Origin of the sequence: Stutzerimonas stutzeri, assembly GCF_019090095.1 — a bacterium.
Taxonomy (GTDB): Bacteria; Pseudomonadota; Gammaproteobacteria; order Pseudomonadales; family Pseudomonadaceae; genus Stutzerimonas; species Stutzerimonas stutzeri_AN.
In genome coordinates, this window is record NZ_JAGQFP010000002.1 from 1,640,914 (window position 1) to 1,754,909 (window position 113,996).

Below are 113,996 nucleotides of genomic sequence, written 5' to 3' on the forward strand. Positions count from 1 at the left end.
TCATCACCGCGGCAATTCTCCTGCCGATTGCGCTGATCGGCTTCTTTCTCCTCGAGGGGCTCGCGTTCGCCCTGTTCATCGGCGTCGTCGTGGTCCTCGGGGCCTGGGAATGGGCGCGTCTGGCCGGTTTTGTCAGTCAGTTCGCGCGAGTCGCCTATGCGTTGCTGGTCGCGGCGTCGCTGCTGATGCTGTACCGCTTGCCTGGGCTGACCGCCTGGCTGCTCCCGCTTAGTGTGATCTGGTGGTTGGTGGCGACCGCCTTGGTACTCGGCTATCCAGACAGTCAGCGTCATTGGGGCGGATCCATAGGCAGCCTGGTGATCGGTGCGTTGATTCTGTTGCCGGCATGGCAGGCGTTGGTGGTGCTCAAGCAGTGGCCGCAGGGCAACTGGTTGATCGTGGCGGTCATGGTGCTGGTCTGGGCCGCCGACATTGGCGCCTACTTTTCCGGGAAAACTTTCGGGCGCCGCAAGCTGGCGCCGCAGGTCAGCCCGGGCAAGAGCTGGGAGGGCCTGATTGGCGGCCTCATCACCGGTCTGCTGATCACGCTGTGTGTCGCGCTGTACCAGGATTGGTCGCCTCGGGAGATGGTGTTGGCGCTGCTGGGCGCCGCACTGGTCGTGGTGATCTCGGTCGTCGGTGATCTGACCGAAAGCATGTTCAAGCGCAGTTCGGGCATCAAGGACAGCAGCCAGCTGCTGCCCGGCCATGGCGGCGTGATGGATCGTATCGACAGTCTGACCGCGGCGGTGCCGGTATTTACCGTTCTGTTGTGGCTGGCTGGGTGGGGTGCCTGGTGAGTGGTCCGTTGCAAGTAACGGTTCTCGGTGCGACGGGATCGATCGGGCTGAGTACGCTGGATGTCATCGCGCGTCATCCTGACCGCTACCAGGCATTTGCGCTGACCGCCTTCAGCCGGGTCGCCGAGCTGCATCAGCTGTGCTGCCGACATCGTCCCCGCTATGCCGTGGTAGGCGACACCGACAAGGCGCGCGAGCTGCAACACCAGCTCGACCGAGACGGCGTCAAGACGCGCGTGTTGGTGGGTGAGGGTGGGCTGAGCGAGGTTGCAGCGCATCCCGAGGTGGATGTGGTCATGGCGGCGATTGTTGGCGCGGCGGGTTTGCGACCAACGCTGGCGGCCGTTCAGGCCAGCAAGCGCGTGCTACTGGCCAATAAAGAGGCGCTGGTCATGTCTGGCGCGCTGTTCATGCAGGCGCTGCGCGACAGCGAGGCGGTGCTGCTGCCGATCGACAGTGAACACAACGCCATCTTCCAATGCCTGCCCGCCAACTATTCGCAAGGCCTCCGGGAGATCGGGGTCAGGCGAATTCTGCTGACCGCCTCCGGTGGCCCGTTTCGTCAGCTGCCGTTGGAACAGCTGGCAGCCGTTACGGCTGACCAGGCGTGCGCACACCCGAACTGGTCCATGGGGCGCAAGATATCGGTGGATTCGGCCAGCATGATGAACAAGGGGCTCGAGTTGATCGAGGCTTGCTGGTTGTTCGATGCGCGCCCGGATCAGGTCGAAGTGGTCATTCATCCGCAAAGCGTCATCCATTCGATGGTCGACTATGTCGACGGCTCGGTCCTGGCCCAATTAGGCAATCCGGACATGCGCACGCCGATCGCTCACGCATTGGCCTGGCCGGAGCGAATCGACTCCGGTGTGTCGGCGCTCGATCTCCTGCAGACCGGGCGTCTGGACTTCGAGGCGCCTGACCAGCAGAGATTTCCGTGCCTGCGCATTGCTCGGCAGGCCGCTCAGGAAGGTGGGACGGCGCCGGCGATGCTCAATGCCGCAAACGAGGTGGCGGTGGACGCGTTCCTCAACGGCCGCATTCGCTTCACCGAAATCGCGAGTATCATCGAGGATGTCCTTGCACAGCAGGCGTCGGTCCCGGCTCGCTGTTTGGCTGATGTGCTGGTCGCCGATGCGCAGGCCCGGACATTGGCTCAGCGCTGGCTGCAAGACCGCGATCGCTGATGCAGCGGGCGTTCAGCGAGTCCTGCGTGGCGAAACGTTTGCTGGGTTCGGTGGCTGCTAAATAAGCCTTTCGAGGCAGAGGAAACTATGGGCGCGCTGTACATGATCATCGGCACCCTCGTGGCGCTGGGGGTGTTGGTTACCTTTCACGAGTATGGGCATTTCTGGGTGGCGCGCCGTTGCGGCGTGAAGGTCCTGCGGTTCTCGGTAGGGTTTGGGCGTCCACTGTTTCGCTGGCACGACCGTCAGGGCACCGAATTCGTCGTGGCGGCTATCCCCCTGGGCGGCTACGTGAAGATGCTCGATGAGCGTGAGGGCGAGGTTCCTACCGCACTGCTGGAGCAGGCATTCAACCGCAAGACCGTAAAGCAGCGTTTCGCCATTGTTTCGGCAGGCCCGATCGCCAACTTCCTGCTGGCGCTGTTGTTCTTCTGGGTGCTGGCGATGCTTGGCGCCGAGCAGGTGCGGCCGGTGGTGGGTGCGGTAGAGCCCGGCAGTCTTGCCGAGCGAGCAGGGCTGATGGCCGGTCAGGAAATCGTCGAAATCAACGGTAAGCCGACCGCTGGCTGGGCGGACGTCAACCTTCAACTGATCAGGCGTCTCGGCGAGAGCGGCTCGCTGGAGCTGCTCGTGCGCCAGGCGGAGGGCGATCAGTCGCAGCGGATCAGCGTCGAGTTGAACCAATGGCTGAAAGGTATCGAGGAGCCGGACCCGATTGGCTCGCTGGGTATCAGGCCCTGGCGCCCGCAGATCGATCCGGTCGTTGCGCAGCTGGACCCCGAAGGCCCTGCTCAGGCAGCCGGCGTGCGCCTGGGCGATCGCCTGGTCAGCCTCGATGGCGAGCCGCTGACCGAATGGCAGGACGTCATCGATCGCGTCAGGCCGCTTGGTGGCCAGGCCGTTCGCTTGCAGGTCGAGCGCGACGGCCAGCTCCTCGACTTGCCAATGACGCTGGCTGAACGGGGCGAAGGCGAGACGCGTCGCGGTTATCTGGGCGCCGGCGTTGCAGGGGGCGATTGGCCGAAGGAGATGCTGCGCAACGTCAGCTTCGGGCCGGTCGAAGCGGTTGGCGAAGCGGTTCGCAGAACCTGGACGATGAGCGTGCTGACGCTCGATTCGTTGAGAAAAATGCTCTTCGGTGAGCTCTCGGTAAAAAACTTGAGCGGCCCGATAACCATTGCTAAAGTGGCGGGCGCTTCTGCACAGTCCGGCGCGGGCGACTTTCTCAACTTCCTCGCCTACCTGAGCATTAGCCTTGGAGTACTCAATCTACTGCCTATTCCGGTCCTGGATGGTGGGCATCTACTCTTCTATCTGGTCGAGTGGGTCCGTGGGCGTCCGTTGTCGGACAGGGTCCAGGGCTGGGGAGTACAGATCGGTATCAGCCTGGTTGTTGGGGTGATGCTGCTTGCGCTGGTCAACGACCTTGGCCGCCTTTAACTGCCATATACCTTGATGTCGCCGCGCCAAGCGCAGGTTCAATGATCAGGTTTGAAAAGAAAGGACTTCATGAAACGTCTGCTGCTACCTGCGGTTATCTCCGCACTGATGATTGCCGAAGTTCACGCCGAGTCCTTCACCATCTCCGATATACGCGTCAATGGCCTTCAGCGCGTTTCTGCAGGTAGCGTCTTTGGCGCGTTGCCACTGAACGTTGGTCAGGCAGCCGATGACAGCCGCCTGGTCGATGCGACCCGTGCGCTGTTCCGTACCGGCTTCTTCGAGGACATCCAGCTCGGCCGCGAAGGTGACGTGTTGGTGATCAACGTGGTGGAACGCCCGTCGATTTCCGGTATCGAGATCGAAGGCAACAAGGCCATCAAGACCGAGGACCTATTGTCCGGTCTGCAGCAGTCCGGTCTGGCCGAGGGCGAAATCTTCCAGCGTGCCACCCTCGAAGGGGTACGCAACGAGCTGCAACGTCAGTACGTCGCGCAAGGTCGTTATTCAGCGACGATTGAAACCGAAGTCGTTCCACAGCCGCGTAACCGCGTAGCGCTGAAAATCAATATTAACGAAGGCTCGGTAGCCTCGATCAAGCACATCAACGTGGTCGGTAATTCGGTCTTTCCCGAAGAAGATCTGACCGACCTGTTCGAGCTCAAGACCAGCAACTGGTTGTCATTCTTCCGCAATGACGACAAGTACGCTCGCGAAAAGCTCTCCGGCGACCTCGAGCGTCTGCGTTCCTATTATCTGGACCGCGGCTACATCAACATGGATATCACCTCGACCCAGGTATCCATCACGCCGGACAAGAAGGACGTCTACATCACCGTCAACATCGCCGAAGGCGATCGCTACACCGTCAGCGACGTCAAGCTGAGCGGCGATCTCAAGGTGCCGCAGGACGAACTGCAAACCTTGTTGCTGGCGAAAAAAGGACAGGTGTTCTCACGCAAGGTGATGACCACCACGTCCGAGCTGATCACTCGCCGCCTGGGCAACGAGGGCTACACCTTCGCCAACGTCAACGGTGTGCCGGAAACCAATGACCAGGACCACACCGTCGCGATCACCTTCGTGGTCGATCCCGGTAAGCGCGCCTATGTCAATCGCATCAACTTCCGCGGTAACACCAAGACCGAAGACGAAGTGCTGCGTCGCGAGATGCGCCAGATGGAAGGCGGCTGGGCATCGACTTATCTGATCGACCAGTCAAAGACGCGTCTCGAACGTCTGGGTTTCTTCAAGGAAGTGAATGTCGAAACGCCTCAAGTACCTGGCACCGATGATCAGATCGATGTGAATTACAGCGTCGAAGAGCAGCCGTCCGGCTCGATCATGGCGAGCATCGGCTTTGCACAGAACGCCGGCCTTATCCTTGGCGGCTCGATCAGCCAGAACAACTTCCTGGGTACAGGTAACCGCGTCAGCGTTGGCTTGACCCGCAGCGAATACCAGTCGCGCTACAACTTCGGTTTCGTCGATCCCTACTGGACCGAAGATGGCGTCAGCCTCGGCTACAACGCCTTCTATCGGACCACCGACTACGACGAGCTCGATTACGATGTTTCCAGTTACTCGGTCGACAGTCTGGGGGCGGGCGTCAATATCGGCTACCCGATCAGCGAGACATCGCGCCTGTCGTTCGGTCTGTCCGCTCAGCAGGACACCATCGACAGCGGTCGTTACACGGTCGACGAGATCTTTGACTTCATGAAGGAAGAGGGCGACAGCTACCTCAACTTCAAGGCGTCGGTGGGTTGGTCCGAGTCGACGCTCAACCGCGGGGTGCTGGCCACGCGGGGCCATTCGCAAAGCCTCTCGCTGGAAACCACCATTCCGGGTAGCGATCTGTCGTTCTACAAGCTCGACTACAACGCCCAGCTGTTCGTGCCGGTCAGCAAGACCTACACCATGCGTCTGCATACCCAGCTGGGCTATGGTGATGCATACGGTTCGACGTCGCGCCTGCCGTTCTACGAGCACTACTATGCTGGCGGCTTCAACTCGGTTCGCGGCTTCAAGGACAGCAGCCTGGGCCCGCGCAGCACGCCGAGTCGCGGGGAGGACGTGACCGGGAACGAAGGGACTATCAGAGACCCGGACCAGGACGCATTGCCCTACGGTGGTAACGTGTTGATCCAGGGTGGGATGGAACTGCTGTTCCCGATGCCTTTCGTCAAGGACCAGCGTTCGCTGCGCACCTCGGTGTTCTGGGATGTCGGTAACGTCTACGATACGAATTGCCCGTCGGAATCCACCAAGTGCAGCGACATCGACTTCGGCGACATGGCCAGTTCGGTGGGTGTCGGTCTGACCTGGATCACTGCGATGGGGCCCTTGAGTTTCAGTCTGGCGATGCCGGTCGTGAAGCCGGACGACGCCGATACCCAAGTCTTCCAGTTCTCGCTGGGCCAAACCTTTTAACCCTCTGGAGCGACGCTCCAGCGCATTCCTGAAGAGTGGTGCATACCGTGCGTAAGTTGACCCAATTGCTTGTCGTTGCCGCAGCGCTAGTGGCAACCCCCGCGTTCGCCGAAATGAAAATTGCGGTGATGAACTATCAGATGGCATTGCTGGAATCCGACGCAGCCAAGCGTTACTCGGTGGACGCCGAGAAGAAATTCGGACCCCAGCTGGAGAAACTCAAAGGTCTGGAAAGCGATGCCAAGCGTATCCAGGATCGCCTGAACAAGGATGGCGACAAGATGCAGCAGGCCGAGCGTGAGCGTCTGGAGCTGGAATTCAAGCAGAAGGCACGGGATTTCCAGTTTCTTTCCAAGGAGCTCAACGAGTCCAAGGCCGCAGCCGATCGCGATATGCTCAAGCAGCTGAAACCCAAGCTGGACAAATCCGTGGAAGAGGTCATCAAGAAGGGTGATTACGACCTGGTGCTCGAGCGCGGCGCGGTGGTCGATGTCAAGCCGCAATACGACATCACCCGCCAAGTCATCGAGCGCATGAATCAGCTGCGTTGATGAGCGGAGTCATATATACGCTCGGCGCTCTGGCCGAGCGGCTCGGCGCCGGGTTGCGTGGCGATGCCTCACAGCAGGTGTCGGGGCTGGCGACGTTACAGGATGCCGGCCCCGAGCAGCTAAGCTTCCTTGCCAACGCTCAATATCGCAAGTATCTCGCGACGACCAAGGCCGGAGCTGTCTTGCTCACGGCGAAGGACGCCGAGGGCTATGCGGGCGCTGCGCTCGTGGTGCCCAATCCGTATCTGGCTTACGCGCGTCTTTCGCATTTGTTCGAAACGCGACCCGTCACGGCCGTAGGCATCCATCCCAGCGCCATCATCGATCCCCGGGCGGCAATCGATCCTTCCGCGCGCATCGGTGCCCAGGTGGTGATCGAAGCGGATGCCTGGATCGGCCCCGGGGTCGAGATCGGTGCACAGTCGGTAGTGGGAGCACGATGCCGTATTGGTGCAGGTGGCCGGCTGGCCGCTCGGGTGACGCTGTGTCATGACGTGATCATCGGCGAACGGGTTGTCATTCAGCCGGGTGCGGTGATTGGCGGTGAAGGATTTGGTTTTGCCAATGAGCAGGGCAGTTGGGAAAAGATCGCTCAGCTCGGTGGCGTGCGCATCGGTGACGATGTCGAGATCGGCGCCAACACCACGATCGACCGTGGCGCGATTTCGGACACGGTGATCGGCAACGGCGTGAAGCTGGATAATCAGATCATGATCGCCCACAACGTCCAGATCGGCGATAACACGGCGATGGCGGGTTGTACCGGCATCTCCGGCAGCACCAAGATCGGCCGCAACTGCATGATCGCTGGGGGCGTTGGGCTCGTTGGACATATCGAGATCTGTGACAACGTGTTCATTACCGGTATGACCATGGTCACCCGGTCGATCACCGAGCCGGGGAGCTACTCCTCCGGAACGGCTATGCAGCCAGCCGCGGAGTGGCGCAAGAGTGCCGCTCGGATTCGTCATCTCGATGACATGGCTCGCCGCCTGCAGCAAGTGGAAAAACGTCTGGCTAGCGTGACCCCGGACGGGGATACGTCTTCTGATGCCTGACCCTATCGTCTGATCGCCCCTGCCAGCGGCTTTCGCTTGGCGGGTTGTTCGACTGCTTGCCGTGCTGGCTCCCACAATCCTAACGGGCTCTTTCTCCAATGATGGATATCAACGAAATTCGCGAATACCTCCCCCACCGCTATCCCTTCCTGCTGGTCGATCGGGTGGTGGAGCTGGACACGGAAGCCAAGCGTGTTCGCGCCTACAAGAACGTCACGATCAACGAGCCGTTCTTCAACGGGCATTTCCCTCAGCATCCGATCATGCCTGGCGTGCTGATCATCGAGGCCATGGCCCAAGCCGCCGGTCTGCTTGGTTTCAAGATGATGGGAGTCAAGCCGGCCGACGGCACGCTGTACTACTTCGTCGGCTCGGACAAGCTGCGTTTCCGCCAGCCTGTCGTGCCGGGCGACCAACTGGTTCTAGAAGCGTCCTTCATCAGTGCCAAGCGTGGCATCTGGAAGTTCGACTGCCGTGCCACTGTCGACGGCAAGCCGGTATGCTCCGCTGAAATCATTTGTGCGGAACAGAAGATATGAGTTTGATCGACCCTCGTGCGATCGTCGATCCGGCGGCCCGGCTGGCGGATGACGTCCAGGTCGGCCCTTGGTCGATCATCGGCCCGGATGTCGAGATAGGCGAGGGTACGGTGATCGCGTCTCATGTGATCATCAAGGGACCGACCCGCATCGGTCGGTACAATCGGATCTTCCAGTTTTCCTCGGTGGGGGAGGACACGCCCGATCTGAAATACAAGGGCGAGCCAACCCGCCTGGTGATTGGCGATCACAATGTGATCCGCGAGGGTGTGACCATCCATCGTGGCACCGTGCAGGATCGCAGTGAAACCACCATTGGTGACCATAATCTGATCATGGCCTATGCCCACATCGGCCACGACAGCGTGATCGGCAACCACTGCATTCTGGTGAACAACACCGCTCTGGCCGGGCACGTGCACGTTGGCGACTGGGCGATTCTGTCCGGGTACACGCTGGTGCATCAGTACTGCCACATCGGTGCGTACAGCTTTTCCGGGATGGGTACCGCTATCGGCAAGGATGTCCCGGCATTCGTCACCGTGTTTGGTAACCCGGCCGAAGCACGCAGCATGAATTTTGAAGGCATGCGCCGTCGTGGCTTCAGTGACGAAGCCATTCTCGCCCTGCGCAACGCCTACAAGATCGTGTACCGCAAGGGACTGACCGTGGAAGCCGCGTTGGCGGCACTGGCGGCCGATGCCCAAGCGTTTCCCGAGGTCGCGTTGTTCCGAGACTCGGTGCAGGCGTCCAGCCGCGGGATCACCCGCTGACTATGTCCAGGCCACTGACAGTCGCGCTGGTGGCTGGCGAGGCGTCCGGCGATATCCTTGGAGCGGGCTTGATGCAGGCGCTCAGGGAGCGGCACCCTGACGTCCGGTTCGTCGGCATCGGTGGGCCTCGCATGGAGGCGCAAGGGCTTCGATCCTATTTTCCCCTCGAACGGCTGGCTGTCATGGGGCTGGTCGAGGTGCTCGGTCGGCTGCCGGAACTGCTGGCGCGTCGCAATCGGCTGCTCAAGACCTTTCTCGAGGTGCGCCCGGATGTGTTCATCGGTATCGATGCGCCGGACTTCAATCTTGACCTGGCGCTCAAGCTGCGACGCAACGGCATCAAAACCGTGCATTACGTCAGCCCATCGGTATGGGCCTGGCGGCAGAACCGCGTGTTGAAGATACGCGATGCCTGCGACCTGATGCTCACGCTGTTTCCCTTCGAAGCGAAGTTCTACGATGCGCACCAAGTGGCGGTGTGCTTCGTGGGTCATCCGCTGGCCGACGCCATTCCGCTGGTGGCCGATCGTGGCGCAGCGCGTGCCGAACTGGAACTGCCCCAGGACGGGCTGGTCGTCGCGCTGATGCCGGGTAGCCGTGGTGGCGAAGTGGGTCGCCTTGGCCCGCTGTTCCTTGCGGCAGCCGATCGCCTGCGCGCCATGCGCCCCGGTATTCGCTTCGTCGTGCCCTGCGCCAGCCCTGAGCGTCGTGTGCAGCTGGAACAGATGCTGGCCGGCCGTGATCTTCCGTTGATCTTGCTGGACGGCCAGTCTCACACGGCGTTGGCCGCTTGCGACGCCGTATTGATCGCCTCTGGAACCGCAACGCTTGAGGCCTTGCTGTACAAGCGTCCGATGGTGGTGGCCTATAGCGTCGCGCCACTGACCTTCCGTATTCTCAAGCGGATGGTGAAAAGCCCTTACGTGGCGCTGCCCAATCTGCTCGCTCAACGCCTGTTGGTACCGGAGCTTCTGCAGGAAGCGGCGACGCCGGACGCCATGGCCCAGTTGCTGTCTCCTTTGCTCGACAACGGTGACGTGCAGACCGAAGGGTTCGATACCATCCATCGGACCCTGCGCTGCGATGCATCGAGTCGCGCGGCGAGCGCAGTGCTGGAACTGGTCGGAGCGAACTGATGCAGATGGGGCTTGATTTCAACCTGGTCGAAGAGCTGGTCGCAGGCGTCGATGAGGTCGGTCGTGGCCCGCTGTGTGGTCCCGTTGTAACCGCTGCGGTGATTCTCGACCCGCTGCGTCCCATCGAGGGGCTCAATGACTCGAAGAAGCTCACCGAGGCACGGCGTGAAGCCTTGTTCGACGAGATCTGCGGGAAGGCGCTGGCCTGGTGTATCGCCCGCGCCGAGGTGCATGAAATCGATCAGCTGAACATTCTGCACGCCACTATGCTGGCCATGCAGCGTGCAGTCGAGGGCTTGAGCGTAACGCCGCGGCTGGCATTGATAGACGGCAACCGCTGTCCTCAGCTCGCGGTACCCAGCGCGCCGGTCATTCAGGGGGATGGGCAGGTGCCGGCAATCGCAGCTGCCTCGATCCTGGCCAAGGTCAGCCGTGATCGGGAAATGTGCGCGCTGGATCTGTGCTACCCCGGTTACGGGCTCGCGACCCACAAGGGTTATCCGACCCCTTACCACCTGGAGGCGCTGCAGCGCCTGGGCCCGACCATCATTCATCGGCGTTCGTTCGCCCCGGTACGCAACCTGCTGGAGCAAGGCATGCTCGCCAGTTCTGACCGTGCCACGGCGGCCTTGCCGGTCTGAGCTGACGAGGCCGGTCCATTGGTGAGGTAACCCGTCACCAGCTGCCTAAATTACCTGGGCTTTCCGGTACAATTCCCGGCTTGTCGTTTCGCCAGTTCAAGGTCCGCTCATGCCCGTTTCATTCGTCCATCTCCGCCTGCATACCGAGTACTCCCTGGTCGACGGATTGGTGCGCGTCAAACCGCTGGTCAAGTCGGTCGCAGGTGCCGGCATGCCGGCTGTGGCCGTAACGGATCAGAGCAACATGTGCTCGCTGGTCAAGTTCTACAAGGCGGCCCAAGGCGCCGGAATCAAGCCGATCTGCGGCGCCGATATCTGGCTCGCCAGTCGCGACGAAGATGGCCCGCTCAGCCGGCTGACACTGTTGGCCATGAACAGCAAGGGCTACCGGAATCTGACCGAGCTGGTCTCGCGCGGCTGGACCGAGGGGCAGCGCAACGATCAGATCATCATCGAACGTGACTGGGTCAAGGATGCTGCCGAAGGGCTGATCGCGCTGTCCGGGGCCAAGGAAGGCGAGATCGGCCATGCGCTGCTCGAGGGCGAGGACGCGCTGGCCGACGCGCTACTGGCGGAGTGGCAGGCGGTCTTCCCGCAACGTTTCTATCTCGAGGTGCAGCGTACCAGCCGCGTCAACGACGAAGAGCATCTGCATGCCGCCGTCGCGCTGGCGCAGCGTTGCAACGCCCCGCTGGTCGCCACCAACGACGTGCGTTTCCTCAAACAGGAAGATTTCGAAGCCCACGAAACGCGGGTCTGCATCGGCGAAAGCCGAACCCTCGACGACTCGAGGCGGCCGCGCAACTACTCCGATCAGCAATACCTCAAATCGCCGGAAGAAATGTGGGAGCTGTTCAGCGATCTGCCCGAGGCGCTGGAGAATACCGTCGAGATCGCTCGGCGCTGCAACATCGAAGTACAGCTGGGCACCTACTTCCTGCCAGACTTCCCGGTGCCGGCCGGCATGACCATGGACGAGTACTTTCGCAAGGTCTCGTTCGACGGTCTCGAGGAGCGCCTCGAGGTGCTACTGCCCAAGGACACGCCCGATTACGAGGCGAAGAGGCAGGTCTATATCGACCGGCTGAACTTCGAGCTGGACATCATCATCCAGATGGGCTTCCCGGGTTACTTCCTGATCGTTATGGACTTCATCCAGTGGGCGAAGAACAACGGTGTGCCGGTCGGACCGGGCCGGGGTTCGGGTGCCGGGTCGCTGGTGGCCTACGTGCAGAAAATCACCGACCTCGATCCGCTGGCCTATGACCTGCTGTTCGAGCGCTTCCTCAACCCCGAGCGGGTCTCCATGCCCGACTTCGACGTCGACTTCTGCATGGACGGTCGCGATCGCGTGATCGATTACGTGGCCGAGAAATACGGCCGCAACGCGGTCAGTCAGATCATCACCTTCGGCACCATGGCGGCCAAGGCGGTGGTGCGGGACGTGGCCCGGGTGCAAGGCAAGTCCTACGGCCTGGCAGACCGGCTTTCGAAGATGATTCCCTTCGAAGTCGGCATGACGCTGGAAAAAGCCTACGAGATGGAGGAGCCGCTGCGCGATTTCCTCGCCGTCGACGAAGACGCGCGGGAAATCTGGGAAATGGCCCTCAAGCTCGAAGGCATCACGCGTGGCACCGGCAAGCACGCCGGCGGCGTCGTGATCGCACCGACCAAGCTCACCGACTTTGCGCCGATCGCCTGCGATGACGAAGGTGGCAGTCTGGTCACACAGTTCGACAAGGACGATGTCGAGCAGGCGGGTCTGGTCAAGTTCGACTTCCTCGGCCTGCGCACCTTGACCATCATCAAGTGGGCACTGGAAACCATCAATCGCGAGCAGGCGCGCAAGGGCCTCGAACCGGTCAACATCGATTTCATTCCGCTGGACGACAAGCCCACCTACTCGTTGTTGCAGAAAGCCGAGACGACGGCGGTATTCCAGCTTGAATCGCGCGGCATGAAGGAGCTGATCAAAAAGCTCAAGCCGGACTGCCTGGAAGACCTCATCGCACTCGTCGCTCTGTTCCGTCCCGGCCCGCTGCAGTCGGGCATGGTGGATGACTTCATCAACCGTAAGCACGGTCGCGCGGAAATTTCCTATCCGCACTCGGATTACCAGTACGAAGGCCTCAAACCGGTGCTGGCGCCTACCTACGGCATCATCCTGTATCAGGAGCAGGTGATGCAGATCGCTCAGGTCATGGGTGGCTATACGCTTGGTCAGGCGGACATGCTGCGCCGGGCCATGGGTAAGAAGAAGCCCGAGGAAATGGCCAAGCAGCGCGGTGGTTTCATCGAAGGTTGCGCCAAGAACGGTATCGACGCCGATCTGGCCGGTAACATCTTTGACCTGGTGGAGAAGTTCGCCGGCTACGGTTTCAACAAGTCGCACTCGGCCGCCTATGGTCTGGTTTCTTACCAGACCGCCTGGCTCAAGGCGCACCATCCGTCGCCGTTCATGGCCGCGGTGCTGTCGGCGGATATGCACAACACCGACAAGGTGGTCACGCTGATCGAGGAATGCCGCAGCATGAAGCTGCGCATCGACGCGCCGGACGTGAATAATTCCGAGTTCAAGTTCACCGTCAGCGAGGACGGCCGGATCATATACGGCCTGGGCGCGATCAAGGGGGTCGGCGAGGGGCCGGTCGAGGCGATCTGCGAGTGCCGCAACGAAGGCGGTCCGTTCAAGGATCTGTTCGATTTCTGCAGTCGCGTCGATCTCAAGCGAATCAACAAGCGCACCCTGGAAGCGCTGATCCGCGGTGGTGCGCTCGATCGTCTCGGCCCTTATTTCTCCGACGAACCCAAGGCCTATCAGGCGAACATCGACCGTAACCGTGCGGTGCTGCTGTCCGCGATGGAAGAAGCCATTCAGGCGGCCGAACAGACTGCGCGCAGTCTCGACAGCGGTCACATGGACCTGTTCGGCGGTCTGTTCGCCGAGCCGGAGGCCGACGTCTATGCCAATCATCGCAAGGCGCGGGAGTTGACGCTCAAGGAGCGGCTAAAGGGCGAGAAGGACACGCTCGGCCTTTACCTGACGGGGCATCCGATCGACGAATACGAGGGTGAAGTACGCCGCTTCGCCCGCCAGCGCATCATCGATCTGCGGCCGGCGCGGGGTGAGCAGACCGTTGCCGGGTTGATCGTCAACCTGCGCGTGATGAAGAACAAGAAGGGTGACAAGATGGGCTTCATCACCCTGGATGACCGCTCCGGGCGAATCGAGGCGTCACTCTTCGCTGAAGCCTTCAACAGCGCTCAGGCATTGCTGCAGACCGACGCGCTGGTGGTGGTGGAGGGCGAAGTCAGCAACGACGACTTTTCCGGTGGCCTGCGCTTGCGCGCCAAGCGCGTGATGAGTCTCGAGGAAGCACGCACCGGGCTGGCCGAGAGCCTGCGGGTGAAGGTCGCGGGGGACGCGCTCAAGGGCGACCGGGTACGCTGGTTGGCTGATGTGTGCGGACGCCACCGCGGCGCCTGTCCGATCACGCTGGAATACACCAGCCGCGATGCGCGGGCGCTGCTGCAGTTTGGCGAAACCTGGCGGATCGATCCGGCCGACAACTTGATTCAGGCATTGCGTGACCAGTTCGGGCGCGACAACGTCTTTCTGCAATACCGATAGCGGGACGTAACGGATCTGCGCGCCAATCCTGGCTTGCGGAGCGGGTTACGCCCGACCGACCCGATCGTTGATCGGGTCATGATTGCGAACATTTTGTTCGACCTGAATGCGTCCGTCCCGTAAGGTAGGGCGCAAAAAACGGAACAGCCTCCCGGCCGCCTGGCCGTCGACGCATGACGGATGCCTATGAACCCGAATTTTCTCGATTTCGAACAGCCGATCGCCGACCTTCAAGCCAAGATCGAAGAATTGCGCCTGGTTGGTAATGACAACTCGCTGAACATCGGCGACGAGATTGCCCGCCTGCAAGACAAGAGCGAGTCGCTCACCGAGAGTATCTTCGGCAATCTCACCAGCTGGCAGATCGCCCGCCTGGCCCGCCACCCGCAACGCCCCTACACGCTCGATTACATCAGCCACCTGTTCACCGAATTCGAAGAGCTGCATGGCGACCGCCATTTCTCCGATGACGCGGCGATCGTTGGCGGTACCGCTCGCCTGAACGGTGAGCCGGTCATGGTGATCGGTCATCAGAAGGGGCGTGAGGTTCGCGAAAAGGTGCGCCGCAACTTCGGTATGCCGCGTCCTGAGGGCTACCGCAAGGCATGCCGCCTGATGGAAATGGCCGAGCGTTTCAAGATGCCGATCCTGACCTTTATCGACACGCCCGGCGCCTATCCGGGTATCGACGCGGAAGAGCGCAACCAGAGCGAGGCGATCGCGTGGAACCTGCGGGTGATGGCGCGCCTGAAGACGCCGATCATCGCGACCGTGATCGGTGAAGGCGGTTCCGGTGGTGCGCTGGCCATCGGCGTCTGTGATCAACTGAACATGCTGCAATATTCCACCTATGCGGTGATCTCGCCCGAAGGCTGCGCCTCGATTCTCTGGCGTACCGCGGACAAGGCGCCGGAAGCGGCCGAGGCCATGGGCGTCACCGCCGAACGTCTGAAGGATCTCGGTATCGTCGACAAGGTGATCGCCGAGCCGTTGGGCGGCGCGCACCGCAACCCGGCGTCGACAGCGGCATCCTTGCGCGAAGAGCTGACCGCTCAGCTGGATATGCTCAAGAGCTTCGACAGCGAAGCCTTGCTTGCGCGTCGCTACGAGCGCCTGATGAGCTACGGTATCGCCTGATCCAGCGTCGGGCTGCGAAGAACGGCGGGCTCTCCCGCCGTTTTTTGTGCCCGTTACAAAACTCCTACTGCAAACCCCCGTGCCGCAACCGTGTCGTACGGCTCGCTTGCAATCGGTGGGTAGAGGCGCGGTTTTCGGGTTTATGCTGCGCTGTATTCCCATCTGTCTTCGCGGAACTGCAACCCATGTCCCTCGAGTCGCGCTTGCTTGATGCCCTGCAACCCTGGCGCACCGCGCCGCATTGGCGCGTGGCGTTCTCCGGAGGGCTCGACTCGACGGTGCTGCTGCATCTGTTGGCGCGCTTGTCGGCTCGTGAGCGACTGCCAGCGATCAGTGCGATCCATGTGCATCACGGACTGCAGTCGGCGGCCGATGACTGGCCGGCGCATTGTCGGTCGGTCTGCGACGCGCTGGGCATGGAACTGAAAGTCGTGCACGTTCGGGTCGAGCGCGGTGCGAGCCTCGAGCGCGCTGCTCGGGAGGCGCGCTACGCCGCCTTCGGCGAGCATCTGGGCGCCGGTGAGGTGCTGCTCGCTGCGCAGCATCGAGACGATCAGGCCGAAACCCTGCTTTTTCGTTTGCTGCGCGGTGCGGGAGTGCGCGGGCTTGCCGGCATGCCCGCGGTGCGGAAGCTGGGCGGCGGCTGGTTGGTTCGCCCATTGCTGAGCGCCGATCGGGCCGAGCTTTACCACTATGCGCAAGCGCAGGGGCTGGCCTGGATCGAGGACCCGAGCAACCAGTGCACCGATCACGCGCGCAATTACCTGCGTCATCGCGTCATGCCGCTTGTGCAGCTGCGCTGGCCGGGTGCTTCGGTAAACATGGCGCGCGCTGCCGGGCATCTGGCCGAGGCACAGCATCTGTTGGATGAGCTGGCCGAGATGGATCTGCAAGCGGCGCGGCTAGGCAGTCGCCATTCATGGCTGACGGTGCCGAGCCTGTCCCTGGCGGCGCTGGCGCGGCTCAGCGCTGCTCGCCAGCGCAATGCGCTTCGGCATTGGCTGGTGGGGCGGACGGCGCTGCCCGACAGCGATCATTGGGCTGGTTGGGATGCGTTGCGCGATGCTTCGGTAGATGCCGCGCCGGTCTGGCGGCTGGCGGCAGGCGAGTTGCATCGAGGCGATGGGCGGATCTGGTGGCTTTCCGGGCCCTGGCTCGGCGCACCGACCGAGCCGGTCGACTGGCCGCGGCTCGATCTCGCTTTGCAGTTGCCAGGCAACGGCAGCCTGAGCCTGGCAGGTCAGCATGGTCTCGACGGCAGACTGCAGGTGCGTTACCGCCAAGGCGGTGAGACGCTGAACGTACCGGGGCGCGGACGCCGGGACCTCAAGCGGCTGCTCAACGAGGCCGGCCTGCCGGGTTTCGTGCGCTCGCGCCTGCCGTTGCTTTACCGCGCAGACCAGCTCGTTGCCGTGGCGAATCTGCCGCAACTGGACGTCGAACCACTGTCACTGGTCTGGGCGCCGCCGGCCGACGCCAGGTTTGAGCTGATGGGGTCTTTCGAGTAGACTACGCTCCCGTCCCAATACAGCTTCTGCGGCTTTCTTCGAAAACCGTGGCAGTTTCGCTATTGCCGCCTCTGGCGCAGTGGCACCTTCGCTTTTCCCCGGCGGCGCTGACCGCTTAACGCAGACTTCTAGGGTTTTTCATGACGCGCTACATCTTCGTCACGGGTGGTGTTGTTTCTTCATTGGGGAAAGGCATCGCCTCGGCATCCTTGGCGGCCATCCTGGAGGCGCGGGGCCTGAAGGTCACGATGCTCAAGCTGGACCCTTACATCAACGTCGACCCGGGCACCATGAGCCCGTTCCAGCACGGGGAAGTGTTCGTCACACACGACGGCGCCGAGACCGACCTGGACCTGGGGCATTACGAGCGGTTCATTCGCACGACGATGACCAAGGCCAACAACTTCACCACTGGCCGTGTCTACGAAGACGTCCTGCGCCGCGAGCGTCGCGGCGACTACCTGGGCGCGACCATCCAGGTCATTCCGCACATTACCGACGAGATCAAGCGCCGCATCATCAAAGGTGCCGGTGATGCCGATGTCGCTTTGGTGGAGGTCGGCGGAACCGTGGGCGACATCGAATCGCAGCCGTTCCTCGAGGCGATTCGCCAACTGCGCGTCGAAGTCGGCGCCAAGCGCGCCATGCTGATGCACCTGACGCTGGTGCCCTACATCGCCACCGCCGGCGAGACCAAGACAAAGCCGACCCAGCACTCGGTCAAGGAGCTACGCTCCATCGGCCTGCAGCCGGACGTGTTGGTGTGCCGTTCCGACCATCCGATCGATGTGTCTTCGCGCCGCAAGATCGCGCTGTTCACCAACGTCGAAGAGCGCGCGGTGATCAGCCTGGAAGACGTGGATACCATCTACAAGATTCCGGGTGTGTTGCACGCGCAGGGTCTGGATGACTTCGTCGTCGAGCGCTTCGGGCTGGAGTGCGGTGGCGCCGACCTTTCCGAATGGGACCGCGTGGTCGATGCCAAGCTGAACCCGGAAAAGGAAGTCACCATCGCCATGGTCGGCAAGTACATGGAACTTCTCGATGCCTATAAATCTCTGATCGAGGCGATGAGCCACGCTGGCATCCAGAGCCGTACCAAGGTGAACCTGCGTTACATCGATTCCGAAGACATCGAAAACCAGGGCACCGGCCTGCTGGACGGCATGGATGCGATTCTGGTTCCGGGTGGTTTCGGTTTGCGCGGCGTGGAAGGCAAGATTGCCACGGTCAAATACGCACGCGAGAACAAGATTCCTTACCTGGGCATTTGCCTGGGTATGCAGGTGGCGGTCATCGAGTTCGCGCGAGACGTGCTGGGCTGGACCGATGCCAACTCCACCGAGTTCGACAAGGACAGCACCCATCCAGTCGTCGGTCTCATCACCGAGTGGGCGGACGCGACGGGCACGGTGGAAACCCGCACCGATGCTTCCGATCTGGGCGGCACCATGCGCCTGGGTGCGCAGGAATGCGGTCTTGAGGCAGGCTCCAACGTGTATGCCTGCTATGGCAAGGAGCGCATCGTCGAGCGCCACCGTCATCGCTACGAGGTCAACAACAACCTCCTGCCACAGCTGCAGGCCGCCGGTTTGAAGATTACCGGTCGCTCCGGTGACGGCGCGCTAGTCGAAGTGGTCGAGGCGCCTGATCATCCGTGGTTCGTGGCGTGCCAGTTCCACCCCGAATTCACCTCCACGCCTCGCGACGGTCATCCGCTGTTCAGCGGCTTCGTCAAGGCGGCGCTGGACTACAAGGCGAGCAAGGCATGAGCCAGAAGACCATTCGCGTTGGCGGTATCGAGATCGCCAACGACAAGCCGTTCGTGTTGTTCGGCGGCATGAACGTGCTCGAGTCGCGCGACCTGGCGCTGCAGATCTGCGAAACCTACGTCAAGGTCACCGAGAAGCTCGGCATTCCTTACATCTTCAAGGCCAGTTTCGACAAGGCCAATCGCTCCTCGATCCACTCGTTCCGCGGCCCGGGACTGGAAGAGGGGATGCGCATTTTCGAGGAAGTGAAGAAGACTTTCGGCGTGCCGGTCATCACCGACGTGCACGAGCCCCATCAGGCACAGCCGGTGGCCGAGGTCTGCGACATCATCCAGTTGCCGGCGTTTCTGTCGCGCCAGACCGATCTGGTGGTGGCGATGGCCAAGACCGGAGCGGTCATCAACATCAAGAAAGCCCAGTTCCTTGCGCCGCAGGAAATGAAGCACATCCTCACCAAGTGCGAGGAAGCGGGCAACGACCAACTGATCCTCTGCGAACGTGGCTCGTCGTTCGGCTACAACAATCTGGTCGTCGACATGCTCGGCTTCGACATCATGAAGCGGATGGAATATCCGGTGATTTTCGATGTCACACACGCGCTGCAGATGCCGGGCGGCCGTGCCGACTCGGCAGGTGGTCGTCGTGCTCAGGTCACGGATCTTGCGAAGGCCGGTCTCAGCCAAGGGCTTGCCGGGCTGTTCCTGGAAGCGCACCCGGATCCGGAAAACGCCAAGTGCGACGGACCTTGTGCCTTGCGTCTGGACAAGCTCGAACCCTTCCTCAGTCAGCTCAAGCAGCTGGATGAGCTGATCAAGAATTTTTCGCCAATCGAAACTGCTTGAAGCCTTGAAGCTATCTACGGAGTGTTAATAAAAAATGGCAAAGATCGTCGACATCAAAGGGCGTGAGGTTCTCGACTCCCGTGGCAACCCCACCGTGGAAGCGGACGTTATCCTGGATAACGGTATCGTCGGCAGCGCTTGCGCGCCGTCCGGTGCGTCCACAGGTTCTCGTGAGGCGCTGGAACTGCGCGATGGCGACAAGAGCCGTTACATGGGCAAAGGTGTGCTGAAGGCGGTCAGCAACATCAATGGCCCCATCCGTGATCTGCTGCTGGGCAAGGATCCGCTGGACCAGAAGGCGCTGGACCGCGCCATGATCGAGCTCGACGGTACCGAGAACAAAGCCTCGCTGGGCGCCAACGCGATTCTCGCGGTATCGCTGGCCAACGCCAAGGCCGCCGCGCAGGACCAGGATCTGCCGCTCTATGCGCACATCGCCAACCTCAATGGCACGCCTGGCCAGTACTCCATGCCGGTCCCGATGATGAACATCATCAATGGCGGCGAGCACGCCGACAACAACGTCGACATCCAGGAATTCATGGTGCAGCCGGTCGGTGCCAAGACCTTCGCCGATGCACTGCGCATGGGTGCGGAGATCTTCCACCACCTCAAGGCCGTACTGAAGGCTCGTGGTCTGAGCACCTCCGTCGGTGACGAAGGTGGCTTCGCGCCGAACCTGGCCTCCAACGAAGACGCGCTGGCGGCCATTGCCGAAGCCGTTGCCAACGCCGGTTACAAGCTGGGCGACGATGTCACCCTGGCGCTCGACTGCGCATCCAGCGAATTCTTCGAGAACGGCAAGTACGACCTGGCTGGCGAAGGCAAGGTGTTCGATGCAGCCGGATTTGCCGACTATCTGGCAGGACTGTCCGAGCGCTATCCGATCATCTCGATCGAAGACGGTATGGATGAGTCCGACTGGGCTGGCTGGAAAGTGTTAACCGACAAGATCGGCAGCAAGGTTCAGCTGGTCGGCGACGACCTGTTCGTGACCAACACCAAGATTCTCAAGGAAGGCATCGAGAAGGGCATCGCTAACTCGATCCTGATCAAGTTCAACCAGATCGGCTCGCTGACCGAGACGCTGGAAGCCATCCAGATGGCCAAAGCGGCGGGCTACACTGCCGTGATTTCTCACCGCTCCGGCGAGACCGAGGATCACACCATTGCTGACCTGGCGGTCGGTACGGCTGCAGGCCAGATCAAGACCGGCTCGCTGTGCCGTTCGGATCGCGTCTCCAAGTACAACCAGCTGCTGCGTATCGAAGAGCAGCTCGGCGGAAAAGCGCCTTACAAGGGCCGTGCCGAGTTCCGTGGTTGATACCGAGCATGCTAGAAAGGGGCGGCGATAGTCGCCCTTTTTTGTGGTCGGCGGTCAGCGCTGCTAAGGTCCGTCGTACGAAGGCGTATTAGCCAAGGAAGGCCGAGCATGTTGCTGTCCGCTGCCGATACACCGTTTGCTGAAACCAATCGAATTCGTTCCATGTCCTCCATGCGCAGTCCCTACTGGTTGTTGGTCGTCTTGCTCCTGCTGTTGGGTGGCTTGCAGTATCGCCTTTGGGTGGGCGAAGGCAGCCTGGCCCAGGTCAGCGGCTTGAACAAGCAGATCGCTGAACAGCAGGGCGAAAACCAGCGCCTGCTCGAGCGAAACCGCATCCTCGAGGCGGAGGTCAAGGAGCTCAAGCGGGGTATGGAGACGGTAGAGGAACGCGCCCGTCACGAACTCGGCATGGTCAAAGAGGGCGAGACCCTCTACCAACTTGCCGAGTAAGGTAACCATGCTTCCGTCTTTCTGGGTCGTCATCCCCGCGGCCGGGGTCGGTAGTCGCATGCGCGCCGATCGGCCCAAGCAGTACCTGTCGCTGGCCGGCATGACCATCATCGAACATACCCTCGGTCGTTTTCTCGATCATCCGCGCCTTCAGGGCCTGGTGGTCTGCCTGGCTGCCGAGGATCCGTACTGGCCGAAGCTTGCAATTGCCAGCGACCCACGCGTTCAGCGGGCCGATGGGGGAGGCGAGCGTGCCGACTCGGTGCTAGCCGGGTTGCGCCGTCTGTTCGAGTTGGGGGCGCGTGCTGAGGATTGGGTGCTGGTGCATGATGCGGCTCGACCCAATCTGGCGCGTGAGGACCTGGACCGCTTGCTGGGCGAGCTCGCGAGTGATCCGGTGGGCGGGCTGCTTGCTGTGCCTGCCCGCGATACGCTGAAGCGGGCTGGCCCTGGCGGGCGTGTTCAGGAAACAGTTGATCGCAGCGTGATCTGGCAAGCGTTCACGCCGCAGATGTTCCGGCTCGGGCTGCTATGCGAGACGCTGGCCGGAGCCCTTGCCGCCGGTGTTGCGATTACCGATGAGGCCTCCGCCCTGGAGTGGGCAGGGCACGCGCCGAGACTTATCGAGGGACGCGCAGACAACCTCAAGGTAACGCGTCCGGAAGATCTGCAGTGGCTGGAACAGCGCTGGCAACGCTGATACCAAGCACCGCTCCGCTCTGGTGGTGAGCCAGGAGAGATAGCCCCTCCTGGCCTGTGCTGGCTTGGCTAGTAGCGATAGATGGCGGCCGCGCCGCTTTGAGTCGGCATGCGCTCGGTGGGCACCGAAATCACTTCACCGCCGTGCTCCAACGTCCAGATGGTCAACTCATCGAGCAGGTCCGGTGTGGTGGCTGAGCCGTCATCGACGGCCAGTGCCTTGCCCTGTTCCTTGTCTGCTACGCCTGGAATCTGCCGCTCGGCCTCGACCAGCAATGTCGCGACGCGACCCTCGATCGTAGCCTGGCCGATCTGCTCCAGTTGATCGGTGGCCAGGCCTTGCCCATGGGATTCCCCGTACTGGTCGAGGAAGCCTTCGAGGCGCTGGATATACCGCGGCTGCATCACCATCCAGCTCTTTGCGCGCAAGTCGTCGTGACTCAACAGCGATGCATCGCTCTCGATACCCTCCGGGAGCAGGAACTCGTTGTGGCTGTGTTTGCGGAAGTGGGACTGGTGTTCCGGAAGGGCGGCAAGGATGAGCGGCAAGCGGGATTTGCGGCTGTGATGTTCCAGAATCGCCCGGTCCACCTCACGGAAGAAGCGCTCGCGGTCCCTGTCGATCTCGTCCTGCCGGCCGGCGCCGCCGCTCTCCATCTGCATGGGGTCGCCGCGCTCACTGGCGCGGCCGAACCCCTGGGGGAAACCGGTCTGGCCCTTCTCGGTCAGCTCGCGGCCTAGCGCTTCTTCGATGGTTTTCGGTACGCCGTCGGCCAGCGTGACCTCGTCGATACCGTCACGATTGCCTTCGAACAGACGGACCGAATCGAGGGTGAGCGCGAGAATCTGGTAGCGATCGGCGGATTGGGCGATGCGTAGCAAGGGTTTGAGGTGCATGCGATCGTTGGCGACCGCGAGCTCGGGCACACTGCGCTGCAGGCGGAATACCTCGAAATAGTCGGCGGCGCCGAACACGGCGAGTCCGTCGCGGTTGGAATTCCAGAAATCGACGTCGTCGATCAGTGCGTAGAAGCGCTTGAGCAGCGACTTGGCCTGGTCGGCACGACCTTGCTGCTTGAGTGAGTCTTCCAGCTGTCGCACCAGATGCTTGAAGCGGATCGGATCCTGCTGGCGCTCCGGAAAACTGCGGTGAGTGGGCTGATACAGCGACAGGCAGGGGCCTTGGCGTTTGGCCAGCAGTTGGGAAAGGGTTTCTCGATCGAGCAATCTGTTCATACACGGCCTCACGTAGTCAGATGGTTCGTTCCCTCATGGAGATGGCGGCCTGGTTCATCAGGTCGGTTCAGTGACGGTTCAGTTTGTCCAGGGCATGGGTCAGGGCGTGGTTGAGTTTTTCCGCGGCGCCATCGATGGCAAGGGTCAGCGAGTCCGCCTTGTGGCTGGCTGAGATGGGGTCGTGGCCTTTCACGCGGGCTTCCATCTGGCAGCGCTTATCCTGAGGGCCGCTCTTTCCGCTGTTCTCATCGTTGAGATGAACTTCGACTCGGGTCAGCTGATCATCGAAACGCTCCAGCTCGCTTTCCACCGCCGCCTTGACGTGTTCCTCAAGGCTGCTGGTCACGTCGACGCTGTGATTGCTGTTCACCAGAATCTGCATGTTGTCCTCCTGATCGAATCGCCGGCTCGCTCAAGCAGGGGGCCGGAGGCGCCGGCTTCACAACTTCGACGTGGTGGGTTAAGCCGGGTTCCGCCTGCTGGCTGGCGTCGGACACGCGGTGCAATCGCCACTCAGTCGCGTTGGCTTCGGTACTCCGGACGCATGGCCAGTCCCTCCTTGAGGGCGTGTACCAACAGGCGAACCTTGGGCAAGGGATAGCGACGCTGGGGGTAGACCGCCCAGACTGCGGTGTTCGGTGGCTGATTGGCTTCCAGCAAGGACACCAGCTCACCGCGGCGCAGCGGCTCCTGCACGTAATAGTCAGGCAGCTGGCAGAGGCCGAAGCCACGGAGTGCGGCGTCGAGCACCGCCTGGCCGCTGTTGCAGCGCCAGTTTCCGGTGGGCCTGAACGGGTGCTCACGGCCGTCCACCTGGAGCATCCAGGTATCGGCAGTGCCAACCAGGCAGTTGTGCCGCGCAAGTTCCGAGAGGGTGTGCGGCCGCCCGTAGCGTTCCAGATAGGCCGGTGCTGCGCACAGGTACATGGCGCGTGGTGCGATGCGCGTCGCGACCAACCGCGATTCGCTGAGCCGGCCCAGGCGTATGGCCAGATCGTAGCCTTCCTGGACCAAGTCCAGGGTCCGGTTCGACAGCTCGATCTCGACCCGCAGCTGCGGATGCTGGGCCATGAAATCGTTTACCAGCGGAACGATGAAGCGCTCGCCGTATGCGACGGCTGCGGTCATGCGCAGCAAACCGGTAGGGGCCGCGTGAAGGTCGCTGACCGCGTGGAAGGCTTCGTCACGCTCCTCGATGAGCCGCTGGCAGCGGCTCAGAAACGTGTGGCCCGCCTCGGTCAGCGAGACGCGCCGGGTGGTGCGGTAGAGCAGGCGCGCCTGCAGGCGTTCCTCGAGGCGGGCGACCTGGCGGCTGACGTGCGAGGACGATACCCGCAAGTGTTCGGCCGCTCGCAGAAAGCTTCCGCATTCAGCGACGGCGACGAACTCGTCGAGCCCTTCCCAGCGATTCACCATCAGTCTCCCGCATCGATAAGCTTCGCTCGTGATTATCCCCGTATAGCAACAATGTTTCCATAAACGCTTTATTAACCCTTCTGGCAGAGCAAACTACACTGCCTGCCACTTCACCCACTCGCGAGTAAGCGTTCATGACCATCAAATCCCGTGCGGCAGTTGCCTTTGCGCCCAATCAACCTTTGCAGATCGTCGAAGTGGACGTCGAGCCGCCCAAGGCCGGCGAAGTACTGGTCCGAATCGTCGCGTCGGGCGTCTGCCATACCGACGCTTACACCCTGTCCGGCCAGGACTCGGAGGGCGTCTTCCCGTGCATCCTCGGGCATGAGGGCGGCGGCATCGTCGAGGCCGTGGGCGAGGGTGTGACCTCGGTAGCCGTTGGCGACCATGTAATCCCGCTCTACACCGCCGAGTGCGGTCAGTGCAAATTCTGCAAATCCAACAAGACCAACCTGTGCAGCTCGGTCCGCGCCACCCAGGGCAAGGGCCTGATGCCGGACGGCACCAGCCGCTTCTCTTATCAGGGGCAGCCGGTTTACCACTACATGGGTTGTTCGACCTTCTCCGAGTACACCGTGCTGCCGGAAGTCTCCGTGGCGGTGATCCCCAAGGAAGCGCCGTTGGACAAGGTCTGCCTGCTGGGCTGTGGTGTCACCACCGGTATCGGTGCGGTGCTCAATACCGCCAAGGTGGAAGAGGGCGCCACGGTCGCCATCTTCGGTCTCGGTGGCATCGGTCTGGCGGCGATCATCGGCGCGAAGATGGCCAAGGCTTCGCGGATCATCGGCATCGACATCAACCCGGCCAAGGAAGCCGTGGCCCGTGAGCTGGGCATCACCGACTTCGTCAACCCGAAGGAGCACAGCAAGCCGATCCAGGAAGTGATCGTCGAGATGACCGACGGCGGCGTCGACTACAGCTTCGAGTGCATCGGCAATGTGCAGCTGATGCGCGCGGCGCTGGAGTGCTGTCACAAGGGCTGGGGCGAGTCGACCATCATCGGCGTGGCGCCGGCCGGCGCCGAGATCAGCACCCGTCCGTTCCAGCTGGTGACCGGTCGCGTCTGGCGCGGCAGCGCCTTCGGTGGCGTCAAGGGCCGCAGCGAGCTGCCGGGCTACGTCGAGAAGTCGCAGAAGGGCGAGATTCCGCTCGACACCTTCATCACCCACAACATGGGGCTGGATGAGATCAATCAGGCCTTTGATCTGATGCACGAAGGCAAAAGCATTCGCACCGTCATCCATTTCTGATCAGTGCGTCGCGCCGCATCGACGGGCCGCGGGCCGGTCGATGCGGCGTGCAGCCGGGAGGGCCTATGAGCCTTGAGAACATTTCCTGCCAGAAGAGCTTCGGCGGCTGGCACAAGCGCTATCGGCACCGTTCGACCAGTTTGAACTGCGACATGGTGTTCGCGGTTTACCTGCCGCCGCAGGCGGAGCAGGGCGACAAGCTGCCGGTGCTCTATTGGCTGTCTGGCCTGACGTGCACCGACGAGAACTTCATGCAGAAGGCCGGTGCGCATCGTTTGGCGGCGGAGCTCGGTTTGATCATCGTCGCGCCGGATACCAGCCCGCGGGGTGCCGACGTGCCCGATGATCCGGACGCGGCGTATGACTTCGGCCTGGGAGCCGGCTTTTACCTCAATGCCACTGAGGAGCCTTGGGCGCAGCACTACCGCATGTACGACTATGTAGTCGATGAGCTGCCGTCGCTGATCGAGGCGAATTTTCCGGTGTCGGACAAGCGCGGCATCAGTGGTCACTCCATGGGCGGCCACGGCGCCCTGGTGTGCGCGTTGAAGAACCCGGGCCGTTACCGGTCGCTCTCCGCTTTCGCGCCGATTACCAACCCGGCCGATTGTCCGTGGGGCGAGAAGGCGTTCAGCGGCTATCTAGGCAGTGATCGTTCGCGCTGGCGCGAATGGGATGCCTGTGCGCTATTGGCTAGGGCCGAGGAGAAGCTGCCGATACTGATCGATCAGGGTGATCGCGACGACTTCATGGTCAATCAGCTCAAACCCGAAGCGCTGGAGGCGGCTGCCAAGGCTGCCGAGCATCCGCTGACGCTGCGTATCCAGCCTGGCTACGATCACAGCTACTACTTCATTTCGAGCTTCATCGACGATCACCTCCGGCACCACGCGCAGGCGCTGAAGGGCTGAGCCTCTCAAGCGCTGCGGCGCTTGTCCGCCAGGCGAAAAAAAAGCCCGGCCGGTTACCCGGTCGGGCTTTTCCATCGCAAGGAGCTAGAGCGACGGATAATCGGTGTAACCCTCGGCGCCCTGGGCGTAGAAGAGGTCGGGGCGCGGTTCGTTGAGCGGGGCGTCCTGGCGTAGACGCTGAACCAGGTCCGGGTTGGCGATGTAGGGAATGCCGAAGGCGACGGCGTCTGCCTTGCCTTCGTCGAGCCAGGCATTGGCCTGTTCCTTTGTGAAGCGCTCGTTGGCGATGTAGGCGCCACCGAAGATCTCCTTCAGCTGCGGACCGAGGCTGTCCTCAGCGGCTTTTTCCCGGGTGCAGATGAAGGCAATGCCGCGCTTGCCCAGCTCACGTGCCACGTAGCCGAAGGTTTCGGCGCGGTTGGAATCACCCATGTCGTGGGCGTCGGCCCGTGGAGCCAGATGGACGCCGACACGGCCCGGACCCCAGACGCTGATGGCCGCGTCGGTCACTTCCAGCAACAGCCGGGCACGGTTCTCCAGGGAGCCGCCGTATTGGTCGGTACGCTGGTTGGTGCTGTCCTGCAGGAACTGGTCGAGCAGATAACCGTTGGCACCGTGGATCTCCACGCCGTCGAACCCGGCTTCGCGGGCGTTCTCGGCGCCCTTGCGGTAAGCCTCGACGATGCCAGCGATTTCATCGGTTTCCAGGGCTCGGGGTGTTTCGTAGCCCTTCATCGGCCGTACCAGGCTGACATGGCCAGCCGGCTTGATGGCGCTCGGAGCGACCGGGAGCTGACCGTCGAGGTAGATCGGGTCGGAAATCCGACCGACGTGCCATAGCTGCAGGACGATCTTGCCACCCTTGGCATGCACGGCATCGGTGACCTTCTTCCAGCCCTGGACCTGTTCGGCGGACCAGATGCCGGGCGTGTCGGGGTAGCCGACACCCATCGGGGTGACCGATGTGGCTTCGCTGATGATCAGACCGGCGCCGGCGCGCTGGCCATAGTATTCGGCAATCAGGTCACCGGGGACTCGGCCCGGCTCGGCGCGGCAGCGAGTCAGCGGAGCCATGATGATGCGATTGGCCAGTTCCAGGTCGCCGATCTTGATCGGATCGAAAAGTGTGGGCATAGCGATGCTGCTCCTGTTTCGGGTTCGAAGGCGGTGAGCGATCAAAGTTGTTCGGCGAGGCGAGCCAGAAAGGCCGCGATAGCCGGTTCATTGCGTTTGAAGAAATGCCACTGGCCAACCTTGCGATTGGTGATCAGCCCGGCGCGTTGCAGCGTGGCCAGGTGGGCCGAGACGGTGGACTGCGATAACCCGGCGCGTTGATCGATCTGTCCGGCGCAGACGCCGTTTTCCAGCGAATGATGCTGCTCGGGAAAGTAGCGTTCGGGCTCTTTCAACCAGTGCAGGATTTCCCGCCGCAGAGGGTGGGCGATTGCCTTGGTAAGATCATCGAGGTCGTCAGGCATGGCGTTGTCCGGTTCGGTATATCGCGATGGAGCGAACTATATATCGTCAAAAGGCGATGCCGAATCGATCCGGTTGATGGTGCTTATCGCTGGTGTCGATCGTCGCTCGTGCTGGATGACTTCAACCGTTGACCGGGTCCTGTAGAATCCCCGGCTGAATTGTTCTGGGTATCCAACTATGCGTATCGGTCACGGTTATGACGTCCATCGTTTCGGCGAAGGTGATTTCGTCACGCTCGGCGGCGTTCGAATCCCGCACAGGTTCGGCCTGTTGGCGCATTCGGATGGCGACGTGCTGTTGCATGCGCTGAGCGACGCCCTGCTCGGCGCCGCGGCGCTGGGCGATATCGGCAAGCACTTCCCGGACACCGACCCGGCCTTCAAGGGCGCCGACAGCCGGGTACTGCTGCGTCATGTACTCGAACAGGTACAGGCGAAGGGCTGGAAGGTCGCCAACGTCGACGCCACCATCGTCGCGCAGGCGCCGAAGATGGCGCCGCATATCGAGGCGATGCGCAGGTCGATCGCCGAGGATTTGCGAGTCGACCTGGACCAGGTCAACGTCAAGGCAACCACCACCGAGAAGCTCGGCTTCACCGGGCGCGAAGAAGGCATTGCCGTGCATGCCGTCGCGTTGCTGATCAGCGCATGACCGAAGATCAGTTGCTCGGCCCGCGGGCCCATGGTGGCGCCTGTGGCTCGGCCGTGCTCAAGGCGGTTGCCGAAGATTTTCAGGTCGACGAAGTGCTGGATATTCCGCTGTCGGGTACCGGCGAGCATCTTTGGCTGTGGGTCGAGAAGCGCAATCTCAACACCGAGGAGGCCGCGCGACGCTTGGCTCGGGCGGCCGGCGTACCGGCTCGCAGCATCAGCTACGCCGGGTTGAAGGACCGACAGGCGCTGACCCGCCAGTGGTTCAGCCTGCATTTGCCCGGCAAGGCCGATCCCGACCTGACCAAGGCCGAAGACGACACGTTGAAGATCCTCAAGGCCGGACGCCACCAGCGCAAGCTCCAACGCGGCGCTCATTCGGCGAACGGCTTCACTCTGCGTCTGACCGAGTTGCAGGCCGATCGGGTCGAACTCGATGCCCGCCTTACGCGGATCAAGCAACAAGGCGTGCCCAACTATTTCGGCCTGCAACGATTCGGCTTCGATGGTGGCAACGTCCATGGCGCCCGTGAATATGCCGAGCGTAACGAACTGCCGGTGCAACGCAATCTGCGCTCGCGGCTGTTGTCGGCCGGGCGCAGCTATCTGTTTAATCGTGTACTGGCCGAGCGGGTCGCCAACGGTAGCTGGAATCGCGCCTGTGTCGGTGATCTGCTGGCGTTTACCGACAGCCGCAGCTTCTTTCCCGCCGGCGAGGCCGAGTGCAACGACCCCCGCCTGGCCGTGCTCGACTTGCATCCCACCGGCCCGCTTTGGGGGGCTGGGGAGTCGCCGACGGCAGCCGGTGCCCAGGCGTTGGAGGCGGCCGTCGCCGCTGCCGAGCCGTCAATCGCCAAGTGGCTCGCAGAAGCCGGAATGAAGCACGAACGGCGCATTCTTCGCCTCCCCATTAACGGCTTGTCGTGGCATTATCCCGAGCCTGACATTCTGCAACTTGAATTCGTCCTGCCGACCGGGTGCTTTGCCACCGCTGTGGTACGTGAACTGGTCAGCCTGGCAGGGCAGACGGACATCTGATGCGTATTCTGATCGCCAACGACGACGGGGTGTATGCACCCGGGCTCGCCGCGCTTTATGACGCGCTGGCGGATTATGCCGAGTGCAAGGTGGTTGCCCCCATCCAGGACATGAGTGGCGCCAGCAGCGCGCTGACCCTGGATCGCCCGCTGCATCCCACCACCATGCCTAACGGTTTCATCGGCGTGAACGGTACACCCACCGATTGCGTCCACCTGGGCATCAACGGCCTGCTCGAAGAGACGCCGGACATGGTGGTGTCAGGCATCAATCTGGGCGCGAACCTGGGCGACGATGTGCTCTATTCCGGCACGGTGGCCGCTGCCATCGAGGGGCGTTTCACCGGCAAACCAGCGTTCGCGTTCTCGCTGGTGTCGCGACTGACCGACAACCTGCCGACGGCTGCCTACATCGCTCGCCGGCTCGTCGAACGAGAGCAGAGTCTCGACCTGCCGCCGCGTACCGTCCTCAGCGTCAACGTCCCCAATCTGCCGCTGGACCATATCCGCGGCATCCAGCTGACCCGTCTCGGCCATCGCCGCCGCGCCAAACCACCCGTAAAGCAGGCCAACCCACGCGGCAAGGACGGCTACTGGATTTCGGTGGCCGGGGATGTCGAGGACGGCGGTCCGGGGACTGACTTCCACGCGGTGATGCAGGGCTATGTCTCGATCACCCCGCTGCAACTCGATCGGACGTTCCACGAAGCGTTCAAGGGGCTCGATCACTGGCTGGAGGATGTGCTGTGAATCATCGAGGACAAGACGATCTCCTGCGCCATGGCACTGGCATGACCTCGCAGCGGACCCGTGATCGATTGATTCAGCGGCTGTACGAAGAAGGGCTCTCGGACCCGCGGGTACTGGAAGTCATTCGGCGCACTCCGCGCCATCTATTCGTCGATGAAGCACTGTCCCATCGTGCCTACGAGGACACCGCGCTCCCGATCGGCCATAACCAGACCATTTCGCAACCCTTCATGGTCGCGCGGATGAGCGAATTGCTGCTCGCTGACGGTCCGCTGGACAAGGTATTGGAAATAGGGACCGGCTCCGGTTACCAGACGGCCGTGCTGGCGCAACTGGTCGAGCGGGTGTTTTCGGTGGAGCGGATTCAGGCCTTGCAGGACAAAGCGAAAGAGCGCCTGGTCGAACTCAAGTTGCGCAATGTGGTCTTTCGCTGGGGTGATGGCTGGGAAGGGTGGCCTGCATTGGCTCCCTACAACGGCATCATCGTTACCGCGGCGGCAGCCGACGTGCCACAGGCCCTGCTCGATCAACTGGCTCCCGGCGGGCGGCTGGTGATTCCGGTAGGGGTTGGTGAAGTCCAGCAACTGATGCTGATCGTTCGAGAGGAAGACGGTTTTTCCCGCCATCTGCTGGACACCGTGCGCTTCGTGCCGCTGCTCAATGGACCTGTAGTTTGATCTCAGCGGAAGGAAGCATGAAAAACGCGTTGTTGTTGTATGCCAAGGGCATGGCCATGGGCGCAGCGGATGTCGTGCCCGGCGTGTCGGGTGGGACCGTTGCGTTCATCACCGGTATTTACGATGAGCTGCTGCGCTCCATCGCGTCCGTGCCGAATGCCGTTGTGCCGTTGCTCAAGGGACGCGTCGCCGAGGCCTGGCGTACCGCCAACGCGACCTTTCTCGTGGTTCTGTTCGCCGGCATCCTCACCAGCGTATTCAGCTTGGCGAAGCTGATCACCTATCTGCTCGAGCATCATCCGATCCCGGTATGGTCGTTCTTCTTCGGCTTGATCCTGGTGTCGGTGCATTTGGTCAGCAAGGAGATTCAACACCGCGGTCCGTCTCGTCTGCTCAGCCTTTGCCTGGGCATCGGCTTCGCCTATTGGATCACGGTCGCTGCGCCCATGCAGTGGGGGACCAGCGGCATCAGCGTGTTCTTTGCTGGGGCGATCGCCATTTGCGCAATGATTCTGCCGGGCATCTCCGGTAGCTTCATCCTGGTGCTGCTTGGGTTGTATCCGGTCATCCTCGGCGCAGTCAAAACGCTGGACGCGGCAATCATGCTGACCTTTGCGTCGGGCTGCCTGATCGGCCTGCTGAGCTTCGCGCGCCTGCTCGGTTGGGTATTAGGCCGCTGGCGCGATCTGACCTTGGCCTTCCTCACCGGATTGATGCTGGGCTCGCTGAACAAGGTCTGGCCATGGAAAGAGACCTTGACCTGGCGCACCGACTCGCATGGCCAGCGCGTGCCGTTGCTGGAGCACAATCTGCTGCCCAGTACCTACGGCGATCTGACCGGGCAGGATCCGCAGCTATTGCTGGCTATTCTGTTGGCGGTCGCGGGTGTAGCGCTGGTGCTTGGGCTCGAGTGGTTCGCCGGTCGCGGCCAGCCAGTTGCGCAAAGCGTCTGAACCGACTTGTCGATCATAGGGAGCGGGCATTGAAGCTCATAGCCAGCATGCAGTGGATACGCAGTTCGTCAGTCCGTTGCGCGCTTCTCGCCATGCTAGCGGGGACATTGCTGGCAGGTTGCGCCAGCTCGCCATCCGGTGGCGTCAGTGTGGTCGACCGCAATAGCCGTGACCGTGTGAACAGCGGGCACTACATCGTACGCCGTGGCGATACGCTCTGGTCCATCGCCTTCCGCTTTGGCTGGGACTGGCGCGATCTGGCCAGGGTCAACAACATCCCACCGCCGCATGTCATCTATCCGGGGCAGACGATTCGTTTCGGCGGCCAGGCGTCCCGCGCCGTGACCGCTCGTCCGACCACTACGCCGCCCCCCAAGCCTGATACCAGGCCGTCTGTCGTGACCACACCTGTGCCGATACCGCCGCCCTTGACCAAGCCCAGCGAGCCGGCTGCCAGGCCGCCTGTGGCGAGCACCAAGGTTCAGCCGGTGACCCGCTCGGCAAGCGGCTGGGCCTGGCCAACGGGCGGCACGGTAATCGGTCGATTTTCCTCAAACGGCAGTTTGAATAAAGGCATTGATATCGCCGGGGAATTAGGACAGCCTGTTTTAGCTGCTTCTGATGGGGCTGTTGTGTACGCCGGCAGTGGTTTACGGGGTTACGGCGAACTTGTGATCATCAAGCACAGCGATACCTATGTAAGCGCCTACGGTCACAACCGCAGGCTGCTGGTGCAGGAGGGGCAACAAGTCAAAGCTGGGCAGACCATTGCCGAGATGGGATCGACTGGAACCGACCGGGTGAAGCTGCACTTTGAGATTCGCCGCCAAGGCAAACCCGTGGACCCGCTGCAATACCTGCCAAAGCGATGATCTGAGCCACCTGTTCCGGCACTAGGAGGGGCTTGAGCGATGCCAAGGAGGTGCGCCGCCTGAGCCTGTTGTCGAACTCAGAACAGGAAAACAATAATGGCTCTCAAAAAAGAAGTGCCGGAGTTTGACGTAGACGATGCCGTTCTACTCATGGAGCCGTCCGCGGACGCAGATCCACTCAGCGAGATCTCCCGTGCCGGTTCCGTTGGCACCAAGTCAAAGACCACATCGCAACATAAGTTCATCGATTACACGCGCGCGCTCGATGCGACTCAGCTCTACCTCAACGAGATCGGTTTTTCCCCCCTGCTTACCCCTGAACAGGAAGTGCATTTCGCACGTCTTGCGCAGAAGGGCGACCCAGCCGGGCGTAAGCGGATGATCGAAAGCAACTTGCGCCTGGTGGTCAAGATCGCCCGACGTTACGTCAATCGCGGTCTGTCCTTGCTCGATCTGGTGGAAGAGGGAAATCTCGGCCTGATTCGCGCCGTCGAGAAGTTCGATCCGGAACGCGGCTTCCGCTTCTCCACTTACGCGACCTGGTGGATACGGCAGACCATCGAGCGCGCGATCATGAATCAGACGCGCACCATTCGCCTACCGATTCACGTGGTCAAGGAACTCAACGTCTACCTGCGTGCCGCGCGCGAGCTGACTCAGAAGCTCGACCATGAGCCTAGCCCGGAAGAAATCGCCAATCTGCTCGAGAAGCCCGTTGCCGAAGTCAAGCGGATGCTGGGGCTCAACGAGCGCGTGACCTCTGTGGACGTATCGCTTGGTCCGGACACCGACAAGACCTTGCTCGATACCCTCACCGACGATCGGCCCAGCGATCCCTGTGACCTGCTGCTCGACGACGATCTCTCCGAAAGCATCGACCAGTGGTTGTCCGACTTGACCGAGAAACAGCGCGAGGTCGTCATTCGGCGTTTCGGTTTGCGCGGCCATGAAAGCTGCACCTTGGAAGAGGTCGGCCAGGAAATCGGCCTGACTCGCGAGCGGGTTCGACAGATCCAGGTGGAAGCGCTCAAGCGGTTGCGTGAAATCCTGGAGCGCAACGGCCTGTCCAGCGAATCCCTTTTCCGCTGAGCACGTCAGCCTCTTTCCTGAAGGGAAGGGGCTGACCGTTCCTTTACCTTGGCGCCTTCCTGACGTCGAGGTGCGGCGGGTTAACTCCCGGTATATGGGAATTCCATGAAAGCTCGTTAGCGTGTAAGCATTTGCTTACACGCGCTGTAAGCCAAGCCTGAAAAAAAAGCGGAGAACTGTCTTCTGCGCTTTTTTGGTTCAGTAACTCATTGAAAAATAAAGCTATTTATAAATAGAAAAATATTTGGCAAGTGGCTATCAGGGATTTTTACCGGTTGCTGTGGTCGCTCAAAGCCTTAATATCGGCTCCGTGCTTAAGGACAAGCACAGCCGAAAAGGATATCGGTCAGGAGCTACCGCTGGATGCGGTTTCATCAGGACGATGAGCAGGAAATAAAGGGAAGTAGGGAAGGAGGCGGGCGGGGTTAACCCCGCCCCTTTTTTTTTGCCCTCGATTTGTCGATTGCAACAGAACGCCGAACGACTGCCGTTATAAGTGGCCTAACGCTCTGATGACTGATCAGAGGAATTCGCCATGAATGGCCAAGATCCAAGTGAACCGGCTCAGCCGGGGCAAGACCCGGACGAGTCAATCAAGCGGCGTCCGGATGAAGCCGACGATGACCACCTGGACGAAGCACTGGAAGAAACCTTTCCTGCAAGCGATCCCATTTCTCCTTAAGCTGGATCCGCACGCGTGATGGCAGCCTCTTCCGGCGAGTTGCGCAACAGCAGCGCGGGGATTATTCGTTCGCGCAGGAGCGGCGCGAGCTGAATCCTTGGCAGTTGATGCAGCTCCACCCAATCCAGCGCCTCGATTTCGGCCAGTGGCGCGACGTCATCGTCCAGATGCCCCACGAACACGTCGGCTGCCACCCAATGTCCGGGCTCGTTGGCGGCGCGTGCCTGAAAGTGCCCCAGCGGTTGCAGCCGTGTCCCCTCGATGCGCAGGCCGATTTCCTCTTCGAGTTCACGGCAGAGGGTCTGCAGGGGCGTCTCATTCGGTTCGGTCTTACCGCCAGGCAGCATGAATATCTGGCTGCCCCGTTTGCGTACGACCAGCATTCGGCCGTTTCCGTCAAACAGGCAAGCGGTGGCTATGTTCAAAGTGGCAGGGGGCATAGCGGGTCCCTCGTTATCGTGACATAACGCCAGAAGCGTCTTGGTTCGGTTGTAGCGCTGCAGGCGGCAGGCCAGCGATTCGGGCAGAACCGCCCCCTCGTGGAAGCCCAGCGGTAGATAGAAGCCCGCCAGCTTTGGCTCACAGAACAGCCAGACAGGCCCCTCGCAGCGGGCCAGCGCATGTTTTACCAATCGTCGTCCCAGTCCCTGGTTGCGCTGTCCCGGCGCTACCAGCAAGCCGGTCAGCCAGTGTCCGTGCTCGACCGACGTCAAGCACAACCCTGCGACGATCTCCGAGTACCCGGCAACCCAGCAGCGTGCAGCGGCCGGCACCCGCATGTGGCTGCGATGGGCGCGGTAGAACTTCTTGAGCAAGGGCGTCGATTCAGCCGGCAGCTGACGCACTGGATATTCAAGCATGGGCATTCCCGAAGACGCCGCAGATGGTAACCGATTCGCCTGACGAAGCTGACCGGATTGTCTCGCCACGGTATCGGGTGATCATGTGATCCGTTTATCCGACAACTGCAACTTTTTCGCCGTTGCGCAGGTTCTTAACACAACAGCCCTTCCAACTAGGACATAACAATATGTTGGATTTACTGATCGTGGTGGCCTTCATCCTGTACGGTCTCGGCTCCGGCCTGCGTGCGCGCGGCAAGGCCTCTCAAAGTCTCGATGAATACTTTTTAGCGGGTAGATCCATCAAGGGCTGGAAGGCCGGTTTCTCCATGGGCGCGACCCAGTTTGCCGCCGACACGCCGCTGCTCGTCACCGGGCTGGTGGCCACCGCTGGCATCTTCGCGTTATGGCGCCTCTGGATCTACGGGCTTGCGTTTCTGCTGATGGCGTTCGTATTCGCGGCAGGATGGCGCCGTGCCGGGGTACTGACAGATGCCGAGCTGACGCGTGTTCGTTACAGCGGCAAGGGCGTTACGCCTCTGCGCCTGCTCAAGGCCATTTACTACGGAACGGTGATCAATTGCGTGGTGCTGGCGATGGTGCTGGTGGCGGCCATTCGCATCGCCGAGGTTTTTTTGCCGTGGCATCTATGGCTGCCAGCGGGGCTGTACGACCCGATTGTTGGCTTCATCAGCAGTAGTGGTATCCAGCTGGGCGAGAGTATTACCGGGCTGGATCCGGCGATGATGAGTGCCAATAACCTCATATCGATTCTGCTCATTCTCGCGTTCACCGCCATGTACTCGATCACCGGTGGGTTGCGAGCCGTGGTCCAGACGGACGTGGTGCAGTTCAGCCTGGCAATGATCGGTACCTTGCTTTACGCGTGGTTCGTCGTGGATGCGGCGGGCGGTCTGGGTGGCCTGACGGACCGTATCGTCGACCTCTATGGCGCCGATCAGGCCGGCAAGATGCTGTCTTTCGCGCCGCCTTCCAATGCCGGCGAAGCCCTGATGCCATTTCTGGTGATCGTCGGGCTGCAATGGTTCTTTCAGATGAACTCCGACGGTACCGGCTATCTGGCGCAGCGAAGCATGGCCTGTCCAACCGACCGGGACGCCCGTATCGCAGGTCTGGTGTTCACCTGGCTGCAGATCTTTCTGCGTAGCCTTTTCTGGATGGCTATTGCCGTCGGGCTGCTGGTGCTTTATCCGTTTACACCCGCCGAGATGGCCGGCGATGGCTTCGCGGCGGGGCGGGAAGCACTGTTCGTACAAGGCATCGAAGATCTGTTGCCGCCGGGTGTCCGTGGTCTGATGCTGGTCGGCCTGCTCGCGGCGCTGGCCTCGACGGTCGATACGCACCTCAACTGGGGCGCATCCTACTGGAGCAACGACGTGTATGGCGGGGTGTTCGCGCCACACGTGCTCAAGCGCAAGCCACGAGACCGTGAGCTGGTGATCGTGGCGCGGCTGTCCAACGTGCTGATACTGGCAATCGCGATGATCGTCATGGCCAACCTGGGTTCGATCCAGACCGCCTGGTTCATTTCGCTGCTGTTCGGCGCGGGGATGGGCTCGGTGCTGGTGCTGCGATGGCTCTGGGAGCGGATCAATCTCTATTCGGAGCTGACCGCGATGGCCGTGTCGCTGATTACCGCGCCGCTGCTGCTCTATTACCTGGGCACCGATCCCGAGCAGGAGTGGATACGCCTGGGGATCATGGCGCTGACCACCACGACCGCGGCCATCCTGGTCACTTTCATTACGCCTGCGACGGACGATGCGACCCTCAAGCGCTTCTACCATCGGGTGCGGCCGTTCGGTTTCTGGCGGCACGCGGCGATGCTGAATGGCGTTAGTGCGAGGGTGTCGATCAATGCCTTGGGCAAGCGCCTGTTTGCGGTGGCAGTCACGGCTGTCTCGCTGTTCTCGCTGCTGGTCGGCGTGGGGCGCTTGATGTTCCCACCGCCGGATGGGAGTCCTGTCATCAGCTGGATCTGCCTCGCCCTCGGCCTTCTGCTTATACCTGTCTGGTTGCGCATTGTGATGGGGCGAGACTTCGACACGGACCCGGAAGATGAGCGCCTACCCGAGGACGGGACGGCGAGCCGAACCGGCTCCGTTTGGTCCGAGTGAAGACTCACGTGTCGTTTGATATCCGTTTCGTTAGTTGAATTATGTGAGGATGCTAAATATTTATCTGCCTAACTAGCGAAACGGCATTGAAAATAAAAAGTTATTCAAAACAGCGGCTTGGCGTCTGTACTTAAAATAAAGTGAACAGTCGTGAATCACCTCTGTCATTAGTAATACGCATCGCGTAAGCGCCATTGCGTATTCCGCCATAGTAAGAATAAGAGGTGTTGTCATGAACCGACTTTTCAAAACTTCCCTCCTGGTTGCCGCTATGCTTCCCGCCTTTGCAGTTGCCGCTCCGGTGGCAGGCGATCGAGAAGTTACCCTGAGTGGTGCGGGCAGTAGCGACAAGAGCTTCGATGATACGGTGTTTTCCGTACAGGGTAGTTGGGGTACTTATCTGGACGAGTCGTCCATGTGGGGTGTTCGGCAAACCGTTAACGCACGGGACTCGGAGGGCGAGAGCGTCCAGTTCGATGGCTCTACACGCGTGTTCTATGACTATCACTTCGGCAGTGGCAAGGCGCGTCCGTTCGTGGGTGTGAGCCTTGGCGGTCTGTACGGCGAAGAGGTGGACGAGACCTTCATGGGCGGGCCTGAGCTGGGTATCAAGTACTGGGTTCAGGACAAGACCTTCATTACGGCAATGGCCGAGTATCAGTTCCTGTTCAAGAGCGGGAGCGATGCCCGGGATCGCTACGATGACGGTGCGTTCTTCTACAGCGTAGGTATTGGTTACAACTATTGAAGCGCAACGAGTGCGATGCCTTATGTGGCATCGCACTCCCGGTTGTTGTATGTCAGTAGTTCTACAACGCTTCGTTTGTTTATATGTCCCCGTGATCCTCCGCTAATCAGCCTTCCACCAGTTCCTTCAGAAAGTTCTGCAGCGCCATACCTGGCTCATCGTTTTCCGATGTGATCATGCGTATTCCCCATTGGCTGAGAATCTCTTCCTGCACAGGGTTGGGTTTGTGCGAGAACACGTAGGATATGGGCCTGACGCCCAGGGTCTCGTGTTCGTTCCACATCTTCGAGAGTTTGTAGAACAACAATCGAATGTTGGTATCCGAAAGGCTGTAGCCGATAAACAGAACGGCCTTGCTCAGGGTGTCGGCGCGCAGTTTGATATCAAGCGGAGTTTCGAACTGTAGCCGCTCGTAGTAACTGGTTTCATCCAGCACGATCGACGCGTCGTCGTCGAAATCACCATGAAACTTGACGATCTGCCTGACCCCGTCGCGCGCCTTCACGAGATCGCTGGCATTGGCGATCTTGATATAGCCGACGCCATGGGCATCGTGCGCATTTTCGAGCCAACGGTCATAGTTGGTGGTGTAGATCGCAGGGAATCGGCCTTGCACGATCAACCGGTGGATTTCCGAGTTCCGTATGTCGATGTCCTTGTGCCATTCTCGGTCCATCCAGCTGCGCAGCGGACCGATGTTGCCCTTTTTGATGCGGTAATACTCGGCGAGCGAGAGGAAATTTCCGTAGGTGTCGAAGACGTCGGGATCGTAATCGAGCTGCAGGGCGATTTCATCGATCAGGTTGCGCCACGGCGGCAGGCCGATATTGGCTGATACGCCTGATCCTACGAACAGTATCAGGCGGTCATGCCGGTAAGCCTCCAGAAGCTTCTGCATCGCGTACCTCGTTCAGACCGCGCGCAGATGAGCGACGAAAGCCTCCAAAGCTCGTCTGCGCATGGACAGGTCGTTATGCACGCCGCCCAACTGGGCGAAGGTGCAGGTGTAGCCGTCAGGGATGAAGACGTTGTCCCATTCGAAACCCTCGTCACCGGCTGGCTCGCGGGAGATCCTGCCAGTCACTTCACCCTTGAACACGTGTCGCTTGCGCCCGTCGCAGTAGCCGATCAGGGTGCGCGCCACGGCCGATGGATCGTCCAGATTGCCGATCAGCTCGGAGAAACGAACCGCGTGCAGTCGGTCCCAGAAGGTCTGTGTGAGGCCACCTGGAAATCCGTTCAGGCTGTTGATGAACAGGCCGGAATGTTCGACGAAGACCGGCTTGCCGATCAGCTTGAAGGCGTCCAGCAGCTTGTCGTTGATCAGTTGGCCGAGATCTTCGGTTTGCGTTTCGACGATGCGCACCGGGAACGGGATGATCTCGATGCCGCTGTGTCCGAGAAACTCTGCAGCATCGCGAATCTTATGCTCGTTGACCGAAGCGAAGCGGATCTTCATGGCATTACCTGGCTGCGCCGTTCGACGTCCGAATGTGCAGGGGCGTATCGCGACCCTGCACTGGGTATGACGCAACGACCGGCTCAGGGTTCGACTATCCGTTCCGGTTCGCAAGGATCAGCGAGACGCTGGGCAGCCTGCCTGTCCTGCCTGTCCTGCCTGGAGGATGCGCTCTGCCGGCACCCGCAGCTGCGTCAACAGATAGCTGGCGAACGCCTGCGTATAGGGTTGCCGGTCGATGGCCCGCGCCATGCAGTCGAGCCAGGCGTCGCGCTCGGCTTCTGCGATGGTCCAGCGAGTATGGAATTGCGGGATGCTGATGCTGCCGTAGCGTTCGGCGTAACGACGCGGGCCGCCTAGCCACCCGCAGAGAAATGCCGCCAGCCGCTCGCGTGGCTCATCCAGCTGCGCTGGATACAGACGTCGCACGCAGGCGGCGCTGTCGGTCTCGTCCATGATCCGATAGAAGTCGGCAACCAGCCGCTCGATACCGGCTTCGCCGCCTGCGGCCTGATAGGAAGCGTCACCGACGCCGAATGGAACTGAGTGCAATGGTTGCATGGGTTGTGCCTGGGATTGCAGGTATGGAGCGGTGGTAAGGAATTGATCCAGCGCAATGGATCGGATCCTGACGCACCGGTGTCATGGGGCCTTGGTCTATGCTGTGTGAACAGTCGATGGAGGCCCGCAATGCGCAACATTCTTCTAGCTTATGACGGCTCGGACAACGCCAAACGAGCCCTTCAATACATCATCGATTTCGCCGCCGAAACGCCGAAACCGCCCCAGGTGCACGTGCTGAATGTCCAGCAGGAGCCGGTGCTCTATGGCGAATTCGTCACCTCGGATACGGTCGAGGAGCTCAACAGGAGCTTTCTCGAGAAGTCTAAACGCACCCTCGCAGAAGCCGCTACGGCATTGCAGGCGGCAGGCATTGCCCATGAGACCCATGCGATCCTGGGCAACGTGGCCCAGCAAGTGAACGATGCGGTTCAGCGCCTGGGTTGCGACACGGTGGTGATGGGCACCCGCGGCATGGGCAGCTTTACCGGGATGCTGATGGGATCGGTGGCCAATCGTGTCGTTCACGAGGTCTCGGTACCGGTACTGCTGGTGAAGTAACCGGTACCCAAACGCTGGCCTGGGTCAGTCCGTCTTGCCCTTGAGCAGGTCACCCAGGTTGGCGAAGGCCTTGAAGGTTTCCTTCGGGCCCAGATCGCTGCCTGGCTTTGCTTCGGCATAGTACTGGTTGTCGGTATAGCGCGCGTGTTCGTTATCGTGGCAATACAGGCAGAGCAGTTCCCAATTGGAGCCGTCTTCCGGGTTGTTATCGTGGTTGTGGTCCTTGTGGTGGACCGTCAGCTCGCTCAACCGCTTGCCCGAGAACTCCCGGGCGCAGCGCCCGCAGACCCAGGGGTACATCTTCAGCGCCTTTTCACGGTAGCCCTGTTCGCGCTGGGCATAGGGTGTGTTCGGTTTGCTGCTCATAGGTTCGCCTCGTCCTCACTCGCTTCCGGACAGTCGGAGTATCAGCCGGCCAGGCCGACATAGACATTCTGCACGTCGTCATGAGCATCGATGGCAGCCAGGAACGCCTCGACTTCCTCGAGCTGCGCCTCGGTCAGGGTGGTGACCGGATTCTTCGGACGATAGCCCAGCTGCGCCGACTGCACGGTGAATCCCTGTTCAGGCAGGGCGCGGCAGACGACGTCCAGATCTGTCACGTCGCTGATGAACAGCGTCGCGCCGTCTTCGGTCGGTTCGAAGTCCTGCGCCCCGGCTTCGATGGCCGCCAGTTCCGGGTCGGCATCCTCCGTGGTGGGCGCCGCTTCGATCAGGCCGCAGTGGTCGAAATCCCAGGCCACCGAGCCGGATGCGCCAAGCTGGCCCTTGCGAAACAGCACACGAATTTCCGCCACGGTGCGGTTGACGTTGTCGGTCAGGCACTCGACGATCAGCGGCACCTGATGCGGCGCGAATCCCTCGTAGGTGGTGCGCTCGTAGTTGACGCTCTCGCCCAGCAGGCCGGCGCCTTTCTTGATGGCGCGTTCCAGGGTTTCGCGGGGCATCGAGGCTTTCTTGGCCTGTTCCACCACCAGACGCAGGCGAGGGTTCATATCCGGGTCGGCGCCATTGCGAGCGGCGATCATGATTTCCTTCGACAGCTTGCCGAAGGTGCGTCCCTTCGCGTTGGCTGCCGCTTCCTTATGTTTCGCTTTCCACTGTGCGCCCATGGTTACTCTCGTGATCGAATGCGGAATTGGTGGTGTCCACCGTTAGACGTCGATTCTAGCTGCTGCGGCTGCTACAGGCACGGTCTGAGCGAGGCGTCTCGTCGTCCTGCACCAAAGACGCCAGCGCCTCGGCACGACTGCCGACTGTATGGCCTATTTGCACGCTCGCTGTATGTGTGCCCCAGTGTCGCGCTCGGGCTTTAATGAGCTCTTTGCCTGCGGAGAAACCGCCATGTCGCCGAAGGATCTGTTGCTGGCCTTGGTCGTGATCGTTGTCTGGGGCATGAATTTCGTCGTCATCAAGGTCGGGCTGGACGATATCCCGCCCATGCTGCTTGGCTGTCTGCGCTTCCTGCTCGCCGCGTTTCCCGCCGTCTTCTTTATCAAGCGCCCGCAACTCCCGCTGCGCTGGCTGTTGGCCTATGGCGCAACCATTTCGCTGGGGCAGTTCGCTTTTCTGTTCTCCGCGATGAAAGTGGGCATGCCGGCCGGGCTGGCATCGTTGGTGCTGCAGTCCCAGGCGTTCTTTACCCTGTTCTTCGCCGCGCTGCTGCTCGGTGAGCGATTGCGGGCGACCAACCTGATCGGACTGCTGATTGCCGCCGGCGGGCTGCTGCTGATCGGTCTGCAAGGTGATCGCAGCATGACGCTGGCCGGCTTCGTACTGACCATCTGCGCGGCGTCGATGTGGGCCTTGGGCAATATCGTCACGCGCAAGGTCGGCAAGGTAAATCTGGTTGGGTTGGTCGTCTGGGGTAGCCTGATCCCGCCGATTCCGTTCTTTGTCCTGTCCTGGCTGCTGGAAGGGCCGCAGGTAATCGACAGTGCGCTACGCGGAATCGGCCTTAATTCGATATTGGTGCTGGTCTACCTGGCATTCGGCGCAACCATTCTTGGCTACAGCCTGTGGAGCCGGCTTCTGTCGCGCTATCCGGCCAATACCGTGGCGCCATTCTCGCTGCTGGTGCCCGTTGTCGGCCTGACCTCGGCGGCGTTGCTGCTGGATGAACATCTCGGCTTGCTGCAGGCGATCGGCGCGCTCTTGGTGATGCTGGGCCTGCTGATCAACGTAGGCGGTGGCTGGCTGGCCGGTCGCTTGCGCACGGCATTCGGTGGCTCGCCGGCCTGACGGTGAACGGGCCAGGGCGACGAGCACCGGTCAGAACAATGATTGCTGGTCCTGCTGACGACGCCTCGAGTCGAGGCGTTGGCGAAAGCGTTTGCGGTATTCCAGTGCCAGCGGTTCGAGTTCCGCGAACTGGGCCAGCTCATCGTCGCTGGTCGTGTCGTCGAGGAAGCTGTGCCAGAGACGCGCAACGCTGATGCCCGGATGTGGGCGGTCGACCAGGCAGAGTGGCGCGTTAAGAGCGATCTCGCCGGGTTCCAGGGTGCGGTACAGCCAGCCGGTCCTGCCGCTGTTGGCCAGCTGACGTGCCAGGCCACGGGCGTCATGGCGCCGGTCGAGATTGATGCACGGCGAGCGCGGCTGACTCACCTCGATCAACGCCTCGCCCCAGCGAAAGCGATCGCCGATACAGATCTGACGCTCGTCGAGGCCTTGGGTCGAGAGGTTTTCGCCGAACGCGCCGGGGCTGATTCGCAGGTGCGGATACAGCCTGCGCCAATGCGCATAGTGCCCGGCCGGGTAATGACAGAGGCTGCGATCCGGCCCGCCGTGAAAGCGGCGGTCTCCCACCTGATCGCCGCGTAGCCCTTCGCGGTCGAGCCAGACCGGCATCGGCGCCAGCTGCTTGTCGATACCGGTGAGTTTTTCGACGCCGGGTAGGCGTGACAACCGCTCGCGCAGGAAGGGGCCTTCAACCGGCCATTGCCTGTTTGTATGGTCCGGCATCCGCTGCGTCTCCATGGTCGGGATACGCCACCGGCACACGTACGGTCGATCTGCCGAGACGCGGCTAGCGGTCAATCATGATTGAGGCGGGCCAGCTCGCGGCGAACCATCGCGGCGTACTCCGGCGGGTTGAGTCGATACAGCTCGGCGGCCACCCAGTCCAGCCAGCGCCGGCCCAACGTCGGCCGTTGTGCGAGCAGGCGCTGTGCCTCGGCCGTCGCTCGTTCGGCATGTTGCTGGTGAAACGCTGACCGGCTCATAGGCGTGGCTCCTGGCAGGGTGGCCGATTCTAAACGACCGAGTCCATGCAGTCTTGGTAGTCCACGCGGTCTTGGTAAAGCCGGCGGGCCGCGCTAGGCTCGCGGTACTTTTACCAGCGAGAGCGCTCCATGCCCCGGCCAGTCGATTTCAAGGACAAGATCTCCCGCCAGCGGCCGTATGGGCCAGCGGAGCCTGGATTGAAGGCGTCCGAGGGTGATCTGCCGCTGGTTATCGATCAGCTCGAAAGCGATCGCGGCCGTATCATCAATTCGGCCGCTGTGCGTCGCCTGCAGCAGAAGACGCAAGTGTTCCCCTTGGAGCGCAACGCCGCGGTTCGCAGCCGCTTGACCCATTCGCTGGAAGTCCAGCAAACCGGGCGCTTCATTGTCCGCACGCTGTACAAGCAGCTCGGTAGCCGCGCAGGGGAATATGGGCTCGATGGGCTGGAGGGCGCGTTGGAAAGTCTGGTCGAAATGACCTGCCTGATGCACGACATCGGCAATCCGCCATTCGGGCATTTTGGCGAGTACGCCATTGGCGAATGGTTCAGCGACAAGCTAGAGGCCCTGTTCGATGTCGCCGTGCCGGTCGGGCAGGGCGATGCGGCGCTACGTCAGCGTATGCTCGCCGATCTCAAGCAATTCGAGGGCAATGCCCAGGCGATTCGACTGGTGGTCAGCCTGTTGCGGTTGAACCTGACCTATACCCAGACGGCTGGTCTGCTCAAATATGTCCGTGCCGCTTATGCGGCAAAGCCCGCCAAGGGGACGCCGGGCGCCTATCTGCACAAGAAGCCGGGTTTCTATCTGTCCGAGGAGCCGTTCGTCAGTGACCTGCGAACCGCGCTGGGCTTGCAGCCAGGCACGCGCCATCCGGTGGCCTACATCATGGAGGCGGCGGACGACATTGCCTACTGCCTGGCGGACATCGAAGACGCGGTAGAGAAGGGCATCTTCAGCATCGAGCAACTGGCGCAACTGCTGCTCGCCAAGTTCGCCGAGCACGGCTCGCCAGACGAGCCGATTGCAGCTACCGGCCGCAGCTTCCGCAGCATGGTGGCTTACGCCGAATCCCGTGCTCGAAAGGAGCCGATCAACAAGGTCGGTGAGTTCTTCATTTGGCTGCGGGTGAATATGGTCCATCCGCTGGTACAGCATGCGGCCCAGCAGTTCATCGAGAACATCGAGGCGGTGTACCACGGCACGTTGGATCGGGCGCTGCTCGAGGACGCCAGCCTGTGCAATGCGATCGTGCAGACCTTCAAGGACGTTGCGATGGACCGCGTCTTCTGTCATCGCGAAGTGGAGACCTTGCAGTTGCAGGGCTATCGCATTCTCAAAGGCCTGCTCGATACCTATTCACCCTTGCTGCGCGTGGCGCCGGCCACTTTTCAGGCGTTGACCGAGGGCAGCTGTCGCAGCGAACCCTATCTGCAGATGTTGGCTCGGCGGCTGCCCAGCCAATTGATCAAGGCCTACGACGAGGCAATGAAAGCCCACGCGGAACAAACGCCTAACTGGCCGCTGTGGGAGTTCTATTACCGCTGCCGGATGTTGCTGGATTTCGTCAGCGGCATGACCGATCAGTTGGCGCAGGACGAATATCGCATCCTGTCGGCCATGTAACCGCCTCTGGCCCGCTCGGGCCTCAATGTCTTCTTCCCCCAGAGTGCTTCGGCTGAGTGACGCGGCTCGCTCGGCTGCCAGCCTGCGCCAACTTGGCTCACGGTAGCCGTTCCGCTGGTACAAACCTTGCAATTCCGTGGTGCGCATACAGTGCTTGTTGCCCTTCGATGGGGCGGCAGTCGACGTAGGTGCAGCTGGGTGGTAGCGGTAAGCCGATGAAATAAAAGGCCCTCGAAGGTCTACGCAATCAGCTTGCGCAAACTCTCAGTTCGAACGGTGGCGGTCCCCGAACCCGCCCGTGTCACATCATGGTGCGCGGGTCCGATGAGGGTGGCCGTTTTGGTGCGTTTCACTCGGCAGGAAAGTAGTCAATGGAAAATCCGAGTAGTGCGGTAGAGGTATTGGTGCACGGTGCCAACACGCTGTTCATCCTGATGGGTGCGGTGATGGTGCTGGCGATGCATGCGGGATTTGCCTTTCTCGAGGTCGGCACGGTCCGCCTGAAGAACCAGGTCAATGCGCTATCGAAGATCATCGCCGACTTCGCCGTCTCGACGCTGGCGTACTTCTTCATCGGCTACTGGGTCGCCTATGGGGTGACTTTCATGCATCCGGCCGACCAGCTGATCGGTGAGAACGGCTACTCGTTGGTGAAATTCTTCTTTCTGCTGACGTTCGCCGCGGCGATACCCGCAATCATTTCGGGTGGGATTGCCGAGCGCGCGCGTTTCGGCCCGCAGCTGTGTGCCACGCTGCTTATCGTTGCCTTCGTTTATCCGTTCTATGAGGGCCTGATCTGGAACGGTAACTTCGGTCTGCAAGCCTGGCTGGAGGCACGTTTCGGCGCCCCGTTCCATGACTTTGCCGGATCGGTGGTGGTGCACGGCATGGGCGGCTGGCTGGCGCTTGGCGCGGTCACGCTGTTAGGGCGGCGCAACGGCCGTTACCGCGAGGGACGAGTGGTGGCATTCGCCCCGTCGAACATTCCGTTTCTGGCGTTGGGCTCGTGGATCCTGATCGTCGGTTGGTTCGGTTTCAACGTGATGAGCGCGCAGACCCTCGAGGCCGTCAGCGGGCTGGTGGCAATCAACTCGCTGATGGCGATGGTTGGCGGTACGGCAGCGGCTTGGGTCGTCGGGCGCAACGATCCGGGGTTCCTGCACAACGGACCGCTGGCGGGATTGGTGGCGGTTTGCGCCGGCTCCGACGTGATGCATCCAGTCGGTGCCCTGATGACCGGCATAGTCGCAGGCGCCCTGTTTGTCTGGACGTTCACGGCGGCGCAGAACAAGTGGAAGATCGACGATGTCCTCGGGGTCTGGCCGTTGCATGGCCTCTGTGGTGTCTGGGGTGGCCTGGCTTGCGGTCTCTTCGGCCAGCAGGCGGCCGGCGGGCTGGGCGGCGTCAGCCTGCTCAGCCAACTGGCTGGCTCGGCGCTTGGCGTGCTGATTGCCTTGGCCGGCGGCTTTCTGGTCTACGGTCTGCTCAAAAACAGCGTCGGTATCCGGCTGAGCCAGGAAGACGAGTTCAACGGAGCGGATCTGTCGATTCACCGAATCGGTGCGCTAAGCAACGATTGAGCCGCTGCCCGCCGCGAGTCGCGGCGGGCCTCCTGCGTGCCTATCGGCGCAGGTTCAGGTCGGGACGGTTTCGCCGGTGCCGTAGGCGCGCATGAACAGGTCGACGCAATCCTGCACATGACCGTCCGCCTCCTCGGGCGTTGGCGGCTCCGCACAACCGATCAGCAAACGGAAATGCGCAGCACCCTTGATCAGCGAGCAGAAATGCTCCGCTGCACGCATCGGCTCGCTCGCCCGCAGCAGGCCGTGCTGGTTGGCCTGGATCAGCAAATGCTCCAGGTCGACCAGCAAACGCTGCGGACCGGCCTCGAAGAACATCCGTGACAGTGCCGGGTTCTGCGTTGCCATGGCCACCATGACGCGGTGCAGCCCAATCGACTCCGGGCTGTTGACCAGCGCCTGGAAGGCATGGCCGATCTCGAGCAGCACCTGCTCGATCATGCAGCCTGCCTCGATCACGAACAACGTGCGCGGCAGGCGCGTTTCGCAGGTGGTTTTCACCGCCTCGCCAAAAAGCGCTTCCTTGTCCTTGAAATGGCTATACAGGGTGAGCTTGGACACGCCGGCTTGCGCGGCGATCGCGTCCATGCTGCTGCCTTCGTAGCCGTTGCTGAGGAAGAGTATCTGTGCGGCTGCCAGGATCGCTTCGCGCTTGGCCGGATCCTTCGGACGGCCCGGGCCAGAGGGTACAGATGGAATTGCTGTCATGTGCGCTTTTAATACTAGACTGGTGAGTTCGGTATTTTTACTATACCGGCCAGTATAAGTATTAGAACCCACCTGTGACAGAGAGAGATCCGACGTGCTTCGACGTGCCTTGCCCTTCCTCGGTGTCATTGGCTTCGCCTTGCTTGCCGGTTGCAGCGATAGCGAACCTGAGCAACGCTCGACGCGTCCGGTGATGGTGGTCCAGCCCCAACCGGCGGGCGAGGCCTTCGAAAGCTATCCGGGTGAGGTGCACGCCCGTTACGAGCCCGAACTGGCGTTCCGGATCGCCGGCAAGGTTGCCGAGCGGCTGGTCGAAACCGGTGATCGGGTGACCAAGGATCAACCGCTCGCACGGCTCGATCCCCAAGATGTACGACTGCAGCTCGAAGGTATTCGCGCCCAGGTTGCCGCCGCCGAGGCCAACCTGCGGGTCGCCCGTGCCGAGCATGAGCGCTACAAGACGCTGATGGATCGGCAGCTGGTCAGCCGGTCGCAGTTCGATGCATCGGAGAATGCCTACCGTTCCGCCCAGGCACGTTTGCAACAGGCACGCTCCGAATTCGATGTGGCAAGTAATCAGGTCGACTATGCGGTGCTGCGGGCGACTCGCGATGGTGTCATTGCTCAGCGTCGGATCGAGGTCGGTCAGGTGGTCGCCGCTGGGCAAACGGCATTCGTGCTGGCGGCCGATGGCGAGCGTGAAGTGGCGATCAACCTGCCCGAGCAAGGGCTGGAGCACCACTCGGTGGGCCAGAAGGTCTCGGTGGAAATCTGGTCGCAGCCGGGCAAGCAGTACTCCGGGCACATTCGCGAGCTGTCCCCGGCCGCCGAGCAGCAGTCGCGCACCTATTCGGCACGTGTCGCCTTCGATGAGGCTGACGTGCCTGCCGAACTGGGACAGAGCGCGTTGGTGTCGATTCGCCGCAACGGCGAGGTGCCGTTGGCGGTACCACTCTCGGCCGTGACCGCCGAGCAGGGTCAGGCCTTCGTCTGGCGCGTGAAATCGGACGCCACGCTGGAGCGGGTCAAGGTGCGGACCGGGCCTTTCGGTGAAACCTGGGTCCCCATTCTCGAGGGTCTGCAGGCCGATGACTGGGTGGTGCTGGCCGGCGTGCAGCTGCTCCACGAGAACCAACCAGTGAGGGCCATCGATCGAGACAACCGTCCGGTCGTCCTGGCGGCGCAGGAGTAATCGCGATGCGCTTCAACCTTTCCGCCTGGGCGCTGGGCAACCGGCAGATCGTTCTCTACCTGATGCTACTGATGGCGGCCGTTGGCGCGCTGTCGTACAGCAAGCTCGGCCAGAGCGAGGATCCGCCGTTCACGTTCAAGGCCATGGTGATCCAGACCCAGTGGCCTGGCGCCACCGCCGAGGAAGTCTCTCGGCAGGTCACCGAGCGCATCGAGAAAAAACTGATGGAGACCGGCGAGTACGAGCGCATCGTCTCCTTCTCGCGGCCGGGCGAGTCCAACGTGACCTTCATGGCGCGCGACTCGATGCGTTCGGAACAGATTCCCGATCTCTGGTACCAGATTCGCAAAAAGATCGGCGACATTCGCCATACCTTGCCTGCGGATATCCAGGGCCCATTCTTCAACGACGAGTTCGGCACGACCTTCGGCAACATCTATGCGCTGACCGGGCAGGGTTTCGATTACGCGATCCTCAAGGATTATGCCGATCGCATCCAGTTGCAGCTGCAGCGGGTGAAAAACGTCGGCAAGGTCGAGTTGATCGGCCTGCAGGACGAGAAGATCTGGATCGAGCTGTCCAACGTCAAGCTGGCGGGGCTGGGCCTGCCGCTCGAAGCGGTACAGCAGGCGTTGGCGGCGCAGAACGCTGTGCTGTCGGCCGGCTTCGTCGAAACCCCCAGCGACCGCGTTCGGCTACGGGTCACCGGCAGTTTCGAGACGGTCAAGGAAATCCGCGATTTTCCGATCCGGGTGGCCGGTAGCACGTTCCGCGTCGGCGACGTGGCGGACGTCTATCGGGGCTTCAATGATCCGCCGGCACCGCGCATGCGCTTCATGGGCGAGCCGGCGATTGGCCTGGCCGTGTCGATGAAGGCGGGCGGTGACATCCTGGTGCTGGGCGAGGCGCTCCAGGCCGAGTTTTCCCGGTTGCAGGAGCAACTGCCGGCCGGCATGGAGCTGCGCAAGGTGTCCGACCAGCCGGCCGCGGTGAAGACGAGCGTCGGTGAGTTCGTGCGGGTGCTGGTCGAAGCGTTGGCGATCGTCTTGCTGGTGAGCTTCTTCTCGCTAGGCGTGCGCACCGGTCTCGTCGTCGCGCTGTCGATTCCGCTGGTGCTGGCGATGACCTTCGCGACCATGCACTACCTCGATATCGGCCTGCACAAGATCTCGCTGGGCGCGCTGGTGCTGGCGCTCGGGCTGATGGTGGATGACGCGATCATCGCGGTGGAGATGATGGCGATCAAGATGGAGCAAGGTTTCGACCGGCTCAAGGCCGCCAGCTATGCCTGGACCAGTACCGCCTTTCCGATGCTCACCGGCACCTTGATCACGGCCGCCGGGTTTCTGCCGATCGCCACCGCACAGTCGAGCACGGGTGAATACACCCGTTCGATTTTCCAGGTGGTGACCATCGCGTTGATCGCCTCGTGGATCGCGGCGGTCATGTTCGTTCCGTTGCTCGGCGAGAAGCTGCTGCCCGATCTCGCCAAGCGCCACGCGCTGAAGCACGGCGGCAGCGAGCAAGGCCACGACCCCTATTCGACGCCGTTCTACCAGCGGGTTCGGCGTGTGATTCGCTGGTGCGTGCAGCGGCGCAAGACGGTCATCGTCCTGACGCTGCTGGCGTTCGTCGGCGCGGTCGGGCTGTTCCGCATCGTCCCCCAGCAGTTCTTTCCGGCCTCCGGGCGCCTGGAATTGATGGTCGATCTGAAGCTGACAGAGGGTGCCTCGCTCAAGGCCACCGAAGCCGAAGTGCACCGCCTCGAAGACATGCTCAAAGCGCGTGCGGGCATCGACAATTACGTGGCCTACGTCGGCAGTGGTTCACCACGCTTCTACCTGCCATTGGATCAGCAGTTACCGGCCACCAGCTTTGCCCAGTTCGTGGTGCTCGCCGACAGCATCGAGGAGCGTGAGGCGCTGCGCAGTTGGCTGATCGAGCGCTTGCAAGAGGACTTCCCGACGCTACGGGGCCGGGTCAGCCGCCTGGAAAACGGACCGCCCGTGGGCTATCCGGTGCAATTCCGGGTCACCGGCGAACACATCGACATCGTGCGCAAGCTGGCCCGGGAGGTCGCGGCCAAGGTGCGCGAAAACCCCTACGTGGCGAACGTGCACCTGGACTGGCAGGAGCCGAGCAAGGTCGTCTGGCTTAACGTGGATCAGGATCGGGCGCGGGCGCTGGGCGTGAGCACCACGGAGCTGTCCAATTTCCTCAGGCGCACCTTTACCGGGGTTACCGCCGGGCAGTTTCGTGAAGACAACGAGCTGATCGAAATCCTGCTGCGCGGTACCTCGCGTGAGCGGGAAACCTTGTCGATGCTGCCGAGTCTGGCGATTCCTACCGCGAACGGGCGCAGCGTGCCGCTGTCGCAGGTTGCCACCCTGGAATACGGCTTCGAAGAAGGCGTGATCTGGCACCGTAATCGTCTGCCGACCGTGACGGTGCGCGCCGACATCTACGGCGACGAGCAACCCGCCTCGCTGGTGAAGCAGATCGAGCCGACGCTTCAGGACATTCGCAACGCGTTGCCCAGTGGTTACCTGCTGGAAGTCGGCGGGACGGTCGAGGATTCCAGCCGCGGCCAAGCCTCGGTCAATGCCGGGATGCCGCTGTTCGTCATCGTGGTGGTCAGCTTGTTGATGCTCCAGCTCAAAAGCTTTTCGCGTTCGGCGATGGTGTTCCTTACCGCTCCGCTGGGGCTGATCGGCGTTGCGCTCTTTCTGCTGCTGCTCGGCAAGCCATTCGGCTTCGTGGCCATGCTCGGCACCATCGCGCTGTCGGGCATGATCATGCGCAACTCGGTGATTCTGGTGGATCAGATCGAGCAGGACATCGCTGCCGGACAGGATCGCTTCAACGCCATCATCGACGCCACGGTTCGCCGTTTCCGGCCCATCGTGCTGACCGCTCTGGCGTCGGTGCTGGCGATGATTCCCCTGTCGCGCAGTGTGTTCTTCGGGCCGATGGCGGTCGCGATCATGGGGGGGTTGATCGTCGCTACGGCGCTCACACTTCTTTTCCTGCCGGCGCTGTACGCGGCCTGGTTCCGGGTCAAGGAAACGCGCTGAGGTGGCAGTGGGGACGCCGGCGTCGCCCTAGATGCCGGCGGCTTGCAACAACTGCTCGGCTGCCGCCTTGGCCAGCAACGCCTGATCGCCAGGGCCTTCGATGTGCGCCATGCTCAGCGCCCCTTCGATAAGAAACTGCAGTTGCCGGGCCAACTGCTCCGGCTGCGCGGCATCGAGTGCTTCCAACAGCTCACGCACATGCGTCTGAAACTGCGCCTTGTAGGCGGCTGAGCGCTGATGGATTGGGTGGTCGCGGTCATGGTATTCGGCCGCGGCATTGATGAACAGGCAGCCGCAGAACGCATTCGGGCTGTGAATCATATCGTTCAGGCCGTCGAAAATACTCAGCAGCGCCTTGCGCGGCGGCAGCTTCTCGCGCGCCGCGCGCAGCCTTGTCAGCATCGGCTGCTGGCGGGCATCCAGCACGGCGAGAATCAGCTCTTCCTTCGATTTGAAGTGCTTGTACAGCGTCATCTTGGCTACGCCGGATTCGCTGAGAATCCGGTCGATACCCGTGGCGTGATAACCCTCTGTGTAGAACAGCCGCTCGGCGGTACCGAGTAGCAGGTCGCGCTTGTTCGTAGCCATGTAGGTCTCCTTCGACGGCCAATTATGCGGGAGCGATTCCGTTCCCTCCAATCACGTCTCGGCGAAAGTCGCGCTTGCAGTGTACAGACAGGTCTGTCTATTATCCAGTCGTGCCTCCGCACAGCCATCCATCCTTCAAGGAGCGACACGATGAAACTCTATGACCTGACCCTTTCCGGCAATTGCTACAAGGCGCGCCTGTTTCTCGGCCTGATCGGCCAGCCGGTGGCGCTGGTTCCGGTAGACCTGTTGAAGGGCGAGCACAAGCAGCCGCCGTTTCTCAGCCTCAATCCGCGCGGGCAAGTGCCGGTTCTGGAGGATGGGGATGTCCGGGTCGTGGACTCGCAAGCCATCCTGGTCTATCTGGCCCGGCGCTACGCCGACGAAGCCTGGTTTCCGCTCGATGCGCCGACCCAGGCGGCTGTGGTCGGCTGGTTGAGTTTCGCCGCCAACGAGATGCATCACGGTCCAGCCACGGCGCGCGTGGGGCGCTTGTTCGGCCGGCCGATCGACGAAGCCCTGGCCTCGAGCCGCGCACTGGCGGCGATGCAACTGCTCGAGCAGCATCTGGCCGAACACACCTGGCTGGCCGGAACGGCCACCCCGACGATCGCCGACATCGCGGTATACCCCTATGCAGGATTGGCCGGCGAGGGCGGTATCGACCTCGCGCCGTATCCCGCCGTACGGGCGTGGTGCTCGCGCATTCGTGAGTTGCCCGGTTACCTCGCCATGCTCGGCCTGGAATAGGAGGCGACGCGATGAGCAGCCCCTTCCATACGGGTGAGCGGTGGGTTCAGCGCCGCGCCGGCGTGCGCGATAAGGCTGAACAACTCGGCAGTCGGGCGATTCGCTCGTTCATGCCCGAGCAGCATCGTGAATTCTTCGCGCAGTTACCGGCCTTGCTGGTCGCTGCGGTGGACGGCGAGGGGCAGCCGCATGCTTCGATCCTCTGGGGGACGGCCGGGTTCGTCTGGTCGCCGCATCCGGTCCTGCTCTGCGTAGGCGCGACCGCGCAGGACGACGATCCGGTCGCGCCCTGGCTGCGCTTGGATGCCAGGGTTGGCTTGCTGGGCCTGGAGTGGCCGACTCGTCGGCGCAACCGGATCAACGGTCGCATCCTCGAATGCGACCGGCAGGGGTTCGGCATCGCGGTGGCGCAATCCTTCGGCAACTGCCCCAGGTACATCCAGGCGCGAAGTTGGCAGCCGATCCGTCGTCTTCCTGGGTTGATGCTCGAAGGTGATGGCGTGGACAGCGAGTGGTTGGCGCTGGTGGAGCAGGCGGACACCTTGTTCATCGCCAGCCAGAGCAGCGACACCCAGGGTGGAGGCGTGGACATCTCGCACCGCGGCGGACCGACCGGTTTCGTCGAGATCGGCCGGGACGGGCGGCTCTGGCTGCCCGACTACAGCGGTAATCGGTTGTTCAACACGCTGGGCAACCTGGTTCGCGAGCCCCGTTGCGGGTTGCTGTTCATCGATTTCGCCAGCGGTGACCTGCTTCAACTCCAGGCGCGGGCCGAGCTGATCTGGCCGGAGCAGTACGCCGCGTCGGGTATCACTGCGCCGCCCGGTGCCGAGCGCATGCTGGCATTGACACCGGGGCGCTGGGTTTTGCGGCGCGCACGTCTGCCCCTGGCTTTCAGCGCGCCCGAGCTATCGCCGTTCCTTCCGGGAACAGGAGTGTGAGCCATGCGTCGCATGAGTGTGATCGGCATCCTGCTGAGTGTGTTGGCGGCAAGCGTGCACGCCGCGGAGCTGCGCTTCAGTCTGGTTCGCACCGGGCAGACTGCGTCCAGCGGCGAGTTCGCCTGGCGCGATGGCGATTGGGTCGAGCCGGCCACGGTCAACCATGTCGCGCTGCTGATCGAGCATCGTGGCAGCCGGTTGCTGTTCGGTACGGGCCTGGGTCGCCAGATCGACGCGCAGCTCGATAGCGAAATTCCGTGGCGAAAGAAGCGCTACACCGCCGTGCGCCCGGTACGCGATCAACTGAACGATGACCTCAAGGTCGACCGGCTGGTGCTCGGCTGCGCCCGTTGGGAATATGCCTCCGGGCTGGTGGATTTTGCCGACCTGCCGGTACTGGCCAGTCCGGAAAGCATCCACTATGCCCAGACGGCCACGCCGCCAGCGGTCCTGCCGGTGCAGTTCGCTCATGGCGTGAAATGGCAGCCGCTGCGCTTTGACCGCCAGCCGCGCTACGGCTTCGAGGAAAGTCTCGACCTGTTCGGCGACGGCCGCATGATCCTGGTGAAGCTGCCAGGGCACGGTGCGCTGGGGTTGTTCCTTACGCTGGACGATGGCCGCCGCTTCTTCTTCCGCGGAGACGCCGCGGGTACGCAGCCTGACGCACCGATTTTGCCCGTCGATGTGCTGCCGTTGCAGGACAGCGGGCTGCAAGCACGACTCGGCTTTTACCCGCGCTGGATCGAGTGAGCTAGACGGCGGCGGCTCGTTTGCGCGGGTCGTTGCCGGACGGCGAATTCATGCTCTCCGTTCGTCCGCTCGGGAAGGCTTAACGAAGCGCCACCCGCTAAGCTTAAGCCTGTAATTTCCCAAGGAAGCCAGGCCGGAAAAGATGGGCGCAGTATGGCAGACCGATTCATCCCGGGCGGGTGACAGCAAACGCGTGTCACGCACCAACAAACCCGGTAAACAACCCACGCACGGCAGCCGACTGGCGCGCCGCATGGGCGTGTTGCTGGGTGTTTCCCTGCTCGCCGGGGGTGGTTATGCCGCCTGGCATGAGATGCACACCTCCAAGCTGCAGGCGCTGTGGCTAAGCCGTTACGCGGAGAAGCTCGACTATCAGCTCGAGGCCGGCGCAAGCGACAGCATCCGGTTTCCCGAAGCTGGGCCCTTCGATCGTCGGCTGGGCTACTCAGCCTTGCCGACCTTCGTCGAGCGGCTGACCGAGCGTGGCTTCGATGTACAGCAGCAGGTGCGCTTCTCGCCGGCGTTGCAGCGCTACGTCAGTCATGGCTTCTTCGTGCCTTACCCGGAAAAATCCCAGGCCGGTCTGACCATCGATGACTGCCGCGGGGAGCCGCTGTACGCCAACAGTTATCCGCACCAGTACTACGAGTCGTTCGATGACGTGCCGCCGATCATCGCGATGAGCCTGCTCTTCATCGAGGACCGCGGCTTGCTCAATGCCGACCGTCCGCGCGCCAACCCGGCGGTGGATTGGCCGCGTTTCACCATGGCCGCGATCAGCCAGGTGGAGAAACAGTTGGGGCTGCCGGTGCAGGCCGCAGGCGGTAGCACCCTCGCGACCCAGGTGGAGAAATACCGGCACTCGCCCGAGGGCCGGACCGGAAGTGCCGAAGAAAAGATCCGACAGATGGTGTCGGCGAGCGTGCGCACCTACCGCGAAGGTCGCCAGACACTGGCTACCCGCAAGCGGATCGTCCGTGACTATCTCAACAGCGTGCCGCTGTCAGCGGCGTACGGGCATGGTGAAGTGCACGGGATCGCCGATGGGTTACGCCTCTGGTTTGGCGCCGACTTCGCCGAGGTCAACCGCCTGCTCGACTCGCGCCGCAACGCCGGCACCCGCTACGAGGACCAGGGTCTGGCGTTACGCCAGGTGCTTTCATTGTTGATTGCCCAGCGGCGGCCGTCCTACTACCTGGGCGCCGGACGTGCCGACATGGCCGAACTGACGGACAGCCACATCCGCCTGTTGGCCAACGGTGGCGTGATCGGCACGCGACTGCGCAATGCGGCGCTGCAGCAGAAAGTCGTCTTTCGCGATTTGCGCAGCGAGCCGGGGATTCGCGAGGTGCCGTCGAGCAAGGGCATCACCGCGGCGCGTATGCGCCTGAGCAGTTTGCTCGGCGTCTCGCTGTACCAGCTCGACCGGCTCGACTTGGCGGCTACCACGCCACTGCACGGCGAATTGCAGACCAAGGTCACCGAATACTTGCACCGCTTGGCGGAGCCGGGCTTTGCCGGCCAGGTCGGGCTGTTCGGCGAGCGCATGCTGTCGCCGGAGCGCACTGGCGATGTGCGCTACAGCTTCACCTTGTTCGAGCGCGGCGAGCAGGGCTTCCGTGTACGGGTGCAGACCGACAATACCAACCAACCCTTCGATATCAACGAAGGCAGCAAGCTGGAGCTGGGCTCGACCGCCAAGCTGCGCGTGCTGACCACCTACCTGGAGATCATCGCCGAGCTGCACGACCGCTACGCGCAAAGCGATGTCGCCACGCTGCGCAAGGCAGAGGCCGTCGATTCGCTGACGCGCTGGGCGCTGGGTTATCTGATCCAGCATGACGATCGCAATCTTCCGGCCATGCTCGACGCAGCGCTTGAACGGCGCTACTCGGCGAACCCGAACGAGCGCTTCTTTACCGGTGCCGGCATGCACCATTTCGGCAACTTTCGCCATCAGGACGACGGCCGTCTGCCGACCATGCGCGAGGCCTTGCAGGAGTCGATCAACCTGCCATTCGTGAGGCTGATGCGCGACCTGGTGAGCTACAGCACCTACCAGACCTCCAACGGCGCCGAGTTGTTGAAGAGCGATGACAACCCGGAGCGCCGCGAGTACCTGCGGCGGTTTGCCGATCGCGAAGGGTCGGTGTTCCTACAGCGCTTCTGGAAGAAATACCGTGGCAAGAGCGCCGATGAACGCATCGAAGCGTTGCTCGATGGCATGCGGCCAACGCCGCGGCGGCTGGCCGCCGTGCATCGCTATCTGGTGCCGGACGCCGATCGCGCCACGTTCGACCGCTTTCTGACCACGCGCCTGCCCGGCAGCGACCTCAGCGAGAAGGACCTCGACGCGCTTTATACCCGCTACGCGCCCGGCAGCTACAGCTTGCCCGATCAGGGTTACATTGCCCGCGTTCATCCACTGGACCTCTGGCTGCTGGGCTATCTGATCAAGCACCCGGACGCCGGTATAACCGAGGTGATCGACGCGAGCACCGCCGAACGCCAGGAAGTCTACGGTTGGTTGTTCCGCAGCCGCTACAAGAGTGCCCGCGACAGCCGTATTCGGATCATGCTCGAAGTCGAGGCCTTTACCGATATTCATCGCCGATGGCAGCGCCTTGGGTATCCCTTCGACCACCTGGTTCCGTCACTGGCCACCGCGCTGGGCAGCTCCGGTGATCGCCCGGCAGCCCTGGCCGAGCTGATGGGCATCATCGTCAACGACGGCGTTCGCCTGCCCAGCGTGCGCATCGACAGCCTGCATTTCGCCAATGCCACACCGTATGAGACGCGCGTGGGAATCCGGCCGGACGCCGGCGTTCGGGTGCTGCACGCCGAGGTTGCGGCCGCCCTTCGCGATGCGCTGGCCACGGTGGTGGAAGGGGGTACGGCACGTCGTCTGCACGGCAGCTTCCTGCAGGCCAGCGGCGAGCCGCTACGGGTCGGTGGCAAGACCGGCACGGGCGACAACCGTATCCAGACGGTGGGCGCCGGAGGGCGGCTGATCAGCTCGCTGGCGCTGAACCGGACCGCGACCTTCGTCTTCTACCTAGGACCGAACCATTTCGGAACGTTGACGGCCTACGTGCCAGGGCAGGGCGCCGACAGTTTCCGCTTCACCTCGGCGCTGCCCGTGCAGGTGCTCAAGGGGATGGCGCCGATTCTGCAGCCCTATCTGCTCGCCGGCGCGCAGACGCTGTGCCAGCCGGGTACGGAGCCTGACCAGCCGAGATTGACCGCGAGCGCCGCGTCCAAACGCTGAAACGACGTCACCGCCTTGCCGAGTGCCTGGGCGCTCGGCGAGACTCGTCGCTCCGTGCGCCTGCGTCAGGCGCCATGAACGCGAGGTGGCGCGGCATGCAGTTGGCTATCTATCAGATCGATGCCTTTACCCAAGAGCTGTTCCAGGGCAATTCAGCGGCCGTAGTGCCACTCGAGCACTGGCTGAGCGACACCCAGATGCAGGCGATCGCCCTGGAGAACAACCTTTCGGAAACCGCCTTCGTGCGACGTGAGGCGGATGGCGTGTTTCGTATCCGCTGGTTTTCACCGCTGACTGAAATCGACTTCTGTGGTCACGCGACGCTGGCGAGCGCCTTCGTGCTGCTCCGGCAGGGGCTGGCCACCGCGCCGCTGACCTTCCGAGCCGCCGCAGTAGGGGATATTCCGGTCGTGCAGCTCGATGACGGTCGGCTGGAGATGGACTTCCCCAATCGGGCTCCTGAGCCGGTCGACAGCCCGCCGGCCGCGTTGCTCGACGGCCTGGGCGCTACGCCGTATCAGGTGCTGAAGAGCTCCCAGGCCTGGTTCGCCGTGTTCGAGGAGGAAGCGCAGGTCCGCTCGCTGGCGCCTGACCTGGCGCTGTTCAAGACACTGGCCCCGCTGGATGTGGTGGTCACCGCGCCGGGAGTCCAGCATGACTTCGTCTCGCGCTACTTCTGGCCGGCCAATGGCGGCGACGAGGATCCGGTGACCGGCTCCATTCACGCCGGGCTTGCGCCGTACTGGGCCGAGCGCCTGGGGCGGGCATCGCTGACGGCACTGCAGGCCTCCCGTCGCAGCGGCGAGCTGTACTGCCGGGTCGAAGGTGCGCGCGTGAGGGTGTCGGGCCACGCCGTCCAGTATCTGCAGGGTACGATCGAGATCTAGCTGCTCGCCGCCGTGCCTGGCCAGGTCGCCTGCGTCCCTGCAAGCGGCTGACGTAACCTACATCGCCGCGTCGCGCTGCGCGGCGCCCGGCTGTCAAAACGACCGGAGCATGCGTCCAAGCAGCGCCATGGCGTCTTCGCTGCGCGCATCCCAGGGATAGCCGTGGTTGAGCCGCGCGCAATTGCCGAAGCGCCGCGTCGCCGAGAAGATCGGGCCGGGCGCGAGGCTGATGCCTTGCGCCAGTGCCAGTTGCAGCAGCTTGAGCGAGTCCACCGGCTCGGGGAATTCGAACCAGAGGAAGTAGCCGCCGTTGGGGCGGGTCACCCGCGTGCTCGCCGGAAAATGCCGGGCGGCCGCGGCGAGCATTTCGCTTTGTTGACGCTCGAGGGCATGGCGCAGTTTGCGCAGATGGCGATCATAGCCGCCGTTTTGCAGGTAGTCGGCGATGGCCGCCTGGGCCGGCAGCGAAGGCGACAAGGTGGTCATCAGCTTCAGTCGGCTGATGCGCTCGGCATAGCGCCCGCCGGCCACCCAGCCGATGCGATAGCCCGGCGCCAGGCTCTTGGAAAACGAGCCGCAGTGCATCACCAACCCGTCGCGGTCGTGACTCTTCACCGGTTTGGGTGGCTCGCGGGTGAAGTAGAGCTCGGCGTAGACGTCGTCCTCGATCAGCGGCACCTGGTGTTTTTGGAGCAGGTCGTAGAGGGCCTTTTTACTGCCTTCGGTCATGCTTGCACCGAGCGGATTTTGCAGGCTGCTCATGAACCAGCAGGCCTTGATCGGCAGGTTCGCCAGGCTGCTGGCGAGACTCTCCAGGTCGATGCCGTCGCGCGGATGCACCGGGATTTCGACGGCCTTGAGCTTGAGCCGCTCCAGCACCTGCAGCGTGGCGTAAAAGGCGGGTGCTTCGATGGCGACCAGGTCGCCAGGCTCGGTGACGACCTGCAGGCAAAGGTTCAGCGCCTCCATGGCGCCGGTGGTAATCACCAGTTCCTCCATCGGCAGCATCACGCCGCCGAGCATGTAGCGCAGGGCGATCTGGCGGCATAGTGCAGGATTGCCGCTGGTCATGTCGGCGACCACGTCGCTCGCCGGCATGTCACGCACGGTCTGGGCCATCGAACGCGCCAGGCGCTGCAGGGGAAACAGCGCCGGGCTGGGAAAGGCCGAGCCGAAGGGCACGGTATCCGGGTCGCGCAGCGAGGCCAGCACCGAGAACACCAGCTCGCTGACGGCCACCTCCGTGGTCTCGCTCAGGCGCGGGCTGATCTCCGGCTCAGGCAGCGGACGCTTGGCGTGTTCGCGAACGAAATAGCCAGAGCGTGCGCGCGCCTGGATCAGGCCGCGATCCTCCAGCTGGTAGTACGCCTGGAACACCGTGGCCGGGCTGATGCCGTAGGTGCGGCTGGCGTGGCGCACCGAAGGCACGCGCTCGCCCGGCGCCAGCAGCCCGGTGCGAATCAGCTCGGCGATCTCTTCGGCAAATCTCTCGTAGCGCTTCATCCTGGCGGCTGACCCCTGCGTTGATGCTCATACGGCGCTGATGGATCGGCCCATGCTACCGGACCCTGGGCGCGATGAAGGTGCTGGGTGCGCTGACCGAGCTTGTCGGGTCGGACGCATCGTGGGCAACGAAGTGCAGCGCACGCTGCGATTGGCCGGTATCGCTATCGTCGAGTAGCGCCACGCTGACCGGCAGATCGACGATTTCCCCTGGCGCCAGGCTGACGTCGCCCGGCCCTTGCAACGCGAAGGGCCCGTCCACCAGCGAGATCTGGTAGCGGCGGCGTTGCTGGGTCTTGTTGATCAGCTTGAGGCTGTACATGTTCTCGATCTGGCCATGCATGTTTTCGCGATAGAGGGTGCGGTCCCGGGTCACGTCCAGCGAGAGCAGCGGCCGCGCATCCAGTGCCCAGACAAACGCGCCAATCATCAGCGCCAGCGCCGCGGCGTAGCCGACAAGGCGCGGTCGCAGCAGCCGTGTCTTGCCGCCTTCGAGTGCGCGTTCGGAGCTGTATCGGACCAACCCGCGGGCGTAGCCCATCTTGTCCATCACGCTGTCGCATGCGTCGATGCAGGCGCCGCAGCTGATGCAGTCGAGCTGCATGCCATCGCGAATGTCGATGCCGGTGGGGCAGACCTGCACGCAGAGGGTGCAGTCGATGCAATCACCCAGTCCCAGTGACTTTTGGTCGCTGTCCTTGCGGCGGGGGCCGCGTTGCTCGCCGCGCGCGGCGTCGTAGGCCACCGTCAGCGTGTCGGCGTCGAACATCACGCTCTGGAACCGGGAGTAGGGACACATGTGCACACAGACCTTCTCGCGCAGCCAGCCGGCGTTGAGGTAGGTCGCCGCGGTGAAGAAGAACAGCCAGAAGGCCGTGGTCATACCCAGTTGCAGGCTGAACAGTTCGACCACGAGGGTGCGGACCGGCGTGAAGTAGCCCACGAAGGCAATTGCCGTCGCCAGGCTCACGGCCAGCCAGAGGGCGTGCTTGGCGCTGCGCCGCAGCAGCTTGTTCAGCGACCAGGGCGCCGCGTCCAGCTTGATGCGCTGGTGGCGGTCGCCCTCGGTAACTTTTTCGGCCCACATGAATATCCAGGTCCAGGTGCTCTGTGGGCAGGCGTAACCGCACCAGATCCGACCGGCGAGAACGGTGATGAAGAACAGCCCGAACGCCGCGATGATCAGTAACGCCGACAGGAGGATGAAGTCCTGCGGCCAGAACGTGACACCGAAGATATGGAATTGCTGTTTGCCCAGATCCCAGAGCACCGCCTGGCGACCCTCCCAGTTCAGCCACTGGGTCCCGAAGTAGAGCAGGCACAGCAACCCCGCTCCAACGAGGCGCAGATTACGGAACAGACCGCTGAAACTGCGGGTGTGGATGGGGCCTCCCGCCTTTGCCGGCGTCAGGCGGAGCGGTGTGCGCGGATCGACAGTGTCGATGATCGCGGCGGGTATGCGTTCGGTCATGGCGGGCCCCTATCAGGCTGAACAGGCGGCGCCGATGATCGAATTCGCACGCAATGCATAACAGACTCAGGTAACGCGGAAAAATACGGATCAGATGAGCCCGGGAGCGCTGGCGCTCGTCCATGCTCGGCGCGCACCGCCGTATGCCGCAGCGCCAAGGGGTTGCGCCGGGCGCGCTGTGTGAGCGGCGGCTGGCACCTGTCCATCGTGTGCGACGCTTGGCCACAGCAGCAGCATCGACTGATGCTTTTTTTTTACGCGCATCTGCACCTGTTTCGATGCGCATGAGGCAAGCGATAGTCCCGTCGGGGTGGCTCAAGCGTGCCGTGGACCGCCATTCCCTGCATCATTGCCCCTTCCGTTGTGCCGCTATAGGACTTCCCATGATTCTCAAAGGCCTGACCTGGCTGGTCGTGCTGCAACTGCTTGGCAGCGTCATTCATCTCTCGCTGGTGCCGGCGCTACCCGGTCCCATCATCGGCCTGGTCCTGCTTTTCGGGCTGCTCGTGCTGCGTCGCGGCGTGCCCGAGCCGCTGGAGAAGACCGCTGCGCTGCTGTTTCAGTACCTGCCGTTGCTGTTGATCGTCCCGGCGGCCGGCATCATGACCAGCAGCGAGGCGTTGCTGGCGAACCTGCCGGCGATTGCGGCCGGGCTGGTCCTGTCATTGATGGTGACGGTGCCGTTCTGCGGATGGTTGATGCAGGTGCTGATCAAGCGCATGGATCGTCGGCGCGAGGAACGGGCATGAGCGCCGTCGACTGGCCGAGCGTCTGGGCCATGACGCTGGATCATCCGCTGTTTTCCGTGGCGCTGACGCTGATCGCCTTCCAGTTGGCGCTGGCACTCTACCGGCGCAGTGGCTGGCTGGTGCTGCAACCGGTCATGGTCGGTATGCTGCTGGTGGTCGGCGTCCTGTACCTGTGCGGCATCGACTACGCGAGCTATCGGGCGGACGCGTCGATGATCGCGGTGCTGGTCGGGCCGGCGACGGTAGCCCTGGCGGTGCCCTTGTACCGTCATATTCGGCGCATTCAACAGCTGTTCTGGCCGATCCTCGTCACGCTGGTCAGCGGCGGGCTGCTTGGCGTCTGCCTGACCCTGGTGATCGCACGTGCGCTGGGCGCAGACCTGACGGTGCTGATGAGTTTGTCGCCCAAGGCGGCCACCATGCCAATCGCCATGCTGGTAGCCGAGCAACTCGGCGGCCTGGCATCGCTGGCGGCGGTGTTCGTCATGCTCACCGGCGTGATCGGCACCGCGCTGGGCCCCCTGCTGTTGGGCTGGGCCGGGGTCGATCACCCGGCCGCACGCGGTTTGAGCTACGGCATCAACGCCCACGCCATCGGCACGGCACGCGCGCTGGAGGAGGGCGACGAGTGCGGCGCCTTTGCGGCGCTGGGGATGAGCCTGCTGGGCATTCTCATCGCGCTGTTTCTGCCGTTGGTCTTGGGTTGATCGGTCAATCCCCGTTGCGCTTGGCGGATCTGCGCCTAGGCTTAGGACACTTCTCCGAGGAGCGGTCCGATGTTCGAGCATTTCCAGTCCGGCGCCTGTGACGTCAATGGTGTGCGGATCAACTATCGCAAGGGTGGCTCAGGTCCGCCCCTGCTGCTGTTGCACGGCTATCCGCAAACGCATGTGATCTGGCACAGGATTGCCGGCCCGCTGGCCGAGCGCTTCACGGTGATCGCCGCGGACCTGCGCGGCTACGGCGACAGCAGCAAGCCGCAAGGCGGCGAGAACCACGTCGCCTACAGCAAGCGCGAGATGGCACGCGATCAGGTCGAGCTGATGCGGGCGTTGGGCTTCGAACGCTTCGATATCCTCGCCCATGACCGAGGCGCGCGGGTCGGCCACCGGTTGGCAATGGACCATCCCGAGGCGGTGCGTCGGCTGATCCTGCTCGACATCGCGCCGACCCTGGCCATGTACAGCCAGACGGACGAAGCCTTTGCCCGCGCCTACTGGCACTGGTTTTTCCTGATCCGTCCGGCGCCGCTGCCGGAGACTTTGCTGCAGGCCGATCCCGAGCTGATCCTGCGCACCGCCGTGGCCACCCGCGCCGACCATGTGCACCCGTTCAGCGAGGCCGCGTTCGCCGAATACCTGCGCTGCATGAAGCTGCCCGGCACCATCCACGCGTTTTGCGAAGACTACCGGGCCAGCGCCGGTATCGATCTCGAGCACGATCGCGCCGATCGTGCGGCCGGTCGCATGATCGACGCGCCGCTGCTGGTGCTTTGGGGCGCCGAGGGGGTCGTCGAGCGCTGTTTCGATCCGCTGGCGGAGTGGCGTCGTGTCGCGTCCGATGTGCAGGGGAGGGCGTTGCCGGCGGGCCACTTCCTGCCGGAGGAGGTACCCGAGCGGCTACTGGACGAGGTGCTGGCATTCCTGGCGTGACGGCGAGCATGGCTGGGCCCGGTTGTCGGTCATATCGAAATAAACGATTGGTTGCTGCGGAAAAATCCAACCATCTACGAGTCAATTCAATTGATGATGACCTCATTCCGCTGGCGCGCCTGGCGCCAGGCCGGCTTCTTCTTGGAGGTTTTCTCATGATCGACATTCGCCCCCGCGCTGACCTCGGCGGTGGCCAGCACGGTTGGCTGGACACGCGTCATCACTTTTCCTTCGCCGACTACCACGACCCCGCGCGCATGCACTGGGGGCATCTGCGGGTCTGGAACGATGACAGCATCGCGCCGCATTCGGGGTTCCCCACGCATCCTCATCGCGACATGGAGATCATCACCTATGTGCGCAAAGGTGCGATCACCCATGAGGACAGCCTTGGCAACCGCGGCCGGACCGTGGCGGGTGACGTGCAGGTCATGAGCGCTGGCACCGGCATCGCGCACAGCGAGTTCAACCAGGAAGACGAGACCACCGAACTCTTCCAGATCTGGATCTACCCGGACCAGTCCGGCCTGCCTCCTGCCTGGGGGACGCGGCCATTCCCGGTCGGCGAGCGTGCCGGCCGTTTCGTCACCCTGGCCAGCGGCATGGCCGAGGATGGCGACGCCTTGCCGATCCGCGCCGATGCGCGTCTGGCCGCGGCGACACTTTCTGCCGGGCAGGTTGCCGAATACGAGATCGCGCCGGACCGCAAGGTCTATCTGGTGGCTGCAAGCGGCCGTATCGACATCGACGGACAAACCGCCAGCGCCGGAGACGGGGTGGCCGTGCGTGACGAGACGAGGCTGCGTATCAAGGCGCTTGAAGACAGTGAAATCGTGTTGGTGGATGTGCACTAAGCCAACCGCTGATGAATCAACCGGAACACAATCCAACCAGGAGGCAACAGAGATGGCGAAGATTCTCGTGCTGTATCACTCGATGTACGGCCACATCGAAACCATGGCCCACGCGGTAGCCGAAGGCGCACGTCGGGTCGACGGCGCTGAAGTCACGGTCAAGCGGGTGCCGGAAACCATGCCGCAGGAGGCGTTCAAGAATGCCGGCGGCAAGGTCGATCAACCGGCACCGGTCGCCAGCCCCGCGGAGCTGGCCGATTACGATGCGATCATCTTCGGCACGCCGACTCGCTTCGGCAACATGTCCGGACAGATGCGCAACTTCCTCGACCAGACCGGCGGGCTCTGGGCCAAAGGCGCACTGCACGGCAAGGTCGCCAGCGTGTTCACCTCCACGGGGACCGGAGGCGGCCAGGAGATGACCATCACCTCGACCTGGACCACACTGGCGCATCACGGAATGATCATCGTGCCCACCGGTTATGGCATCGGCGAGTTCTTCGATATCTCCCAGGTCAATGGCGGTACGCCGTATGGGGCCTCGACCATCGCCGGTGGTGACGGCTCGCGTCAGCCATCGACGAAGGAACTGACCATCGCCCGCTATCAGGGCGAGCTGGTGGCCCAGACTACGGTCAAGCTCAAGGGCTGATCGTCCGACGCAGCGCCCGCGGTCGATACCGGGCGCTGCGCACCACCCGCCTCAGTCGTTCAGCAGCAATCCATACATGAGTTCGTCCACGTAGCCGTCATCGTCGGCGCGCTTGTAGGCGGCACGCTGGGTGCCTTCGTGGCTGAAACCGAAGCGTTGATAGAACGCGATGGCGCGCGGGTTGTCCGCTTCGACCGTCAATTCGACTCTGCGAATGCCGGCGCGACGCAACCGGGCGATGGCATCCTCGAACATCGCCCTGGCCACGCCGCGTCCCTTGACCTCTGGCGCCACGGCCAGGGTGCCGATATAGGCGACATGCGCCGCGCGGCCGATATGCCGTTGCGCCTTGTAGAAACCCTGCACCCGGTGCTCGAGCTCGTACACGTAGAAGCACCCGCTGTCGAACAAGGGGTCGAAGACCCGGCCGAAGGCTTCGCGCGGCATGTGATCGAAGCCGAGATAGGGCACCACCTCGTCATGCATGTAGATGTCATAGACGCGGTCGAAATCGGCGGGGGTAACCAGTCGGCGCATCGGTCATTCCTAAGCGTTATACGAAAAGTGCCTGCGCTCGGTGATGCTGCGTTGAAATCACTCTCAGAACACTCATTTACAATCGTAAACCGCGCTTCTTCGAGCGTTTTCGCCTTGCCTGACCTTCGCTCGATGACTTTTCGTACAGAGCCTAGGGCAGCGGAGCGAACAGCGCGTCGATATCGGCAGGATCCAATTGCCAGCCGGCGGAGTTCCCGGCATCCAGAATGCCCGCCGCCAGTTCCGCCTTGCGGCGTTGCAGCTGTTGAATCTTTTCCTCGACCGTATCGCGGGCGATCAGCTTGTAGACGAACACCGGCTTGTCCTGGCCGATGCGATGGGCGCGGTCAGTCGCCTGGTTTTCCGCCGCGGGGTTCCACCAGGGGTCGTAGTGGATCACAGTATCGGCGGCGGTCAGGTTCAGGCCGGTGCCGCCGGCCTTGAGACTGATCAGGAACAGCGACACGTCGCCATTCTGAAAACGCCGGACCGGGGTACGCCGGTCCTGGGTGTCGCCGGTGATCTGCACGTAGTCGATGGCATGGGCACGCAACTCCTCTTCGATCAGCGCCAGCATCGAGGTGAACTGGGAGAACAGCAGGATGCGGCGACCCTCGGCCAGCTGCTCGGTGAGCATCTGCATCAGGCTATCGAGCTTGCCCGAGGTGCTGCCGCGTGCGGGCTTGGTCAGGTCTTCCTTGACCAGGCGCAGGTCGCAGCACACCTGGCGCAGCTTGAGTAGCGCGTCGAGGATGACGATCTGGCTGCGCGCCAGGCCCTTGCTGTCGATTTCCGCGCGAACCCGGCTGTCCATGGCGAGCCGTACGGTTTCGTAGAAATCACGCTGGGCCGGGCTCAGCTCGACCCAATGGAGCATTTCGGTCTTGGCCGGCAGCTCGCGGGCCACCTGCTCCTTGCGACGTCTGAGCAGGAACGGCTTGATGCGGGCGGTGAGATGCTGCAAGCGGTCGCTGTCGCCGTTCTTCTCGATCGGGGTCCGGTACTCGCGGGTGAAGCGCTTGGCGTCGCCCAGCCAGCCGGGCATGAGGAAGTGGAACAGCGACCAGAGTTCGCCCAGGTGATTTTCCAGCGGCGTACCGGTCAGGCACAGGCGCTGACGAGCGTTCAGCCGCCCGGCTGCCTGGGCCGCCTTGCTGCGGGCATTCTTGATGTTCTGCGCTTCGTCGAGGACCAGGACGTGCAACGGTGTGTCCGCGAGCCGTTCGATGTCGCGGGGCAGCAGGGCGTAGGTGGTCAGCAGCACGTCGTATTCCTCGAGACGCTCGAATTGCTGCTGGCGCGCCGAGCCGTGCAGGGTAGCGACCTTCAGGGTTGGGGCGAACCGCTCGGCTTCGTCCTGCCAGTTGGGAATCAGGCTGGTCGGCATGACCACCAGCGAAGGTCGATCCATGCGCCCCGATTCCTTCTCCACCAGCAGGTGGGCGAGGGTTTGCAGTGTCTTGCCCAGGCCCATGTCATCGCCCAGCACGCCGCCGACGCCGAGCGAACGCAGTGTCTGCATCCAGCGCAGGCCGTCCAGCTGGTAGGGGCGCAGTTCGGCATTCAGGCTGCTCGGCAGCGTGACGGCCTGTTGCCGATAGTTTCGTAGCCGCTGGGCGAAATCGCGCAGGTGCTCGCCGCCATGCCACTGCATCTCCAGCGAATCGAGTTGCGCCAGCCGGGCCGCATCGGCGTGTTCCAGGCGCAGTGGCTCCGCGCCCGACTGCTCGCGCAGGTAGAGCTCGGAGAGCGTGGCGAGGATGGGTTTCAGACGCCCGAAGGGCAGCAGGACTTGCAGCGGCGCCTCGTCACCGGCGCGACCTTTGTCGAGCTGGACGCGCAGGGTCTCGTCGTCGCCGCGCTGCGCCAGCGCCTGAGGCGATAGCAGCGCCGGGCTGCGCCGGATCAGCCCGAGCAGGACCGGCAGGAGGCTGATTCGCTCGCCTTCGACGATGATGCCCAGCTCCAGATCGAACCAGCTGCCTTCGGCGGCTTCGTCCAGTTCGACATACCAGGCGTCGACCGGCGTCAGGTCGTAGGCGAAGCCGGGCTGCAGAACGATCTGCCAGCCTTGCTCACGGAGTTGCGGCAATTGCGTCTGGGTGAAATGCAGCCAGGCCGCCTCGTTGGGCAGCTCGAACATCTCCGCTGAGTCCTTGGGCAAGGCCTGGCTCTGGCGCAGCGCCGGGCGAAAGCCCAGCTGTTTCATCTGCTGGCGCAGTGTCTGTTCGGCCTCCGGCCGCCGCGCCATGCTCAGCACGCGGGTGCCCTCGGTCTGCCGTACACGCTCGCCGGCCTTGGCCTTGCCGTGTACCGGGGTCGTGCCATAGACGAAGCTGAGGCCGGCGCGGTGCTGGTACTCGCCGACCATGCGGCCGCTGCCCGGTTGGTAGTTGACCGAATGGTGGCTGCCCAGGGCCAGCCTTGCGATGGGCAGGATGTCATCGACCTCGCGCTGCTCGGGCTTGGCCGGCGCCGGCAGCTGAGGGGCGATCTCGTGCAGCGTCAGGCTGAACAGCGCCGCCTGGGCCGAGGGGACCGCCGGCGCGTCGAGCAGGTGGCGCGCCAAGGGCGCCGGCAGGCCATGGTCGACCAGGCCGATCTCGTTCTGCGCGTCGTCGAGGTAATACAGCGGGTTCACACCCGTCAGTAAGGCGGCGGGTTGGTCCGCCATGTCCAGGCTGGGCTGAAAGGAGCCATCGGGTTGCTGGCTCCAGTTGAATCGTGCCCGCCGGCTTCGGCCTGGCTGCAGCGGTGGCCTGTTCCAGGCGAGGAACGCACGGCCCGTGTCCAGAACCAGGCGCAGTGTCTCGCCGCCGTTTTCTCCACTGAGCATGAAGCCGCTGCCGGACGCCCGGCTCAGGGCGACGAGCGCTGCAATGCGCAGGTCCAGCGGCTGCATGAAGCCCGGCTGGCGAAAGCTGGCCTCACGAAAACCGTAGTAGGGCTGTCGCTCACCGCAGCTGCCATCCTTGTGCAGGCGCACCCGGTAGACCTCGAGCTGCACATCCGCGGACAACCGGTAATGAACGCACCAGCCCTGGCTTGCCTGCTGCTCGTCGCTCAGCGCTTGCGGCAGCTGCGACAGCCAGCGCTCCAGCGTTCCGGTGAAGCCGCTGCTGGTCTGATCGTCTGACGGAAGCGGCTCGGCCTGTTGCTCCAGGGTCAGGATGAGCGCCACGCAGTGCTTGCAGTTGATGCCGACCGGGCAGCTGCATACGCAACTCAGCCTGCCGTCGCGAGAAAGTTGCAGCGACTGTCGGTACAGACTGCCGCCCGAGCCGCGGCAGGTGGACTCCGCGAAGCGCGCGTCCTGACGCAGTACGCTGATGCGCTGCTCAGCGGCGTACTGCTGCCCCCGGGTCAGTGCGTTCTCGGAGAACGGCAGTCGCCAGGCATCGGGCAACCCGTGCGCGAAGCTAGCAGGCATCGTTCGGCGCACCGAACCGCGTGAGCGAGCGAGTCGAAGCCATGCTTACGGCTTGCCCGAAGACAAGCGCTCCAACAAGGCTTCGAGGGTATTGAAACGCTCCTCCGGTCGCTCCATCGGCACCTGGAACTTGAACACTGTCGCGCCTTCGAACTTGTAGCGCTTGGGCTGGCTCTGGATCAGCTTGATCAACACCATCGGGTCGACCTTGGTGTCGGCGGCAAACTCGATCCGACCGCCTTGTGGACCGGCGTCGATCTTGGTGATACCGAGCTGCTCGGCGTGCAGTTTCAACAGCGTCAGGCGGACCAGGTTCTTGGTCGGCTCAGGCAGCAGGCCGAAGCGGTCGATCATTTCGACCTGCAGCTCCTTGAGGCCGTCTTCGTCGGTCGCGTTGGCAATGCGTTTGTAGAGAATCAAGCGTGCGTGCACGTCCGGCAGGTAATCCTCGGGGATCAGCGCCGGCAGCCGCAGGTTGATCTCCGGGCCGCCGCCCAGCGGTTGGTCGAGGTTCGGCTGTTCGCCTTTCTGGATCGCCTTGACCGCACGCTCGAGCATTTCCATGTACAGCGTGAAGCCGACCGCCTGGATCTGGCCGCTCTGGCCATCGCCCAGCAGCTCGCCCGCACCGCGGATTTCCAGATCGTGGGTGGCCAGCACGAAGCCCGCGCCCAGATCCTGCGCATTGGCAATGGCTTCCAGACGCTTCTGTGCGTCGTCGGTCATCGCTTTGCGCGGCGGCGTCAGCAGATAGGCATAGGCCTGGTGGTGACTGCGCCCGACGCGGCCGCGCAGTTGGTGGAGCTGCGCCAGGCCGAACTTGTCGGCGCGTTCGATGATGATGGTGTTGGCGCTCGGCACGTCGATGCCGGTCTCGATGATGGTCGAGGCCACCAGCACGTTGAAGCGCTTGTGATAGAAGTCGCCCATCACCTGTTCGAGCTCGCGTTCGCGCATCTGCCCGTGGCCGACGCCAATCCGCGCCTCCGGCACCAGGGCAGCGATATCGGCGGCGCATTTCTCGATGGTCTTGACGTCGTTGTGCAGGTAGTAGACCTGGCCGCCGCGCAACAGCTCGCGCAGCAGCGCCTCCTTGATCACCGCGTCCTGCTGCTCCATCACGAAGGTGCGCACCGACAACCGGCGCGCCGGGGGCGTGGCGATGATCGACAGGTCGCGCATGCCGGCGACGGCCATGTTCAGGGTGCGCGGAATCGGCGTGGCGGTAAGGGTGAGAATGTCGACTTCGCTGCGCAGCGCCTTGAGCTGTTCTTTCTGGCGCACGCCGAAGCGGTGTTCCTCGTCGATGATCACCAGGCCCAGGTTGGTGAACTTGACGTCGTCCTGCAGCAGCTTGTGCGTGCCGATGAGGATGTCCACTTTGCCTTCGGCCAGCTCTTGCACCGCGCCCTGGATTTCCTTGGCCGACTTGAAGCGGCTCATCACCTCGACGCGCACCGGCCAATCGGCGAAGCGGTCGCGGAAACTGTTGTAGTGCTGCTGGGCAAGCAGGGTGGTGGGCACCAGCACGGCGACCTGCTTGCCGCTGTGCACAGCGATGAAGGCGGCGCGCATGGCCACCTCGGTCTTGCCGAAGCCCACGTCGCCGCAGATCAGGCGATCCATGGGTTTGGCCGCCAGCATGTCGCTGCGCACGGCCTCGATGGCCGCTTGCTGGTCCGGCGTCTCCTCGAAGGGGAAGCCGGCGCTGAAGGTTTCGTAGTCGACCTGGGGATCGGCGAAGGCATGGCCTTCGCGCGCGGCGCGGCGCGCATAGATGTCGAGCAACTCGGCCGCCACGTCGCGGACCTGCTCGGCAGCCTTGCGCTTGGCCTTTTGCCAGGTTTCCGAACCCAGGCGGTGGAGCGGGGCCAGGGCGTCGTCGCTTCCGGTATAGCGGGCGATGAGATGCAGGCTGGAAACCGGTACGTAGAGCTTGGCTTCCTCGGCGTACTGCAGCATGAGGAATTCGGCGGCCTGGCCTTCGATTTCCAGCGTGACCAGGCCCTGATAACGACCCACGCCGTGGTCGATATGCACCACCGGCGCGCCTTCGCGCAGCTCGGTGAGGTTCTTGATGACGTTCTCGCCGGCGTCGCGGGTCTTCTCGCGGCGACGGCGTTGCATGATGCGCTGGCCGAACAACGGGCTTTCGGCGATCAGCGCCACGTCCTGCAACAGCAAGCCGTCGTCGAGCGGTGCGATGGTGATCGCCAGCCGTTCCTTGCTGTCGACGAACTCCGACCACCCGCCGACCTCCTGCGGCCGCAACTTCAAGCGCGCCAGTAGCTCCAGCAACACCTCGCGACGGCCGGCCGATTCGGCGGTGAACAGCACACGGCCGGAGAATTCATCCAGGAAGCGCCGCAGTGCGCCCAGGGGTTCGCTGGCCTTGGCGTCGATGGCCAGTTCCGGGAAACGGCTGGCCGGGAATCGCTCGCGGCCGATTCCGGTCTCGACGTCGTCCTGGCTGACCACCACCCGTGGCCAGGTTTTCAGATGAGTGAAACAATCCTCCACCGGCATGAACAGTTCGGCCGGCGGCAGCAGGGGCCGCTCGGGATCGACGCGGCGATCTTCGTAGCGGTTGCGCACGTCCTTCCAGAAGTGCTCGGCGGCCTGCTCGATGCCGGGCATGGAGAACACCTGGGTGTCTTCGGGCAGATAATCGAAGAGCGTGGAGGTCTCGTCGAAGAACAGCGGCAGGTAGTACTCGATACCGGCCGGCGTAATGCCGGTGGACAGGTCCTGATAGATCGGGCAGCGGCGGAAGTCGACATCGAAGCGTTCCCGGAAGCGCGCCCGGAAGCCGGTGACCGACTCCTTGCGGACCGGAAATTCGCGCGCCGGCAACAGGCGGATCGACTCGACCTTGTCGATCGAGCGCTGATTCTCCGGATCGAACGTACGCAGCGTTTCGATCTCGTCATCGAACAGGTCGATGCGGTAGGGCAGAGCACTGCCCATCGGGAACAGGTCGATCAACGCGCCGCGCACGGCGAACTCGCCGTGCTCGTAAACTGTATCGACGCAGCGGTAGCCGGCCGCTTCCAGCCGTGTGCGCATCTGTTCGACGTCGAGCTTCTGGCCAATGTCGAGCACCAGGCTCGAACCGAGCAGAAAGCGCTTCGGTGCCAGTCGGTGTAGCGCCGTGGTGATGGGGACTACCAGAACGCCATGGGTCAGCTCGGGCAGCCGATAGAGCGCTGCGATTCGTTGCGAAATGATGTCCTGGTGCGGCGAAAAAACGTCGTAGGGCAGGGTTTCCCAGTCGGGGAAGTGCAGCACCGGCAATTCGGGCGCAAAAAACGCGAGCTCGTCCTGCAAGCGCTCGGCGCTCTGGCTGTCGGCCGTAAGAAGAAGAGTGAATCGCTCTGCGTTGCTGGCCGCTTCGGCGATTGCCAGGCTCAGCGCGGCTCCAGGAAGGTTGCCCCAGGTTTGCTTGCCGCTGGCGGCAGGCAGGGGCGGAAGGCGCAATACGGACACGAGTGGGCGTGGCTCCGGTCGAAAAAATGGACCGCCCGGATTGTAACTATCCGCGCGGCGCGCTGTCAGTGTTTCCGCTGCACAGATTGCCGGGGCTAGGGTGCGCCGGCATAATGTAGCCCTTTTTATCAGCCCCTACATGTTGGAAGGAACTGCCCGTGACTCAGAAGCCCGACCAGTGTCTTGGTGAATGGATTGATCGAGAAGCCCTCGCCGAAGCGATGATTCCGCTGATTGGTCAGCTGTATCGTAACAACAACGTGGTGACTTCCATCTATGGCCGCGGTCTGATCAATCGCTCGGTCATCGCATTGCTCAAGGCACATCGATTCGCTCGTCACCGCCAGGCTGACGAGGCCGAACTCAGCGTCAATGAAACCCATCAGATCCTGACCACCATGGCCGACATGAACCTGGGCGCGGCGTCCGTCGACCTGGGCAAGCTCGTGGGCAAGTTCAAGGCCGAGGGTAACGGTCGCAGCCTCGACCAGTTCGTCCGTGACGAACTGGCCGAAGTTGCCGACAAGCGCAACACCACCGGCGTGCACAAGGGCACCGACGTGGTGCTTTATGGCTTCGGTCGCATCGGCCGGTTGCTGGCGCGCATCCTGATCGAAAAGACCGGTGGTGGCGATGGTCTGCGTCTGCGCGCGATCGTCGTGCGCAAGGGCGCCGACAACGATCTGGTCAAGCGTGCCAGCCTGCTGCGCCGCGACTCGGTGCATGGTCCGTTCGACGGCACCATTCATATCGATGCCGAGAACAACACCATCACCGCCAACGGCAACCTGATCCAGGTGATCTATTCCAACGATCCGTCGTCGGTGGACTACACCCAGTACGGAATCGAAAACGCGCTGCTGGTCGACAACACCGGTAAGTGGCGTGATGCCGAGGGTCTCAGCCAGCACCTCAAGTGCCCGGGCGTTGCCCGCGTGGTCCTGACCGCGCCAGGCAAAGGCGAGCTGAAGAACATCGTGCATGGCATCAACCATGGCGACATTACCGCCGATGACAAGATCATCTCTGCGGCGTCCTGCACCACCAACGCGATCGTCCCAGTGCTCAAGGCGGTCAATGACCAGTACGGCATCGTCAACGGTCACGTGGAGACGGTGCATTCCTACACCAACGACCAGAACCTGATCGACAACTTCCACAAGGGCAGCCGCCGTGGACGTAGCGCGGCGCTGAACATGGTCATCACCGAGACGGGGGCGGCGACCGCTGCGGCCAAGGCACTGCCGGTGCTCAAGGGCAAACTGACCGGTAACGCCATCCGCGTTCCGACGCCCAACGTGTCCATGGCCATCCTGAACCTGAACCTGGAGAAGGCCACCACGCGGGAGGAGATCAACGAGTACCTGCGCCAGATGGCCATGCATTCGGATCTGCAGAAGCAGATCGACTTCGTCAATTCCCAGGAAGTTGTTTCCAGTGATTTCGTTGGCTCGCGCCATGCGGGCGTAGTCGATGCCGAAGCCACCATCTGTAGCGATAACCGCGTCGTCCTCTACGTCTGGTACGACAACGAATTCGGTTACAGCTGCCAGGTCGTTCGCGTGATGGAAGACATGGCCGGAGTCAATCCGCCCGCCTTCCCGCACTGAGGTATCCGGCCGTAAGCAAACGGGAGCCTAGGCTCCCGTTTTGCATTCCAAGGGCTCGATTCGGCTCGAGCATCAGCGGCTTTTCCCTGGCTGCGTCAATAGTTGGCCGTTTGGCGGCGCTTGTCGTTAGTCAAAAAATTGAAAGACCTTGGGTGGTCAGTCAAGGGTCACGACCTCTATAATCGGGCGGATTTCTACCTGGGCCCGCGGCATAGCGTCGCGCCGATAACGCATCGGTGCGCGTTGTGCAATTCGACTTTAGCCAAGCCGCGCGGCCCGTAAAAAAGTCTTCTAAATCAGTGGTTAGCGAACCGATGATCAATATAAAACGTGGGCTTGATTTGCCCATTGCAGGTGCGCCGGCGCAGCGTATCGAGGCTGGAAGGCCCGTGCGAAGCGTCGCCGTCGTGGGGTTTGACTACCCTGGCATGAAGCCGACCATGGAAGTGCAGGCCGGTGATCGGGTCAAGCTGGGGCAGGTGCTGTTCTCCGACAAGAAGACCCCAGGGGTCGTTTTCACAGCGCCCGGCGCGGGTGTCGTCAGTGCCGTCCATCGCGGCGAAAAGCGCGTTCTGCAGTCGGTCGTCATCGATCTGGATGGCACGGACGAAGAGACGTTCAGCCAGTACGCTGCCGGTCAGCTCGAAGGGCTCGGTGATGCCCCGGTACGTGAGAACCTGCAGCGTTCCGGCCTCTGGACGGCGTTGCGGACGCGTCCGTACAGCAAGGTTCCGGCTATCGATGCCGTACCCAGCTCCATTTTCGTCACCGCAATCGATACGCACCCGCTGGCTGCCGATCCTGCCGTAATCATCGGCGAGCGTGCGGCTGAATTCGAAGCGGGCCTGCAGGTACTCGGCAATCTTGGCAAACTGTTCCTGTGCAAGGCCGAGGGCGTTTCGCTACCGGGCGAGCAGCTTTCCAAGGTAACCGTTGAAAGTTTCGCCGGTCCGCACCCGGCCGGTCTGGCTGGCACCCATATCCACTTCCTCGATCCGGTCAGCGCCACCAAGAGCGTCTGGACGGTCGGCTATCAGGACGTGATCGCGATCGGTGCGCTGTTCACCACTGGCCGCCTGTCGGTCGAGCGGGTGGTGTCGCTTGCCGGGCCCGTGGTCGAAAAGCCACGCCTGGTGCGCACGCGTTTGGGCGCGAGCCTTGATGAGCTGACAGCTGGCGAGTTGCAGCCCGGCGCCAATCGCGTCGTGTCCGGCTCGGTGCTCGGTGGCCGTACGGCGCATGGTGCATTCGCCTACCTCGGTCGCTATCACCAGCAGGTGTCCTGCCTGCGTGAGGGTAAGGAGCGCGAGATGTTGCATTACCTGCGCGCCGGTAGTGACAAGCATTCGATCCTCAACATCTATATCTCCAAGCTGATGGGGGGCAAGAAGTTCGCTTTTTCCACCTCTACCAACGGTAGCCCGCGGGCCATGGTGCCGGTCGGCAACTACGAGGAAGTCATGCCGCTGGACGTGCTGCCGACGCAGTTGCTGCGTTCGCTCATCGTCGGCGACACCGAGGTCGCACAGAAGCTCGGCTGCCTGGAGCTGGACGAAGAAGATCTGGCGCTGTGCACCTATGTGTGCGCCGGTAAGTACGAATACGGCCCGATCCTGCGGGACAACCTGACTCGCATCGAGAAGGAGGGGTAAGGAATGGGCATTCGCGAATTCCTCGACAAGATCGAGCACAACTTCGAGAAGGGCGGCAAGTACGAGAAGTGGTATGCACTCTACGAAGCCGCGGACACCTTTCTATATCGTCCCGGCAGCGTGACCAAGACCACCGCACACGTACGCGACGGCATCGACCTCAAGCGGATGATGATCACGGTCTGGCTCTGCACCTTCCCGGCGATGTTCTTCGGGATGTGGAACACCGGCTATCAGGCCAACCTGATCTACGCCCAGAGCCCGGACCTGCTCGCAGCACAGGAAGGCTGGCGTATGGCGCTGATCAGCGCACTGGCAGGTTTCGATCCGAACAGCTTGTGGGATAACTTCATCCAGGGCGCGGCGTACTTCATACCGGTCTACGCGGTGACGTTCATCGTCGGCGGCTTCTGGGAGGTGCTGTTCGCCTCCATCCGCAAGCATGAGGTCAACGAAGGCTTCTTCGTCACCTCCGTGCTGTTCGCGCTCACGCTGCCGCCGAGCATTCCGCTGTGGCAGGTCGCGCTGGGCATCAGCTTCGGTATCGTGATCGGCAAGGAAATCTTCGGTGGTACCGGGAAGAACTTCCTCAATCCGGCACTGACTGGCCGTGCATTCCTGTTCTTCGCCTACCCGGCGCAGATGTCCGGCGATGCGGTCTGGACAGCGGTCGATGGTTTTGCCGGCGCAACGGCGCTCAGCCTGAGCTTCGCTGGCGGGATGGAAAACGTGATTGCCAGCGGCATTACCTGGATGGACGCCTTCCTGGGCACCATTCACGGCTCGATCGGTGAGACCAGTACGCTGGCCATCTTCATCGGCGGCGCCGTATTGCTGATGACCAAGATCGCTTCCTGGCGCATCGTTTCAGGCGTGATGGTCGGCATGATCGCGCTCAGCTCGTTGTTCAATCTGATCGGCTCCGATTCCAACGCAATGTTCGCCATGCCGTGGTACTGGCACATGGTGGTGGGTGGGTTTGCCTTTGGCCTGATCTTCATGGCGACCGATCCGGTTTCCGCGTCGATGACCAATTCGGGCAAATGGGCTTTCGGCATCTTGATAGGCGTGATGGTGGTACTCATCCGGGTGGTGAACCCGGCGTTCCCGGAGGGCATGATGTTGGCCATTCTGTTCGCCAACCTGTGCGCACCGTTGATTGACCACTTCGTCATCCAGGCCAATATCAAGCGGAGGCTGGCACGTAATGTCTAGTCAAAAAGAATCCACCGTTCGCACGCTGGTTGTGGCCCTGCTGGTCTGCCTGGTCTGCTCGGTGTTCGTTGCGGGCGCGGCGGTCGCGCTACGTCCGACACAGCTGGAGAACCGCCAGCTGGATAAGCAGCGCAGCATCCTGGCGATCGCTGGGTTGGGTGAGGCGGGCATGTCCGCCAAGCAGGTAAAAGCGCTCTATAAGGAGCGTATCGTTGCCAAGCTGGTTGATCTGGAAACCGGTAAATACAGCGACGAGTTCGATCCGAATACCTTTGACCCTCTGGTTGCCGCCAAGGACCCGCAGCTGTCGCAAGCACTGCCGGGCGAGGAAGATATTGCCTCGATCAAGCGTCGCGAGCGCTACAGCGTCGTCTACACCGTCGAAGAAAATGGTCAGCTCGAGACGCTGATCATGCCGGTGCGTGGCTATGGTCTGTGGTCGACTCTCTATGGCTTCATGGCTGTCAAGGGCGACCTCAACACCGTCGAAGGGCTGGGTTTCTACCAGCATGGCGAGACCCCGGGTCTCGGCGGCGAAGTGGACAATCCCAAGTGGCGCGGCCTGTGGAAGGGTAAAGAGCTGTTCAGCGAGAACGGCAAACTGGCCATTCAGGTGGTCAAGGGCGGTGTCGATCCGCAGAGCCCGCGTGCCGACCATCAGGTCGACGCTCTGGCCGGTGCGACCCTGACCAGCAACGGGGTGAACCACCTGCTGCACTTCTGGCTGGGCGAGAACGGATTCGGTCCATTTATCGCTAACCTGCGCGCTGGGGAGGCTTGACCATGTCGCAACCTACTATCAAAGAAGTCCTGTTCAATCCGGTCTTCAACAACAACCCCATCGGCCTGCAGATCCTCGGGATCTGTTCGGCGCTGGCGGTCACCTCCAACCTCAAGACCGCACTGGTAATGTCCGTTGCGCTGACGCTGGTGGTGGCGTTTTCCAACTTGTTCATCTCGATGATCCGCAGCCAGATCCCGGGCTCGATCCGCATGATCGTGCAGATGGTGATCATTGCCTCGCTGGTGATCGTGGTCGATCAGGTGCTCAAGGCTTATGCCTTCTCGCTGTCCAAGCAGCTGTCGGTATTCGTCGGTCTGATCATCACCAACTGCATCGTGATGGGGCGTGCGGAAGCCTTTGCCATGCAGAACCCACCGGTGCTGTCGTTCTTCGACGGCCTGGGTAACGGGCTCGGCTACAGTGCAATGCTCATCGCGCTCGGCATCGTTCGCGAGCTGTTCGGCGCCGGCAAGCTGATGGGTTACACCATTCTGCCAGTGGTCAACGATGGCGGTTGGTACCAGCCAAACGGTCTGCTGCTGCTGCCACCATCGGCGTTCTTCCTGATCGGTCTGTTCATCTGGGGCATCCGTAGCTGGAAGAAAGAGCAGGTCGAGAAGCCGTCGTTCAAGATGGCGCCGCAGGTCTCGAGCAAGGAGGCTTACTAATGGAGCACTACATCAGCCTGTTCGTCCGTGCCGTGTTCATCGAGAACATGGCGCTGGCCTTCTTCCTCGGCATGTGTACCTTCATCGCGATCTCGAAGAAGGTGGAAACCGCGATTGGCCTCGGCATCGCGGTGATCGTGGTGCAAGCCATCACGGTCCCGGCCAACAACCTGATCTACACCTACCTGCTCAAGGCCGGTGCGCTGTCGTGGGCAGGCCTGCCGGAAGTGGATCTCAGCTTCCTGGGTCTGCTCAGCTACATCGGCGTGATCGCGGCCATCGTGCAGATCCTCGAGATGCTCCTCGATAAGTACGTACCGAGTCTGTACAACGCGCTGGGCGTGTTCCTGCCGCTGATTACCGTGAACTGCGCCATCATGGGCGGCACCCTGTTCATGGTCGAGCGGGACTACAACCTTGCCGAAAGTACGGTGTACGGCTTCGGCTCCGGCGCTTCCTGGGCACTGGCGATCATGCTGCTGGCCGGCATCCGCGAGAAGCTCAAGTACAGCGACGTACCGGAGGGGCTGCAGGGACTGGGTATCACCTTCATCACCATCGGCCTGATGTCGCTAGGCTTCATGTCATTCTCTGGCGTACAGCTGTAAGGACGGGATGAACTGATGAGTTACGAAATTTTCCTTGCCATCGGCATGTTCACCGCCATCGTGCTCGCGCTGGTGGTGATCATTCTCGCGGCGCGCGCCAAGCTGGTGTCCAGCGGCGACGTGAGTATCGAGATCAATGGCGAACGCACCATCACCGTTCCGGCTGGCGGCAAGTTGCTGCAGACCTTGGCCGCGAACAATATTTTCCTTTCGTCTGCCTGCGGCGGTGGCGGTACCTGCGCCCAGTGCAAATGCATCGTCGAAAGCGGTGGCGGCGAGATGTTGCCCACCGAAGAGTCGCACTTCACCCGCCGCGAGGCTGGCGAGGGCTGGCGTCTGTCCTGCCAGACTCCGGTCAAGGCGGATATGAAGATCGAGGTGCCTGAAGAGGTGTTCGGCGTGAAGAAGTGGGAGTGCACGGTACTCTCCAACCCGAACGTGGCGACCTTCATCAAGGAGCTGACCCTGAAGCTGCCGGAAGGCGAGAACGTCGACTTCCGCGCCGGCGGTTACGTCCAGCTGGAGTGCCCGCCGCATGAGGTTCGTTACAAGGACTTCGATATCCAAGAGGAATATCGCGGCGACTGGGACAAGTTCAACCAGTGGAAGTACGTTTCCAAGGTCAATGAGACCGTGATTCGAGCCTATTCCATGGCGAACTACCCGGAAGAGGTCGGTCTGGTCAAGTTCAACATCCGCATCGCGTCGCCGCCGCCAGGCAAGGACGATCTGCCACCAGGCAAGATGTCGTCCTGGGTCTTCAGCCTGAAGCCGGGCGACAAGGTCACCGTCTATGGTCCCTTCGGCGAGTTCTTCGCCAAGGATACCGACGCCGAGATGGTCTTCATCGGTGGTGGTGCCGGTATGGCGCCGATGCGTTCGCACATTTTCGATCAGCTCAAGCGCCTGAAATCCAAGCGCAAGATGAGCTTCTGGTACGGTGCGCGCTCCATGCGCGAGGCGTTCTACGTCGACGAATACGACCAGCTGCAAGCTGAGAATGAGAATTTTGAGTGGCATCTGGCACTGTCCGATCCGCAACCGGAGGACAACTGGGAAGGGCCGACCGGGTTCATTCACAACGTGCTTTACGAGAACTACCTGAAGGACCATCCGGCGCCTGAAGACTGCGAGTTCTATATGTGCGGACCGCCGATGATGAACGCGTCGGTCATCAAGATGCTGACCGATCTGGGCGTTGAACCGGAGAATATCCTGCTCGACGACTTCGGCGGCTAGCATGGTTCAAGCGTCATTTCGGCCCGTCATCGTCGTCGCCCTCGCGGCGACGCTGGCGGGTTGTCTGTTTCAGGACAAGGTGGAAAGCTTCAGCGGACCGACCATGGGCAGCACCTATACGGTGAAGTACGTGGCGAGCGCTGACACGCCGGACAAAGCCCAACTGCAGCAGCAGACCGAGGCGATACTCGCCGAGATCGACAAGCAGGCCTCGACCTACCGTGCCGACTCGGACATCGAAATCTTCAACGAGCTGCCGGCCGGTTGCATGACCATGCCTGACGGCGTGCGAACCCTGCTCGAGGCGGGCCGGACCCTGTCCGATGAAAGCGACGGCGCTCTGGATCTGACCATCGAGCCGCTGCTCAACCTGTGGGGCTTCGGACCTCGCGGGCAGGGCGAACGCGTGCCTTCGGCCGACGAGATCGCAACGGCTCGGCAGGATGTGGGTCAGCATCATGTGCGGATCGAGGGCGAGCAGGTCTGCAAGGACCGGCCTGTGCAGGTCGATTTCAACAGCATCGCTGCCGGCTATGCCGTCGATCAAGTGACCGCGAAGCTTGAGGCGTCTGGCGTCAGCAGTTATCTAGTGGAAATCACCGGTGAGCTGAAGGCCCAGGGGCGTAAACCCGATGGGGCGCCGTGGCGTATCGCGATCGAGGCGCCGCGGGATGATGAGCGAGTCGCCCAGCGGGTCATCGAACTCGACGGGCTGGGCGTTTCCACCTCTGGTGATTATCGGAATTACTTCGAGCGTAACGGTAAACGCTACTCGCATACGCTGGATCCGAACACCGGGGCTCCGATCGAGCATCATCTTGCCGCCGTGACGGTTGTCGATCCTTCGACACTACGGGCAGATGGGCTGTCTACCGTGCTCATGGTGCTGGGCCCCGAGCGCGGGCTGGCCTACGCGGCAAAGCACAAGATCGCGGCGTTCTTCGTGGTTCGCGAAGGGCAGGAATTCATTAGCAAGAGCACCGAAGCGTTTGATGAGCTGTTCGGGGCGGGAGCGGAGCAATGACCTGGTTGATCGTTTTTCTAGTGATGGTACTGGTCGTGTTGGGTATGTCGGTCGGCGTGATCATGGGTCGCAAGCCCATCGCCGGTTCATGCGGCGGCATCGCCAACCTGGGTATCGAGAAGGAATGCTCGATCTGCGGTGGTAGCCGCGAGAAGTGTGAAGAAGTAAATGCGCAGGAAAGCCAGAACCAAAAAGCAGATCTCGCCTACGACGCGACCAGACGCTGACATAGCTGGCACTGACCGGGCCGGTGGCGATAGCGCATCGGTACCGGGCTTGCAGGTAAAAGGTGCCGACGCTGCTCGGCACTAGCGGCCGGGACCGTCCGGGTACGCCTGATGTGTGTTCCTGGCCAGCGTAATTCGTTAACGGCGGCAGGGTGGCCTGCCGCATGTTCAGGGGTGAATATGGCTGTCTACAATTACGATGTAGTGGTTTTGGGCTCGGGCCCAGCCGGCGAAGGCGCGGCGATGAATGCGGTCAAGGCCGGACGCAAGGTCGCCGTGGTCGATAGCAGGCCACACGTCGGCGGCAACTCCACCCACTTGGGAACCATTCCGTCCAAGGCGCTGCGCCATTCGGTACGGCAGATCATGCAGTACAACACCAACCCGTTGTTCCGCCAGATCGGCGAGCCGCGTTGGTTCTCGTTTCCCGACGTACTGAAAAGCGCCGAAAGCGTGATCGCCAAGCAAGTCAGTTCCCGGACGGGCTACTACGCACGCAACCGCATCGACCTGTTTTTCGGCACCGCGAGTTTTGCCGACGAGCAGACCGTGGAAGTCGTCAGCGCCAATGGCATGGTCGAAACGCTGGTGGCCAACCAGTTCATCATCGCCACCGGCTCGCGTCCCTATCGTCCCGCCGACGTCGACTTCACGCACCCACGCATCTACGACAGCGATACCATCCTCACGCTGAGCCATACGCCGCGTCGGCTGATCATTTACGGCGCCGGCGTGATCGGTTCCGAGTACGCGTCGATCTTCAGCGGCCTGGGCGTGTTGGTCGATCTGATCGATAACCGCGACCAGCTGCTCAGCTTCCTCGATGACGAAATCTCCGATGCGCTCAGTTATCACTTGCGCAACAACAACGTGCTGATTCGCCATAAGGAAGAGTACGAGCGCGTCGAGGGCGTCGACAACGGCGTCATTCTCCATCTCAAGTCCGGCAAGAAAATCAAGGCGGACGCCTTCCTCTGGTGCAACGGGCGAACCGGCAATACCGACAAGCTTGCGTTGGAAAACATCGGCCTGAAGGTCAATAGCCGTGGGCAGATCAAGGTCGACGAGCACTACCGCACAGATGTCGGCAACATATATGCCGCAGGCGACGTGATCGGTTGGCCATCGTTGGCCAGCGCGGCCTACGACCAGGGGCGTTCGGCGGCAGGCAGCATCGTCGACAACAACAGCTGGCGCTTTGTCGACGACGTCCCGACCGGCATCTACACCATTCCCGAGATCAGTTCGATCGGCAAGAACGAGCGTGAGCTCACCGAGGCGAAAGTCCCGTACGAAGTGGGCAAGGCATTCTTCAAGGGGATGGCCCGTGCGCAGATTTCCGCCGAGCCGGTAGGGATGCTGAAGATCCTCTTCCATCGCGAGACGCTGGCGGTGCTCGGTGTTCACTGCTTCGGCTATCAGGCTTCGGAGATCGTGCATATCGGCCAGGCGATCATGAATCAGCCGGGCGAGGCCAATACCCTGAAGTACTTCGTCAACACCACCTTCAACTACCCGACCATGGCCGAGGCCTATCGTGTCGCGGCCTTCGACGGGCTAAATCGGCTTTTTTGAGCGGCTCCGACCGGTGGCCTGAGCCGGTCGGAGAGGATACCCGGACGTGGCGCTGGCCAAACCGGGAAAGCTTCTGAGGGCAGACGAAACCGGCGGCCTGGCAGTGGCCGCTACTGATTAGTCCGTGCGTTGCGCAGGGTGGCGACAGCCAGACCGGGGAAGTCCGTGATCAGGCTGTCGACACCGAAATCGGCGAGTCGGCGCATCAAGGCCGGCTCGTTCACGGTCCATACCGAGACATGCAGCCCCTGCTGACGCGCCTTGGCAATCCGCTCGGGCGTGCACAATGTCCACTTCAGTGCCAACAGATCACAGCCATATTGCTTGGCCACCTTCAACGGATCGAGCCAGGCATATTCGGCTACCAGCCCGCATGACAGCTCCGGTGTCAGGCGCTTCAACGCCCTCAGCACCTCGCGAGATCCCGAGGTGACGGTGATCCGCTCGAGCAGGCCGTAACGTTGCGCCAACTCCCTGATGGCCAGCACCGAGCGTGCCGCGCGAACTCTGGATGCGCTCTTGACCTCCAGTTGCCAGTGTTCGAAATCGCACTTTTCGAACAGCTCCGAGAGTCGCGGAATCGGGCAGGGTTGTTTCCAGCCCGGGCCGCCTTGGCGCGCATCGTAATGAACCAGCTCTTCGGCATCGTGCTCCACGACCTTGCCGCGTCGCCCGGTGGTGCGCTTCAAGGTGGGATCATGGATGACCATCAGCTCGCCGTCCTTGGACAGGTGCAGGTCCAGCTCGCAGCGACGTACGCCGTGGGCCAGGCATTGCTGGAAGCTGGCGAGGGTGTTTTCCGGGGCTTCGCCTTTCGCGCCGCGGTGGCCATAGATCAAGGTCACGGTTCGATATCTCGCTGTAAGGATGGGGGCCGTTGATGATGCAGGACGCTGTCTATGACCCGGTCGTTTTCGAAATACACCGAAAAATAACGGTAATCCCAACGTGTAATGGGAGGGCTGCCGACGGCGGGATGTTCCTCATCGGCCAGGCCGAATTGCTCGAGGACGGTGCCTTTCGAGTCACCGCGCCCGGGTAGCGTCAGTTGGGATTGGCCTTGCTGACCCACTGGGATGCGGATCGTCTCGGCAACGGCCGGGAAGCAAAAAGCGATGGCCAGGAGTGGCATCAGTAATCGGTACATGTTCAGGGTTCCTGCAGGCTTTCACGGGCCAGGCGCCGTTCTGTCGCCTGTTTCTGCAGGATATGCCGCGCGAGCAGCTGCCGTTGTGCATCAGTCAACGCTTCGAAGGACGTCCCGATGGCGAAGCGTCCGTCGTCCTGGGCCTGACAGCTGGAGATCCGCGCCTTCAAGAGCAGCCCCAGGCATTGCGGCATGAGGGCGATCTTGAGCGTCCAGATCGAGCCCTCGTCGAGTGGGCAATCATTGACAAAGCTGATGCCGCCTTCGGACAGCACCACCTCGCGCAGCGGGCCGAGGTCCTCGAGCAAATCCCGTGCGAGCACCTGGCCAATCAGATCGATGCGCTTGTTTTGAACCTTGAGGTAGCTCGCCAGTGTGCGGTTGCGCTCGGCAATCTGGCGTAACAGATGCTGTGCCTCGAAATCGAGCTGGTGCAGCTCGCCGAGTAGACCGAACAGCTGCTGCGCGCCGCCATCGGGGACTGTTTCCGAGTGTTCCAGCGGCAGGATTTCCAGTGCGATCATGTCCTCGATACGATAGTATTCGCGGCGATCTTCGGTGTCTTCAGTGGGCATGTCGATCCCTGAGCTGCAGTGATGGCTTGAGTGTATCAGGCCGTTTGGTATCGTCATTCAGCTTGTTATTTCCCGCCAGCGAAAGCGAACCCATCGATTTATGTTCAGACCGCTGTCCGTGTATATCGGGGCGCGCTACACACGCGCCAGACGTCGCAGTCTCTTCGTTTCTTTCATCTCCTTCACCTCGATGATCGGGCTGGCGCTCGGCGTGCTGGTGATGATCGTCGTACTGTCGGTGATGAATGGTTTCGATCATGAGATGCGTACGCGCGTGCTCGGCATGGTCCCGCATGCCACCATCGAGCGTCCGACGCCGATCGACGATTGGCAGACCCTTGGCGATCGGTTGAAGCAGCATCCGCAGGTGTCCGCGGTGGCGCCGTTCATCCAGATGCAGGGCCTGCTGACGCACCGCGGCAAGGTCACCAAGACACTGATCAATGCGGTGGACCCGCAGGTCGAGCCGAGCGTGTCCATCATCGGGCAGTTCTTTCGCGAGGGCGGTCTGGATGAGTTGGCTGCCGGCGAGTTCGGCATCGTCATCGGCGACAAGGCTGCGGACAAGCTTGGCGTCGGCGTCGGCGACAAGATCACCTTCGTCGCGCCAGAAGTAACGGTCACACCAGCAGGCGTCTTTCCTCGCATGAAGCGCTTTACCGTGCGCGGCATCTTCCATGTGGGCGCCGGCGAAATCGACGGCTACGTGGCGATGGCTAATATCTCCGATCTGGCACGCCTGCACCGCTGGAAGCCTGACCAGGTGCAAGGGCTGCGGCTGCGCTTCGAGGATCTGTTCCAGGCGCCGCGGACCTCCTGGCAACTGGCGGGTCAGTTGGGTGACGACTTCTATTCGCGTGACTGGACGCGCACCCACGGGAACCTCTATCAGGCGATACGCATGGAAAAGGCCATGATCGGCCTGTTGCTGCTGCTGATCGTCGCGGTGGCTGCTTTCAATATCATTTCCACACTGGTCATGGTGGTCACCGATAAGCGCGGTGACATCGCCATTCTGCGAACGCTGGGCGCGACCCCGCGGCAGATCATGGCGATCTTCATGGTGCAGGGTACGGTGATCGGCGTCGTCGGTACGTTGGTCGGCGCCTTGCTCGGGATTTCCGCGGCGCTCAACGTGAGCAGTTGGATTGCGGCGCTCGAGCATCTTATCGGGCACAAGTTTCTCAATGCCGATGTGTACTTCATCGATTATCTGCCGTCTCGTCTGATGGCCGCTGACGTGATCCAGGTCTGCGCCGCAGCGCTCGTCCTGAGCTTTTTCGCCACCCTGTACCCGGCCTGGCGTGCGGCCCGTACCCAGCCCGCTGAGGCGTTACGATATGAGTGAGCCGGTCATGAATCAAAAATCTCCGAAGGATGGCGCGGTACTGAGCTGCCGCAATCTGGGCAAGCGCTATGAGCAGGGGCCCGAGTCGGTCAACGTGCTTTCCGGCCTGCAGTTGGAGCTGTTCCCAGGTCAGCGGGTCGCTATCGTCGGCAGCTCCGGTTCGGGCAAAAGCACCTTGTTGAATCTGCTGGGCGGCCTCGACACGCCGAGTGAGGGAAGCGTTTGGCTGGCCGGCGAGGAGCTGTCCGCCCTCAGCGAAAAGGATCGGGGCCTGTTGCGCAACCGCGCCCTGGGCTTTGTCTACCAGTTCCACCATCTGTTACCCGAGTTCACCGCGCTGGAAAACGTTTGCATGCCATTACTGATCGGCAAGACGCCGATCCCCGATGCGCGCGCACGGGCTACCGAACTGTTGCAGCGTGTTGGGCTTGGCCATCGGTTGGCGCACAAACCTTCAGAGCTGTCCGGAGGTGAGCGCCAGCGTGTGGCGATCGCCCGCGCCTTGGCCAACAGCCCGGCACTGGTCTTGTTGGACGAGCCGACCGGTAACCTTGACCACCATACGGCGCAGGGGATTCAGGACCTGATGCTCGAGCTGAGCAGCTCCTTGCGCACCGCCTTTCTGGTCGTCACGCATGATCCGCAATTGGCCGGGCAAATGGACCATATCCTGCGCCTGGAAGATGGCCGGTTGGTGGCTGGGTAATGTTCAGGCCGCTCAGCATCTTCATTGGCAGCCGCTATACGCGGGCCAAACGTCGCAATCATTTCATTTCGTTCATTTCGCTGACGTCGATGATTGGCTTGTCGCTGGGCGTGCTGGCGATGATCATCGTGCTCTCGGTCATGAACGGCTTCCAGCGCGAGATGAGTAATCGCGTGCTGGGTATGGTCCCGCATGCCGTCATCGCAGGCGTCGGACAACCGGTGGACGACTGGCAGTCCCTGGCCGATCGTGTTCGGGCGAACCCCATGGTGATCGGGGCTGCGCCGATCACCCAGCTGGAAGGGATGCTGTCCTACAAGGGCGCCATGCAGCCGATCGAGGTCAAAGGTATCGACCCACAGGCTGAAGGCAGCGTATCGATACTGGGCGAGAAGATGATCGCTGGTCGGCTCGACGACCTGAAACCGGGTGAGTCGGGGGTGATTCTCGGGTTGATGACGGCGCGGCGTTTCGGCCTGAAACTGGGCGACAGGCTCACCCTGATCGTGCCAGAGCTCAGCGATGCGCCTGGTGGCGTTACACCACGGATGCAGCGTTTGAACGTGGTTGGCGTGTTCAAGGTCGGCGCCGAACTGGACGGTAGTCTGGCCATGATTCATCGGAGTGACGCCGCTCGGATACTGCGCTGGCAGCCGGAGCAGGTCGAGGGCGTCAGGCTCAAACTGGCCGATCTGTACGCGGCCCCGCAGGTGACCAGCGCGTTGCTCGGCGAGCTCGGTGACGGTTACCGGGGCGAAGACTGGTCGCGCACCCAGGGCAGTCTGTTCAGCGCGATGAAAATGGAAAAGACCATGATCGGGGTGCTGCTCCTGCTGATCGTGGCCGTGGCTGCATTCAATATCATCGCCACCCTGATCATGGTTGTTGCCGACAAGCGCGCCGATATCGCCATTCTGCGCACGCTCGGCGCGACGCCGCGGCAGATCATGACGATTTTCATGGTGCAGGGGAGCATCATCGGCTTGACCGGCACCCTCATCGGTACGGTACTGGGTGTGCTCGGCGCATTGAATGTCAGTGCACTGGTCGCCTGGCTGGAGCGGGTGACCGGGCAGCACATCTTCAGTTCGGACGTCTACTTCATCAATACCTTGCCGTCCGAGCTGCGGCTTGAAGACGTGCTGCTGGTGACCTTGGCGGCCCTGCTTCTCAGCTTCCTGGCGACCGTCTATCCCGCATGGCGTGCCGCGCAAACCCAGCCCGCCGAGGCCCTGCGTTACGAGTGAGGCGCGCCTAACGCCGATTCAGCTGGCGCTTGCGCCAGCTGCGGCTGACCCACCAGCGCCAGTACGCCTGAGTGCCTACATAGCCGAGCAGGGCTGCCACTACGGCGACGACGAAGGAGCCTAAGAACAGCGGCTGCCAATGGCTATCGAGCATCTGCCTAACCCATGCAAGGCTCAGTTCCATGGGCATAGGTCGCGCCGGCGTATCCATCAGCCAGGCGCCGATCTTGTAGTTGCAGTAGAAGACCGGGGGCATCGTCAGCGGATTGGTCAGCCAGACCAGGCCGACAGCGATTGGCAGGTTTGCCCGAGCGGGTATTGCGCAGAGTGCCGCCGCCAGCATCTGCATGGGCATGGGGATCATCGCCCAGAACAGACCGATGGCCATCGCCCGGGAAACCGAGTGGCGATTGAGGTGCAGCAAGTTGGGATCATGCGTAAGTGTGCCGAGAAATCGTAGAGACTTGTGCGTCTTGATGCGATCGGGGTGCGGCATGTAGCGTTTGAAAAAACGACGCGGCATGAAGATTCTCTGGCGGGCTGAATCGCGCCGGATTATGCCTGAAACGAGACCCGGCGCTGAGAGAAGTTTGTGAGCTGGATTCTACACTGCCAGTACGCCGACAGGACGTCGGTATGCCCATGGAATGGAATTCGGAGGTCTCATGCGGGCAGCAATGCTGGCGCTGGCAGCGGGACTCATGCTGCTGCGCGTTCTACCACAACTTCCACCCCCGTCTGCGCTGCCCCTGATTCTCCTGGCCGGGCTGCTGTTGCTGCCGTCCCGCTGGCGCGTGATCGGATGCTTTCTCTGCGGGCTGGGCTGGGCCTGTCTGAGCGCTCACTGGGCCGTCAGCGATCGTCTGTCAACGGAGCTCGACGGCCGTACGTTCTGGCTCGAAGGGCAGGTGACTGGGCTGCCGGATGTTCGCGGCCCAGTGGTGCGCTTCGAGCTGACCAACATCTCCTCACGACATGACGGCCTGCCGTCACGGATGCGCCTGGCGTGGTACGGCGGGCCGGCCATGCGGGCGGGAGAGCGATGGCGTCTTGCAGCTACGCTGAAGAGGCCGAGGGGACTGGTCAACCCGCAGTCGTTCGACTACGAAGCCTGGCTCCTGGCGCGTCGAATCGGTGCCAGCGGAACGGTCAAGGCAGGCGAACGCATGGCGTCGGCGGGCGGCGGTGAGGGGTGGCGCGATCGCTTACGCCAACGCCTGATGGCGGTCGATGCCCAGGGCCGTGCGGGGGCGATCGCCGCGCTGGTGGTGGGTGACGGCAGCGGCCTGTCGGCGGCCGACTGGCGCGTTCTCCAGGACACCGGAACCGTGCATCTGATGGTCATCTCGGGCCAGCATGTGGGGATGCTGGCGGGTCTGCTGTACGGTCTGGTTGCGCTGTTGGCGCGGTGGGGCATCTGGCCGCAGCGCTTTGCCTGGCTGCCCTGTGCCTGTGGCGCGGCGTTGATCGGAGCGCTCGTTTACGGCTGGCTGGCAGGCTTTGGCGTTCCGGTTCAGCGAGCACTGATCATGGTCGCGCTGGTGCTGCTCTGGCGCTTGCGATTTCGCCACCTCGGCGTGTGGTTGCCGCTGCTCACCGCGATCAATGGCGTACTGCTGCTCGATCCCCTGGTCGTGCTGCAATCGGGCTTCTGGCTATCGTTCCTGGCGGTGGCACTGCTCGCCTATATCTTTCGCGGGCGGTTGGGTAGCTGGGGCGGATGGCGCACCTTGGGGCGCGCGCAGTGGGGGATGGCGGTTGGGCTGTTGCCGTTCTTGCTGTTGCTGGGGTTGCCGGTGAGCCTGAGCGGCCCGGTTGCCAACGTGTTTGCGGTGCCATTGGTCAGTGTGCTGATCGTGCCACTGTCCTTGATGGGCACCGCGCTGCTGTGGCTGCCGGGCATCGGCGAGGCACTGCTCTGGCTGGCTGGAGGATTGCTGGCGTACCTGTTCGACGCGCTGCGTTGGCTCGCTGGTTGGCACGCGGCTTGGCTGCCCGTTTCCCTCCCGCTATGGGCTTGGTCGCTGGTCGCGCTTGGGACATTGCTGGTCTTGGCGCCAGCTGGATTGCCTGTTCGGGCGCTGGGGGTGGCGCTACTCGCTCCGCTGCTGTTCCCTCCGATCGACAAACCGGCCATTGGGCAGGCGGAGGTCTGGGTCCTCGATGTCGGGCAGGGCCTTGCGGTACTGGTGCGCACGCATGAGCATGCCTTGCTATACGACGCGGGACCGCGCTACGGCGACTTCGATATTGGTGAGCGCGTGGTATCGCCGTCGCTGCGCACGCTGGGTACCGCTGATCTCGATCTGCTGGTGCTTAGTCATGCCGATAGCGATCATGCGGGCGGTGCGTCCGCCATCCTGCGGCAAAGGCCCGTCGGACGGGTGCTCAGTGGCGAGCCGGAGCGATTGCCTGCGGCGCTGGGCGCCGAGGCCTGTCCGTCAGGGCTGCATTGGCGATGGGGTCAGGTCGATTTCACGCTCTGGCGCTGGTCGAAGGCCCGTAACGGAAACCAGTCGTCCTGCGTGCTGATGGTCGAGGCCAACGGCGAACGCCTGTTACTTACCGGGGACATCGACGTCGCTGCCGAGCAGGCTCTGCTGGCAAGCGGTATGCCGCTCGACGTGCGTTGGTTGCTGTTGCCGCATCACGGCAGTCACAGCTCGTCGTCCGCGGCCTTCCTCGAGGCAACCAGTGCCGAGGGCGCGCTCGTGTCGCGCAGTATGCACAACGCCTTTGGGCATCCGCATCCCGACGTCGTAGAGCGGGTCGAGGCCTCCGGAGCGCAGCTTTACGACACGGCCGAGCAGGGCGCGCTGCAGATCCGTCTCGGGCGCTTCGAGTCCATCCGAGGATTGCGCGCCGAACGTCGGTTCTGGCGGGAAAAATGAGAACCGGGGCCGTCGGCGGCCTGGCGACCCTATGCTAGAGTGGCGCCACTTTTTCGAGGGGGATTCACGTCGTGTGGGAGCTGGTTAAAGCAGGTGGCTGGATTATGCTGCCAATCATTCTGTGTTCCGTCGCTGCCGCCGGAATCATCGCCGAACGTCTTTGGACGCTGCGACCGAGCCGGGTGACCCCTTCGCACCTGCTCGGCCAGGTATGGAAATGGATCAAGGACAAGAAGCTCAGCAACCAGAAGCTGAAGGAGTTGCGGGCGGATTCTCCCTTGGGCGAGATCCTGGCAGCGGGCCTGGCCAACTCCAAGCATGGTCGGGAAATCATGAAGGAGTGCATCGAGGAAGCGGCGGCGCGCGTCGTTCATGATCTCGAGCGCTACCTCAATGCCTTGGGCACGATCGCCGGCATTGCCCCCTTGCTCGGGCTTCTCGGTACGGTGCTTGGAATGATCGAGATATTCGGCGCATTCATGGGGTCCGGGATGGCCAACGCCCCGATGCTCGCATCAGGTATCTCCAAGGCACTCATCACCACGGCGGCGGGCTTGATGGTCGGCATCCCGGCCTTGTTCTTCCATCGTTTCCTGTTGCGTCGTGTCGAAGAACTGGTGGTCGGGATGGAGCAGGAAGCGATCAAGCTGGTGGAAGTGGTGCAGGGTGACCGGGACGTCGATCTGGGCGAGGACAAGGCGTGAAGTTTCGTCGTAAAGCCCGGGAAAACGTCGACATCGGGCTTGCACCGCTAATCGATGTGGTCTTCATCCTGCTGCTGTTCTTCGTGGTCACGACGACCTTTACGCGCGAAACGCAGCTCAAGGTGGACCTTCCCGAGGCCGCCAGCGGTACACCGCCTGAAGAGGCGGAAAAGAAACAGCTCGAAGTGGTCATCGATGCGGAGGGCGGCTATTCCCTCAACGGCAAAACGCTGCTCAAACATGATCTGAATACGCTCATGGCTGCATTGGCGAAGGAGTCGGGCGGGGATACCAGCCTGCCGATGATTATCAGCGCTGACGGTAAAACTCCACATCAGGCCGTCATCACGGCGATGGACGCAGCCGGAAAGCTTGGCTTCGCCCATCTGCGAATCACCACCGTCGAGGCCCAGCCGGAGCCCTGATGTCCCTTGCCGATCGTTTGCAGCGCGCCTGGTACGAGGGCCATCCAGCTCTGGCATTACTTGCCCCGCTCGAGGCGCTCTACAGACGGGTGGTCACCGCAAGGCGCAAGCAGTTTCTGAGTGGTACGACCGATTGCTATCGGGCGCCGGTGCCGGTAGTGGTGGTGGGTAATGTCACTGTCGGGGGCACCGGTAAAACGCCATTGATTCTTTGGCTCATCGAGCATTGCCGCCGCCGCGGTTTGAATGTCGGTGTGGTCAGCCGTGGCTACGGTGCCTCGCCTGCCTCCCATCCATGGCGGGTCCGGGTGGACGACACGGCCGCCGAGGCCGGCGACGAGCCGTTACTGATTGCGCAACGTACAGGCGTGCCGGTGATGATCGATCCAGACCGTCCCCGCGCTGTTCGCGCGTTGCTCGCGCAAGAGCCGCTCGACCTTATCTTGTGCGACGACGGGCTGCAGCATTACCGGCTGGCACGGGACCTTGAATTGGTGCTTGTCGACGCGGTCCGCGGCCTGGGTAATCGTCGCTGTCTGCCGGCTGGTCCGCTGCGTGAACCGCCGGAGCGGCTCGAATCGGTCGATGCGGTGTTATTCAACGGGGCTCTGGCCGATAGCCCGTCCGGTTTTGCCTTTGCGCTGCAGCCGTCCAGATTGATAGAGCTGGCAACTGGGGACCGCTGGCCGCTGGATCATTTTCCACCGGGTCAGCAGGTTCATGCGGTTGCCGGGATCGGCAATCCGCAGCGTTTCTTCACCACGCTCGAGGCGCTACACTGGCGGCCGATTCCGCATGCCTTCGCCGATCACGCCCGTTATAGCCCGGAGCAACTGAGTTTTAGCCCCGAGCTACCGTTGGTGATGACCGAAAAGGATGCGGTCAAATGCCGGGCATTCGCGCTGCCGGGCTGGTGTTATCTGCAGGTGCAGGCCGAGCCATCGGCCGCATTCGTGACCTGGTTCGATGCCCAGCTGGACCGATTGCTGCCCGACTCCCCCTAAGCCGCTCGATCTGCCGTGTGCGGTCGGCTGCATCCAAGGACTGCGCATGGATACCAAACTGCTCGATATTCTCGCCTGCCCGCTGTGCAAGGGCCCGCTGAAGCTGACCGATGACAAGTCCGAACTGATCTGCAAGGCAGACGGTATGGCCTTCCCAGTGCGAGACGGCATTCCGGTCATGCTCGAGAGCGAAGCTCGTACCCTTGAAGTGGATGAGCGCCTGGACAAATGACTAACGCCTATACCGTCGTGATCCCAGCGCGTTACGCCTCCAGCCGTCTTCCAGGCAAGCCTCTGCAGGACATCGCCGGAAAGCCGATGATCCGCCACGTCTGGGAACAGGCCTGCCGTAGCGGAGCGCAGCGGGTCGTGGTGGCCACTGATGACGCTCGCATCCTTGAAGCCTGCGAGGGCTTTGGAGCGCAGGTGGTACTGACCGGTGTTGAGCACAATTCCGGGACCGATCGGCTCGCCGAAGTGGCAGCCAAGCTGGGCTTGGCGGCAGACGCGATAGTGGTCAACGTGCAGGGCGACGAGCCGTTGATCCCCCCGGCGGTGATCGATCAGGTCGCGTGCAACCTTGCAGCTCACCCCGAGGCTGCGATTGCCACGCTCGCCGAACCGATCGAGGACCCCCTCGCGTTGTTCAATCCGAACGTGGTGAAGGTGCTGAGCGATATCAATGGCTTGGCGTTGACGTTCAGCCGAGCGCCGCTACCTTGGGCGCGCGATGAGTTTGCCCTTGGTCGTGACGCCTTGCCCTCTGACGTTCCTTACCGCCGGCATATCGGTATTTATGCCTACCGAGCGGGATTCCTCGCTGATTTCGTTGCCTGGGGCCCGTGCTGGTTGGAGAACACCGAATGCCTCGAGCAGCTGCGTGCGCTCTGGCACGGCAAACGCATACACGTCGCCGATGCGGTCGAGCCACCGCCTGCCGGAGTCGATACCGCTGAGGACCTCGAGCGCGTTCGTAAGCTGCTCGGAGCCTGAACGTGAGGATTCTATTCGTCTGCATGGGCAACATATGCCGTTCGCCCACTGCTGAGGCTGTGTTTCGTAAATGCGTGCAGGACGCTCGGCTGGAGAGCCATGTCAGCATCGACTCGGCCGGAACCGGTGGCTGGCATGTCGGCAAGGCACCGGATCAGCGTGCATGCCAGGCGGCCGCCCAGCGAGGTTACGATCTGAGTGCGCTTAAAGCGCGCCAGGTGGTTGTCGAGGACTTCAGGCGCTTCGACCTGATCCTCGCCATGGATCACGACAATCTGGATCGACTGCAAGCGCTGCGACCGTCGGATGCCTGTGCCGAGCTTGATCTCTTTCTGCGTCGGTACCGGCTGGGTGAGGATGCTGTACCTGATCCCTACTACGGAGGGGATGAAGGTTTCGAGCACGTGCTCGATCTGGTGGAGCGTGCGTCGAGAGCGCTGCTCGATGAGATCAAGGAGCGCCTGTGAGCCTGTCCGTCGAACAAAACCGTTCGCTCAAGGAGCTGAACACCTTCGGCGTCGAGGCCCGCAGCGCCTATTTCGCCGAAGCGCACGACGATCAACAGGTCGTCGAAGCGCTAGCCCAGGCGCAGGCGCTTGGCGTGCCGTTGCTGGTACTCGGCGGTGGCAGCAATCTGGTGCTCACCGAGGATGTGAACGCGTTGGTGCTGCGCATGGCCAGCCGAGGCATCCGAATACTCGAAGACGATGGTGAGCGTGCGGTGATCGAAGCGGAGGCTGGTGAGCCCTGGCACCCGTTCGTATTGCACAGTCTCAGCCTGGGGCTGTCCGGGTTGGAAAATCTCAGTCTCATTCCGGGAACCGTTGGCGCCGCGCCGATTCAGAACGTTGGCGCTTACGGTGTCGAAATCAAGGACGTTTTTGCCGGGCTGACAGCGCTGGATCGGCAAACCGGGCAGCTTGTCGAATTCGATCTGCAGGCGTGCCAGTTCGGCTACCGGGACAGTCTGTTCAAGCGTCAGGCTGGGCGCTACATCATTCTACGGGTTCGCTTCGCCCTGCAACGCAGCGCGAACCTCAAGCTCGAATACGGTCCCTTGCGCCAGTGGCTCCTTCAGCACGCGATTCAATCCCCTACGCCGATCGACGTGAGTCGCGCCGTCTGCGCCATACGTAGTGAGAAACTCCCTGATCCCCAGCAGTTGGGAAATGCCGGCAGCTTCTTCAAGAACCCGCTCGTATCCGGAGCAGTAGCCGCTGCCTTGAAACAACGCTTTGCCGATCTGGTTGCGTTTGCGCAGGACGACGGGCAGGTCAAGCTCGCGGCCGGCTGGCTCATCGAACAGGCTGGCTGGAAAGGTTACCGTCGCGGTGACGTGGGAGTGCATCGGCTGCAGGCTCTGGTGCTCGTCAACTATGGCCAGGCCACCGGTCATGACATTCTGCAGCTCGCCGCAGATATCCAGGCAGACGTCGCCAAGCAGTTTGGCGTGCAATTGGAAATCGAGCCCAACATCATCTGAAACGGGTTCGTTTGTCCGTGTTGCTGGTGTGGCCGGGGGCGGCCTGGTCTGGACCGCCTCGCAGCACCAGACTCGTTCACGGCGTCCCGGTATCGGCTGCGCCTGTTCGAGTAAGGTTCATTCGGGAAGTAAACCACGACTTCATCCGCTGCTAGGCGCGCATCAATCACAGGCGTTTGCCAATGAAGAATGTGTAACCCTTGTTCAGGACGGGATAGCGAAAAAAAGGGGATGCCGAAGCATCCCCTTTTTTGCTGGCACGTCTGTCAGTGATGACGTTTGGCGCCGTCCCGCTCGGAGGTGACTGTCGTCTCCTCGGGCTCGTCAGCGGCGGGCTTTAGCGGCTCCGCTTCCGGCTGAGTGGCGACGGGTTCCGCTGCTGCCTCCGGCTCTGCCTGCGGTTCGACCGTTACTGGCTCTGGCTGCGGGGCCGCTTCAGCGGTTACGTCGCGCGCTTGGCTGTCCGCTTCCACCGGCTGGGTGGTTTCGGCCTCAACGGTCGGCGCACTGACTGCGACTTCGGGGCTGGCCAGCTCCTGGGTCACCTCGGTCGCGGGTGTTGCGGTTTTGGCTTCTGCCGCTTTCGCTTCAGCCTCGGCGGCCTCCTTGGCCAGGCGTTCCTGCTCGAGGCGGCGACGGCGGACTTCGCGAGGATCGTTAGGTGCACGACCGGATGCGGTTTGAGCCGGGGCCGCAGGCTCAGTCGGAGCCGGTGCGGGCTGCTCGATAGCCGGCGTGGCGGGTGCTTCGTCCACATCGCTTGGGCGTGCAGACTCTGGCTGGCCGAGCGGCTGAGTAGCAGGTTCTACCGGTGCGGGTTCGACTGCGGGAGCGCTGGCCTCGGCCACTGGCTCCACTACCGGCTCTACGGCTGTTTCGTTCACCGGCGGGGTAGTCTTGGTCGACTCATCGGCAGCTTCGATCGGCGCGGGCGTCTGCGAAGCTGGCTGATCGGCCGGCGTGGTGGTCACGGCCTCGGTGTCGGCCGTGTTTGCAGCAAGGGCTGCGGCAGTTGCCGCAATGGCGACTTGCTCGGACTTCACCGGTGCATTGCTTTCTTCGGCTTCGGCAGAACCCTCACCGGCCTCGGCGGCAATCTCGTTGCCGTTGGCATCGCGTTGGCGGTCGCGGCGGTTGCTACGACGACGCTGGCCGCGGGAGCGACGGCGTGGGCGGTCGTTACCTTCGGTCGAGTCCTGCTCGTCCTGCGCCGCCTCGGCGGTCTCTCCTTGCTGCAGTTCGTCCGCTTCTACGACCTGTTCAGCACGTGGCTCGCGAGGTTTGCGCTCTTCGCGAGGAGGCCGCGGTTTGCGCTCGCTGGCTTCTTCGCTGGTCGCTGCGGTTGGTGCAGTCTGGCTGGGTTCGTCCAGCGGTGCGCGCAGTTCACGTTTGCGCTCTTCGCGCGGCTGCCGGTCCTCGCGTGGGGCGCGTTCGCGGCGAGGTTGCGGCTGCGACGAGCTGTCATTGGTTTCGATCGGCTCACGGGCTTCGCGGGGCTCACGTGGCTTGCGCTCTTCGCGAGGCGGGCGTGCCTGACGCTCTTCACGAGCAGGGCGCTCTTCGCGTGGTTTGCGCTCCTCGTCGCGGTTGCTACGTGCATCGCGTCGGCGGTTCTGCTGGCGGCCACTGCGACGCTCGTCGTTGCGCGGCGGACGGCTGTTGCCGGCTGGCTTCTTCTCGACCTCGACGGCTGGGGTTTCCGGCTTGCCCGCAAAAAGGCCGACCAGCGACTTGACCAGGCCCTTGAACAGGCTGGGCTCCTGGACGCTGACCGTCGGTGCCTCTGCTGCAGCAGCGGGAACGGGGGCGGGCGCAGTACGTTGCGGTGCGGTTTTGACCGCCGCCTCCTGACGAACCAGGGTACGCGTCGAGCTGATCGGCTGAGCTTCCTCGGCCTCGGTCTGGCTCATCTCGTAGCTGGCCTGTCCGGCGATGATCTCGGGGCTGTCGTCGCGCAAACGCTGCACCTCGAAGTGCGGCGTTTCGAGGTGATCGTCCGGCAGGATAAAGATGCGTGCACGGGTACGCAGCTCGATCTTGGTGATGGCGTTACGTTTTTCGTTGAGCAGGAACGCGGCTACCTGGAACGGCACGCGCGCACGAACTTCGGCGGTGCGGTCTTTGAGAGCTTCTTCCTCGATCAGGCGCAGGATGGCCAGCGATAGCGATTCGACGTCGCGGATGATGCCCTGGCCATTGCAGCGTGGGCATACGATGCCGCTGGTTTCGCCGAGGGAAGGGCGCAGGCGCTGGCGGGACATCTCCAGCAGACCGAAGCGCGATATGCGGCCAACTTGGATGCGTGCGCGGTCGGCCTCGAGCGCTTCGCGGACCTTTTCCTCAACGGCTCGCTGGTTCTTGGCCGGCGTCATGTCGATGAAGTCGATGACGATCAGGCCGCCAATGTCACGCAGGCGCAGCTGGCGAGCGATCTCCTCGGCCGCTTCCAGGTTGGTCTGTAGCGCGGTTTCTTCAATGTCGCCGCCCTTGGTGGCGCGCGCCGAGTTGATGTCGATCGACACCAGCGCTTCGGTCGGGTCGATGACGATCGAGCCGCCGGACGGCAATTTCACTTCGCGCTGGAAGGCGGTTTCGATCTGGCTTTCGATCTGGAAGCGATTGAACAGTGGCACGCTGTCTTCGTACAGCTTGATCTTGCTGGCGTACTGCGGCATGACCTGCTGGATGAACGACAGTGCTTCGTCCTGGGCTTCGACGCTATCGATCAGTACTTCGCCGATGTCCTGGCGCAAATAGTCGCGGATGGCGCGGATGATGACGTTCGATTCCTGATAGATCAGGAAGGGCGCGGGCCGACCCTGGGATGCGTCTTTTACCGCGGCCCAGAGTTGCAGCAGGTAGTCGAGGTCCCACTGCATTTCTTCACTGGAGCGGCCGAGGCCGGCAGTGCGAACGATGAGCCCCATATCAGCCGGAACGTTGAGGCCGTTCAAGGCTTCACGAAGTTCGTTGCGCTCTTCGCCTTCGATCCGGCGGGAGATGCCTCCCGCACGCGGGTTGTTGGGCATCAGTACGAGATAGCGACCGGCCAGACTGATGAAAGTGGTCAGGGCAGCGCCCTTGTTGCCGCGCTCTTCCTTTTCGACCTGGACGATGACTTCCTGGCCTTCGCTCAGAACGTCCTTGATATTGACGCGGCCTTCGGGGGCCTTCCTGAAGTACTCGCGGGAAATTTCCTTGAGAGGGAGGAAGCCATGGCGGTCGGCACCGAAGTCCACGAAGGCGGCTTCTAGACTGGGTTCGACGCGGGTGATCTTGCCTTTGTAGATGTTGGCTTTTTTCTGTTCGCGGGCACCGGACTCGATATCGAGATCGAATAGGCGCTGGCCATCTACCAGTGCGACACGCAACTCTTCGGGCTGAGTTGCGTTAATTAGCATTCTTTTCATGTAGTACCGTCGGTTTCCAGGGCAGCGGAAACGGCGTTCGGCACACACGACTCTCGCGGTCGGTGTCAGGTGAGTCAGGAATGGTTGTAAGGCACTCCAGTGTCCAGCGATGTGAGGCCAGTTGGGCCAGCGTCGCGACGACGTCTCCTGCTTGCTGTCGGAACAGAAGCAATGGTTCGGGAGGAGGAATCAGCAATCGGTAGCGGACGGAATGAAGCGTCTATGAAAGCCTTTGCTACGCACTCCGATGGCTGTACATCTCCACCCAACACTCATACTTTGAAAATCGGGTGCCGCTCGCAGAATCCGGGAGCGGGTTATCGATTATCGCGATTCCCCAGCGGGGGCACGCATCATGTCTTCAAGGCTTGTTTCGGTGCTTCTGCTGCTTGAGAGAAGCGCCGTCGGACGGCCTCACGTCCTCGAACATTGCTGAGCCGGGAAGGGCGGTTTCGCTGTCATTCCTCGGCCTGGCCACTTTTGGCGGCGTTTGGACTATAACAGTAATGTTTAAGTGCTTCAAATCAGGGAAAATTGATATCATCGCCGGATGACCAATACCCCTTCCCAGACTTCCGGCGTGCAAATGCTCGAGGTCTCGCCGGAGCTTGCCGGCCAACGTATCGACAACTTTTTGCGTACCCAGCTCAAGGGTGTGCCCAAGACCCTGATCTACCGCATCCTGCGAAAGGGGGAAGTGCGGGTGAACAAGGGGCGCATCAAACCCGAGTACAAGCTCCAGGCCGGCGACGTGGTGCGTGTGCCGCCGCTTCGGCTGCCCGAGCGCGATGAGGCGGTGCCTCTGGCTCAGGGGCTGCTGGAGCGCCTCGAGGCAGCCATCGTCTATGAAGACAAGGCGCTTATCGTCCTCAACAAGCCAGCAGGGATCGCGGTGCACGGCGGTAGTGGACTGAGCTTCGGTGTCATCGAGGCGCTGCGTCAGCTGCGCCCTGACGCTAAGGAGCTCGAATTGGTACATCGTCTGGATCGGGATACGTCCGGATTGCTGATGGTTGCCAAGAAGCGCAGCATGTTGCGTCACCTGCATCAGGCGTTGCGCGGCGATGGCGTGGACAAGCGGTATATGGCGCTTGTGCGTGGCCGCTGGGACGCCGGCAAAAAGCAGGTCAGCGCTCCTTTGCTGAAGAATACGCTGCGTTCCGGGGAGCGGATGGTCGAGGTCACTGAGGAGGGCAAGGAGGCGCTGACGCTTTTTCGTGTCCTGCGCCGCTTCGGTGATTTCGCCACACTGGTCGAAGCCAAGCCGGTAACCGGTCGCACGCACCAGATCCGCGTACATGCCCGTCACGCCGGCCACAGCATTGCAGGCGACAGTAAGTATGGCGATGAAGAATTTACCGGCGTGATTCGAGAGCTGGGCGGTAAACGGTTGTTCCTGCATGCCTATGCGCTGAAGGTGCCTTTGCCCGAAGGCGGCGAACTCAGTCTGGAAGCGCCGGTCGATGATGTCTGGGCGCGGACGCTGGAGCGGCTGAGTGAGTAAGTACGAGCTGCTGATCTTCGACTGGGACGGGACTCTGGTGGATTCGATCGGGCGTATCGTCGAATCCATTTCCGCCGCCGCTGCCAGCTGTGATCTGCCCGCGCTTGATGAGCATGCCATCAAGGGAATCATTGGTCTGGGGCTGCCAGAAGCGATCGCTGCGCTGTATCCCCACGTAACCGATACCCGAACGGCCGAGGCGTTTCGTCGTGCCTATGCCGATCACTACCTCTCGCTTGAGGTCGAGCCGTCGGCGCCCTATCCGGGCGTGGTGTCGGCTTTGCAAGAATTTCGCGATCGCGGGCACCTGCTTGCCGTGGCTACCGGGAAAGGGCGGCGTGGATTGGATCGAGTGCTTGCGGGCCAAGGGTGGAGCGATTACTTCGACGTGACCCGCTGCGCCGATGAAACAGCAAGCAAGCCCGATCCGCTGATGCTTCAGGAGATTCTGTCGCATTGTGGCGTGCGGCCGGAGCGGGCGCTGATGATCGGTGACTCGGTGTTCGATCTGGAGATGGCCCGTCGAGCCGGCATCGACAGCGTTGCGGTCTCCTACGGTGCTCAACCGCTGGAGGTGTTGCGGGCATGCTCGCCGTGTCTAACCATCACACATTTTTCGGAGCTCAGTGACTGGCTGTGCTCCGCTGACTCGGTTGTTGAGGTCGCATATGTCGGATGAATGGAAAGCGCCTGTGAACGATGCGCAGGAGGATCGCAACAGCTGGCGGTTGCTGGAGAAGACGATGCTGGCCGGTGTGCAGGAGCAGCGGCGAGCTCGGCGCTGGGGGATATTCTTCAAGCTGTTGACGTTCGTTTATCTCTTCGGTGCGCTGCTGATGTTCTCGCCACTGTTGCACCTGGGAGAGGGCAAGGCTGCGAGCGGTGGTCATACCGCGGTGGTCAACGTTCGCGGGATGATTGCCGATGACGAGCCTGCAAGTGCCGACAATATCATTGGGGCGCTGCGGTCGGCATTTGAGGACGCCAACACCAAGGGCGTGGTCCTGCGCATCAACAGTCCGGGCGGCAGTCCGGTGCAGTCAGGATATATCTACGACGAGATCCGCCGGCTGCGAGGGGAATATCCGGACATCAAGGTCTATGCCGTCATTACCGATCTGGGGGCGTCGGGCGCCTATTACATCGCCAGCGCAGCGGATGAAATATATGCCGACAAATCGAGTCTGGTTGGCTCGATAGGTGTCACGGCAGCCACCTTCGGCTTCGTCGAGACCATGGACAAGCTGGGTGTGGAGCGACGGGTTTATACCTCGGGCGAACACAAGGCGTTTCTGGATCCGTTCCAGCCGGAAAAGCCGGAGGAGACGAAGTTCTGGCGCGAGGTCTTGGCTACCACGCATCGGCAGTTCATCGAGAGCGTCAAGCAGGGGCGTGGCGATCGGTTGCAGGTCGCCGGGCATCCTGAACTGTTTTCCGGGCTTGTCTGGTCCGGCGAGCAGGCGCTCGAGCTCGGCCTTATCGATGGTCTCGGCAGTACCGGGTCGGTTGCGCGTGACGTGATTGGCGAGGCGCAGCTGGAGGACTTCACGGTGAAGGACTCCGCTCTGGACCGTTTCACCAAGAAGCTGGGCGCCAGCATCGGCGCTCAGTTGGGCCTGTGGATGGGGCTTCAGGGGCCGCAGCTGCGCTAGCGCCGCGGCGCCTGTCAGGGCACTTCGACACCGGCCTGATTGAGCATCTCCACCAGTCGGATCAGGGGCAAGCCAATCAGGCTGGTCGCGTCGGTCCCTTCGGTGGCCTTGAACAGGCTGATCCCCAGGCCTTCTGCCTTGAAGCTGCCCGCACAATCATAGGGTTGCTCGGCTTTCAGGTAGCGCTCGATCTGTTGCTCGCTGAGTGAGCGGAAGTGGACGGTGAACCGGATGCAGTCGATCTCGGCGTGGCCGGTTCGGCTGTCCAGCAGTGCGAGCCCGGTCAGAAAGCTGATGCTTTTCCCGCTGCTGTGCTGCAGCTGCAGCTTTGCCCGCTCGAACGTGTAGGGTTTGCCAACGATGCCGTGCTCGGAGACGGCCACCTGGTCTGACCCGATGATCAGGTGTTCCGGGTAATGTCCGGCCAATGCTCGAGCTTTTTCGAGAGCAAGGCGGCGCACCAGTTGTTCCGGCTGCTCGCCAGGATGCGCCGTCTCGTCGATGTCAGGGGCGGCGCAATCGAAGGCAACGTGCAGGCGCGACAGCAGTTCACGTCGATAAGGGGAGCTCGATGCCAGCAGAAGACGGCGCATTTTCTTCCTTTTATATAGGTGTCCGATCGGTGGTCGGCGGACAGTCATTGTGCGGCTGAATTCCTTTGACAGTCGAGGGGCGCATCCCTAGAATGCCGCGCTTATGTTGAAAGGACCGATACCACCGCACGTTGATCCGCGCAAGCTCGCCGACCGAGCGGCCGCCCTGAAGGGTGAGCTGCAGCTGTCCGAGCTGAAGCGGCTCGTCGATCCTCTTGAGGACGATAAGGGTGTGGTGCGCGCCAGTTTTGATTTCGGGCGCGACGAACAGCGTACTGTGGTTATCCGCAGCGAGCTGGATGTTGAGGTCACCATGATTTGCCAGCGTTGTCTGGAGCCGGTTGTTCTTCCGATTCACAGCGAGTGTGTCTATGCCGTGGTGAATGAAGGGGCGAGCAGTCAGCACCTGCCGAAGGGCTATGACGTGCTGGAAGTGGGAGAGGATCCTCTGGATCTGCTGGCGCTGGTTGAAGAGGAGCTTCTGCTCGCTCTTCCGATTGTTCCACTCCATGACCAAGAAGTTTGCCAGCCGCCGGCTGGGCCTGATGAGCCCGAGCCGAATGAGGACGAGGTATCGCGGTCCAACCCGTTCAGCGTACTGGCTCAGTTAAAGCGTGACCCAAACGTTTAGGAGTTGATCCCAATGGCTGTTCAGCAGAACAAAAAATCCCGTTCCGCCCGTGACATGCGTCGTTCGCACGACGCGCTCGAGCCGAACGCCCTGTCCGTGGAAAAGAGCACTGGTGAAGTTCACCTGCGCCACCACGTTTCCCCGGAAGGTTTCTACCGTGGTCGTAAAGTGATCGACAAGGGCGCTGACGAGTAAACCTTGTCTGCTCCGATCATAGCGATCGATGCAATGGGTGGGGACTTCGGTCCCCACTGCATTGTTCCGGCCAGCCTTCTCTGTCTGGCTGAGTCCCCCTCGCTGCATCTGGCCCTGGTTGGCCAAGCCTCCGTACTTGAAGAGATCATCGCCCGGCATTCGGGTGTGGATCGTTCGCGCCTGACGATTATTCCTGCCGATGCAGTGATCGGTATGGATGAGCGTCCCACCCAGGCCTTGCGCACCAAGCCGCGCTCGTCGATGCGTGTCGCGTTGGAGTGCGTGCGTGACGGGCGGGCCCAGGCGTGTGTCAGTGCCGGCAATACCGGGGCTCTGATGGCGCTCGCTCGGCACGTGTTGAAGACGCTGCCAGGGGTCGATCGGCCCGCTATGGTGACCGCTATCCCCACGCTCCAAGGCGCATGCTTGCTGCTTGACCTGGGTGCCAATGTCGATTGCACCGCCGAACAGCTCTATCAGTTCGCAGTGATGGGTTCCGTGGCGGCCGAAAGCCTCGGAATCGAGCAACCACGGGTATCGTTATTGAATGTCGGTACCGAGGACATCAAGGGGAATCTGCAGGTCAAGGCGGCGGCCGGCCTCCTGCAGCAGGCGAGCGGCATTAATTATCGAGGCTTCATCGAAGGCGACGGGCTGTTTCGTGGCGAGACGGACGTGGCGGTTTGCGATGGTTTCGTCGGTAATGTGCTGCTCAAATCCAGCGAGGGGCTGGCGTCCATGGTGGCTTCGCGTGTCGAGGCGTTGTTTCGCCGCTCGCTGATGTCGCGTCTGGTTGGCGCACTGGCTTTGCCCTTGCTGCGACAGTTGCGCGCTGACCTGCGACCCGCGCAATACAATGGCGCCAGTTTTCTCGGGCTTCAGGGTATCGTTGTGAAGAGCCATGGCGGCGCGGGCGCCGAAGGGTTTCGCTCGGCGATCCTGCGAGCCGCATTGGATGTCCAGCACAATCTGCCGGAGCAATTGCATAGTCGGCTCGAGCATCTGCTCGTGACCAATCGGTCGGTAAACGACGCCGGCGATGTGACCGCCGCCGATAGTTAGCCATCCAACTGACTAAATTCGGTGCGCCTGGTGGCGTATTCTTTTGACGAACAACCACAAGAGAGCCGTTTCATGTCCGCATCACTTGCATTCGTCTTTCCGGGGCAGGGTTCCCAGGCCCTTGGCATGCTCGCTGAGCACGGTGCGCAGCAATCCCTGATTATCGATACCTTCGCTGAAGCATCGTCCACCCTGGGCTACGATCTTTGGGCTTTGTGCCAAGAGGGCCCCGAGGCTCAGCTGAACCAGACCGACAAGACCCAGCCGGCGATCCTGGTCGCTTCGATCGCGCTATGGCGTCTGTGGCTGGCCGAAGGCGGCGCGAAGCCGGCCTTTGTCGCTGGGCATAGCTTGGGTGAATACTCGGCATTGGTCGCCGCCGGCAGCTTGCCCTTTTCCGAAGCTGTGTCGTTGGTGGAGTTGCGCGGGCAGCTTATGCAGCAAGCGGTTCCAGCGGGTACCGGCGGTATGGCGGCGATTCTGGGGCTGGAAGACGCCGACGTCCTGGCAGCCTGTAGCGAAGCCGCCCAAGGTGAGGTCGTCAGCGCCGTCAACTTCAATGCCCCTGGTCAGGTCGTGATCGCGGGAAGTGCCGCGGCGGTCGAGCGTGCGATCGAGGCGTGCAAGGCCAAAGGTGCCAAGCGCGCCATGCCATTGCCGGTCAGTGTGCCTTCGCATTGCGAGCTGATGCGCCCGGCCGCTGAGCGTTTTGCCGATGCGGTTACGCGCATCGATTGGCAGGCGCCTGAAATTCCGCTGGTTCAGAATGTCAGCGCGGCGATCGTTTCTGATTTGGATACGCTCAAGCGCGACTTGCTGGCTCAGCTTTACAGTCCGGTACGCTGGGTCGAGACCATTGTCGCGCTGAGTGAGCGCGGCGTGACCGATCTGGTGGAGTGTGGTCCGGGCAAGGTGCTTTCCGGCCTTAACAAGCGCTGCGTCAAAGGCATCAACACCTACAACCTGGATACCCCCGAAGCGTTTGCTGCCACGCGTGGCGCGCTGGTCTGAACAAGGAGACATCTATGAATCTGCAAGGCAAGGTTGCCCTGGTAACGGGCGCTAGTCGTGGCATCGGTCAGGCTATCGCATTGGAACTGGGCCGCCAGGGCGCCATCGTGATCGGTACGGCGACATCTTCGTCGGGCGCCGAACGTATCGCCGAGACGCTCAAGGAGAACGGCATCGAGGGCGCTGGCCTGGTGCTGGACGTCACCAGTGATGAATCCGTTGCCACTACGCTGGAGCACATCCAGCAGCACCTCGGGCAGCCGGCCATCCTCGTCAACAACGCAGGCATCACGCGTGACAACCTGATGTTGCGCATGAAGGACGATGAATGGCATGACGTGATCAATACCAATCTCAGCAGCCTGTATCGTCTGACCAAGGGCGTCCTGCGCGGCATGACCAAGGCACGCTGGGGGCGAATCATCAGCATTGGTTCCGTGGTGGGTGCCATGGGCAACGCAGGGCAGGTAAACTACGCCGCAGCCAAAGCCGGGCTCGAAGGTTTCAGCCGGGCACTGGCGCGAGAAGTCGGTTCGCGCGGTATTACGGTCAACGCCGTGGCGCCGGGCTTCATCGATACAGACATGACGCGTGAGCTTCCCGAAGCTCAGCGTGACGCATTGCTGGGGCAGATCCCGTTGGGTCGTCTTGGGCAGGCGGAGGAAATTGCCAAGGTCGTCGCCTTCCTAGCTTCTGACGGCGCTGCCTACGTCACTGGCGCTACGGTTCCGGTGAATGGCGGCATGTACATGAGCTAATGTGACGCCCAACGCATGTAAGCAGTCATAACGGCTGAATAGTTTCGTTATAAAACTGCGGTTCGTTTATAGACAGATGGTTGAAAGCAGGTTCATGCTTGCCCGCTTTCAGCTTGAAATGCGGAAAACGCTTTCTATACACTACCGCGCAGACCAGCTGCCTGATTTTTCCATAGGAGTGAAAACAAGGTATGAGCACCATCGAAGAACGCGTCAAGAAAATCGTTGCCGAGCAACTTGGCGTCAAAGAAGAGGAAGTTACCAACAGCGCTTCCTTCGTCGAAGACCTGGGTGCCGACTCCCTTGACACCGTTGAGCTGGTGATGGCTCTGGAAGAGGAATTCGAGACCGAAATCCCGGACGAGCAAGCCGAAAAGATCACCACTGTTCAAGAAGCTATCGATTACATCAACGCGCACGCGCAGTAAGTTGTAATCCCGCTTCGAACCAGTAAGCCGCACTGCCTCTCAACAGGCAGTGCGGCTTTTGTTTGTTAGTGTATTCAGCTGGTCGTGCGTTTTTGCGCGATGTCTGTGATGGTCGGCCTCGCCCGTTGCGTATGCTGGGGCGGGTCGGTCGAATCAACGTAAGGAGAATTGCTGTGTCGCGTAGACGCGTCGTAATCACCGGGATGGGCATGCTATCGCCGCTGGGTAACGATGTGCCAAGCAGCTGGCAGGGTATTCTCGCCGGCCGTAGTGGCATCGGCCTGATAGAGCACATGGACCTTTCCGCCTACTCCACTCGTTTTGGCGGATCGATCAAGAATTTCGACGTCGAGCAGTACCTGCCTGCGAAAGAGGCACGCAAGCTCGACTTGTTCATTCAGTACGGTTTGGCTGCCAGTTTCCAGGCAGTGCGCGATTCCGGCCTGGAAATCACCGACGCCAACCGCGAGCGCATTGGCGTCGCGATGGGCTCGGGTATTGGTGGTCTCACCAATATCGAAAACAGCTGCAAAGCGCTGATCGAGCAGGGGCCACGCCGTATCTCCCCGTTTTTCGTACCAGGCTCGATCATCAACATGGTGTCTGGCTTTCTGTCGATCCACCTGGGTCTGCAGGGACCGAACTACGCGATCGCTACCGCCTGCACCACCGGCACCCATTGCATCGGCATGGCCGCGCGCAACATTGCTTACGGCGAAGCGGATGTCATGGTCGCCGGGGGCTCGGAAATGGCTGCCAGCGGCCTTGGCATTGGCGGATTCGCCGCCGCGCGCGCGCTGTCCACCCGCAACGAGGATCCGGCGGCGGCGAGCCGTCCATGGGACAAGGGGCGCGATGGCTTCGTCCTGTCCGATGGTGCTGGGGCGCTTGTGTTGGAGGAACTCGAGCATGCCAAGGCGCGTGGAGCGAAAATTTACGCCGAGCTGATCGGCTTCGGCATGAGCGCCGATGCCTTCCACATGACGTCGCCACCGGACGACGGCGCTGGTGCGGCTCGTTGCATTCGCAATGCGATAGTGGACGCGAAGATCGATGCGGCCCAGGTCGGTTACATCAACGCGCATGGCACCTCGACACCTGCGGGCGACAAGGCCGAGGCCGCGGCGATAAAAACCGTGTTTGGTGACCATGCCTATGAGCTATCCGTGAGCTCCACGAAATCGATGGTCGGCCATTTGCTTGGCGCTGCGGGTGCCGTCGAGGCAATCTTCAGCGTGCTCGCCATCCGCGATCAGGTCGCCCCGCCGACCATCAACCTCGACGAGCCGGACGAGGGATGCGATCTGGACTTCGTTCCTCACGAAGCGAAACCGCGGGCCATCGACATCGCCATCTCCAACTCCTTCGGCTTCGGTGGCACCAACGGTTCGCTGGTTTTCAGCCGGTTCACCGAGTGACATTGAGCTGGGTCGACGGGCAGCCCGCTGATGGGCTGCCGGTCCATGACCGCGGACTGGCGTACGGTGATGGACTCTTCGAGACCATCAAGGTCATCCGCGGCGAGCCCGAACTGCTGGACCGCCATCTCGATCGTCTCGGACTGGGCTGCCGCCGGTTTGCCTTCGCCTGCGACCTGCTGGCGGTGCGACAGCAGATCATCGCGTTTAGCGCGGCGCTGGAAACGGGCGTAGCCAAGTTGATACTGACGCGCGGAGACGGGCGGCGGGGCTACGGCCCGCCATCCGAGAGCCGGCCGCGCATCATCCTGCTGGGGTCGACGCTGCCGGAGTACCCTGTTGAGCACTACGAGCAGGGCATTCGGCTGTATCCCTGTGCGATGCGTCTTGCCGAGCAGCCGGCCCTGGCTGGGCTGAAACATCTCAATCGGCTGGAGCAGGTCCTGGCACGTGGCGAGTGGCAGGATGGGTGTTTTGCCGAAGGCTTGATGTGCGATACCACCGGGCGCGTCATCGAGGGCGTGTTCAGCAATATCTTCATCGTTGAATCCAGCCAGCTGCTGACGCCAGCGCTCGAGCGCTGCGGTGTGGCCGGTGTGATGCGCGAGGAAATCCTCGCCCGCGCGCGACAGGCAGGCATCAGCGTCCAGGTCGCGGATATTTCGCGAGCGCGTCTGGCTGCTGCCGATGAGGTCTTCGTCTGCAACAGCCTGTATGGCATCTGGCCCGTGCGGCAATTGGAGGCCAGCGTCTGGCCGGTGGGGCCGCTCACACGTAAACTTCAGCACCTGCTGGCTGATCTATCGAGTAATACGTGATTCGAAAACTGTCTTTCGCGCTCCTTGGCGCCGCGCTGATCGTCACGCTGGCGCTCGGGGTGGTCGCCTGGAAGGTTTACGCCGCGCTGGAGCAGCCGTTACAGGTGGCAGAGCCGCGGGCGTTGGAAGTTCAGCCGGGCGATACACCCAGTGGCGTGTTCCAGCGCCTGGAGCGAGAGGGTACCTTGAGTGGCTCGTTCTGGTTGCGGTTGCATTGGCGACTCAGGCTGTCCGGGCAGACGCTGCACAGTGGCGAATACCCGCTGCGGCCCGACATGACCGCGCGCGACCTGATCGGCTTGTGGCAACGCGGGGAGGTCATCCAGCACACCCTGACCATCGTCGAGGGCTGGAATTTCCGCCAGGTGCGCGCTGCGCTGCAGGCGCTGCCTACGATCCAGCAGACGCTCGAGGGTGTTTCCGATGACGAGGTGATGGCGCGACTGGGGCATCCCGGTGTTCATCCTGAGGGACGTTTCTTTCCGGATACCTACAGCTTCACACGGGGTGTGGCCGATACCGAGTTGCTGCAGAGAGCGTTCGCGCGCTTGGAGGCTGTTCTGGAGCAAGAGTGGCAAGCGCGCAGCGAAGGCCTGCCGTACACGGATCCTTACCAGGCGCTGATCATGGCCTCGATCATCGAGAAGGAAACGGGCGTGCCGTCGGAGCGTGGCGAAATTGCAGGTGTGTTCGTTCGCCGGTTGCAGCGCGGCATGTTGCTGCAAACCGACCCCACGGTGATCTACGGCATGGGGGATCAGTACCAAGGCCGGATTACCCGCAACGACCTGCGTAGACCAACGCCCTATAACACCTACACCAATACCGGGCTGCCGCCGACTCCCATCGCCATGGTTGGACGCGAAGCGATTCACGCCGCGTTGCATCCCGCTGATGGCCAGAGCCTCTACTTCGTCGCGCGTGGCGACGGCAGTCACGTATTCAGTGATTCGCTGAGCGAGCACAATCGTGCGGTGCGGGAATATCAGCTCAAGCGCCGTGCGGATTACCGCTCCAGCCCACCGCCAAGAAAAACGCCGGCACCGATCGAGAATACCCAGTGACAGGACTCTTTATCTCCCTGGAAGGGCCCGAGGGGGCCGGGAAAAGCACCAATCGCGACTACCTCGCGCAACGTCTTCGTGAGCACGGCCTGGATGTCGTGTTGACCCGGGAGCCCGGTGGAACGCCGCTGGCCGAGCGGATTCGCGAGCTACTGTTGACGCCTGCGAGCGAACCCATGTGCAGTGATACCGAGTTGCTGCTGGTATTTGCCGCACGCGCCCAGCATCTGGCTCAGGTTATCCGTCCGGCATTGGCACGTGGCGCCTTGGTGCTTTGCGACCGCTTCACCGACGCCACCTATGCGTATCAGGGGGGCGGGCGCGGCCTGGCTTTCCAGCGCATCGAGCAGCTGGAGCAGTTCGTGCAGGGCGAGATGCGTCCTGATTTGACCCTGATTTTCGATCTGCCTGTGGAGGTCGGTCTGGCCCGTGCCGCGGCGCGGGGTCGCCTCGATCGGTTCGAGCAGGAAGGGCTGGAGTTCTTCGAGGCGGTTCGCAATGCTTATCTCGAGCGTGCCCGCCAGGTGCCGCAGCGCTATCGGATTATCGACGCGGGGCAATCGTTGACTGCGGTTCAGGCCGATCTGGACGGGCTCCTGCATGAAATTCTGGAGCGCACCATTGGCTGACGGCATCCTTCCGTGGCAAGCCGACCTCTGGCAGTTGCTGGCGGGGCGCCGGCAGCATGCACATGCCTACCTGCTGCACGGGCCATCCGGCATCGGCAAGCGGGCCCTGGCCGAGCGCCTGATGGCGCTCCTGCTGTGCCAGCAGCCGCTGCCGAGCGGTGCCTGTGGCGCCTGCAAGGGTTGCCTGCTGCTGGCCGCGCAGACGCATCCGGATCACTACATTCTCGAGCCGGAAGAGGTGGACAAGGCCATCCGCGTCGATCAGGTCCGCCAGCTGGTTGGCTTCATCAGTCAGACCGCTCAGCTCGGCGGCCGTAAGGTCGTGCTGCTGGAGCCGGCGGAGGCGATGAACCTGAACGCGGCCAACGCGCTGCTCAAGAGTCTGGAAGAACCTGCGGGCGATACCGTGCTGTTGTTGATCAGCCATCAGCCGAGCCGCTTGCTGCCAACCATCAAGAGTCGCTGTGTGCAGCAGCGTTGCCCTCTGCCTGGTCGCCAGCAGAGCCTGGATTGGCTTGCCGGGCGGCTGCCGGAGCTTTCGGCTGAGCGGCGAGAGGAGTTACTGACCCTGGCGGCTAACTCGCCCTTGGCTGCGCTGCAGTTGCATGGCCAAGGCGTCCTGGAGGCGCGCGCACAGGTGATCGAGGACGTGAAAAAACTGCTCAAACGGCAGCAATCACCCAGCCAGCTGGCAGAAGCCTGGAACCCTTTGTCGTTGATTCTGGTTATCGACTGGTTCTGTGAGTGGGCGCACCTGGTGCTGCGTTACCGGATGACCGGCGATGAAGAAGGGCTGGGCTCGGCCGATATGCAAAAGGTCATCCAATACCTGGCGCAGAAGAGTTCTCTCCCCGCGCTGCTGGAACTGCAGGACTGGTTGTTGGCTCATCGGCAGAAGGTGCTGGGAAAAGCCAACCTCAACCGTGTCTTGCTTCTCGAAGCGCTTCTGGTGAAGTGGGCAAGCCTCCCCGGGCCGGGCTAGAATCCATCGCAACTGTTGTTAGGAATACCGCATGAGCCTGCCTGCAAATCTTGGTCCGCGTAACGGCATCCTGTCTCTGACCATCAAGGACAAGTCGGTGCTCTATGCGGCGTTCATGCCCTTCATCAAGCACGGTGGCCTGTTCATCCCCACCAACAAGAGCTACAAGCTCGGCGATGAAGTCTTCATGCTGCTGAGCCTGATGGACGAGCCGGAGAAGATCCCGGTCGCCGGCAAGGTCGTCTGGATTACGCCGAAAGGCGCGCAGGGCAACCGAGCGGCTGGGGTTGGCGTGCAATTCAACGAGGGCGACTCGACGGCCCGGAACAAGATCGAGACCTATCTGGCCGGTGCGATGAAATCGGACCGTCCCACACACACCATGTAAGGCGGGCCTCAGCCCAGGGCTGCGGCAAAGCGAAGCGCTTTGTGTAGCGTTACTGGCGCATGAACCCGCAGTCTGCAGTTCGAAATCTCTCTTATGTTGATCGACTCCCATTGCCATCTCGACCGTCTCGACCTGACCGCGCACGGCGGTTCGCTGGACGCTGCCCTGAATGCG

General features: G+C 62.3%; 108 protein-coding genes and 1 pseudogene (2 of these 109 only partly in view). 83 read left to right on the forward strand and 26 right to left on the reverse strand.

Going from position 1 to position 113,996, the window contains the following annotated elements; translation table 11 throughout:
- The 18 genes from KVO92_RS17270 to ispD form a co-directional block, all read left to right on the forward strand.
- Positions 1-800, forward strand: the 3' portion of a protein-coding gene (locus KVO92_RS17270; RefSeq protein ID WP_217476766.1) for a phosphatidate cytidylyltransferase. 16 nt of this gene lie to the left of the window's left edge; 800 of the gene's 816 nt are visible here — the last part of the coding sequence; the start codon falls outside the window, past its left edge; its stop codon occupies positions 798-800.
- Entirely contained in the window at positions 797-1,987 is a 1,191-nt protein-coding gene (ispC, locus tag KVO92_RS17275) for a 1-deoxy-D-xylulose-5-phosphate reductoisomerase (protein ID WP_217476767.1), read from the forward strand. The genes KVO92_RS17270 and ispC overlap by 4 nt, the downstream gene beginning before the upstream one ends.
- A gap of 87 nt (positions 1,988-2,074) precedes the next feature.
- Positions 2,075-3,427, forward strand: a complete 1,353-nt coding sequence (gene rseP / locus KVO92_RS17280; RefSeq protein ID WP_217476768.1) for an RIP metalloprotease RseP — start codon at positions 2,075-2,077, stop codon at positions 3,425-3,427.
- A 69-nt stretch (positions 3,428-3,496) separates the two neighbouring features.
- Entirely contained in the window at positions 3,497-5,860 is a 2,364-nt protein-coding gene (gene bamA, locus KVO92_RS17285) for an outer membrane protein assembly factor BamA (protein ID WP_217476769.1), read from the forward strand.
- A 47-nt stretch (positions 5,861-5,907) separates the two neighbouring features.
- On the forward strand, positions 5,908-6,411 hold the full coding sequence (locus KVO92_RS17290) for an OmpH family outer membrane protein (protein WP_217476770.1): 504 nt from the start codon (positions 5,908-5,910) through the stop codon (positions 6,409-6,411).
- Complete coding sequence (lpxD, locus tag KVO92_RS17295) at positions 6,408-7,469, forward strand: UDP-3-O-(3-hydroxymyristoyl)glucosamine N-acyltransferase (RefSeq protein ID WP_217476771.1); 1,062 nt, start codon at positions 6,408-6,410, stop codon at positions 7,467-7,469. The genes KVO92_RS17290 and lpxD overlap by 4 nt, the downstream gene beginning before the upstream one ends.
- A gap of 98 nt (positions 7,470-7,567) precedes the next feature.
- Positions 7,568-8,008 carry a 3-hydroxyacyl-ACP dehydratase FabZ gene (fabZ, locus tag KVO92_RS17300; RefSeq protein WP_217476772.1) on the forward strand — a complete coding sequence of 147 codons (441 nt, stop codon included), beginning with the start codon at positions 7,568-7,570 and terminating at the stop codon, positions 8,006-8,008.
- Positions 8,005-8,781: an acyl-ACP--UDP-N-acetylglucosamine O-acyltransferase gene (lpxA, locus tag KVO92_RS17305; protein ID WP_217476773.1), complete on the forward strand. Its 777-nt coding sequence runs from the start codon at positions 8,005-8,007 to the stop codon at positions 8,779-8,781. Before fabZ ends, lpxA begins: the two co-directional genes overlap by 4 nt.
- 2 nt (positions 8,782-8,783) lie before the next feature.
- Positions 8,784-9,917 (forward strand): lipid-A-disaccharide synthase, encoded by a 1,134-nt coding sequence (lpxB, locus tag KVO92_RS17310; protein ID WP_217476774.1) that lies wholly within the window; start codon positions 8,784-8,786, stop codon positions 9,915-9,917.
- Positions 9,917-10,558, forward strand: coding sequence for a ribonuclease HII (rnhB, locus tag KVO92_RS17315; RefSeq protein ID WP_217476775.1), 642 nt, complete (start codon positions 9,917-9,919; stop codon positions 10,556-10,558). Before lpxB ends, rnhB begins: the two co-directional genes overlap by 1 nt.
- Before the next feature lie 109 nt (positions 10,559-10,667).
- Positions 10,668-14,189: a DNA polymerase III subunit alpha gene (gene dnaE, locus KVO92_RS17320; protein WP_217476776.1), complete on the forward strand. Its 3,522-nt coding sequence runs from the start codon at positions 10,668-10,670 to the stop codon at positions 14,187-14,189.
- 186 nt (positions 14,190-14,375) lie between these two features.
- On the forward strand, positions 14,376-15,326 hold the full coding sequence (locus tag KVO92_RS17325; RefSeq protein ID WP_217476777.1) for an acetyl-CoA carboxylase carboxyltransferase subunit alpha: 951 nt from the start codon (positions 14,376-14,378) through the stop codon (positions 15,324-15,326).
- A 185-nt stretch (positions 15,327-15,511) separates the two neighbouring features.
- Complete coding sequence (tilS, locus tag KVO92_RS17330) at positions 15,512-16,834, forward strand: tRNA lysidine(34) synthetase TilS (protein ID WP_217476778.1); 1,323 nt, start codon at positions 15,512-15,514, stop codon at positions 16,832-16,834.
- 140 nt (positions 16,835-16,974) lie between these two features.
- On the forward strand, positions 16,975-18,606 hold the full coding sequence (locus KVO92_RS17335; protein ID WP_217476779.1) for a CTP synthase: 1,632 nt from the start codon (positions 16,975-16,977) through the stop codon (positions 18,604-18,606).
- Positions 18,603-19,448: a 3-deoxy-8-phosphooctulonate synthase gene (kdsA, locus tag KVO92_RS17340; protein ID WP_217476780.1), complete on the forward strand. Its 846-nt coding sequence runs from the start codon at positions 18,603-18,605 to the stop codon at positions 19,446-19,448. Before KVO92_RS17335 ends, kdsA begins: the two co-directional genes overlap by 4 nt.
- A 34-nt stretch (positions 19,449-19,482) precedes the next feature.
- Positions 19,483-20,772, forward strand: a complete 1,290-nt coding sequence (eno, locus tag KVO92_RS17345) for a phosphopyruvate hydratase (RefSeq protein WP_217476781.1) — start codon at positions 19,483-19,485, stop codon at positions 20,770-20,772.
- A 171-nt stretch (positions 20,773-20,943) separates the two neighbouring features.
- Positions 20,944-21,222, forward strand: a complete 279-nt coding sequence (ftsB, locus tag KVO92_RS17350) for a cell division protein FtsB (RefSeq protein WP_217477288.1) — start codon at positions 20,944-20,946, stop codon at positions 21,220-21,222.
- Between the two features lie 7 nt (positions 21,223-21,229).
- Positions 21,230-21,922 (forward strand): 2-C-methyl-D-erythritol 4-phosphate cytidylyltransferase, encoded by a 693-nt coding sequence (ispD, locus tag KVO92_RS17355; RefSeq protein WP_217476782.1) that lies wholly within the window; start codon positions 21,230-21,232, stop codon positions 21,920-21,922.
- Between the two features lie 68 nt (positions 21,923-21,990).
- Here the strand turns inward: ispD and KVO92_RS17360 are convergent, their stop codons facing one another.
- The 3 genes and pseudogenes from KVO92_RS17360 to KVO92_RS17370 form a co-directional block, all read right to left on the reverse strand.
- Positions 21,991-23,157, reverse strand: coding sequence for a hypothetical protein (locus KVO92_RS17360; RefSeq protein ID WP_217476783.1), 1,167 nt, complete (start codon positions 23,155-23,157; stop codon positions 21,991-21,993).
- A gap of 79 nt (positions 23,158-23,236) precedes the next feature.
- Positions 23,237-23,539, reverse strand: a pseudogene (hpf, locus tag KVO92_RS17365) (ribosome hibernation-promoting factor, HPF/YfiA family); the annotation flags it as partial.
- A gap of 131 nt (positions 23,540-23,670) precedes the next feature.
- The gene (locus KVO92_RS17370) at positions 23,671-24,570 is read right to left on the reverse strand and encodes a LysR family transcriptional regulator (RefSeq protein WP_217477289.1); all 900 of its coding nucleotides are present in this window, start codon (positions 24,568-24,570) and stop codon (positions 23,671-23,673) included.
- A 137-nt stretch (positions 24,571-24,707) separates the two neighbouring features.
- On the opposite strand from KVO92_RS17370, the gene KVO92_RS17375 reads away from it, so the two are divergent.
- Together KVO92_RS17375 and fghA are read left to right on the forward strand one after the other, a co-directional pair.
- Positions 24,708-25,823 carry an S-(hydroxymethyl)glutathione dehydrogenase/class III alcohol dehydrogenase gene (locus KVO92_RS17375; protein ID WP_217476785.1) on the forward strand — a complete coding sequence of 372 codons (1,116 nt, stop codon included), beginning with the start codon at positions 24,708-24,710 and terminating at the stop codon, positions 25,821-25,823.
- Between the two features lie 65 nt (positions 25,824-25,888).
- Complete coding sequence (fghA, locus tag KVO92_RS17380; RefSeq protein ID WP_217476786.1) at positions 25,889-26,734, forward strand: S-formylglutathione hydrolase; 846 nt, start codon at positions 25,889-25,891, stop codon at positions 26,732-26,734.
- Positions 26,735-26,818: 84 nt separating this feature from the next.
- On the opposite strand, the gene KVO92_RS17385 is transcribed toward fghA, so the two are convergent.
- Both KVO92_RS17385 and KVO92_RS17390 read right to left on the reverse strand, forming a co-directional pair.
- Positions 26,819-27,868 (reverse strand): alkene reductase, encoded by a 1,050-nt coding sequence (locus KVO92_RS17385; RefSeq protein ID WP_217476787.1) that lies wholly within the window; start codon positions 27,866-27,868, stop codon positions 26,819-26,821.
- Between the two features lie 41 nt (positions 27,869-27,909).
- On the reverse strand, positions 27,910-28,212 hold the full coding sequence (locus KVO92_RS17390) for an ArsR/SmtB family transcription factor (RefSeq protein WP_102852334.1): 303 nt from the start codon (positions 28,210-28,212) through the stop codon (positions 27,910-27,912).
- A 178-nt stretch (positions 28,213-28,390) separates the two neighbouring features.
- On the opposite strand from KVO92_RS17390, the gene ispF reads away from it, so the two are divergent.
- The 8 genes from ispF (at position 28,391) to KVO92_RS17430 (ending at position 34,923) form a co-directional block, all read left to right on the forward strand.
- Positions 28,391-28,864, forward strand: coding sequence for a 2-C-methyl-D-erythritol 2,4-cyclodiphosphate synthase (gene ispF, locus KVO92_RS17395; protein WP_217476788.1), 474 nt, complete (start codon positions 28,391-28,393; stop codon positions 28,862-28,864).
- Complete coding sequence (gene truD / locus KVO92_RS17400; RefSeq protein WP_217476789.1) at positions 28,861-29,901, forward strand: tRNA pseudouridine(13) synthase TruD; 1,041 nt, start codon at positions 28,861-28,863, stop codon at positions 29,899-29,901. The genes ispF and truD overlap by 4 nt, the downstream gene beginning before the upstream one ends.
- Positions 29,901-30,650 carry a 5'/3'-nucleotidase SurE gene (gene surE, locus KVO92_RS17405; protein WP_217476790.1) on the forward strand — a complete coding sequence of 250 codons (750 nt, stop codon included), beginning with the start codon at positions 29,901-29,903 and terminating at the stop codon, positions 30,648-30,650. The genes truD and surE overlap by 1 nt, the downstream gene beginning before the upstream one ends.
- A gap of 41 nt (positions 30,651-30,691) precedes the next feature.
- Positions 30,692-31,327 carry a protein-L-isoaspartate(D-aspartate) O-methyltransferase gene (locus KVO92_RS17410; protein ID WP_102852400.1) on the forward strand — a complete coding sequence of 212 codons (636 nt, stop codon included), beginning with the start codon at positions 30,692-30,694 and terminating at the stop codon, positions 31,325-31,327.
- A gap of 17 nt (positions 31,328-31,344) precedes the next feature.
- Positions 31,345-32,280 carry a DUF368 domain-containing protein gene (locus KVO92_RS17415; RefSeq protein WP_217476791.1) on the forward strand — a complete coding sequence of 312 codons (936 nt, stop codon included), beginning with the start codon at positions 31,345-31,347 and terminating at the stop codon, positions 32,278-32,280.
- Positions 32,281-32,327: 47 nt separating this feature from the next.
- On the forward strand, positions 32,328-33,152 hold the full coding sequence (locus KVO92_RS17420) for a peptidoglycan DD-metalloendopeptidase family protein (protein ID WP_217477290.1): 825 nt from the start codon (positions 32,328-32,330) through the stop codon (positions 33,150-33,152).
- A 96-nt stretch (positions 33,153-33,248) separates the two neighbouring features.
- Positions 33,249-34,241 (forward strand): RNA polymerase sigma factor RpoS, encoded by a 993-nt coding sequence (gene rpoS, locus KVO92_RS17425; RefSeq protein ID WP_217476792.1) that lies wholly within the window; start codon positions 33,249-33,251, stop codon positions 34,239-34,241.
- A 535-nt stretch (positions 34,242-34,776) separates the two neighbouring features.
- On the forward strand, positions 34,777-34,923 hold the full coding sequence (locus KVO92_RS17430) for a hypothetical protein (protein WP_217476793.1): 147 nt from the start codon (positions 34,777-34,779) through the stop codon (positions 34,921-34,923).
- Here KVO92_RS17430 and KVO92_RS17435 read toward each other — a convergent pair.
- Positions 34,920-35,789, reverse strand: coding sequence for a GNAT family N-acetyltransferase (locus KVO92_RS17435; RefSeq protein WP_217476794.1), 870 nt, complete (start codon positions 35,787-35,789; stop codon positions 34,920-34,922). The two genes, KVO92_RS17430 and KVO92_RS17435, sit on opposite strands and share 4 nt — an antisense overlap.
- A 164-nt stretch (positions 35,790-35,953) precedes the next feature.
- Here KVO92_RS17435 and KVO92_RS17440 point away from each other — a divergent pair, with 164 nt between their 5' ends.
- Positions 35,954-37,903, forward strand: coding sequence for a sodium:solute symporter family protein (locus tag KVO92_RS17440; protein WP_217476795.1), 1,950 nt, complete (start codon positions 35,954-35,956; stop codon positions 37,901-37,903).
- A gap of 232 nt (positions 37,904-38,135) precedes the next feature.
- Positions 38,136-38,651, forward strand: coding sequence for a hypothetical protein (locus tag KVO92_RS17445; protein WP_217476796.1), 516 nt, complete (start codon positions 38,136-38,138; stop codon positions 38,649-38,651).
- A gap of 106 nt (positions 38,652-38,757) precedes the next feature.
- On the opposite strand, the gene KVO92_RS17450 is transcribed toward KVO92_RS17445, so the two are convergent.
- From KVO92_RS17450 to KVO92_RS17460, 3 genes are all read right to left on the reverse strand, one after another.
- The gene (locus KVO92_RS17450) at positions 38,758-39,549 is read right to left on the reverse strand and encodes an SIR2 family protein (protein WP_217476797.1); all 792 of its coding nucleotides are present in this window, start codon (positions 39,547-39,549) and stop codon (positions 38,758-38,760) included.
- Positions 39,550-39,561: 12 nt separating this feature from the next.
- Positions 39,562-40,110, reverse strand: coding sequence for a non-canonical purine NTP pyrophosphatase (locus KVO92_RS17455; protein ID WP_217476798.1), 549 nt, complete (start codon positions 40,108-40,110; stop codon positions 39,562-39,564).
- A 117-nt stretch (positions 40,111-40,227) separates the two neighbouring features.
- Entirely contained in the window at positions 40,228-40,671 is a 444-nt protein-coding gene (locus KVO92_RS17460; protein WP_217476799.1) for a group II truncated hemoglobin, read from the reverse strand.
- Between the two features lie 129 nt (positions 40,672-40,800).
- On the opposite strand from KVO92_RS17460, the gene KVO92_RS17465 reads away from it, so the two are divergent.
- A complete protein-coding gene (locus tag KVO92_RS17465; RefSeq protein WP_217476800.1) occupies positions 40,801-41,232 on the forward strand; it encodes a universal stress protein in 432 nt (143 codons plus the stop codon).
- 24 nt (positions 41,233-41,256) lie between these two features.
- On the opposite strand, the gene KVO92_RS17470 is transcribed toward KVO92_RS17465, so the two are convergent.
- Together KVO92_RS17470 and KVO92_RS17475 are read right to left on the reverse strand one after the other, a co-directional pair.
- Positions 41,257-41,598 carry a YajD family HNH nuclease gene (locus KVO92_RS17470; protein ID WP_217476801.1) on the reverse strand — a complete coding sequence of 114 codons (342 nt, stop codon included), beginning with the start codon at positions 41,596-41,598 and terminating at the stop codon, positions 41,257-41,259.
- A 41-nt stretch (positions 41,599-41,639) separates the two neighbouring features.
- A complete protein-coding gene (locus tag KVO92_RS17475; RefSeq protein ID WP_217476802.1) occupies positions 41,640-42,344 on the reverse strand; it encodes a YebC/PmpR family DNA-binding transcriptional regulator in 705 nt (234 codons plus the stop codon).
- A 232-nt stretch (positions 42,345-42,576) separates the two neighbouring features.
- On the opposite strand from KVO92_RS17475, the gene KVO92_RS17480 reads away from it, so the two are divergent.
- Positions 42,577-43,473, forward strand: a complete 897-nt coding sequence (locus KVO92_RS17480; protein ID WP_217476803.1) for an EamA family transporter — start codon at positions 42,577-42,579, stop codon at positions 43,471-43,473.
- A gap of 30 nt (positions 43,474-43,503) precedes the next feature.
- Here KVO92_RS17480 and KVO92_RS17485 read toward each other — a convergent pair whose 3' ends face one another.
- Complete coding sequence (locus tag KVO92_RS17485; RefSeq protein WP_217476804.1) at positions 43,504-44,196, reverse strand: MOSC domain-containing protein; 693 nt, start codon at positions 44,194-44,196, stop codon at positions 43,504-43,506.
- A 71-nt stretch (positions 44,197-44,267) separates the two neighbouring features.
- Positions 44,268-44,456 carry a hypothetical protein gene (locus KVO92_RS17490; RefSeq protein ID WP_217476805.1) on the reverse strand — a complete coding sequence of 63 codons (189 nt, stop codon included), beginning with the start codon at positions 44,454-44,456 and terminating at the stop codon, positions 44,268-44,270.
- Between the two features lie 129 nt (positions 44,457-44,585).
- Here KVO92_RS17490 and dgt point away from each other — a divergent pair, with 129 nt between their 5' ends.
- Both dgt and KVO92_RS17500 read left to right on the forward strand, forming a co-directional pair.
- Positions 44,586-46,082, forward strand: a complete 1,497-nt coding sequence (gene dgt, locus KVO92_RS17495) for a dGTPase (protein ID WP_217476806.1) — start codon at positions 44,586-44,588, stop codon at positions 46,080-46,082.
- Positions 46,083-46,453: 371 nt separating this feature from the next.
- The gene (locus tag KVO92_RS17500; protein ID WP_217476807.1) at positions 46,454-47,662 is read left to right on the forward strand and encodes an ammonium transporter; all 1,209 of its coding nucleotides are present in this window, start codon (positions 46,454-46,456) and stop codon (positions 47,660-47,662) included.
- Positions 47,663-47,716: 54 nt separating this feature from the next.
- Here KVO92_RS17500 and KVO92_RS17505 read toward each other — a convergent pair whose 3' ends face one another.
- On the reverse strand, positions 47,717-48,370 hold the full coding sequence (locus KVO92_RS17505; RefSeq protein WP_217476808.1) for a TetR/AcrR family transcriptional regulator: 654 nt from the start codon (positions 48,368-48,370) through the stop codon (positions 47,717-47,719).
- A 94-nt stretch (positions 48,371-48,464) separates the two neighbouring features.
- On the opposite strand from KVO92_RS17505, the gene KVO92_RS17510 reads away from it, so the two are divergent.
- Together KVO92_RS17510 and KVO92_RS17515 are read left to right on the forward strand one after the other, a co-directional pair.
- The gene (locus KVO92_RS17510) at positions 48,465-49,562 is read left to right on the forward strand and encodes an efflux RND transporter periplasmic adaptor subunit (RefSeq protein WP_423836237.1); all 1,098 of its coding nucleotides are present in this window, start codon (positions 48,465-48,467) and stop codon (positions 49,560-49,562) included.
- 5 nt (positions 49,563-49,567) lie between these two features.
- The gene (locus KVO92_RS17515; RefSeq protein WP_217476809.1) at positions 49,568-52,636 is read left to right on the forward strand and encodes an efflux RND transporter permease subunit; all 3,069 of its coding nucleotides are present in this window, start codon (positions 49,568-49,570) and stop codon (positions 52,634-52,636) included.
- A gap of 27 nt (positions 52,637-52,663) precedes the next feature.
- Here KVO92_RS17515 and KVO92_RS17520 read toward each other — a convergent pair whose 3' ends face one another.
- A complete protein-coding gene (locus KVO92_RS17520; protein WP_217476810.1) occupies positions 52,664-53,224 on the reverse strand; it encodes a TetR/AcrR family transcriptional regulator in 561 nt (186 codons plus the stop codon).
- Between the two features lie 150 nt (positions 53,225-53,374).
- Between KVO92_RS17520 and KVO92_RS17525 the strand changes: the two genes are divergently transcribed.
- From KVO92_RS17525 to KVO92_RS17545, 5 genes are all read left to right on the forward strand, one after another.
- Positions 53,375-53,974: a glutathione S-transferase family protein gene (locus tag KVO92_RS17525; RefSeq protein WP_217476811.1), complete on the forward strand. Its 600-nt coding sequence runs from the start codon at positions 53,375-53,377 to the stop codon at positions 53,972-53,974.
- Between the two features lie 11 nt (positions 53,975-53,985).
- A complete protein-coding gene (locus KVO92_RS17530) occupies positions 53,986-54,915 on the forward strand; it encodes a pyridoxamine 5'-phosphate oxidase family protein (protein ID WP_217476812.1) in 930 nt (309 codons plus the stop codon).
- Positions 54,916-54,918: 3 nt separating this feature from the next.
- On the forward strand, positions 54,919-55,665 hold the full coding sequence (locus KVO92_RS17535; protein WP_423836238.1) for a Zn-dependent hydrolase: 747 nt from the start codon (positions 54,919-54,921) through the stop codon (positions 55,663-55,665).
- 142 nt (positions 55,666-55,807) lie between these two features.
- On the forward strand, positions 55,808-58,933 hold the full coding sequence (locus KVO92_RS17540) for a transglycosylase domain-containing protein (RefSeq protein ID WP_217476813.1): 3,126 nt from the start codon (positions 55,808-55,810) through the stop codon (positions 58,931-58,933).
- 107 nt (positions 58,934-59,040) lie between these two features.
- The gene (locus KVO92_RS17545) at positions 59,041-59,820 is read left to right on the forward strand and encodes a PhzF family phenazine biosynthesis protein (RefSeq protein WP_217477293.1); all 780 of its coding nucleotides are present in this window, start codon (positions 59,041-59,043) and stop codon (positions 59,818-59,820) included.
- A gap of 93 nt (positions 59,821-59,913) precedes the next feature.
- Here KVO92_RS17545 and mapR read toward each other — a convergent pair whose 3' ends face one another.
- Together mapR and ccoG are read right to left on the reverse strand one after the other, a co-directional pair.
- A complete protein-coding gene (mapR, locus tag KVO92_RS17550) occupies positions 59,914-61,323 on the reverse strand; it encodes a GntR family transcriptional regulator MpaR (RefSeq protein WP_217476814.1) in 1,410 nt (469 codons plus the stop codon).
- A 55-nt stretch (positions 61,324-61,378) separates the two neighbouring features.
- Positions 61,379-62,794, reverse strand: coding sequence for a cytochrome c oxidase accessory protein CcoG (gene ccoG, locus KVO92_RS17555; RefSeq protein ID WP_217476815.1), 1,416 nt, complete (start codon positions 62,792-62,794; stop codon positions 61,379-61,381).
- Between the two features lie 383 nt (positions 62,795-63,177).
- Here ccoG and KVO92_RS17560 point away from each other — a divergent pair, with 383 nt between their 5' ends.
- The 5 genes from KVO92_RS17560 (at position 63,178) to wrbA (ending at position 66,701) form a co-directional block, all read left to right on the forward strand.
- Positions 63,178-63,543: a CidA/LrgA family protein gene (locus KVO92_RS17560; protein ID WP_217476816.1), complete on the forward strand. Its 366-nt coding sequence runs from the start codon at positions 63,178-63,180 to the stop codon at positions 63,541-63,543.
- Positions 63,540-64,250: an LrgB family protein gene (locus KVO92_RS17565; protein ID WP_217476817.1), complete on the forward strand. Its 711-nt coding sequence runs from the start codon at positions 63,540-63,542 to the stop codon at positions 64,248-64,250. Before KVO92_RS17560 ends, KVO92_RS17565 begins: the two co-directional genes overlap by 4 nt.
- A gap of 69 nt (positions 64,251-64,319) precedes the next feature.
- Positions 64,320-65,195, forward strand: coding sequence for an alpha/beta fold hydrolase (locus KVO92_RS17570; RefSeq protein ID WP_217476818.1), 876 nt, complete (start codon positions 64,320-64,322; stop codon positions 65,193-65,195).
- 155 nt (positions 65,196-65,350) lie between these two features.
- Positions 65,351-66,049: a pirin family protein gene (locus tag KVO92_RS17575; RefSeq protein ID WP_217476819.1), complete on the forward strand. Its 699-nt coding sequence runs from the start codon at positions 65,351-65,353 to the stop codon at positions 66,047-66,049.
- Between the two features lie 52 nt (positions 66,050-66,101).
- Positions 66,102-66,701, forward strand: coding sequence for an NAD(P)H:quinone oxidoreductase (gene wrbA / locus KVO92_RS17580; RefSeq protein ID WP_217476820.1), 600 nt, complete (start codon positions 66,102-66,104; stop codon positions 66,699-66,701).
- A 51-nt stretch (positions 66,702-66,752) separates the two neighbouring features.
- Here wrbA and KVO92_RS17585 read toward each other — a convergent pair whose 3' ends face one another.
- The 3 genes from KVO92_RS17585 to mfd form a co-directional block, all read right to left on the reverse strand.
- The gene (locus KVO92_RS17585) at positions 66,753-67,238 is read right to left on the reverse strand and encodes a GNAT family N-acetyltransferase (protein WP_217476821.1); all 486 of its coding nucleotides are present in this window, start codon (positions 67,236-67,238) and stop codon (positions 66,753-66,755) included.
- A 151-nt stretch (positions 67,239-67,389) separates the two neighbouring features.
- On the reverse strand, positions 67,390-70,668 hold the full coding sequence (locus KVO92_RS17590) for a DEAD/DEAH box helicase (RefSeq protein WP_217476822.1): 3,279 nt from the start codon (positions 70,666-70,668) through the stop codon (positions 67,390-67,392).
- Positions 70,669-70,713: 45 nt separating this feature from the next.
- Complete coding sequence (mfd, locus tag KVO92_RS17595) at positions 70,714-74,154, reverse strand: transcription-repair coupling factor (protein WP_217476823.1); 3,441 nt, start codon at positions 74,152-74,154, stop codon at positions 70,714-70,716.
- 158 nt (positions 74,155-74,312) lie between these two features.
- Between mfd and KVO92_RS17600 the strand changes: the two genes are divergently transcribed.
- The 10 genes from KVO92_RS17600 to sthA all read left to right on the forward strand — a co-directional run bounded on the left by KVO92_RS17600 (position 74,313) and on the right by sthA (position 84,756).
- Positions 74,313-75,764 (forward strand): glyceraldehyde-3-phosphate dehydrogenase, encoded by a 1,452-nt coding sequence (locus tag KVO92_RS17600; RefSeq protein ID WP_217476824.1) that lies wholly within the window; start codon positions 74,313-74,315, stop codon positions 75,762-75,764.
- Between the two features lie 314 nt (positions 75,765-76,078).
- Positions 76,079-77,416, forward strand: a complete 1,338-nt coding sequence (locus KVO92_RS17605; protein ID WP_217476825.1) for a Na(+)-translocating NADH-quinone reductase subunit A — start codon at positions 76,079-76,081, stop codon at positions 77,414-77,416.
- A 3-nt stretch (positions 77,417-77,419) separates the two neighbouring features.
- Positions 77,420-78,631, forward strand: a complete 1,212-nt coding sequence (locus tag KVO92_RS17610) for an NADH:ubiquinone reductase (Na(+)-transporting) subunit B (RefSeq protein WP_217476826.1) — start codon at positions 77,420-77,422, stop codon at positions 78,629-78,631.
- Complete coding sequence (locus KVO92_RS17615; RefSeq protein WP_217476827.1) at positions 78,624-79,412, forward strand: Na(+)-translocating NADH-quinone reductase subunit C; 789 nt, start codon at positions 78,624-78,626, stop codon at positions 79,410-79,412. Before KVO92_RS17610 ends, KVO92_RS17615 begins: the two co-directional genes overlap by 8 nt.
- Positions 79,409-80,083, forward strand: a complete 675-nt coding sequence (locus KVO92_RS17620; protein ID WP_217476828.1) for an NADH:ubiquinone reductase (Na(+)-transporting) subunit D — start codon at positions 79,409-79,411, stop codon at positions 80,081-80,083. Before KVO92_RS17615 ends, KVO92_RS17620 begins: the two co-directional genes overlap by 4 nt.
- Positions 80,083-80,691: an NADH:ubiquinone reductase (Na(+)-transporting) subunit E gene (nqrE, locus tag KVO92_RS17625; RefSeq protein ID WP_021206512.1), complete on the forward strand. Its 609-nt coding sequence runs from the start codon at positions 80,083-80,085 to the stop codon at positions 80,689-80,691. The genes KVO92_RS17620 and nqrE overlap by 1 nt, the downstream gene beginning before the upstream one ends.
- Positions 80,692-80,703: 12 nt before the next feature.
- A complete protein-coding gene (gene nqrF / locus KVO92_RS17630) occupies positions 80,704-81,930 on the forward strand; it encodes an NADH:ubiquinone reductase (Na(+)-transporting) subunit F (RefSeq protein WP_217477294.1) in 1,227 nt (408 codons plus the stop codon).
- 1 nt (position 81,931) lies between these two features.
- Positions 81,932-82,954, forward strand: coding sequence for an FAD:protein FMN transferase (locus tag KVO92_RS17635; protein ID WP_217476829.1), 1,023 nt, complete (start codon positions 81,932-81,934; stop codon positions 82,952-82,954).
- The gene (gene nqrM / locus KVO92_RS17640) at positions 82,951-83,181 is read left to right on the forward strand and encodes a (Na+)-NQR maturation NqrM (protein ID WP_217476830.1); all 231 of its coding nucleotides are present in this window, start codon (positions 82,951-82,953) and stop codon (positions 83,179-83,181) included. The genes KVO92_RS17635 and nqrM overlap by 4 nt, the downstream gene beginning before the upstream one ends.
- Before the next feature lie 180 nt (positions 83,182-83,361).
- On the forward strand, positions 83,362-84,756 hold the full coding sequence (gene sthA / locus KVO92_RS17645; RefSeq protein ID WP_217476831.1) for a Si-specific NAD(P)(+) transhydrogenase: 1,395 nt from the start codon (positions 83,362-83,364) through the stop codon (positions 84,754-84,756).
- Positions 84,757-84,866: 110 nt separating this feature from the next.
- On the opposite strand, the gene KVO92_RS17650 is transcribed toward sthA, so the two are convergent.
- Genes KVO92_RS17650 through KVO92_RS17660 form a run of 3 tightly spaced genes read right to left on the reverse strand, consistent with a single transcriptional unit; the run spans position 84,867 to position 86,478 of the window.
- Entirely contained in the window at positions 84,867-85,601 is a 735-nt protein-coding gene (locus KVO92_RS17650) for a glycerophosphodiester phosphodiesterase (RefSeq protein ID WP_217476832.1), read from the reverse strand.
- A complete protein-coding gene (locus KVO92_RS17655; RefSeq protein WP_217476833.1) occupies positions 85,598-85,903 on the reverse strand; it encodes a phosphodiesterase in 306 nt (101 codons plus the stop codon). The genes KVO92_RS17650 and KVO92_RS17655 overlap by 4 nt, the downstream gene beginning before the upstream one ends.
- 2 nt (positions 85,904-85,905) lie before the next feature.
- A complete protein-coding gene (locus KVO92_RS17660; RefSeq protein ID WP_217476834.1) occupies positions 85,906-86,478 on the reverse strand; it encodes a PilZ domain-containing protein in 573 nt (190 codons plus the stop codon).
- A gap of 100 nt (positions 86,479-86,578) precedes the next feature.
- On the opposite strand from KVO92_RS17660, the gene KVO92_RS17665 reads away from it, so the two are divergent.
- Genes KVO92_RS17665 through KVO92_RS17675 form a run of 3 tightly spaced genes read left to right on the forward strand, consistent with a single transcriptional unit; the run spans position 86,579 to position 89,779 of the window.
- The gene (locus KVO92_RS17665) at positions 86,579-87,826 is read left to right on the forward strand and encodes a lipoprotein-releasing ABC transporter permease subunit (protein WP_217476835.1); all 1,248 of its coding nucleotides are present in this window, start codon (positions 86,579-86,581) and stop codon (positions 87,824-87,826) included.
- Entirely contained in the window at positions 87,819-88,532 is a 714-nt protein-coding gene (lolD, locus tag KVO92_RS17670) for a lipoprotein-releasing ABC transporter ATP-binding protein LolD (protein ID WP_423836239.1), read from the forward strand. Before KVO92_RS17665 ends, lolD begins: the two co-directional genes overlap by 8 nt.
- Complete coding sequence (locus KVO92_RS17675; protein ID WP_217476837.1) at positions 88,532-89,779, forward strand: lipoprotein-releasing ABC transporter permease subunit; 1,248 nt, start codon at positions 88,532-88,534, stop codon at positions 89,777-89,779. Before lolD ends, KVO92_RS17675 begins: the two co-directional genes overlap by 1 nt.
- A 7-nt stretch (positions 89,780-89,786) precedes the next feature.
- Here KVO92_RS17675 and KVO92_RS17680 read toward each other — a convergent pair whose 3' ends face one another.
- Entirely contained in the window at positions 89,787-90,302 is a 516-nt protein-coding gene (locus tag KVO92_RS17680; RefSeq protein ID WP_217476838.1) for a DUF2062 domain-containing protein, read from the reverse strand.
- 142 nt (positions 90,303-90,444) lie between these two features.
- Between KVO92_RS17680 and KVO92_RS17685 the strand changes: the two genes are divergently transcribed.
- From KVO92_RS17685 to murB, 8 genes are all read left to right on the forward strand, one after another.
- The gene (locus tag KVO92_RS17685) at positions 90,445-92,670 is read left to right on the forward strand and encodes a DNA internalization-related competence protein ComEC/Rec2 (RefSeq protein ID WP_217476839.1); all 2,226 of its coding nucleotides are present in this window, start codon (positions 90,445-90,447) and stop codon (positions 92,668-92,670) included.
- 71 nt (positions 92,671-92,741) lie between these two features.
- Positions 92,742-93,374, forward strand: a complete 633-nt coding sequence (locus KVO92_RS17690; RefSeq protein ID WP_021206499.1) for a MotA/TolQ/ExbB proton channel family protein — start codon at positions 92,742-92,744, stop codon at positions 93,372-93,374.
- On the forward strand, positions 93,371-93,799 hold the full coding sequence (locus KVO92_RS17695) for an ExbD/TolR family protein (protein WP_217476840.1): 429 nt from the start codon (positions 93,371-93,373) through the stop codon (positions 93,797-93,799). The genes KVO92_RS17690 and KVO92_RS17695 overlap by 4 nt, the downstream gene beginning before the upstream one ends.
- Complete coding sequence (gene lpxK / locus KVO92_RS17700) at positions 93,799-94,803, forward strand: tetraacyldisaccharide 4'-kinase (protein ID WP_217476841.1); 1,005 nt, start codon at positions 93,799-93,801, stop codon at positions 94,801-94,803. The genes KVO92_RS17695 and lpxK overlap by 1 nt, the downstream gene beginning before the upstream one ends.
- A 46-nt stretch (positions 94,804-94,849) precedes the next feature.
- Positions 94,850-95,035, forward strand: a complete 186-nt coding sequence (locus KVO92_RS17705) for a Trm112 family protein (protein ID WP_025241005.1) — start codon at positions 94,850-94,852, stop codon at positions 95,033-95,035.
- Positions 95,032-95,796: a 3-deoxy-manno-octulosonate cytidylyltransferase gene (kdsB, locus tag KVO92_RS17710; RefSeq protein ID WP_217476842.1), complete on the forward strand. Its 765-nt coding sequence runs from the start codon at positions 95,032-95,034 to the stop codon at positions 95,794-95,796. The genes KVO92_RS17705 and kdsB overlap by 4 nt, the downstream gene beginning before the upstream one ends.
- 2 nt (positions 95,797-95,798) lie before the next feature.
- Positions 95,799-96,263 carry a low molecular weight protein-tyrosine-phosphatase gene (locus KVO92_RS17715; RefSeq protein WP_217476843.1) on the forward strand — a complete coding sequence of 155 codons (465 nt, stop codon included), beginning with the start codon at positions 95,799-95,801 and terminating at the stop codon, positions 96,261-96,263.
- Positions 96,260-97,279 (forward strand): UDP-N-acetylmuramate dehydrogenase, encoded by a 1,020-nt coding sequence (murB, locus tag KVO92_RS17720; RefSeq protein ID WP_217476844.1) that lies wholly within the window; start codon positions 96,260-96,262, stop codon positions 97,277-97,279. The genes KVO92_RS17715 and murB overlap by 4 nt, the downstream gene beginning before the upstream one ends.
- Positions 97,280-97,545: 266 nt before the next feature.
- Here the strand turns inward: murB and rne are convergent, their stop codons facing one another.
- Positions 97,546-100,689, reverse strand: a complete 3,144-nt coding sequence (rne, locus tag KVO92_RS17725; protein ID WP_217476845.1) for a ribonuclease E — start codon at positions 100,687-100,689, stop codon at positions 97,546-97,548.
- Between the two features lie 550 nt (positions 100,690-101,239).
- Here rne and rluC point away from each other — a divergent pair.
- From rluC to KVO92_RS17740, 3 genes are read left to right on the forward strand one after another with little or no spacing between them, the layout of a single operon-like run.
- On the forward strand, positions 101,240-102,193 hold the full coding sequence (gene rluC, locus KVO92_RS17730) for a 23S rRNA pseudouridine(955/2504/2580) synthase RluC (RefSeq protein WP_217476846.1): 954 nt from the start codon (positions 101,240-101,242) through the stop codon (positions 102,191-102,193).
- The gene (locus KVO92_RS17735) at positions 102,186-102,872 is read left to right on the forward strand and encodes an HAD-IA family hydrolase (RefSeq protein WP_217476847.1); all 687 of its coding nucleotides are present in this window, start codon (positions 102,186-102,188) and stop codon (positions 102,870-102,872) included. Before rluC ends, KVO92_RS17735 begins: the two co-directional genes overlap by 8 nt.
- On the forward strand, positions 102,862-103,845 hold the full coding sequence (locus tag KVO92_RS17740; protein WP_217476848.1) for a S49 family peptidase: 984 nt from the start codon (positions 102,862-102,864) through the stop codon (positions 103,843-103,845). Before KVO92_RS17735 ends, KVO92_RS17740 begins: the two co-directional genes overlap by 11 nt.
- A 14-nt stretch (positions 103,846-103,859) precedes the next feature.
- Here the strand turns inward: KVO92_RS17740 and KVO92_RS17745 are convergent, their stop codons facing one another.
- The gene (locus KVO92_RS17745; protein ID WP_217476849.1) at positions 103,860-104,438 is read right to left on the reverse strand and encodes a Maf family protein; all 579 of its coding nucleotides are present in this window, start codon (positions 104,436-104,438) and stop codon (positions 103,860-103,862) included.
- Between the two features lie 103 nt (positions 104,439-104,541).
- Between KVO92_RS17745 and KVO92_RS17750 the strand changes: the two genes are divergently transcribed.
- The 13 genes from KVO92_RS17750 to KVO92_RS17810 form a co-directional block, all read left to right on the forward strand.
- A complete protein-coding gene (locus tag KVO92_RS17750; protein ID WP_217476850.1) occupies positions 104,542-105,069 on the forward strand; it encodes a YceD family protein in 528 nt (175 codons plus the stop codon).
- A 12-nt stretch (positions 105,070-105,081) separates the two neighbouring features.
- A complete protein-coding gene (gene rpmF, locus KVO92_RS17755; RefSeq protein ID WP_019342480.1) occupies positions 105,082-105,264 on the forward strand; it encodes a 50S ribosomal protein L32 in 183 nt (60 codons plus the stop codon).
- Between the two features lie 3 nt (positions 105,265-105,267).
- Positions 105,268-106,326 (forward strand): phosphate acyltransferase PlsX, encoded by a 1,059-nt coding sequence (plsX, locus tag KVO92_RS17760; RefSeq protein WP_217476851.1) that lies wholly within the window; start codon positions 105,268-105,270, stop codon positions 106,324-106,326.
- Positions 106,327-106,398: 72 nt separating this feature from the next.
- A complete protein-coding gene (fabD, locus tag KVO92_RS17765; protein WP_217476852.1) occupies positions 106,399-107,337 on the forward strand; it encodes an ACP S-malonyltransferase in 939 nt (312 codons plus the stop codon).
- Between the two features lie 14 nt (positions 107,338-107,351).
- The gene (gene fabG, locus KVO92_RS17770; RefSeq protein WP_158189368.1) at positions 107,352-108,095 is read left to right on the forward strand and encodes a 3-oxoacyl-ACP reductase FabG; all 744 of its coding nucleotides are present in this window, start codon (positions 107,352-107,354) and stop codon (positions 108,093-108,095) included.
- Between the two features lie 191 nt (positions 108,096-108,286).
- The gene (acpP, locus tag KVO92_RS17775; RefSeq protein ID WP_003283670.1) at positions 108,287-108,523 is read left to right on the forward strand and encodes an acyl carrier protein; all 237 of its coding nucleotides are present in this window, start codon (positions 108,287-108,289) and stop codon (positions 108,521-108,523) included.
- 173 nt (positions 108,524-108,696) lie between these two features.
- Positions 108,697-109,941, forward strand: a complete 1,245-nt coding sequence (gene fabF, locus KVO92_RS17780) for a beta-ketoacyl-ACP synthase II (protein ID WP_217476853.1) — start codon at positions 108,697-108,699, stop codon at positions 109,939-109,941.
- A 2-nt stretch (positions 109,942-109,943) separates the two neighbouring features.
- Complete coding sequence (gene pabC, locus KVO92_RS17785) at positions 109,944-110,759, forward strand: aminodeoxychorismate lyase (protein WP_217476854.1); 816 nt, start codon at positions 109,944-109,946, stop codon at positions 110,757-110,759.
- Positions 110,756-111,823, forward strand: a complete 1,068-nt coding sequence (mltG, locus tag KVO92_RS17790) for an endolytic transglycosylase MltG (protein ID WP_217476855.1) — start codon at positions 110,756-110,758, stop codon at positions 111,821-111,823. Before pabC ends, mltG begins: the two co-directional genes overlap by 4 nt.
- Complete coding sequence (gene tmk / locus KVO92_RS17795) at positions 111,820-112,452, forward strand: dTMP kinase (RefSeq protein ID WP_217476856.1); 633 nt, start codon at positions 111,820-111,822, stop codon at positions 112,450-112,452. The genes mltG and tmk overlap by 4 nt, the downstream gene beginning before the upstream one ends.
- A complete protein-coding gene (locus KVO92_RS17800) occupies positions 112,424-113,434 on the forward strand; it encodes a DNA polymerase III subunit delta' (protein ID WP_217476857.1) in 1,011 nt (336 codons plus the stop codon). Before tmk ends, KVO92_RS17800 begins: the two co-directional genes overlap by 29 nt.
- Positions 113,435-113,465: 31 nt before the next feature.
- Positions 113,466-113,822, forward strand: coding sequence for a PilZ domain-containing protein (locus tag KVO92_RS17805; RefSeq protein WP_019342489.1), 357 nt, complete (start codon positions 113,466-113,468; stop codon positions 113,820-113,822).
- Between the two features lie 93 nt (positions 113,823-113,915).
- Positions 113,916-113,996, forward strand: partial view of a TatD family hydrolase gene (locus KVO92_RS17810; protein ID WP_217476858.1) — the 5' end (the start) only. It continues 705 nt past the right edge of the window; the window shows 81 of its 786 coding nt (coding positions 1-81); the start codon lies at positions 113,916-113,918; the stop codon falls past the right edge of the window.

Bases quoted from the DNA above. Each gene is read 5' to 3' on its own strand.
- fabD (WP_217476852.1), top strand. From the start codon at position 106,399: ATGTCCGCATCACTTGCATTCGTCTTTCCGGGGCAGGGTTCCCAGGCC.
- KVO92_RS17360 (WP_217476783.1), bottom strand. From the start codon at position 23,157: ATGAACAGATTGCTCGATCGAGAAACCCTTTCCCAACTGCTGGCCAAA.
- KVO92_RS17500 (WP_217476807.1), top strand. From the start codon at position 46,454: ATGGAAAATCCGAGTAGTGCGGTAGAGGTATTGGTGCACGGTGCCAAC.
- lolD (WP_423836239.1), top strand. From the start codon at position 87,819: ATGAGTGAGCCGGTCATGAATCAAAAATCTCCGAAGGATGGCGCGGTA.
- KVO92_RS17515 (WP_217476809.1), top strand. From the start codon at position 49,568: ATGCGCTTCAACCTTTCCGCCTGGGCGCTGGGCAACCGGCAGATCGTT.
- kdsB (WP_217476842.1), top strand. From the start codon at position 95,032: ATGACTAACGCCTATACCGTCGTGATCCCAGCGCGTTACGCCTCCAGC.
- lpxA (WP_217476773.1), top strand. From the start codon at position 8,005: ATGAGTTTGATCGACCCTCGTGCGATCGTCGATCCGGCGGCCCGGCTG.
- KVO92_RS17520 (WP_217476810.1), bottom strand. From the start codon at position 53,224: ATGGCTACGAACAAGCGCGACCTGCTACTCGGTACCGCCGAGCGGCTG.
- KVO92_RS17575 (WP_217476819.1), top strand. From the start codon at position 65,351: ATGATCGACATTCGCCCCCGCGCTGACCTCGGCGGTGGCCAGCACGGT.
- KVO92_RS17445 (WP_217476796.1), top strand. From the start codon at position 38,136: ATGAACCGACTTTTCAAAACTTCCCTCCTGGTTGCCGCTATGCTTCCC.
- acpP (WP_003283670.1), top strand. From the start codon at position 108,287: ATGAGCACCATCGAAGAACGCGTCAAGAAAATCGTTGCCGAGCAACTT.
- wrbA (WP_217476820.1), top strand. From the start codon at position 66,102: ATGGCGAAGATTCTCGTGCTGTATCACTCGATGTACGGCCACATCGAA.
- KVO92_RS17590 (WP_217476822.1), bottom strand. From the start codon at position 70,668: ATGCCTGCTAGCTTCGCGCACGGGTTGCCCGATGCCTGGCGACTGCCG.
- sthA (WP_217476831.1), top strand. From the start codon at position 83,362: ATGGCTGTCTACAATTACGATGTAGTGGTTTTGGGCTCGGGCCCAGCC.
- truD (WP_217476789.1), top strand. From the start codon at position 28,861: ATGACCGAAGATCAGTTGCTCGGCCCGCGGGCCCATGGTGGCGCCTGT.
- eno (WP_217476781.1), top strand. From the start codon at position 19,483: ATGGCAAAGATCGTCGACATCAAAGGGCGTGAGGTTCTCGACTCCCGT.
- KVO92_RS17325 (WP_217476777.1), top strand. From the start codon at position 14,376: ATGAACCCGAATTTTCTCGATTTCGAACAGCCGATCGCCGACCTTCAA.
- KVO92_RS17740 (WP_217476848.1), top strand. From the start codon at position 102,862: ATGTCGGATGAATGGAAAGCGCCTGTGAACGATGCGCAGGAGGATCGC.
- KVO92_RS17665 (WP_217476835.1), top strand. From the start codon at position 86,579: ATGTTCAGACCGCTGTCCGTGTATATCGGGGCGCGCTACACACGCGCC.
- KVO92_RS17610 (WP_217476826.1), top strand. From the start codon at position 77,420: ATGGGCATTCGCGAATTCCTCGACAAGATCGAGCACAACTTCGAGAAG.
- KVO92_RS17465 (WP_217476800.1), top strand. From the start codon at position 40,801: ATGCGCAACATTCTTCTAGCTTATGACGGCTCGGACAACGCCAAACGA.
- KVO92_RS17655 (WP_217476833.1), bottom strand. From the start codon at position 85,903: ATGTACCGATTACTGATGCCACTCCTGGCCATCGCTTTTTGCTTCCCG.
- KVO92_RS17435 (WP_217476794.1), bottom strand. From the start codon at position 35,789: ATGCCCATGCTTGAATATCCAGTGCGTCAGCTGCCGGCTGAATCGACG.
- KVO92_RS17385 (WP_217476787.1), bottom strand. From the start codon at position 27,868: ATGCCCACACTTTTCGATCCGATCAAGATCGGCGACCTGGAACTGGCC.
- KVO92_RS17375 (WP_217476785.1), top strand. From the start codon at position 24,708: ATGACCATCAAATCCCGTGCGGCAGTTGCCTTTGCGCCCAATCAACCT.
- KVO92_RS17475 (WP_217476802.1), bottom strand. From the start codon at position 42,344: ATGGGCGCACAGTGGAAAGCGAAACATAAGGAAGCGGCAGCCAACGCG.
- nqrM (WP_217476830.1), top strand. From the start codon at position 82,951: ATGACCTGGTTGATCGTTTTTCTAGTGATGGTACTGGTCGTGTTGGGT.
- KVO92_RS17540 (WP_217476813.1), top strand. From the start codon at position 55,808: ATGGGCGCAGTATGGCAGACCGATTCATCCCGGGCGGGTGACAGCAAA.
- ftsB (WP_217477288.1), top strand. From the start codon at position 20,944: ATGCGCAGTCCCTACTGGTTGTTGGTCGTCTTGCTCCTGCTGTTGGGT.
- KVO92_RS17685 (WP_217476839.1), top strand. From the start codon at position 90,445: ATGCGGGCAGCAATGCTGGCGCTGGCAGCGGGACTCATGCTGCTGCGC.
- KVO92_RS17675 (WP_217476837.1), top strand. From the start codon at position 88,532: ATGTTCAGGCCGCTCAGCATCTTCATTGGCAGCCGCTATACGCGGGCC.
- KVO92_RS17455 (WP_217476798.1), bottom strand. From the start codon at position 40,110: ATGAAGATCCGCTTCGCTTCGGTCAACGAGCATAAGATTCGCGATGCT.
- KVO92_RS17560 (WP_217476816.1), top strand. From the start codon at position 63,178: ATGATTCTCAAAGGCCTGACCTGGCTGGTCGTGCTGCAACTGCTTGGC.
- rluC (WP_217476846.1), top strand. From the start codon at position 101,240: ATGACCAATACCCCTTCCCAGACTTCCGGCGTGCAAATGCTCGAGGTC.
- KVO92_RS17390 (WP_102852334.1), bottom strand. From the start codon at position 28,212: ATGCCTGACGACCTCGATGATCTTACCAAGGCAATCGCCCACCCTCTG.
- ccoG (WP_217476815.1), bottom strand. From the start codon at position 62,794: ATGACCGAACGCATACCCGCCGCGATCATCGACACTGTCGATCCGCGC.
- KVO92_RS17460 (WP_217476799.1), bottom strand. From the start codon at position 40,671: ATGCAACCATTGCACTCAGTTCCATTCGGCGTCGGTGACGCTTCCTAT.
- KVO92_RS17570 (WP_217476818.1), top strand. From the start codon at position 64,320: ATGTTCGAGCATTTCCAGTCCGGCGCCTGTGACGTCAATGGTGTGCGG.
- dnaE (WP_217476776.1), top strand. From the start codon at position 10,668: ATGCCCGTTTCATTCGTCCATCTCCGCCTGCATACCGAGTACTCCCTG.
- ispD (WP_217476782.1), top strand. From the start codon at position 21,230: ATGCTTCCGTCTTTCTGGGTCGTCATCCCCGCGGCCGGGGTCGGTAGT.
- KVO92_RS17335 (WP_217476779.1), top strand. From the start codon at position 16,975: ATGACGCGCTACATCTTCGTCACGGGTGGTGTTGTTTCTTCATTGGGG.
- KVO92_RS17480 (WP_217476803.1), top strand. From the start codon at position 42,577: ATGTCGCCGAAGGATCTGTTGCTGGCCTTGGTCGTGATCGTTGTCTGG.
- KVO92_RS17565 (WP_217476817.1), top strand. From the start codon at position 63,540: ATGAGCGCCGTCGACTGGCCGAGCGTCTGGGCCATGACGCTGGATCAT.
- rnhB (WP_217476775.1), top strand. From the start codon at position 9,917: ATGCAGATGGGGCTTGATTTCAACCTGGTCGAAGAGCTGGTCGCAGGC.
- bamA (WP_217476769.1), top strand. From the start codon at position 3,497: ATGAAACGTCTGCTGCTACCTGCGGTTATCTCCGCACTGATGATTGCC.
- KVO92_RS17615 (WP_217476827.1), top strand. From the start codon at position 78,624: ATGTCTAGTCAAAAAGAATCCACCGTTCGCACGCTGGTTGTGGCCCTG.
- KVO92_RS17660 (WP_217476834.1), bottom strand. From the start codon at position 86,478: ATGCCCACTGAAGACACCGAAGATCGCCGCGAATACTATCGTATCGAG.
- fghA (WP_217476786.1), top strand. From the start codon at position 25,889: ATGAGCCTTGAGAACATTTCCTGCCAGAAGAGCTTCGGCGGCTGGCAC.
- KVO92_RS17635 (WP_217476829.1), top strand. From the start codon at position 81,932: ATGGTTCAAGCGTCATTTCGGCCCGTCATCGTCGTCGCCCTCGCGGCG.
- KVO92_RS17745 (WP_217476849.1), bottom strand. From the start codon at position 104,438: ATGCGCCGTCTTCTGCTGGCATCGAGCTCCCCTTATCGACGTGAACTG.
- dgt (WP_217476806.1), top strand. From the start codon at position 44,586: ATGCCCCGGCCAGTCGATTTCAAGGACAAGATCTCCCGCCAGCGGCCG.
- kdsA (WP_217476780.1), top strand. From the start codon at position 18,603: ATGAGCCAGAAGACCATTCGCGTTGGCGGTATCGAGATCGCCAACGAC.
- KVO92_RS17535 (WP_423836238.1), top strand. From the start codon at position 54,919: ATGCGTCGCATGAGTGTGATCGGCATCCTGCTGAGTGTGTTGGCGGCA.
- KVO92_RS17705 (WP_025241005.1), top strand. From the start codon at position 94,850: ATGGATACCAAACTGCTCGATATTCTCGCCTGCCCGCTGTGCAAGGGC.
- KVO92_RS17800 (WP_217476857.1), top strand. From the start codon at position 112,424: ATGAAATTCTGGAGCGCACCATTGGCTGACGGCATCCTTCCGTGGCAA.
- rne (WP_217476845.1), bottom strand. From the start codon at position 100,689: ATGAAAAGAATGCTAATTAACGCAACTCAGCCCGAAGAGTTGCGTGTC.
- fabG (WP_158189368.1), top strand. From the start codon at position 107,352: ATGAATCTGCAAGGCAAGGTTGCCCTGGTAACGGGCGCTAGTCGTGGC.
- KVO92_RS17430 (WP_217476793.1), top strand. From the start codon at position 34,777: ATGAATGGCCAAGATCCAAGTGAACCGGCTCAGCCGGGGCAAGACCCG.
- KVO92_RS17450 (WP_217476797.1), bottom strand. From the start codon at position 39,549: ATGCAGAAGCTTCTGGAGGCTTACCGGCATGACCGCCTGATACTGTTC.
- KVO92_RS17420 (WP_217477290.1), top strand. From the start codon at position 32,328: ATGCAGTGGATACGCAGTTCGTCAGTCCGTTGCGCGCTTCTCGCCATG.
- fabZ (WP_217476772.1), top strand. From the start codon at position 7,568: ATGATGGATATCAACGAAATTCGCGAATACCTCCCCCACCGCTATCCC.
- KVO92_RS17750 (WP_217476850.1), top strand. From the start codon at position 104,542: ATGTTGAAAGGACCGATACCACCGCACGTTGATCCGCGCAAGCTCGCC.
- tilS (WP_217476778.1), top strand. From the start codon at position 15,512: ATGTCCCTCGAGTCGCGCTTGCTTGATGCCCTGCAACCCTGGCGCACC.
- KVO92_RS17505 (WP_217476808.1), bottom strand. From the start codon at position 48,370: ATGACAGCAATTCCATCTGTACCCTCTGGCCCGGGCCGTCCGAAGGAT.
- KVO92_RS17585 (WP_217476821.1), bottom strand. From the start codon at position 67,238: ATGCGCCGACTGGTTACCCCCGCCGATTTCGACCGCGTCTATGACATC.
- rpmF (WP_019342480.1), top strand. From the start codon at position 105,082: ATGGCTGTTCAGCAGAACAAAAAATCCCGTTCCGCCCGTGACATGCGT.
- KVO92_RS17805 (WP_019342489.1), top strand. From the start codon at position 113,466: ATGAGCCTGCCTGCAAATCTTGGTCCGCGTAACGGCATCCTGTCTCTG.
- mapR (WP_217476814.1), bottom strand. From the start codon at position 61,323: ATGAAGCGCTACGAGAGATTTGCCGAAGAGATCGCCGAGCTGATTCGC.
- lpxK (WP_217476841.1), top strand. From the start codon at position 93,799: ATGTCCCTTGCCGATCGTTTGCAGCGCGCCTGGTACGAGGGCCATCCA.
- rseP (WP_217476768.1), top strand. From the start codon at position 2,075: ATGGGCGCGCTGTACATGATCATCGGCACCCTCGTGGCGCTGGGGGTG.
- KVO92_RS17680 (WP_217476838.1), bottom strand. From the start codon at position 90,302: ATGCCGCGTCGTTTTTTCAAACGCTACATGCCGCACCCCGATCGCATC.
- KVO92_RS17530 (WP_217476812.1), top strand. From the start codon at position 53,986: ATGAGCAGCCCCTTCCATACGGGTGAGCGGTGGGTTCAGCGCCGCGCC.
- KVO92_RS17490 (WP_217476805.1), bottom strand. From the start codon at position 44,456: ATGAGCCGGTCAGCGTTTCACCAGCAACATGCCGAACGAGCGACGGCC.
- lpxB (WP_217476774.1), top strand. From the start codon at position 8,784: ATGTCCAGGCCACTGACAGTCGCGCTGGTGGCTGGCGAGGCGTCCGGC.
- KVO92_RS17605 (WP_217476825.1), top strand. From the start codon at position 76,079: ATGATCAATATAAAACGTGGGCTTGATTTGCCCATTGCAGGTGCGCCG.
- KVO92_RS17485 (WP_217476804.1), bottom strand. From the start codon at position 44,196: ATGCCGGACCATACAAACAGGCAATGGCCGGTTGAAGGCCCCTTCCTG.
- rpoS (WP_217476792.1), top strand. From the start codon at position 33,249: ATGGCTCTCAAAAAAGAAGTGCCGGAGTTTGACGTAGACGATGCCGTT.
- nqrE (WP_021206512.1), top strand. From the start codon at position 80,083: ATGGAGCACTACATCAGCCTGTTCGTCCGTGCCGTGTTCATCGAGAAC.
- ispF (WP_217476788.1), top strand. From the start codon at position 28,391: ATGCGTATCGGTCACGGTTATGACGTCCATCGTTTCGGCGAAGGTGAT.
- KVO92_RS17410 (WP_102852400.1), top strand. From the start codon at position 30,692: ATGACCTCGCAGCGGACCCGTGATCGATTGATTCAGCGGCTGTACGAA.
- KVO92_RS17440 (WP_217476795.1), top strand. From the start codon at position 35,954: ATGTTGGATTTACTGATCGTGGTGGCCTTCATCCTGTACGGTCTCGGC.
- surE (WP_217476790.1), top strand. From the start codon at position 29,901: ATGCGTATTCTGATCGCCAACGACGACGGGGTGTATGCACCCGGGCTC.
- KVO92_RS17470 (WP_217476801.1), bottom strand. From the start codon at position 41,598: ATGAGCAGCAAACCGAACACACCCTATGCCCAGCGCGAACAGGGCTAC.
- KVO92_RS17415 (WP_217476791.1), top strand. From the start codon at position 31,345: ATGAAAAACGCGTTGTTGTTGTATGCCAAGGGCATGGCCATGGGCGCA.
- KVO92_RS17525 (WP_217476811.1), top strand. From the start codon at position 53,375: ATGAAACTCTATGACCTGACCCTTTCCGGCAATTGCTACAAGGCGCGC.